A 111,573-nucleotide genomic window follows, 5' to 3' on the forward strand; every position below is an offset into this window, starting at 1 on the left:
CCACCGGGGAGGTGGGGGCGGGTGAGAGGCGGACGGCGGTCAGACGCAGGCACTGTCCGTCGGTGTTCTTGGCGCACACCTCGACGTCGGCCTGGGGATGGTCCGGGGAGGGGCGTACCGGGCTCAGCGGGTCTCGACCACGTGCCGCGGGCCCGGGTCGAGCACAGATACAGCCGCCGCATTGACGAGCCCGGACTCATGGCGTCAGCTCGCCGCACGTGTGCGCGGACCTGCCAGAAGCTCGGCCGGTCAAGGCCTGCTGGCGACGATATTCCTCCTCGTCGATCTCATCGCGGATGAGCAGGACGAGCAGCTGCCGCTCCTGCGGCGAGCAGGCCTGCCATGGGGCCGGTGTCCGCCGGTACAGGAACACCGCGGCCAACGCCGCGGCGATGGCCGCGCAGAAAAGGATCTCGCTGACGATCAAGGACACGGTTCTCCTCCCGCCGGTGATGGGTATGCCGGCTGGGTGGTGGTGCGAATCTCAGTGCTGGAGGGGGTTCGGCTGATGAGGTCGGCCCCGTGCTGGAGCCGACACCGGCCGTCGGCCTGGTGGCCGGCTCGCCGCCGTTGGCCACCGACGGGATGACCACGGCCGTCGCCGGCCACAGCCTGCGCGTGCTCGGCAGCGCCGGTTCCGGCGCGATGGCAAGAGGATGCACGTGGGCCGGCCCGATCAGCGCTGGTGAAGGCTCACTTTCGGGGTGATCTACAGATCCGGGATGTCGTGGTGGTGGCGGCGGGATGCGCGCCGTGAAGGCCCGCAGGTAGCCGGTCAGGAATTCGGCGGTGGACGGCGCCTGGATGTCGCCGTTGTCGTCGATCAGTCTCTTGGTGAACTGGATGTAGGCCTCGGGCTGGCCCATCACCGGGGTGTTGGTGAAGGACAGGATGGTCTTGAGGTGCTGCATGCTGAGGTCGAGGTCGTGCGGGAGGTCCGCAGGCGGACCGGTGACCTGACCTGACGTCGTAGCGCGGGGGAAGCGAGACGTTTCCGTAACGCTACAGCATCATACAACTACTCTCTGTAAAGATTCAACTGCATTGAGCGAGAGGAAGGGTGGGAGCGGTGAGCGGAGCGAGATCCATCACGGACAAGGGCGGCATCAAGATCATGCCGGAGGATCGGCGGTTCGCTTCTCTGAGCAGGGGGTTCAATCCACGATGGACCTCCCATCCCCAATACGTCCGCCTGGTGCGCACGAGTGAGGAGGTCGTGCACGCGCTCCAACAGGCAGTCGACGAGCCCAGCCCTGCCGACCTGCGTACGCGCATCACCGTGCGCTCCGGCGGCCACTGCTACGAAGACTTCGTCTGCGCGGAGGACGTGCGGGTGATCATTGACGTGTCGCTCATGAACAACATCTACGAGGACCGCGGCATGATCTGTGTCGAGGCCGGTGCCACGAACGGTGATCTGCGCAAGCGGCTGTTCCTGCTGACTGGCAAGGCGTTGCCGGGCGGCTCCTGCCCGTCGGTAGGGATCGGCGGGCACGTCCCGGCCGGAGGGTTCGGGCTGCTGTCGCGGCAGTTCGGGCTCACGGTCGATTACCTGCACGCGGTCGAGATCGCCGTCGTGGACAAGGACGGCAAGGTCAGCCTGGAGACCGTCAGTAGAGATCAGAAGAACAGCGACCCCGACCGGTACGGCCTGTGGTGGGCCAACACCGGCGGAGGAGGCGGGAACTTCGGGATCGTGACGAAGTTCTGGTTCAAGGGCCTGCCTGACGCGCCTGAGCGGGTGCTGTTCGTCGCGAGCGGCTGGGAATGGGCCGACATGAGGCAGGAGCACTTCACGCAGATCATCGAGAATTTCGGAGAGTTCTTCGCCTCGGGGGCCGCGGCCGACCCTGAGCAGTACGGGCCGCTGTTCGGCATCCTGCTGCTCACCCACAGGAGCAAGAAGAAGGTCGGCCTCATCGCCCAGATCGACGCGGGCCTGCCGAACGCCGGGCAGCGCATGGACGCTTTCCGCCGGGCGATGCGCGGCGACGTACCCATCGGGTTGGCCGACCTCGACGAGGCGTATGGCGAGTACGCCGCCCTGTCCGGCCTGGCCGAGCCCAAGCCACTGCCCTGGGACTCGGCCGAGAAGCTGCTCGGGCCCGTCGACAATCTGCGCTGCGGCAAGCACAAGTCTGCGTACATGCTCGACCGCATGCCCGGCGAGCAGATCGAGGCGTTGTGGCGGGCCCTGGCACTGGAGAAGGACGGCATAGAGCGCGACGCCGTCGTCCAGATCGACTCCTATGGCGCCGCCATCAACACCGTCCCCGTCGAGGACACCGCGGTCGCGCAGCGCAGCTCGATCCTGAAGCTGCAGCACCAGATCTACTGGCCCGTGGACAAAGACGGCACAGACCACCTGCGCTGGATTCGCAAGCTCTACCAGGACATGTACGCCGCCACCGGCGGAGTGCCCGCTTCCCCTGCTCCGGCGCGCCCCTCGGTCACCGACGGCTGCTACATCGGCTATCCCGACGTCGACCTGAACGATCGCCCAGGGGAGGAGATCGACCGTTGGTCCACGCTGTACTACGGATCGCACTACGAAGCGTTGCAGCGGGTCAAGGACCGCTGGGACCCGCGTGACATCTTCCGTCACCAGCAGTCCATCGAGCTGCCGCCCCAGCGACTGGCAAGGTAAGCGGTCTGCGAGATGGATATCGGTTCCCCATCAGATGTAGCAGGCCTGTTGGCGGATCCCGTAGTAGCAGGTCAGCGCAACATTGCCAGTGACCTCCTCGACGCGGCGGATGCGGGCCAGGCGCCGCCTGGCCTCACGATCGAGCAGGGGACCTCGCTGGCCCTGGCGGCGCGCTACGCCCGGCGAGGAGGCCGGTCAACACCTCCGATTGACGGTGCTCCTGCGCTCGACGATGCATTGGAAACTGTTGGCGAAGTTCGAGCCGCTGTGGACGTTGTTACTGTTCGGGGAGCCCTTCGCGAAGGAGAAGTTGCCGCTGTTCACCTGGTGGCCCTTACTCCAGTAGTTGCCGCTGTTCCAGGAGTCGCCCCTGCCCCTGTGATTTCTGTTCGGCATCGACATCGCGGTCGTCGACAACATCAGCCCGAGACACGCCACGACCGCTCCTATCCTGCGCATACTCATCGTTGGTCTCCGAGCCACTGGGAACTGTTGATGGTGTTGCCGCCGTCGACGATGTTGCCGCAGCTGGTGGAGCTTCCGCAGTTCTCCGCGCGCGGTTGAGGCACTTCATCGGAGAACGGAGGGCCGGCGAGTTGCGGGCGATCAGGCGAGTGCCGCAGAGAACGCGGCGGGCCCGGTCGGCAACGCGCCGCATCCCATTTCGGCGATCCAGACGAATGGCCCCAACGTTCTCCCGCCATCATCACGACATGCCCGCTCGACAAACACTAAGCAATCATTGACGACATACAGCCATCGTGCCATGTGAGGGCCTATATGCCGGCCACAGGCAGGGTGAGGAGAGGCCGCGTGTCGGAGCGGTCGGAGTTGGGGTCCGGGAGCGGGTGCGGCTGATAGGCCCCTGACGTCGCACAGGGCCTGTGACGGCTGGCCAAGTCCATTGGATTGGACAATGGAAGCATTCGGAATGGTGGCGGCTTCCGGGACTGAGGCCGTTAGTGAACAGCGGAAACTCCGTCCATGCAGACGGCTCCGGGCCCAGCGGCAACACCTTCGGCGGCGGTAATTCACCAACGGCCTCAGCGGATCGTCGAAGGATAGGAGCATCAGGGAGGTCTACGTGTCGCTGTTCGACGCCGAGGTCGTCGACGTCGCCCGTTACGGCCCCGCCGCCCTTGGGAGGAGGGCAAGATCGAGTATGTGACGTTCGTCCTGGCCGGCCAGGAGGACATGTGAACGACAGCGCCGTCCCGCACCACTCCACCGTTCACGCCGTCGATGTCGCGTATGCCGGGTGCGACACCGAGGAGGACATCGACCGCCTGTGCGCGGCGCTCTCCGAGGGCGGACAGCTGATGCCGCTGAGCTCCTACGGCTCCAGCGGGAGTTCGGCTGGGTCAACGATCGGTTCGGCGCCTCCTTGCAGCTCAACCACCCCTGACGTCCGCGAGGACAGTGGCGATGATCGAGAGTTCGCGGCAGCCTGAAAGCATCGCAGTCCTTCGGGAGCGCGTTCGGCCAGCACGCGCAACCGGGCCTCGGTCCTGGAAGAATGCGGCCGAAAGCAACGATGGGTACTGGCGATGTCACCCAATGGATGATGAAGGGCAGGCACAATTCCTGACCCTGCGCGGCGACCGGCAGCGGCTTCGGTTCGGCCCTTTCCGGTTCTCATGGAGGAGATCCTCGCCGAAGTCGGTTTCCATACGGTGCTCACCCGCGTCCGGATGCTGCGGATGAACGCGGTCATGGAGCGGTGGGTGCAGTTGTGCCGCCGTGAGTCGCCGGACCGTGGTTTGCTCTGGAACGCAGTGCTACCTAGGCATACATGAGGAGTTCTATAACGGGCGCTGATCGACAATCTGCTGGACTACCGATCCCCGCCGCGCCGGCGTGCCAAGCAGGCCGCCTGATCCTCGCTGGTGGCGTGATGGCCGGCGACAGTCCGCCTCGTTCTCCTAGAACACGAAACCTGGCCACCACCTCAGGCGGCCAGGTCCATTTGCCAGGGGGCAGCAGGAGTGAAACCCCTGCCGATCTGCCCCTCGCTCAACGGCGACGGCGGCTGGAACGGTCACTGAAGATCCCCTTTTCCGGCCTCAGCCGCCGCCTCGGCCCAGGAGGCTCAACGACCATGGGCAAGATCCTCACAGCGGACATGTAACGCGGGAAGATCATGGTTTCGCTCCTTTCGGAAATCGGCGGAGCGGTTGAGGGGCTGACGTATACATCCCCAACCAACTAGACATACCCCTCATGCAGCTACTTTACCCCTCATGCTCTGACTCCCGCGCCCGACGCGCGGGTCTGAGGCTCGGGACAGGCCGCGACCGTCATCGTTACCCCGCGAGATCTTGTGCCGGCTGCGGCTCCTCGTTCGCCCGGACACCGTCCTGCGCCGGCGCCGCGATCTGCTCAACCAGCACCGCGCCCACCAAGCCCTTGATCAAGCGGCCCCGCTACGCGTCGTCCCGGATCCGATCAAAGATCCAGGGCGAATCGCCGCTTTGGACATACGCCGAAGAGGTCGGCTTGGCGGCGTTCTCCACGAGTACTCACATGCAGCTTGAGCTGCATTTTTCGGCAGGCCCGTGCCAGCCGGTGAGGAAGGGCGTTGTCACGCGAGAATGTCCTTACCAGGGTTTCTAGGCGATGCGGGCGAGGTCGCGCATATGGATCGGGTACGCCGGAGGCAGCCCCTTGGCGTACCGCTCGAGTTCGTCGAGGGCAGCCTCGGCGAGGCGATGGACCTCCGTGCCCATGGCGCCGGCGATGTGCGGCGTGAGCTGCACGTTGGGCAGCCCGAACAGCGGTGAGTCGACCGGCAGCGGTTCGGGGTCGGTGACGTCGAGGATCGCGCTGAGCCGCCCGCTCACGCATTCGGCGGTGAGCGCGTCGGTGTCGATCAGGCTGCCCCGGGCGGTGTTGATGACCGTGGCGTGGTCGGGCAGCAGCGCGAGGCGGTCGGCGTTCAGCAGGTTCCGGGTCTCGGGCAGCGACGGCGCGTGCAGGGTCACGATGTCGCTGCGGCGCAGCAGGTCGGGCAGCGGAACGAGGGTCGTGCCGAGGGCCTGGGCGTCCGCCTCGGTGGCGTAGGGGTCGCTCGCGAGCACGGTGAGGTCGAAGGAGCGCAGCAGGTGTGCCACCCGCCGGCCGGTGTGCGACAGGCCGACGATGCCGACGACGCGACCGTAGTTGGACCCGGCGGTCACCCGTTCGCGCCACGCGGAGTCGGCGCCCTGCCGCCGGTACGCCTCGGCGAAGGCGCTCACGCGTTTGCCGCTGTGCAGGATCGCGGCGAGGGTGTACTCCGCGACCGGCATCGCGTTGGCGCTGGCCGCGGAGGTGACGAGGATTCCGCGTTCCCAGCAGGAGGCGTCGGTCAGATGCGTCTTGACGGTGCCGGCCGCGTGCAGCACGGCGCGCAGCCGGGGAGCGGCATCGAGGACCTCGCCGGTCAGGGGCGGACACCCCCAACCTGTGATCATGACTTCGAGCTCGCGGAGCCGGGCGCGGCTTGCCGGCGAGCCGAGCTCGGTCAGCGGTTCGGGGCGGTCGAGCTGGGCGAGGGCGTGTAGTCGCTCGAATCGCGCGGCGTCGAAAAGCTGGCGGATGGTCGGTTCGGACATGACCAGTGCGGTCACGGGCCGGCGGGTCATCGTGCTCCTATTCGGTGGTGGCTGCGATCGCGACGCTGTCCCGCACGACGACGTGAGTGCCGAGCACGACCCGCTGGTCGACGGTGTCCGGCGTCATCGCCATCGTGGCGGCGAGCCGGCCCAGCTCCCGGGCGGGAATGTGCACGGTGGTCAGCCCGAGGTCGGCGGCGAAGGCGGCGTCGTCGTACCCCACGACCGAGATGTCCTCGGGCGTGCGCAGCCCGGCCTCTCGCAGGGCTTGCAGGACGCCGCTCGCGACGTGGTCGGTGTGGGCGAACACGGCGGTGAAGTCCGGCGGCCCGGCCCGCAGAATGTCGCGCATGCGGGCGTAGCCGGTCTCGCGGCTCCACGCGGGGCCCGCCTCCAGCCGGGGGTCGAGGTCGCCGCCGAGGTCGGCCAGGGCACGGCGGTATCCGTCCCGCCGCCGCAGACTGGTGCTGTGGTCCTGCTGGCCGCTCAGGAGCAGGATGCGGCGGTGGCCGCGCGACAGCAGATGACTGGTCGCGGCGTACGCACCGCCCTCGTTGTCGTACTCGACCACGCCGGCGGGCACGTCCGGGCCAAGTGAGGGGCGGGCGCACAGCACCAGACGTGAGCCGGTCTGCGCGAGCGAGCCGGCGAAGGCGCTGGTCTGGCGCACGTATTCCGGGGTTTCCGTGACGGCGCCGATGAGGACGATGGCCGGCGAGTGCTGGGCGCTCATCTGCCGCAGCACCTGCAGCTCGCGATCGGGGTCGCCGCCGGTGGTGCCGATCAGGCAGAACCGGCCGGCGTCGGCGAGGGTGCTGGCGATGCTCTGAACCAGGCTCATGAGGAAGCCGTCGTCGAGCATCCGGACCACGATCGCGATCGTGCCGGTGTCCTGGCGGATCAGCGCGCGGGCGTGCGGATTGGCGACGTAGTCGAGGTCGCGGACCGCGCGCATGACCTTGTCGCGGGTTTCCGGCGCCGGTGGATAACTGCCGTTGAGGATGCGTGACACGGTGGACACCGAGACGCCCGCTCGGGCCGCCACGTCGCGGATGCTCGCCCGCCCGTTCTCCATGCCGTTGTCTACCTCCGTGCCGCGGTGTTAAAAGGCTTTAACGATGAGCCTAGCGCGCGCCCTCGCCGTTGGTCCAGAGGAGCGGTTCTATCGGCCTGATTGCGAAGCTTGGGTATTGACGTGACAGTGAAACCCTTTTAACGTGCCGAGAACCAAGCGACATTGCGTAGCTGTTTCCAGGAGGCAACGTGGCCGTCACCCTCGCTGACCGGCGGACGGACGATCCGCCCACCAGCGCGGCCGGGTCCGCGCGCCGGCGCGGCGGCCGGTGGCAGCGGCTGCGCCGCAGCCGCCTGTTGCTGCTCATGATGGCACCGGGAGTGCTGTACTTCCTGGTGTTCCACTACGTCGCTCTGCTGGGCAACGTCATCGTCTTCCAGGACTACCAGCCGTTCGCGGGCATCGCGAACAGCCCCTGGGTCGGCCTGGAGAACTTCCGGGAGCTGTTCGCCGACCCCGACTTCTGGCAGGCGGCGCTCAACACGATCAGCCTCGCCACGCTGCAGCTGATCTTCTATTTCCCGGTGTCGGTGGCCCTGGCGCTGCTGCTGCACAGCCTGACCCGAGGGTGGGTGCGCAAGGCGGTCCAGAGCATCGTCTACCTACCTCATTTCATCTCCTGGGTGATCGTCGTCGCGCTGTTCCAGCAACTGCTCGGTGCGGCGGGCGTCCTCAACGGGCTGTTCGCCGACAACGGCTACCACCTGGTCAACGTCTTCAGCGAGCCGTCGTTGTTCAAGCCGCTGATGATCGCCGAGCTGATCTGGAAGGACTGCGGCTGGGGCACGATCATCGTGCTGGCCGCCCTGCACAACGTGGACGATCAGCTCTACGAGGCCTCCGCGATCGACGGCGCGGGGTGGGGCCGGCGGCTGTGGCACGTGACCCTGCCGTCCCTGCGACCCGTCCTCGTCCTGCTGCTGATCCTGCGGTTGGGCGACATCCTGAGCGTCGGCTTCGACCAGGTCCTGCTGCAGCGCGACGGGTTCTCGCCCGGGGTCGCGGAGGTCCTGGACACCTACACCTACTACCACGGGGTGGTCAACGGCAGTTGGGGACCAGCCGCCCTGGCCGGCATCTTCAAGGGCCTCGTCGGCCTGGTCCTGATCGTCGTGGCCAACAAGGTCGCCCACCGGCTTGGCGAGGAAGGAGTCTACCGATGACACGTCCGGTCTGGATGGAGCCGCCCCGGCTGAGCACCAAGGCGGCGAAGGCCGTCGCGGTGACGATCACGCTGGCGCTGGTGATCATACCGTTCTGGGTGGTCGTCGCCACCAGCCTGTCGCCCGACACGCAGGTGATCCGTAACGGCGGCTGGTCGATCTGGCCCGAGCAGGTGACGCTGGACGCGTACCGGCGGCTGTTCGGCTCCGGGGTGATCTCGCACGCGGTGCTCGTCTCCAGCCTGGTCACGCTCGTGGGCACCGCGGTGAGCCTCACCGCCACCGTGCTGATGGCGTACGCGCTGGCCCGGCCGAACGTCTTCGGCGGTAAGCCGATCATGCTGGGCGTCCTGCTCACCTTCCTGTTCCCGCCGGCGATCATCCCCAGCTTCCTGGTCGTCAGCAACCTGGACCTGCGCAACCACTACGCGGCGCTGATCGCCCCGGTGCTGATCAGCTCCTTCAACCTGGTCATCATGCGGGGCTACTTCCAGGGCCTGCCGGCCCAGCTGTCGGAGAGCGCCCGCATCGACGGCGCCGGCGACGGCCGCGTGCTGTGGCACGTCGTACTTCCGCTGTCCAAGGCGATCATCGCGGTGGTCGGCTTCTACTACGCGGTCGGCTACTGGAACAGCTTCTTCAACGCCATGCTCTACCTCGACGACCAGTCCACCTGGCCGCTGCAGCCGATGCTGCGACAGATCGTCATGCTCGGGGCAAACCCCGACACGTCGATCGCGGCCGGAGCCGGGGCCACCCTCGCCCCGCAGACCACGACCATGGCCACCGTCGTGGTCGCGGTGCTGCCGATTCTCGCGGTCTATCCGCTCGTGCAGCGCTTCTTCGCCAAAGGCGTGCTCACCGGCGCGATCAAGGGCTGACCTGGCCGGACGGCCCACCCCACGCACACCTTCCGCGCCCGGCGCGGACCGCACAACCCCCCGGAAGGGAAAGCGCTTGCCATGGACATCTCCCGGAGATCGCTGCTCAGACTGACCGGCGGCGCCGCGCTCGCCTCCGCCGTACCCGGCCTCGCCGCCTGCGGCGACGGCGCGGGCACGTCGGTGGGCAACGCGGGCAAGAGTCTCGCCCCGCTTCCCGCCCACATCCCGATCAACCTGGTGAAGCCAGACCTGCCCGGCACCGCCCAAGGCGTCCAGGACGCCTTCCTGACCTATCCGCAGAAGCCGGCCCAGACCGTCGACGGCAAGCCGGGCGACGGCTCGGTCGTCACCTGCATGGTCATCACCTACGGCACGGCGCCGTCCCCGGCCGCGAGCAACAAGCTGTGGACCGCGATCAACGAGGCACTCGGGGTGGACCTGCGCCTCACCCTCGTCCCGGCGGCCGATCTCAACGCCAAGTACGCCACCATGATGGCCGGCGGCGACCTGCCCGACATCATCGCCACGATCGACGTGGCGATGTCCAACGCACTGCAGTTCACCCAGGCCAAGTGTGCCGATCTGACCGAGTACATCTCCGGTGACGCGATCAAGGACTACCCGAACCTGGCCAACCTGCCGACGATCTCATGGCAGAACGTCGGTCGAATCGGCGGCCGCCTCTATGGCATCCCGGTGCCCCGTCCCCAGCTCGCCGGCGTGATGTTCGGCAACAGGGAGAAGTTCGAGGCGGCCGGCATCAGGATGGGGCTCGGCGTGTCCACGGCCCAGTTCACCGAGGGCCTGGCCAAGCTCGCCACCGGCAAGCAGTTCCCGTTGGGCGGCAACAACTTCAGCGAGAACATCCACCTCGGCGCGGCCGGCGTCCCCAGCAACTGGGTGCGCGCCGACGGCGGCGCGTTCACCAGCCGCTACGAGAACCCGGTCTACCCGGAGGTGCTGCAGCGGCTGCGCGACTGGTACGAAAAGGGGTACTTCTATCCGGACCTGCTGAGCACCCAGGCGACCCAGGCGAACACGTTCTTCATGAACGGCACGACGCTGACCCTGGGCGGCGGCATCGGCGGCTACCCGGGAATGGTCTCCGGGGTCGGCGACGCCTTCACGGTCGACTTCGTCCGCCCGTACGGCGACAACCCGACTCCGTGGCTGGGCAACGGGGTGTTCTCCAACAGCGGCCGCGGCGGCTTCACCGCACTGAAGAAGGCGTCGCCGGAGCGCGTCAAGATGCTGCTGCGAGTGCTGAACTTCCTGGCCGCGCCGTTCGGCAGCAAGGAGTACGAGCTGATCAACTACGGTGTCGCCGGGGTGCACTTCACGACCGGTGCCGATGGCGACCCGTTGCCCACCGCGCTGGCCACCACCGGCGGCGAGAACAAGACGAACCTGCCCCTGCAGTACATCGCGGCCGCTCCGTACGTGCTCTACCTGCCTGGCAACCCCGACGCCACCCGCCGCAGCCACCAGGCCCAGCAGGAGATCGTCCCCATCGGCGTCGGCGACCCGTCCTACGGCCTGGTCTCGCCGACCCAGGCCGCGAAGGGCACGAAGCTCAACCAGCAGATCATCGACGTGACCAACGCGATCATCGCGGGCAAGCGCCCGGTGTCGGACTGGCGCGGGGCCGTCTCGCAGTGGAAGTCCCAGGGTGGCGACGCGATCGCCAAGGAGCTCGCCGAGCAGTACGCGGCCAATCACTGACCCACCGCCTCGCCGGCCACCCGGGTGGCCGGCGCGCCCCGGCAGACGCATGGGGGCAACTCCATCGAAGAGAAAAGGCTGTGCCATGCCGTCCTTGAGCACAACCGCCGCCCGGCTCCGCGCGGGCGCCGCCGCCCTCGTCCTGACCCTCGCCACGTTGACGACCCTGGCTGCGGTGGACACGCCCGCGCACGCCGATCCCGTCCAGCCTCCGGCCGGCGTCGTCGCGCTGCTGACACCGCAGCACCCGCGACTCCTGGCGACCGCGGAGACGTTCTCCGCCGCCGCCCGGCGCATCGGCACCGACACCCGGCTCAAGGCCTGGTATGACCAGGTCAAGGCCGGCGCCGACGGCATCCTCGGCACCTCGCCGCCGGCCGCCCTGTCGACCTCCGTCATCGACGAGGCGAAACGCCGCGTCTACGCCCTCGCCCTCGTCTACCGGATCACCGGCGAGACCCGGTACGCCGAACGCGCGGCGCGCGAACTCGTCGCCCTCTCCTCCGCCCCGGCCTGGGACAAGGAACAGTTCCTGGAGGTCGGAGAGCTGTCCAACAGCGTCGCGATCGGCTACGACTGGCTCTACGACTATCTGTCGGCGAGCGACAAGGCCACGATCCGCTCCGCCATCGTCACCAAGGCCCTGCGGCCGGCCCTCGTCCGCTACGGGTACGCCACTAGCTTCTACACCCAGAACCACAACTGGAACCTCGTCTGCAACGCGGTCGCGCTCGGGGCGCTGGCCATCGGCGACGACCCGGCCCTGACCGCCGACGAGCGCGACGTCGTCGACCAGGTGCTCAAGGCAAGCATCACGTCGATCCAGAACGGGATCAGCGGCTACAGCCCGGACGGCGCCAGCGGCGAGAGCCCGCAGTACTGGCAGTACGCCACCGAGTACCTCGTCCTCTACCTCGCCGCCATGAAGACCGCGACCGGCACCGACTTCGGCCTGTCCGACCTGCCCGGCCTCGCCGGCACCGGCGACTACGGCATCCACGTGACCGGCGCGACCGGCCTGACCTTCAACTACGGCGACGGCGGGACCGACCTGCTCGGCGCGGTCACCCCGACCTGGCAGGCGCCGTTCATGATGTGGCTCGCCACCCGCTACGGAAAGCCGCACTACATGGCCTGGCAGGCGCGGCTCGCCGACCGCTCGGCCAGCCCGATGGACATCCTCTGGTACGACCCGGCCGCCGCCGGCGGGGCCGGCCATCCGGCGGCGACCGACGCCTTCTTCGACGGCGTCGAACTCGCCACCGCCCGCAGCGCCTGGGACGACCCCTACGCGGTCTCCGTCGCCACCAAGGGCATGCGCGCCGGGTACGACCAGATCGCCGCCCACGAGAACCTCGACGCCGGAGACTTCGTCCTCGACGCCGCGGGCGTGCGCTGGTTCGACGACCTCGGCCTCGACAGCTACAGCCTCCCGGGATACTTCGACTGGACCAAGGACACCGGCGGCCGATGGGACTACTACGTGACCCGTCCCGAGGGCCAGAACACGATGCGGCTCGGCACCGGGCCCACCCCCTCCACCGCGCTGACCGCCGGCGCTCCGATCACCACCGTCAGCTCGACGCCCCAGAAATGGTACGAGATCACCGACCTCACCGGCCTCTACGGCGGCCGGGTGCAACGCGCCCAGCGCGGCCTGCAGCTGTTCGACGACCGGCGGCAGGTGCTGCTCCAGGACGAGGTGAAGACGAGCCAACCGATCGGCTACTGGTCGTTCCTGCACACCCGCGCCGACGTCGTGGTGGCCGCCGACGGACGGTCGGCCACCCTCTACCGCGGCGGACAGCGGCTCTGGGTCCAACTGCTCACCACCGATGGGCGGCTGCTCGTCGGGGACTCCCGGCCTCTGCCGGACAGCCCCGACCCCACCGGCCAGAGCCGCCAGCCCGGCTCGCGAACCCTCGCGATCCAGCTGACCGCGGCCGGGACCACCACGGTGGCGATGCGGATGGTTCCCCTCGCCGCGGGGCAGCAGCCGCCCGCCGACACCCCGGCGGTGACCCCGCTGGCCTCCTGGACGCCGGGCGCGACCGGCCCGGCGGCCCTGACCGGCATCATGATCGGCGCCGACCGCCTGGCCGGGTTCGATCCGCGGCGCTACCGCTACGACCTCACCCTGCCCACGAACACCGCCACCGCGCCCAAGGTCGTCCCCGTGACGCCGAGCGGCACCTACGCGACCGTCACCCGGGCGACCGCGATCCCGGGCACGGCCACCGTGACGACCTTCCGGCTCGACGCCGACCGCCAGAAGGTCTACGGCCCCACCTACCAGGTGCACTTCCGGCAGGCGGGAAAGACCGCCACCGCACTGCCCGTCGCGTCGGTCACCGCCAGTGCGAACGAGGGCGGCCCCGCGGCCGACGCCGTCGACGGCAACATGGGCAGCCGCTGGGCCGCGGCGGGCGACGGGCAGACTCTCACTCTCGACCTCGGCGCCAAGCGCACCGTCGGCGCCGTCGCCGTCGCATTCTTCAACGGGCACGCGCGAACGTCCACCTTCGACGTCCTCACCTCCGCCAACGGCACCACCTGGAACGCGGCGCTCACGGGAGCCGTCTCCGCCGGCACGTCCGACGACGCCGAAGTCTTCTCCTTCGCGGCGCGGCCGGCCCGCCACGTCCGGCTGGTCGGCCACGGGAACTCCGTCAGCAGCTACAACAGCGTCACCGAGATCCGGATCTACGCCAGGGGGTCCGACGCCCAGGCGGACGCGGCACCCCGGCCGGTCGTTCTCGGCACCGTGACCGCATCCCCGGCCGCCCCGCCGCCCCTGTCGGTCGGCGACACCCTGCGGCTGAGCCTGACCGGCAAGCAGACCGACGGCCGCCCGGCCGAGCTGTCCACGGCGACCATCACCTGGACCAGCAGCCATCCGGCCGTGGCCACGGTGGACGGCTCCGGCCTGGTCACCGCCGCCGGCGGTGGCAGCGCGAAAGCCGGCGCGCTGGTCATTCTCGCACCCGTCATGAAGGTCGTCCGGGTGCCGGTGTCGGTGGTCGACCCGTCCCACCTCGAACCCGTGGCCGACGGGTTCGTCCGCGACGGCGCCTACACCGCCACCGCCTTCGGTACGAGCTCCGTCCTCGAAGTACGCAACAATCCCAGCCTCGGCAGCGGGTTCGACCGGGTCGCGTACCTGACCTTCCCGCTGACCGCGGTGCACGGAACGGTCGGCTCGGCCGTCCTGCACGTCTACGGCTCGACCAGCGACAGCGCGGGCGCGACCGACGCCGTCCACGCGGTCACCGACGCGACCTGGAGCGAAGCCACGCTGACCTGGAACACCCGGCCACCGCTGGGCGCCGGTCTCGGCACGTTCACGCTCGGCACCACGACGTCCTGGCACACCGTCGACGTGACCGCGTTCGTCCAGGCCCAGCTCGCCGCCGGGCAGGACGCCGGCTTCGCGATCACGTCCACCGCCACGGCGTACGGGCCGTTCACCTCCTTCTCCAGCAAGGAAGCGATCGACAACCGCCCCTACCTGGAGCTGACGCTGTCCTGACCGGCGCGACGGCGCCGGTCAGCCGACCGGCGCCGACGGCAGCGTACGCGACCAGGACCGCCTGCCTGGAAGTGATCCGCCGCGAGCGACCGCGACATCGCCTAGTTGCGGTAGCGGTAGAGGATCCGGCCGCGGGTCAGGTCGTACGGGCTGAGCTCCACCAGCACCCGGTCGAAGGGGAGGATCTTGATGTAGTTCTTGCGGATCTTCCCGCTGATGTGGGCCAGCACCTTGTGCCCGTTCTCCAACTCCACCCTGAAGGTGGCGTTGCGCAGGCACTCGGTGACGGTGCCTTCCATTTCTATGCCGCCTGCTGCCCTAGCCATGTCGTTCACTTCCTTCCAACACCAGTTCCAGATTGCTGCCCGTACGGCGGGCGCCTATGGCCTCGAACAGTGCCATGGCCGCCGTGTTGGACTCGTTCACCTCGGCCGACGCCGCCTCGATCCCGCGGCGGTGCAGGTCATCCAGTACGCGGGCGAGCAGCGCCCGCCCGATCCCGCGGCGCCGGCAGTCGGATCGTACGGCGACCAGCCCGATGCGCGGCTGCCTGGTGACCGCCGCCAGCCGGACGAACCCCACGTATTCGCCGGCCTCCGCCGCCACCGTGTACCTCGACAGGTCCGGCGCGGCCGGGCGGGGCAGCACCTCGGCCGGCATTTCCCGCCAGCCGACGGCGGCCTCGACCTCGTCGCGGATCACGCGGTCCAGCGCCCGCAGCGGGCGCTCCTCCGCCGGCCCGATCGTCACTCCCGGCGGCGGGAGCGCCGGGCCGAGCCCAGTGAGACCCGGGTTGGTCGGCACGAGGCACTCCCACTCGCGCCGCCGCGTCGTGAACCCGGCCCGTTCCCAATGCGAGGTCAGGTCGAGGTCGTCCTCGCCGACCAGTGTGTACAGCGGCCTCGGCAGCTCCGCCAGCATGGCGCCGGCGAGCCGGTCGAAGACGGCGCAGTGCCAGGCGTCGATGCTGACGAACATCCGCCCGTCGGGCCTGCCTGAGATGTCGCCGTGGCCGACCACCTGGTCGTCCTCCACGGCGTGCCAGGAGCCGTCGGCGACGCGTTCGATCGTCACGGCTTGCCCGTCGGTACGGGCGGTGAGATGCATAGATTCCATAAGATGTTGCCTTCCGGGATTGCCCTTTTGCGGCGCTCCCAGGCGACACCTATGTCAATCGCCTGACCGTGACGACGGGGGGAGCACCCACATCGATCCAGCGTTCATGGGTCTCACCTCCTGGCGTGCTTGTCACGGTCCGAGGAACCTATCAGCGGTACGCGGTCACGTCCAACTGTTTTTCCAGCACGGTGCCGGGCTGATGGATGTCAGCCCGGCACCGTCCGGGTTGCTGGGTGTCAGCCCGGCACCGTCCGGTTTCAGCCCTGCGGCTCCTCCGCCGGGCAGCGGGCGCTCCGCGCGGGCACGGTCAGCGAGATCAGGTAGTCGTCCATCGCTTCCGTGGTGCACTCGGTCATGCCGTAGACGCCGTGGCCCCAGCCCTCGTACGTGAGCAGCGTGGCCTTGGCGCCGAGCTGGCGGGCCACGTTGGCCGACCACTCGTACGGCGTGTCCGGGTCGTGCATGGAAGTGCCCACCAGCAGCGGCGTGCTCCCGGTGTACCGCAGCCGATGCTGCGGGTTGTTGACCGGGACCTGGCGGCCCTGGCAGAGCGGCATGTCGCCCATCGGCATCGGGTTGTAGCGCAGGTCGGGCGCCACCGCGTTGGAGACGCGCATCACGTCGGCGTACTCGTCGTAGCCGCGCAGCGACAGGTTCCAGTCCTGGCAGAGGATCGCGGTCGGCAGTTCGGCGAACTCACCGTCCACGGGCCCGTTGCCGGGCGGGTTGCCCATGTCGTCCGGTACCGGCCCGCCGCCCAGGGCGAGCAGCACCTTGGCCTCCTGCCGCCAGGCCGGCGCCTCGTTGAGCACCACGCCCAGCCACAGCAGGTTGTGCGCACTCACCGGGCGGTCGGTGAAGCCCGGCCAGTACAGCTCGCCGCGGTCCGCCTTCTCCAGCAGCCCCTTCCACAGCGCCTTGATGTCGCGGCCGTGCAGGACGCAGTCGGTGTCCCGCTCGCACCAGGCGACGAATTCGTCGAAGCTGTCCTGGACGGTGGCCGCCTCGGTCACCTGGAAGTCCCTGACGTTCAGGCTGTGGTCCATGTTGCTGTCCAGCACCATGGCCCGGATCCGGTTCGGGTACATCTCGGCGTACATCTGCTGGGCCAGCGTGCCGTACGACACGCCGTAGGAGGTCAGCTTGTCCTCGCCCAGCGCGGCCCGGATGGCGTCCATGTCGCGCGCCACGTTGGCCGAGTCGAGGTGGTCGTACAGCGGGCCGGTCCGCTTACGGCAGTCGGCGTGCAGCTTCGCGTTGAAGGCCACCCACTTGTCGTAGTCGGCCTGGCTGGTCATCACCGGGTACGGCATCTCGTTGTACACCGACGCCGCACAGGTCGTCGAGCCGCTGCGAGCCACGCCCCGGGGGTCGTAGCCGACGATGTCGAACCGCCGCTGAACGTCCTCGCTGAACCCGGACGGCCGCAGGATGTCATTCACCCCGGAGTTGCCGGGCCCACCCGGGTTGGTCAGCAAGGAGCCGATCCGTGCGGACGGATCGGTGGCTTTACGCCGCGCCAGCGCCAGTTTCACGGTGGCCTCGTACGGCTTGGACCAGTCGATCGGCACGGTCAGCGTGCCGCACTCGACGGTGGGCTCCTCCTCACACGGTCCCCAGGCGATGCCACGCTTCCCTTCGTCGTCCGCGGCGCCGGCCACCTGGGTCGCCGATAACGGTAAGACCGTCGCCAACATCATGAAGGCGGTGGCGAGGATGGGTATTCTTCGTCGCATAATGCTCCAAATCGTAGATCGGCTGGCCAGGCCGCGGGGGCGAGTGAGCATAGGACGACCCTTTTCCGGTCCACTTCCGCCGGCCTTCCCACACCGGCCACGGACCCTGCCGCCACCCGGCCGGCAGCACTTGACCAGCCACTTCCGCCCCTGACAGGTCAGAAAGAGCCCCCGGCTACAACCACCCCGGGAACGGGACGACGCAGGCGCTGCGTGGCGATCACGCCTCCGGCGATCCTTCTCGCGACCGCCAGGGCCACCGCGACGGGGTGATCGACGTGGTCGTCGTCGGCGGCCGGATCGAGGCCCAGCTCGCGAAGGCATCGGCTGAGCCCGTCGGGATCCGCACCATGCCTCAGGAGACGGAGCTCCCCGGCACGCGAACCCCGCCGGCCGCGGTCCTCGACCGCGGACGAAGACGATCGTGCAGGTCTCGCCGGGCCCGCTCCTCTTCCTAGTCCTCCTCCTGGGTGTGCAGCCCCAGACCACCAGGAGAGGGGAACGCGTGCGGCCGCCTGACCTACCTGACCGTCACGAACCGTGCGCTCCATTCGCGTGCTCATCCTGCGCCTGGTTCGCGAGAACCTGGCATGGGGATATCGGCGGGTCCACATGGGCCCGACTTCGTGCGCTCACCAGCTGAGGCGCTGCCGGCCTGCGATTCCGTCGACACCGTCACCTTGGACGGGCGGCGACAGTACATCCTGTCCGTCATCGCGCACGCCGACAGCCGCATTCGCGTGCCGGGCGCTACCGCTCACCCCAACGCCGCCTGGGGCGGCAACGACGGCTCCCACCGACAGGGCGGCCATGAGCGCATTGCGTAAGGTCATCGTGAGCCTCTCGGGCGCGGGAAGATCGTCTGGCCCGCTGTTGCCCGCAGGCCCCGGACGGGTTCACGCACCGGGCTCACGGCCGTCGAGAACTCGATCCGGCCCATCGGGAAACAGCAGGCATGACACGAACCCCACCGGAGGAGCTGGTCGAGGCGGACGACGCCGAGCTCATCCGCCGGTCAATCGACGACCCGGAGCAGTTCGCCGGCGTGTTCGACCGCTATGTCGAGCAGATCCACCGCTATGTCGCGCGGAGGCTGGGCGTGCAGGCCGCCGACGACATCGCGGCGGAGACGTTCCTGACCGCCTTCCGCTGCCGCGCCTCCTACGATCACGCGCAGTCGCTGGCCAGGCCGTGGCTGTACGGCATCGCGACCAACCTCATCGCCAGGCAGCGGCGCGATGAGGAGCGGTTCCTGCGGGCGCTGGCGCGTACCGGTGCGGAGCCGCCGCCTGAGTCGATGGCCGACGCGGTGATCGGGCGCGTGGCCGCGCAGGCCGAGGACCGTCGGCTGGCAGGGGCGCTGACGGGCCTGGCCAGCGGTGATCGCGACGTGCTGCTGCTGGTGGCGTTGGCAGAACTGGCCTACGACGAGGTGGCGCAGGCGCTCGAAATCCCGATCGGGACCGTGCGCTCGCGCCTGCACCGGGCCCGCAAACAGGCGCGGGCCGCCCTCGGCACCGGCTATCACACGAGAGAGGACGCATGATGGACGAGTTCGGACGGTTCCTCGAGGCCACCCCGGCGATCACCGGCGAGGCGAAGGCGGCGGCGCGCACCCGGTTGCTGCAGGCCACCCGTGAGCCGGCCCCCATGTCGCCGATGCCCCCGCCGAGGCGGCGCGGGCCGCGCCTGGCCTGGCGTCTGGCGCTGGCCGCGTCGCTCGCGCTGGCCGTCGGGGCGGGCGTCCTCGCGGTACGCGGCGATGAACAACCTGCCACCACCCCGGTCGCCGGCGTTCAGGAGCTCGGCAACAAGGCGGCCAGGAGCGCCGAGACCGACCCGTACGAGATCACGCCGTCGCCGGGCCGCTGGCTGTACGTGAAGCAGACGATCGCCCCGCTCCGCAAGGAGCCGGAGCCCGAGGTGGATCGCGGCAAGCGCATGACCCTTGAGACGTGGCACAGCTTGGACGGCAAGCAACTGGCGTTGGACGACGGACGGGGCAAGCTCGTCACGGAGGAGTACGGCCCCGGCGTCACGGGCGCGGACCTGGCCAGGGCGCCGGTCACCCCCGAGGAAATGATCGCCAGGATCGGGGCGAGCGTCGATGCGACTCCCGTGACGGAGTTCGACGACGCCGACGCGACCAGACAGGAGCGGATCTTCCGGACGATCTCCCAGTTGCTGGGCGAGCAGCCGTTGGTCGCCGACGTGCGGGCCGCGTTGTTCCGGGCGCTGCCCATGATCCAGGGGGTTTCGGTCAAGCAGGACGCGATCGACGCGGCAGGCCGCCATGGGGTCGCGTTCGACTACACGGGAGCCTGGGAGCGCTTCGAGATCATTGTGAGCGCGCAGGACTACCGGTTCTTGGGGACGTATGGCGAGACCGTCGCCGATCGCACGTTCCCAATCAGCAAGATGACGGTCAGAGCAGGCACGCCGACGGTGTGGACCGCGAACATGGAGAGCCAGGTTGTCGATCGGCCGGGGGACCGGCCGTAGCGCGTGTTCGGCCACGCCTGTGAGGACACGGAGAACGCCGCTTCGCCGTCTGATCGCACAACCTCGCAGAGTCGGGAAGCGATCTTTCCACTTCCTCATTAGCCCCAGCTCAAGTGCACTCGTGAACGCCCCCTCATGCGAAGCCATCGGCTGGAGCGACGACAAGCCCGCGCCACGGGAATGAGGTACGCGGTGGCCCCATCCGAAGTGGGCCAAGCCGACCAATCCTCGCGTACCCACATTCCTGTCGGCGCGTTACCTGCTGTAGTTCTTCCCGGGGACTTACCGCTTGACCTGCAACTCAGTGCTGGCATCCAGTTTCACCGGCGCCCTATCCGGGTCGGCGTGCTCCCTGTCTGCTACAGCAGTCGTTCGCTTCGAGCGGCTGCTTCTTCTCGGGTCGCGGCGAGGAATGCTTGGCGGAGTTGTTGTTGCCGTGCATTGTCGATGCTTGCGGGGGTGGGGCGTTGGGGGTCGGCGTGGTGCAGGTAGAGCTGCCAGCAGGTGTGGATGCCGTGGAGCAGGTTGTCGAGGAGGTCGGGAGCGGGCCGGGCGGGGTCGAGGGAGGTGAGGGGCAGGTAGAGGGTGTCGGGGCTGAGATCGAGTCCGGGGTGGTCGGTGTGCGCCTTGCTGATGAGTTCGTGGGCGGCGGTGATGCGGTGTTGGACTTCGAGGATGCCGCGCAGGTGGCCGTCGGCGATGTGGAGGGCGTTGCGGATGAGGGGCATGACCACGTGCCGGGTTCGGGCGCCGGCGTTCATGGCTTGGGTGATGTCGGTGAGGCTTTCGATGGCGAGAGGTTTGTCGTATTGCTCGGCGCTGGCGACCACCTGGATCGGGTGCATGCCGGTGTGCTGGGCGGTGATGGTGAGGGCGGCGTAGAACCAGTGGGCGGCGGCGATGGCGGCTGCGGTGGGGTCGACCTGCGTGAACAGGTCCTGGCTGCCGAAGCAGTTGTCGCGCAGCAGGCGGTCGGCTTGGGAGATCTGCAGGGGTGAGGCGTCTTCGCGGCTGAGGGCGACGGCTTGCTGGGCGCGGTTGGACAGGTCGCCGCGTTCGGCCTGTTCGATGGCGGCCAGTTCGGCGGCGACATCGGTGCTGACGTGCGTGGTGAGCTGGGAGGCGCCGAGTGCGCGCAGGGTGCGGGCGAGGGCGTGTGCGGCTTGCTCGACCTTGGTGGCGATCGGCTGGTCGATGGGCCGGGTGGTGGCGCTCAGGGTGGGGAGGATGGTGGTGAAGGCGTCGCGTTCCTGTTGCCGTTGCCAGCCGAGGCTATGGGGGCTGTGCCGGTCGGCGGCGGTGGCGGGGTGGGTGTAGGAGCGCCAGCAGAGGTGGGACAGGCGGGTCAGCTCCGCGGCGAGCCGGCGGGTGTTGTGGTGGAGCTGGTCGTGGGTCAGCCGGGCCACGACGGTGGCGGTGTCGCCGATGCCGGTGCTCCACTGCGCGAGAAGCGTGTTGTGGGCACGGTCGATGGCATACCGAGTCACGAGACCTCTTCAAAGGAAAGCGGGGGGACCAGGGAGTGAGGGCTCTGCTCAGGGCAGTTTCTGGTCATGCCCAGGATGCTGGATCGGTCGCGCGCGTGAAGCCTTTTTGACGTTGTTGCGCGTGCCTGATCAGCGCTTTTGCTCGCAGACGCGGCATAATTCCTTCTCCTGTGCCGGTTGTGACACGGCGTGGCACGGCACCGTCGGTTCCTGGGCGGGGTGATGGCATGCCGCTGCGCGAGGACGCGTGCACCCCCGCTTCAGATGCCGTCGCGGGGCGCTGGACCGGCAGGGCGACCTGATACGGCGGACGGCTCCGTGGCATGGGTCGTGCCGTCGGATCGTCGGCACGTCACGAAAGTGTTGGCGTCGCGTACCGAGCTCAAGGTGGTGCAGCGCACGCTGAGGCATGCCGGCATCGTGCTGACCGCCGACACCTACGTGTCGGTGCTGCCGCACCTGTATCACGACAGTGCCCGGATGCCCGCGCGGCTGGTGCTGAAGGCGGTGCGGGCGACCTCCCGGAAGGTCGGCAAGATACGGGCGGGGCGTCACTCACCTATGGCTCACCGTGACTCACGATCAGATGACGCGACTACGGATCCGCGTGAAGCCGCAGGTCGGCGTGGTAGGGCGGGTGGGACTTGAACCCACGACCCACGGATTATGAGAATCCTCGGTTGATGTCGCTCAGTGTCACGGAGTGCTGTTTTGTATTGCCGTGGCTGGGATTATCCCCGTCGTAGTGTCGGTCTGTGTTGACGCGTGCCGTGCTGTATCGCGTACACGCGAGCAACCACCGAGCAACCATGCGTTCTTGACCATCGGCACTACCAGCCATTTGTTCCCCCTCTCGGCGCGGCTGTCTGGGGCCGGGCTTGCGTGGTGAGCTCGAATTTCACGGCGGATCGAACGTGCGCGAGCAACCACCGAGCAGCCATCGCCTGGTCATTTGCGTCCGCAGGCAGGATGGCTCGCAGCAGCCCTCGGACGCGATGCATGGTCTGCTTGGCGTGCATGGACGTGATTTTCGGCAGGCGCAGTGCCGGGGCCGCGCTGGCCGTTCATCGCCGCGGCGAACAGCTCTGTCTCGCCGCTGGTTCATCACCTTGACACAGGGGTGAACGCGCCGGTGACCACACGCAAGGTAACTCTATGTTCGGTTTTGAAGACGTTTCCGGTCCTGGCCGATATGGTGGCGCGTTGACGATCGGCCAAGTCCGTAAGCCTTCCGGAGCTTCTACATGCGTACCGCAGCGGCAATTCTGTCCTTCATACTCGCCATCACCATCCTGCCCGCACAACCCGCCACGGCCGCGGTTTCCGCCGCGTCGTTGCCGGGCGGCAAGACCACCTTCGTCATCTCACAGGGGCACCTGAAGGCCGCCTCCCAGCAGAACTGGCTACGCCTGGGCAACTACCGCTTCGCCGCGAACGGCACGGTGAGCGCCTCCATGTACCTGTGGTGGCAGCGTCATCCCCAGGCAAGGCAGCGCACCGGCACCGTCCCCGACTCGAGCTGCAGCACCAAGGCGGGTGGCAAGCAGTCGCGGCCTCGCACCTGCGAGGTGCTGACCGCCGGGGGCTTCACCGGGGCCCCCGACGAGAGCCGCACCGGGACGTACACCATGTCAGGGGACGTGCTCACCATCCGGTGGAAGATCGCCCAGACGTGGACGGAGCAGTGGTACGTGCGGACCTCGCCTGACGGCAAGCTGGCCCGCCTGGACCTCAAGCAGAGCACCTTGGCCACGAACGGGTACGGCTACGGCAGCAACGCCGCGATCAGCACGCGCCGCGCGATGAGCTCGGTGAAGGCGTTCCCCGGCTCGCTCAGGCAGGACCTGAGGAGCTGGGCGAGCGGTAAGCTCGTCACCTCCGACAACCAGCCGTTCGGCCTGTCCTCCTTCCGCGCCTGCTCCGCCACCACCTCGTGCCTGACCTACCTGCAGCCCTCCTCGAACAGCGCCTGCAAGAAGGAGGGCGGCTGCCCCAAGTACGGTGGCGGAACGAGCGCCAACATCACCTCCATCCAGTACTACCTGACGATGATCTCCAAGTCCGACCGCCGCGACACGCTGTGGCACTGGTGCACCTGCCTGGCGATGGAGCGGGACGAGTTCTGCTACACCGGCAACTCCCATGTCAAACCGCTCATGCAGATCATCGACGACACCGGAGCCTTCCGCGGCTGGGTCGGTGCTGAGGCATCCTTCTCGACCGGCTCCCGAGCGACGGACATGCTGGCGGTCCTGCGCATCTCCGACTTCCGCTGACCGGCCTTGTCCCCGGGTACCAGGGCGATGCCACGTGAAGCGTCCTGGTACACCTTGTAAGTGCAGTTGGGGATGATCTCGGAGGACCTTGTCGCCGGCAGCGCCGCGGTGTTCGTCAGCCGAGGATCACGATTGGCCCTCCGTGTGTTCGAGTTGAGTGCAATGGGCACGGTGCGCACAGTTGCCGCAGCGTCTCGCGGTCCTCAGTAGAAACACGGCGGTCGCCCGGCGACGCACACGCCAGACATCGGCTACGAAACCCCGTCCTCAAGCGGACATGGCCACACGTGCAGGCTCTCCCGAGCCTGCACGTGTGATGCATTGCGTGGTTTACAAGCGGTGCGGGTGCAGCGACGAGGTCAGCGGCAGGCGGTTAGGTGGTCGCTGTGGCCGTTTGGCCGAGGTGGGGCATGGGAGCTGGTATTTCGCGGTCCAGGTTTTGGGGGCGTCGGGTCGGCGGGAGCGGGTTCGGCGCGGTGGCTTCGCAAGCGCGGAGGCGGCGCGGTGTGCGGGCGGTGAACTGCTGCTGGCGGAGAAAGAGGGGCCGCTCTCTGCTGGGTGCACGGTGGGGCAGTGGTTGCGGTACTGGTTGTCGGTGGTGGAGTCGCGGTTGCGGCCGACCACGCACCGGGCCTATCGGGATCACGTACGGTTGCATCTGATCCCGTACCTGGGCCGGGTCAAGCTGGCGGAGTTGTCGCGGCGGGACGTGACGCGGATGTTCGTGGCCCTGGGACGGCGGCGGAATCGGTACGGCCAGCCGATCAGCGCATCCACCTTGGAGCGGATCCGGGCGACGCTGCGGGCGGCGCTGAACCACGCGGTGCGTGAGGACCTGATCGCCGTCAATCCGGCGCAGGGCGTTCGGTTGCCGTCGCCGGTGCGCGGGCATCCCGTGGTGTGGACGGCTCGTCGGGAGGCGGCCTGGCGGCGCGGGGGAGAGCGTCCGCCGGTGGTGGTGTGGACGGTCGAGCAGTTGGCTGCCTTTCTGCGCTTCGCGCGGGAGGACTCGCTGTTCGTGCTGTGGTGGCTGGTGGCCTTGCGTGGGTTGCGACGCGGGGAGGTGGCCGGGCTGCGCTGGGTGGATGTCGATCTGGAGCAGCGCGAGCTCACCATCGGCCATCAGATGGTGCAGACCGACGACGGGCTGGTCTTGTGCGAGCCGAAGAGCGCGGCCAGCCGGCGAACGTTGGCACTCGATCCGGAGACCGTGCGGCTCCTGCGCCGGCACGAGCGTGCGCAGCGCCGGCTGCCGGGGGAGCGGTGGTCACCGACCAGCCCGATCTTTACCCTGGGGAGCGGAGCGCCGGTGCAGCCGAGCTATCTCACGCACCGCTTCCACAAGCTGGTGACCGCGAGCGGGCTGCCGCCGGTGCGGCTACACGATCTGCGGCACGGAGCTGCGACGTTGGCGCTGGCGTCGGGCACGGAGTTGAAGGTGGTGCAGGGCACGCTGGGGCATGCGCGCATCGTGCTGACCGCCGGCACCTACATCTCGGTGTTGCCGCAGCTGTATCACGACAGTGCCCGCGCGACCGCGCGGTTGGTGCTGAGGGCGGTCCGGGCGACCAACCGGGAGATCGGCAAGGCCCGGGAGGCGACGTGCCTCACATGTGGCTCACCGTGACTCACGATCAGATGACGCGACTACAGGCTCGTGTAAAGCCGCAGGTCGGCGTGGTAGGGAGGGTGGGACTTGAACCCACGACCCACGGATTATGAGCGCGAGCAACCACCGAGCAACCACGCGTTCTTGACCACCGGCACTATGTGCCATTTGTTTCCCATCGCGGCGCGGCGGTGTGGGGCCAGACTTGCGTGGCGAGCTCGAACTTTACGGCGGATCGAACGCGTACGAGCAACCACCGAGCAGCCATCGCTTCGTCATTTGTGTCCACAGGCAGGATGGCTCACAGCAAATGTCGGATGCGATGCATAGCCTGCTTGAGGTGCATGGATGTGATTTTCGGCAGGCGCAGTCCTCCACGCCGAGCGGGTTCGGGCCCAGTCGCAGGTAGCGGGCGTTCAGATCGGCGGGCAGGCGTCCGGTCACGGGCAGGTCGTAGGCGGTGATCTCCTCCTTCACGGGGGCGAAGGGTCCGTGCAGGTAAGGCGGCTGTGATCGACAGCGCAAACGGTGCAATTCGCTCTCGCTATCGGCCCGCCGATGTGCCGGACGCGTGCCGAAGAGCATGTGACGAGCATGAACGCGGCCATCTTCGCTTCGCGGGGAGACGGCCGAGAACCGAGAAATCGGAAGGGGTGTGGAGTGGTAGGGTGCCCGGGGCTCGAACCCGGAACCCACGGATTAAAAGCGAGCGGGTCCGGGCCGCCAGCCCAGCGGCGCCAACCCCACGAGGTTGAGCACCGCGCTGAGGAGCAGCAGGTCCCGGTTGACGGCCACGACGGCGACGCCGACCACGACCAGCGCCGGGCTCCACCAGCCGACCCGTCCGGCGGCGGCCTGCATGGTGACGAGCACGGCGAGGCCGATGTAGAAGAACGTGGGCACGACGGTGTAGATCACGGGCTCCACGCCCGGGACGGCCTGGATCCGGTCGAACAGCACGCCCATCCCGGCGCGGTCGGCCGCGGCGAACCCGACGACGACGTCGATGACGAACTGGGCGGCGCCGGCGGCCACGCCCACCAGCGCGAACGCGGCGATCGCGCCCCCGGCCCGCCGGTTCGGCGCCCGGCGGGCGAGCTCGAGGACGAGCGGCACGAACAGCGCGAGGGCGGCGAGGAAGGCGAGATGGCCCGCCGTCCACGCCAGGCCCGGTCCGTGTGTGCCGTCCAGCCGATCGAGCAGGCTGATGACGGCGTAGACCAGGACGAGAGCAGGAGCCAGGGCGAAGGATTTGGCAGTGAGGTTCATACCCACCACCGTCGGGCTTCGGCCCCGTGTTGTGATCACCGTGCGCGGGGATTCATCGCCTCGCCCCCGCGGACTAGAGCGGCGCCGGCAACTCCCCCGCGCCGGTGATGTGCTCCGGCGCCCGCTGTGGTTACGTGTCCTTATGGCGCTCCTGGACAGACTCCGTGCGCTGCCGCCTCCCCTGGTCGATCTCGGCTTGACCGTCGCCGTGCTCGCCGCGCAGCTCGCGCCGTTCACATCCGCCGACCGTGCGTGGCCGGCCGCGCTCCTGCTGCCCGTGCTGGCGGCCTCGCTGCCCATCCTCCTGAGGTGCCGATTCCCCGTGACGGTGATGCTGGCCATCCTGGTCGCGATCCCGTTCTACGACATCATCGGGGACGGCCCCAACCAGCCGATCTGGTACGGCTGGATGGTCGCGGTCTACACGGTCGCCTACCGGTCCCCGGCCCTTCTGCGGCTGGCCACGGTCGCGGTCACGGCGGTGGGGATGCTGCTCGCCGCCGGTTCGGTGGACACCTACGTGCGCGGGATGGCGACGTGGGTGGCTGCCTACGCCCTGGGCCGGGTGGCCGTTCTGACCAGGCAGCAGTCGCTGGCGCTGCAGGAGCGGGCGATGCGGCTGGAACGGGAGCGGGAGCTGGCCGCCGAGCGGGCGGCCCAGCACGAGCGCGCGCGGATCGCCAGAGACATGCACGACATCCTCGCCCACGCGGTCAGCCTGATGGTGGTGCAGGCGGAGTCGGGGCCGCTAGCCGTCCGTACCCGGCCAGAGCGCGCGGAGGCGGCGTTCGACGCGATCGCCGCCAGCGGCCGGGACGCGATGGGGCAGCTGCGCCGGATGCTCGGGCTGCTCAAGGGCACGGAGGGCGAGCTCCGGCCGCAGCCCACGCTGGACCGCATCCCCGAGCTGGTCGACCGGGTCTCCCAGGCGACGCTCGTCGAAACGGGGACGCGGCTGGAGCTGTCGCACGACGTGGAGGTCGCCGCCTACCGCATCGTCCAGGAGTCGCTCACCAACGTCGTCAAGCACTCCGGAGCCCGCTCGGCCGAGGTCCATCTGGCGTGGGAGGGGGACGCGCTGCGGGTCACCGTGACGGACGACGGCTGCGGCCCGCTCGTCGGCGACGGCGGCCAGGGCCTCATCGGCATCAGGGAACGGGCCGCGGCGTGCGGCGGCCACGCCTATTTCGGCCCCGCCCCCTCGGGCCGGGGCTTCCAGGTCACGGTACGGCTCCCGCGAGGGCTCGCGGAGGTGTCCGGATGACGATCAGCGTGGTGGTGGCCGACGACCAGGAGCTCGTGCGCAGCGGGTTCGCGCTGATCCTTGACACGCAGGCCGACATCACCGTGGTGGCCGAGGCGGGTGACGGCTTCGCGGCGATCAAGGCCGTGCGCGCGCACCGGCCCCAGGTACTCCTCCTCGACATCCGGATGCCGGGGATGGACGGGATCGAGGCGGCGCGGGTGGTGTGCGGCCAGACCGACACGCGCGTCCTCATGCTGACCACGTTCGACCAGGACGACTACGTCTATGACGCCCTCTGCGCCGGAGCGAGCGGCTTCCTGCTCAAGGACGTGCGGAGGGACGACCTGGTGCGGGCCGTTCAGGTGGTGGCGGCCGGGGACTCGCTGCTCGCGCCGTCCGTGACCCGCCGGCTGATCGACGACATGGTGTCCCGGCGGCCCCGGCAGGCGCCCGCCGGGCTCGATCTCCTCACCGGCCGCGAGCGCGAGACGCTCACGCTGCTCGGGCGCGGCCTGTCGAACGCGGAGATCGCCGCGGCGTTCGTCGTCAGCGAGCACACGGTGAAGACACACGTCAGCAACCTGTTCGCCAAACTGGGGCTCAGGGACCGGGTGCAGGCCGTCATCGCGGCCTACGAGTCGGGCCTGATCCGGCCGGGCGGCCGACCGGCCCGTCGCCCGTTGAAGACGAACTGTGGAGGAAGCGCCTCGTGCACGGGATGAACATCCAGGTCATCACCACACCGGACGGGACGATCCTCTGGACCTCCGAAGTGCTGCCGGGCAAGCCACATGCCTTGAGTGCGAAGAGACCTCCGCCCGCATCACCGCCGAAGCCGGTGAGAGACCTGCACCGCTGGGCCGTCGCAGCGGCCTGGTAGAAGCTGGGGGCGGTCTGAACCGGGGGACGCCGGCCCGTACACCTTCGTGCGACTGGACGCGCTGACGCAGAAGGCGTGATCGTAGAGGGTCGGTCAGGTCCCGCGGGGCGACAATCCGGCCGCGCGGTAGATGGCGTCGATGACCGACATGTTCGCGACGGAGTCGGCGGGCGGGGTGAGGTTGCCCATACCGGTGCGCACGGCCGACTCGAAGACACGCAACTGGCAAGTGTAGGTGGTCTCGCCGGGGACCTTCTCGCGCCGGCTCACGCCGTCCACCGTGTACGCCAGCCGGTGGAAGAACTGCGGGGCGACGAAGTTGTTCACCCGCATCTCGCCGCGCGTGCCGCGCACCCTTACGCCGATCTTGAGCAGCATCCCCGACCACATCGACGAGTGCACCCGCCCGGAGGCCCCCGAGGGGAAGCGCAGGGCGGCGCTCATGGCGCGGTCGACGCCCGGCGAGCGCTCCAGCGTCCGCGCCTCGACGACCGCCGGCTCGCCACCGCCCAGCAGCCTGGCCACATGCACGGCGTACGACCCGGCGTCCATCATCGACCCGCCCGCCAGCTCCAGCGAGTAGCGGATGTCGGAGAAGCGCGGCAGCGGGAAGCACATCCACGCCTCGACCAGGCGCAGCTCGCCCAGCTCCGCCACGATCTCCCGCATGCGCTCGGCCAGCGGATGGTAGCGGTAGTGGAACGCCTCCATCACTACCGTGCCGCTCTTCTCCGCGGCCTCGGCCACTTCGCGCGCCTCGGCCTCGTTCGAGGTGAACGGCTTCTCGCACAGCACGTGCTTGCCCGCCTCCAGCGCCCGGATCGTCCAGGAGGCGTGCAGGGCGTTGGGCAGCGGGTTGTAGATCGCGTCGAGCGCCGGATCGGCGATCAGTTCGTCGTACGAGGCGTGGATCCTGGGGATGCCGTGCTTGGCGGCGAACGCCTCGGCCCTCGACCGGTCACGGGCGGCAACGGCGGCGACCTCGACCCCCGGCACGAGGCGGCCGGGATTGACCAGGGCGGCTGGCGCGATCCGCGCGGCCCCCAGAACTCCGATGCGCAGCATAGGCCGATCGTAAGTCCTCATCCACGATCGTGATCGTGCTGCCGGAAGCCGCGCAAACGTCGGACGTGTCTGCTTGGACCGGCCGTGTCATGCTGAAGGTCGCATCGCAGCATGCCTGAGACCGCCCGCCTGGCCGGGCAAGAAACGAGATCAGCAGTGAAATCATGGATTCCCCTCGTCACCGGCGTCCTCCTGGCCGCGGTCGGCATTCTGTGGACGCTTCAAGGGCTGGGCGTCGTCGGCGGCAGCGTGATGAGCGGCAATACCACCTGGGCCATCATCGGCCCCATCGTCCTCGTCGTCGGGCTGGTCCTCGCGGTGATCGGACTACGCCGGCTACGAGCCCGGCCCTAGACAGACGGGGGAGGCCGATCCCTCGCCTTCGATCTTGTCGATGGCGTTCCTGGCTCGGCGATGGCCGCCACCTTCTTCGAACAGCGGCGCCGCCGCAGCAGCAGCTCGCGGTCGCCCGGCAGTTCCGTGGGGGAAGCGGAGCAGGACCTCACCGAGTCGGCGGCGGCGTGCTTGGCGATGTCCTCCGCGGCTGCGACCATCGCGGGGTGTTGTTGTCGCTGGTCTACCGGTTGGTTCGGTGCTTGTTCAGCGTCGTGGCGGTGCTGGCCCGCTCCGATCTGTCCAATGAAGCTGGGCTGCTGGTGCTGCGTCACGAGAACCAGGTGCTCCGCCGTCAGCTCGGTGGCCGACCGCGGTGAGGTCACGCCGACCGGCTCTGGCTTGCGGCATTGTCGCGGCTGATCCACCGCCGCCGCTGGGTGGAAGTGCTCCCGGTCACCCCGGCGACGATCCTTCGTCGGCATCGTATCCTCGTGGCGCGTAAGTGGACCGTCACAGACAGACGGCGCCCAGGACGTCCCCGCACCCGCCGGCCGGTCAGGGCACTGATCGTGCGGATGGCGCGGGAGAACCCGATCTGGGGGCACCGGAGAATCCACGGCGAGTCGGCCCGCCTGGGTTACCCGATCGTGGCCTCCACGGTGTGGGAAATCCTGCACGCGGCCGGTATCGCTCTGGCGCCCCGCCGGGCTGGACCGACCTGGCGGCAGTTCCTGGCCGCTCAAGCCCACGCGATCATCGCGTGTGACTTCCTGGTGGTCGAGACGGTGTTGCTCAAACAGCTGTATGTGCTGGTCTTCATCGCGCATGGCACCCGGCGACTGCACCTGGCCGGAGTGACCGCGCACCCGACCGGCCCGTGGACGGTGCAGCCGGCTCGCAACCTGGCGATGGACCTGGGTGACCGTATCGCCCGGCTGCGGTTCGTGCCCGCGATGAAGATCTCCCGCCGAGCCCCTCTGGCCGAGGACGAGCGCCTGGCCGCTCTCCGGTTTCTGCTGCTCGATACCGACGTTCCCATGCTTCTGCGGCTCGCCGGCATCATCGTGCTCTTCTACGCACAACCCCTCGCCCGGGTTGTCCAGCTCACCGTCGATGATCTGCTCCGCCGTCACGGGCCAGCAGGGCGAGCCGCATAGCTTTGACCGCTCCGCTCTGAAAGCCCTGACGCCGCTCGACCAGCACCACGGGAATCGATGAGGAGGCGGCGGCGACGTCCAGGGCGCGTAGCCGGCCCGCGTTCAGTTCCCGCTCGACGGCGCTGCGCGGCACCATGGCTAGCCCGAACCCCGCTTCCACCAGGCTGATCTGAGCGGTCAGGCTGTCGATCGGCACGATCTCGGTCGTGTCGGCCGCTTCCTGTCCCAGCAGTGCGCGAAGGGCGTTGGCATAGGGTTCGCGCGTCTCACCGGTGCGTGGCGGAAAGGTGATCCAGGGATGTGCCGCCAGTTCGCCGCGGGTCAGGTGCCGTGAGGCGGCCAGTGGGTGCTCGGGTGCGGCGATGGGCACCAATTCCTCGTCGTAGGTCCGCGTGGAGAGTAGGTCGGGATGGCTGTCGTCGTCGTACCGCAGCCCCAGTGCGACCTCGCCGCGGCGGACCAGGTCGCTGACGCCGTCGCTGGTCGCTGTGCGGATCCGTAGCCGCACGCCCGGATGTGCGCGCCGGTAATCGCGCAGGCGTCCGGTCAGGCCCGTTCCGGCTAGCGTGCCGACGAAGGCGAGCGCCAGCTCTCCGGTGTGTCCGTGGTGCAGATCGCGGACCGCGTCGAGGCTGTCGCGCATCACGGTGACGAGCATCTCGGCGTACGGCAGGAACGCCCGTCCGCCTTCGCTGAGCATCACGCCCCGGCCGACCCGCTCGAAGAGCGGGGCGCCCAGCTCCTGTTCGAGCAGGCGGATCCGGCGGCTGATCGCGGGCTGAGAGATGTGCAGCGCCTCGGAGGCCCGGGTGAATCCGCCCTGCCGGGCGATGGCCAGGAAGGCCGCGATCTGATCCACTTCCATACACATCAATTTAGCTGATGATATGCCTTAAATAGATGCATTAGACACATGTTGCCTGCTCTTCCTATGTTGACCGTGTGCCGGAGACATTCAGCATCCGCGATCTGTTCCTCCTGGATCCCGCGATCACCCATCTGAACCACGGAGCCTTCGGCGCCTGCCCTCGGCCGGTTTTCGAGGTCTATCAGGCTTGGCAACGCGAACTCGAACGCTCGCCCAGCGCGATGTTCGACACACGGCTGGCCGACAACCTCGCCCACGTCCGTACCCTGCTCGGCGCCTACCTCGTTGCCCAGGCCGACGATCTCGCCCTGGTGCTCAACGCCACCGTGGCGATGAGCACGGTGCTGAGATCCCTGCGCCTGTCACCCGGCGACGACATCCTCACGACCGAACACGAGTACGGAGCCGTAGACAAGGCCCTGGACTTCATCGCCGCACGAACTGGCGCGCGGATCGTGCGGGCCCCGGGCACCTGCGCGTCCGAGATCTGGTCTCACGCCTCCGAACGCACCAAGGCCCTCGTCGTGAGTCACATCAGCTCGCCTACGGCGCTGCTGATGCCGGTCGAGGAGCTGTGCCGTCTGGCCCGCCAGGCCGGCGTCCTGTCCGTCGTCGACGGCGCCCACGCGCCCGGCCATCTCGCTCTCGACCTGGACGCTGTCGGCGCCGACGTCTACATCGGCAACTGCCACAAGTGGCTGTGCGCCCCCAAGGCCGCGGCCTTTATGCAGGTGCGTCGCGAGATCCAGCCCGCCCTGGAGCCGCTCGCCCCGGGCTGGGGGACCGGCGAGGGCGATCCGCCCTACGAGCCGAGCCAGGACTGGCGCAGCGCCCGCGACCCGTCCGCGTACCTCTCCATCCCCGCCGCCATCTCGTTCGTAAGCGTCCACGCCCGCAACCCCGAATGCCGGGACCTGCTGCTCACCGCCCGCGGCCTCATGGCCGAGGCCGGGTTCGAGCCGTTCGCCGAGCCGCAACCCCTCCAGATGGCGTATTTCCGCGTGCCCGCATGCGACGCGGCGGCCACCACGGCCCGGTTGCGCGCCGAATTCGCCATCGACGCACCTGTCCGCATGTGGAAGAAGCAGCCGTTGATCCGGGTGTCAGTCGCGCCCTACAACGACCTGCACGACATCGAGCGCCTTGTCCGAGCCCTGACCACGATCTTCGCACCCCCCGGGAAAGCACGATGAAACTACGCCGCGACGTCCGGCTCGTCGGACTCCTGTTCACCTCAGTCGGTGCCATCATTGGCTCAGGATGGCTCTTCGGCGCCCAGAGCGCCGCCAACACCGCCGGTCCCGCCTCCATCCTGTCCTGGATCATCGGCGGTTTCATGATCATGACCATCGCGCTGGTCTACGCGGAACTGGGCACCATGTTGCCCCTTTCCGGAGGAGTGACCCGCTTCCCGCACTACGCGTTCGGATCCTTCGCCAGCTACGGCTTCGGCTGGATTCTCTGGATCACGTGTGGATCGGCGGCCGCCATTGAAGTTGAAGCGGCCATTCAGTACAGCTCCGTGCACTTCACCTTCCTCATGCACGAGGTGGACGGTGTGGCGGTCCTCACCTTCCCCACCGGGTTCGCGGTCGCCGTCGTGCTCATGGCCCTGCTCACCGTCGTCAACCTCTACGGCGTCAAATGGTTCGCCCGCGCCAACAACCTGCTCGTCTGGTGGAAGATCGCCGTCATCGTCGCCGTTATCGTGGCGTTCGCCTTCACCGCCTTCCACAGCGCCAACTTCACCCTGCCGGCGGCCGGGGGCTTCGCGCCTTTCGGGATCGAGGGCATTCTGTCCGCCATCGCCACCTCGGGCGTCGTCTTCTCCTATCTCGGCTTCAGGCAGGGCATCGAACTCGCCGGGGAGACCGACAACCCCCGCCGCAACGTCCCCATCGCCGTCATCGGATCGGTGCTCCTGACCGGAGCCCTGTACATCCTGCTGCAGATCGTCTTCATCGGCGCTCTGTCACCGGATTCCCTCGCAGGCGGCTGGGGAGACATCGCGCTCGCCTCCGGCTCCGCCACCGGCATCTTCGGCCCGCTGGCCGCCCTGGCCACCATCCTCGGGCTCAACTGGCTCGCCGTGGTCCTCTACGTAGACGCCGTCGTCTCACCCGCCGACAGCGGCCTGATCTACACGGTCAGCACGTCTCGCGTCATGTACGCAATGGGGCGCAACAAGAACGCGCCTTCCGGGCTTGCCCGTCTCGACAAGCGCGGCACCCCATACATCAGCCTCATCCTGACCTTCCTCGTCGGCGTCGTCTTCTTCCTGCCGTTTCCCGGCTGGCAGTCGCTCGTCGGGTTCGTCACAGCCGCGACGGTCCTGTCGCTGGGCTCCGGCGCACTGGCCCTGGCCGCCCTGCGGCGCTCCCTGCCCGAGCACCCCCGGCCTTTCAAGCTCCCGGGCATGGACGTCATCCCCTTCCTCGCCTTCTTCTCCTCGAACCTGATCATTTTCTGGACTGGCTGGGAGACGTACTGGAAGCTCTGCGTCGCGGTCCTCCTCGGCTATGTCGTCTTCTTCGCCACCCAGCCCTTCATCAAGGATGGTCCCGCCATGGAACTGCGCGCGTCGTCGTGGTTCCTCCCCTGGCTCGGCGGCCTGGCCCTGATCAGCTTCATGGAAGAGAGCCTCGGCTTCGCGTGGGGATCCGTGGCCATCGGGGTCTGGAGTCTGGTCATCTACGGATGGGCCGTCCGGACCAGACTCTCCGACGTCAAGGTGTCCGAACTGCTCGACTCAGGATTCGTCGGAGAGGAGGAGACCATGCAGCCCGTGCCCGCCGCGACCACCCAGCACTGACACACCGCCTCCAAAGGGAGATCATCGACATGAATCTGTTCGACCGCATCGAACAGTACGCCACCGAGCAGGTCGTCATCGGCGCCGACCCCGCCAGCGGGCTCCGCTCGATCATCGTCATCGACGACTCCACCCTCGGCCCCGCCCTGGGCGGAGTACGTATGTGGCCGTATGCCGACGAAGATCAGGCCGTCGCCGACGGCCTGCGCCTGGCGCAGGCCATGACGCTCAAGGCCGCGGCCGCCGGGCTCAACCTCGGCGGCGGCGCAAGCCTCATCATCGCGGACCCCGCGCACGACAAGAGCGAGGCCCTGCTGCGCGCCCATGGCCGGTACATCGCCACGCTCGGCGGACGGTTCATCCCGGTCAACGACGTAGGCACCACCCAGGCCGATATCGAGGTCATCGGCTGTGAGACCGCTCCCGTCTGCGACAGGGGCGACCCGTCCCCATACACCGCGCTGGGGGTGCTCGAATCCATCCGCGCCGGGCTGCGGGCCACGCATGGCTCCGGCGACCTGGCCGGCGTGAAGGTCGCGATCCAGGGGACGGGAAACGTCGGCTCCCACCTGGTCCGCCTGCTGCGCGCCGAGTCGGCCGAGACGATCGTCGCGGACCTGGTCGCCGAGCGGGCGCACGAGGTCGCCGACCGGTACGGCGCGAAGGTGGTGCCCGCGGGAGAGATCCTCTCCTCCGACTGCGACGTGCTGGCGCCGTGCGCGCTGGGAGAGGTGGTGACGGAAAAGATGCTCCCGCGGCTGCGGTGCCGAGTTATCGCCGGGGGCGCCAACAACGTCCTCGCCGCTCCCGCCCTGGCCGGCGCCCTGGCCCGTGACGGCATCCGGTACGTCCCGGACTTCCTCGCCAGCGCCGGTGGGCTGATCTACCTGGAGGAACAGCTCCTCGGTCACGATGACCAGCGGGCGATGGCCAGGGTCCGGCGCGTGGGGAACACTGTCGCGGAGGTCTTCGAACGGGCCGGGCGCGAGGAGATCACAACGGTCGAGGCGGCCATGGCCCTGGCACTGGCCCGGCTCGCGGCCCGCCGCAGCCACCCGCCCTACCTCGGCTGCGGCCTACGCGGAATGGGTAGAAGTCTGAAGGAAAGCATCCGCATGTGAGCGCTGGTGTGGAGCCTCGTTCGACTGATTGCCGCCGCTGGCCTGGCCACGAATGACCCCTATGAGGGGAGCGGACCACCCGCAGGTCGTGGGCGTGCGCCGGTTGCAACACATGAATGGGAGCCGTTGTCGGGCTTTCAACCTTGGGACCGTGGCTGATGTGTCGCCGCCTGTCGGGGACGGGCAGCCGGAGGGATCTGGCTCTGACTGATCGAAGGAGGCGTTGATGGACGAGCCGAACGAGGCCGGACCGATGGTCCGGCGGCTGGTGGGCATCGATCTGGGCATCGCATCAGAGCACACCGTGCGGATCTTGGACGGGTCCGGGCGGCAGGTGACCGCGGCGCGATGCGTGCCCACCAGGGGCTCGGCAGCGCCACCGAAGCCGAAGACGTGGTGCAGGACGCGTGGTTGCGCTGGCACGCCGATCTGATACGGCGGCGCTGGACCTTCAAGCGCCGCAGCCAGGGGCGACCTCCCACCCGCGCCTCCATCCGGGCCTTGATACTTCGTCTGGCCCGGGAGAATCCGCTGTGGGGTTACCGGCGGATCGCTGGGGAACTCGCCGCTCTGGGCTACCGGGTCGGGGCCTCCACCGTGTGGCTCATCCTGAAGAAGGCTGGCATCAACCCCGCGCCACGACGCGCGGGACCAACCTGGAGTGAGTTCCTGCGTGCTCAAGCTGAGGGGATCTTGGCATGCGACTACTTCCACTGCGACACCGTGCTGTTCAAACGCCTGTATTGCCTGGTCGTCATGGCGATCAGCACTCGCCGGGTGCATGTGCTCGGCGTCACCGAGCATCCGACCGGGCCGTGGGTTGCGCAGCAGGCCAGGAACCTGATGATCGAGTTGGGGGACAGAGCGGAGGGGTTCAGATTCCTCATCCGCGATCGAGATACGAAGTTCTCCACGGCGTTCGACGACGTCTTCACGGCCGCAGGCATCCGCATCCTCAAGACGCCACCTCGCGCTCCGCGAGCCAACGCGCTTGCCGAACGCTGGATCGGCGGCCTGCGCCGAGAACTCCTCGATCGAATTCTCATTGTCAACGCCCGCCACCTACGACGCGTGCTGGCCGCCTACGAGACCCACTTCCGCGATACACGGTCCGTACACAAGAGCAACCACCGAGCAACCAACCATGATCAACAACGAGCTTAGAGGTCGACGGGAACCGAGAAACCCCAGGTCGGACGCGATGTTGGAGAGTAGGGCGGGTGGGACTTGAACCCACGACCCACGGATTATGAGTCCGATGCTCTGACCGGCTGAGCTACCGCCCCTGGATGAAGTTGTGTGGCGTGCGGCAGGACGTCGGGAGACCATGCTGAGCCCCTGCGCATGCTAAGGCTAGAGCATCGGCTCCGGTCGTGGTGTCCGGCCGAACGGGAGACGGGTCTCCGCGGATATCATTCCATGCCCGGCAGTGTTGTTGGAGCCTGACTCGATCATATTCGGGGTCTTCGCTCCAAGCTGAGTCTCGCCGAGTCTCGGGGGGTGCCTGGGGCGGTAGCGTCTGGGCGTGGCCGTGAAGCTGGTTTACGAGACTCACTCCATCACCGTCGACAACGAGACGGGCATCGCCACCGGGTGGTTGCCTGGTGAGTTGTCTGAGCGTGGGCGGGTTCTGGCGGCGGAGCTGGGGGTGCGGCGGGAGGCGGTGGATGTCGTTTACGCCTCCGATCTGCGGCGGGCCGTGCAGACGGCGGAGATCGCCTTTGCGGGGGACGGCAAGGAGATCAGGCTCGATCGCCGGCTCAGGGAGTGTGACTACGGGATCTACAACGGGCGGCCGGTCAGTGAGGTGGCGGCGCTGCGGAGCAGGTACATCGACACGCCGTGGCCGGGTGGGCAGAGCTATCGGCAGGTGGTGGCGGAGATGGCGGGGTTCCTGCGGGACGTGATGAAGGAGTGGCAGGGGCGGGTGGTGCTCCTGGTGTCGCACTCCGCCAATCGGTGGGCGCTGCAGAATCTGCTGTACGGGACCCCGCTGGAGGAGTTGGTCGACGCGCCGTTCGAGTGGCGGCCCGGGTGGGAGTACAGCCTGGCGTGACACGTGACGGCGAACCGGGCGAGGTGTCCAGGCGGCTCATGGGGCGGTGCCGTAGCCGGGGTTCCGTACCAGCCAGTCGTGGTAGACGGGGCTGCGGCGGACCGCGTCCGTGTGGGCCTGCTTGGCCTGTGACACCACCCAGTCGGCCTCGGACGCGGTGGGGTGGTGGCCGAGAAGTTGGCGCCATCGCAGCGGGGCGCCGGCCAGCGGCACCATGGACAGGCCCTGGGCGGGCTGGTGGGTGGCCTGGCAGAGCACGACCGCGCGGCCGACCTGGGCGAGATGGGCGCAGGTCGACACGTCGGTCTCGTAGATCGTGCCCGGCGTGAACCCGGCCCGTGCGCACGCCGTGGCGAAGCAGTCGGCGAAGCAGCCGTCGCCGGGGGTCACCGCCCACTGTTCGCCGGCGAGGTCGGCGAGCTCCACCTCCTTCTCCTTGGCGGCCGGGTGGTCCTCGCCGACCAGGCAGAACACGGGGTCGAGGCTGATCGTCTCCCAGACGAGCGCGCCGGTGGGGGTGCCGGAGTCGCCGCAGGCGCCGGTCAGCACGTAGTCGAGGCGGCCGAGCTCGACCATGCTGGTCAGCTCGTGGGCCGACCAGGAGGTGTACGTGCTGACCGCGCGTTCCGCGGCGAGCCGGTGGACCAGGCCACCCAGTACGGGGCCGTTGGTGGCGCCGATGCGGAATCCGGGGGAGGGGGCGGCGGCGAACCGTACGGCTTCCTCCTGCAGTTCCTGTGCCGCAGGAAGCAGCACCCGTGCCCTGGAGAGCACGAGCTCGCCCAGCCTGGTGGGTCTCGCGCCATGCCGGTCGCGCTCGAACAGCGTGCCGCCGAGCACCCGCTCGATGCGCTTGAGCTGGGCGGTCAGGGCCGGCTGCGCCAGCCCGAGCTGGGATGCGGCCTTGCTCACACTTCCCGCGTCCGCGACCGCACGGACGATCCTGAGGTGCCTGAGCTCGAGGTCCATAAGGGGACCGTAAGGCGACGATCTCTTACAAACAATGCCCATATGTCAGGAAATGTGACAGATATTGTCGGAGGACTCTGGGGTAGGGGGAGTCCATGACGACGATGGGAATAGATCCGGTGCAGCTCAGCGACGAGGATCTGCTCCGCGAGCTGCGGCAACTGCACACCACCCGGAGCGACACCTTCTTCCACGGGTCGGATGACGCCCTGGCGGTGCACACGTCCCGCATGAACGAACTGGAGAGTGAATACCTCCGCCGCTACCCGGACCGCGAGGTCGACCCGAACCGGCTGAGGGAGGGGGCGAGACAGCGATCATGATCGAGGTCCACGATGTTCAGGCTCTGTCGGACGTCGACGTCTACGTCTACGAGGCGGTGGCGTCCCTGGCGGTGGAGCACGGCCTGGCGGAGCCGGCCGCGGTGGTCCGGACGTCCGGGCTCACCGAGGAGCAGGCGCGGGCGTGCCTCGCGCACCTGATCGAGCACGGGTATGTGGTGCCCAGGCAGGGTGGGTACGTGCTCGGGCCCCACACGTTCGAGGTCGAGTACTGAGTGAGCAAGTGCTGAGGGTGGCGTCGGTCAGAGGCGTCTGACCTGGGCCCTCGCCACGAACCCGCCGCTACCGAGATGGGCGCCGGTCAGAGGCGTCTGACTTGGGCCCATGCCACGAACGCGCCGCCGAAGACGGCCATGGTCGGGCCGGTCCACAGGTTGACCGCGCTCTCGAGCGCCCCGGCGACGACGAGGATCACGCCGTACACCAGGGACAAATGAGGGCGCCCGTGCCGAGCAGCATCGGCGAGCGGTACCAGCGCGCGTCGTCCGCCAGGTCGGCGCCGCCGAGACCGGCAGCGGCCGGCCCAGCAGCGCCCCCATGACCTGGGCCGGCGCGTAGAGGTTCACGCCCGCGATGAGGATCTGCGCGACCGTGAGCGTGGTCGCGTTCAGCAGCTGCGTGGCGCCGTACCGCACGCCGTTGGCCGCCATGCCGAAGGTCTCGAGCGCGCCCAGGTTGGCCGAGACGGACGCGAGCCCGGTGATCCACGCGGGCAGGCCGCGCCCGGCCAGGAAGAAGGCGAGATCCGATGGCGAGCACGGTGACGAAGTAGATGGCGATGAGGACGTAGTCGAGGAGGTTCACGTCGAGACGCCCCGCGAACGCCCGACGCCGCGCGGCGTACTGTCGGGGTGTGGACGTCGCCGACCTCAGCCCGGCGCAGGCGCGGGAGCGTTTCCGCGCGGGTGAGCGCGTGCCCACGGCGGGGTGGTGCCGGGGGTGGACGCAGGCCAACCTGATCGCCGTGCCGCGGCGGCTGCGGTACGAGCTGCTGCTGTTCGCCCACCTGAACCCGCAGGCGTGCCCCGTGCTGGACGTGGGGGAGCCGGGCGACTGGTCCACGCCGCTGTTCCCCGGCGACCTGCGTACCGACCTGCCCGGATACCGGCTCTACCGCGACGGCGAGCCGGTCGCGGACCTCGGTGACGTGGTGGAGCGCTGGCGGGACGATCTGGTGCCGTTCCTCATCGGGTGCAGCTTCACCTTCGAGCGCGCGCTGCTGGCGGCCGGGGTGCCGGTGCGGCACCTGGAGCTGGGGACGAACGTGCCGATGTACGTCACGGACGTCGCCTGCGCGGCCGCCGGGAGCCTGTCGGGGCCGCTGGTGGTCTCGATGCGGCCGGTGCCGGACGGGCTGGTGAAGACCGCGGTGGCGGTGAGCGGGCAGTATCCGCTGGTGCACGGGGCCCCGGTGCACGTCGGCGACCCCGCGGCGATCGGGATCCGCGACCTGGGCCGGCCGGACTTCGGCGATCCGGTCGAGGTGCGGGAGGGGGAGGTGCCGCTGTTCTGGGCGTGCGGGGTGACGCCGCAGGCGGCGGTCATGGCCAGCGGCGTCGAGTACGCGATCGGCCACCTGCCGGGGCACATGGCGATCCTCGACGCCCGCGACGACGACTACCACGTAGCTTCCTGACGGCGGCGTACGCGGATCTGCGTACGCGGGTGCCTCGTCTCGGCGGACGACCACGGGCGCCGCCCAGGTCAGACTCCTTGACCATGCTGACCGTCTTGACCAGGGCGTTCCGGGTGCCGGAGCTGCGAAAGAAACTGCTGTTCACGCTGGGACTGATCGCGCTGTTCCGCCTCGGGCAACTCCTGCCCTCCCCGGGGGTGGACGTGGTGGCCGTGCGGGAGTGCGTGGGGTCGGCCAGGGGCGGCATGTTCGACATGCTGCAGATGCTCAGCGGGGGCGCGATGCTGCAGCTGTCGGTGTTCGCGCTGGGCGTCATGCCGTACATCACGGCCAGCATCATCATGCAGCTCTTCGCCGTGCTGGTGCCCCGGCTGGAGGCCCTGCGGAAGGAGGGACAGCGGGGCCAGGCGAAGATCACCCAGTACACGCGCTACCTGACCGTCGGGCTCGCCGTGCTGAACGCCGGCACGATCGTCGCGCTCGCCCGCTCCCGTCAACTGCTGCCTGGGTGTGCGAAGCCGCTGCTGCGCGACGAGGGGCTGCTGCCCGTGGTCGTGATCGTGCTGACCATGGTGGCCGGGGCCTGCGTGGTCATGTGGCTCGGCGAGCTGATCACGGACCGGGGCATCGGGAACGGCATGTCCATCCTGATGTTCACGCAGGTCGTGGCCGTTTTCCCGGGGTACATGGCGAAGATCTTCGTGCTGAGCCCGGTGAGCTTCGTGGTGATGACGGCGGCCGGGTTGTGCCTGGTGGCGGCCGTGGTGTTCGTGGAGCAGGCGCAGCGGCGGATCCCGGTGCAGTACGCGAAGCGGATGGTGGGGCGGCGCATGTACGGGGGCGGCAACTCGTACATCCCGCTGAAGGTGAACCAGGCGGGGATCGTGCCGGTGATCTTCACCTCCTCGCTGCTGTACGTGCCGACGCTGGCGGCGCCGCTGCTGGGGGACTCGGCGCGGACGTGGGTGGAGCTCAACCTGACCTCGGGGACGCATCCCCTCTACATGAGCGTGTACGTGCTGCTCATCGTCGCCTTCGCGTACTTCTACGTCTCGATCACCTTCAACCCCGTGGAAGTGGCGGACAACATGCGACGCTACGGGGGATTCGTTCCCGGGATCCGGCCGGGCGGGCCCACGGCGCGCTATCTGGCGTACGTGCTCTCCCGGCTGACCGCGCCCGGGGCGCTCTACCTGGGGGTGCTGGCGCTGCTGCCGCTGGTGGCGTTCGCGATCCTCCGGGATCCGGGCACGCAGCAGAACTTCCCGTTCGGGGGGACGAGCGTGCTGATCATGGTCGGCGTCGGGCTGGACACGGTGAAGCAGATCGAGTCCCAGCTCCAGCAGCGCAACTACGAGGGCTTCCTGCGGCGGTGAGTCACACGCCGAGCCCGGCTCGCATGGCGAAGACCACGAGCTGGGCCCGGTCCCTGGCGCGCAGCTTGACCATGGCGCGGCTGACGTGGGTGCGGACGGTGTCGGGGCTGATCACCAGCTCCTTGGCGATCTCCTCGTTGGACCTGCCGGTGGCCACCCACGCCACCAGCTCCCGTTCCCGGGGCGTGAGCGTCTCCAGCCCTTCGACCGGCTCGGTGCCGTGCCGCCCGAACCGCCCGATGACCTTCTTGGTGATCGCCGGCGACAGCAGCGCCTCCCCGGCGGCCACCACGCGCACGGCGTTGACCAGCTCCTCTGGGGCGCTGTCCTTGAGCAGGAAGCCGCTGGCCCCGGCCTGGAGGGCGGCGAAGACGTACTCGTCGACGGCGAAGGTCGTCACCACGACGATCCTGGTGGCGCGCAGCCCGGGGTCGTCGGCGATGGCCCGCAGCACGGCCAGCCCGTCCATGCCGGGCATGCGGATGTCGAGCAGCAGGACGTCGGGGCGGGCGCGGCGGATCAGCGCCAGCGCGGCGGCCCCGTCGGCGGCCTCGCCCACGCACTCCATGCCGGGCGCGCGCTCCAGCAGGGCCCGCAGCCCCATCCGCACCACCGCCTGATCGTCGGCGACGGCCACCCTGATCACGCCGTCCGGCGAGGCCACGTCGTGCGGCGAGGTTGCGCCGTCCGGAGAGAGCGCGTTGCCCGGGGCGGTCGTGCCGTCCGGGGTGGTCACGCCGAGGCCCGGGGGAACCGGGCGATCACCTGGAAGCCGCCGCCCTCGCGCGGCCCGGCGGCGAAGTGGCCGCCCGCCTCGGTGACCCTGGCGCGCATCCCGGCCAGCCCGCGGCCCTCGCCCGCGCTCGTACGGCCCGTGCCCCGGTCGGCCACCTCCAGCACGAACTCGCCCGGACCCCCGCCCACCCGCACGAGCGCCCTGGTGGGCCCCGCGTGCCGCAGGACGTTGGTCAGCGACTCGCGCACCACCCCGTAGACCGCGGCCCGGAGCCGGCTGGGCACGGCGAAGTCCGCCGGCTCGACATCCACCGGCACGCCCGCCGCCCGGACGCCGTCGATGAGCCCGGCGAGCCCGGCGGGGTCCGCGCCCGGCGGGTCGATGCCGTCGAGCGCCGCCCGCAGCTGCGCGAGCGCCGTCGCGCTGGTCTCCCTGATGGCTCGCAGCGAGGCGCGCGCCTGCTCGGGGTCGTCGTCGAGGGTGACGAGCGCGATCCCGGCCTGCATGGCGATGGCGGCCAGCCCGTGCCCGGCCGCGTCGTGCACCGCTCCGGCGATCCTGGCCCGCTCCGCCGCCACCAGGTCCGCCGCCATCAGGCCCGATACCAGGGAGTCCGGCGTCACCAGGCCCGGCGCGGCGTCCGTGGTGGAACGCACCGTCGTGAGCCGGTGGGGCTGGGCCGCCGGGATGCCCCACGCGGCCTGCGGCGCCGGCTCGGCGCGTACGGACTCGGCGGCGAACGGCGGCGGCTCGGCCTCCGCGGCGGCGGCAGCGGCCGCGGCGCGGGCCTGGGCCAGGCCGCTGAACGACCACGGGACGGCCAGCCAGCCCGCCCACGCCAGCATGACGACGACGGGGATGTCGCCGAGCCGGACCAGGCGTGACAGGGCGGCGAGCGACCGGCGCCGGCGGCTGGCCCTGTGCTTCTGCTCCGTCACCATCCCCACCCGGCCAAGGCTCGTGTTGCCCCGATCCTAGCGAGCTTTCACAGGTTCCGGGTCTGGCGCGGGCCGTCCAGCCCCCACGAGGTGATCTTCTTCGGGGTGATCCTGATGATCTCTCGCGAGAAGAACGGCACGGGCGGGTCGACGTCGCTCAGCGCCACCGCCGTGCCCCTGATCTCGACGCCGCGCACCACCCACGGATCGACCGAGGCCAGGTCGTCCACGACGAGCGCGACGGTGCTGCCCTTCTCGACGTTCCTGAACTTCTTGGACGCGCCTATGGCGTGCCCGCCGATGGTGATCGTGCCGGTTTCGGCGTCGACGAAGAAGCCGACCGGGTTGTTCTGCACCTGCCCGCCGGGCGACACCGAGGCCAGCCGGCCGAGGTGCTGCGAGGACAGGTAGTCAAGCTCCGCTGGTGTGAAGGTCATGCAGGCGAGTCTGCAACCTTGACATTGGTTGAGGTCAAGCCAGTCCGGCTGTGAGCCAGCGCACAGGGTTCGCGCTGGTGATGAGTCCGATCGTGTCCTCGCCGACGCCGGCTTCGCGCAGGCGCGGCAGCAGGACGCGGAGGAGGTGCGCGTAGCCCGGCCCGTCGTACTTGCGCAGCTGCGCCACCCGGCTCAGCCCCGTGCTGATGAGCAGGCGTTCGGCGTGGCCGTCCTCGATGAGGCCGAGCGCGATCCTGGCCGCCTGGTCGGGGCCCAGGCCGAGCACGCCCAGGCTCACGTACGCGCCGGCCTCGGCGATCTTCCTGGCCGCGCCCAGGTCGGTGCCCGCGTAGCCGACGGCCACCCGGGAGCCCGGCAGGCCCTGGCCGAGCAGGATCTCCAGGATTGCGGGGGCGTTCGCGCCGTGCGTGGCGACGGGCAGGCGCGACTTCAGGGAGGCGCGGGCGGCGGCGACCAGGCAGCGCTCCTCGCGCGGCGTCGGCTCGGCGCCCCAGGTGCCGACCTCGCCGATCACGCCGGGGAAGACGCCCATGTCGTCCACGCCGCTGAGGATCTCGTCCATGAGCCGGGCGGTGAGCGTGTCCACGTCCGCGTCGCCGACGTTCGTGAACGGCTCGGCGAACAGGCCGGTCGAGGCGATCACCGGCACCCGGCTGCCGGCCGCCATGCGGGCCAGGGCGGCGGCGTCGCGGCCCATCCCCATGCAGGTCAGGTCGACCACGAGGCCGAGGCCGTCGGCCTGGCGCAGCTCGCGGAGCTCGGCGGTGACGGCCTGCTCCTCGTCGAGCCACCGGTGCGGGTCCGAGTCGATGCCGACGGCCCAGCGCATGTCGGTGCGCAGGTGCTCGTGCGGGAGTACGGGGCCGGTGATGGCCGCCGCGCGTACGGGGCCGGTGACGGTACGAAGCAAGACCTCGGGCATAGGTGACATTAACCGATGTTTGCCGGAAGAAGCCTCTTCTGGCGGGAAATTTTACCGTGTGCGGGGTTCCGCGTTCTGCTAGCGGCCTGCAAGTCGGCACCTAGTGAGGGCCCGTATCCTGGATGGCACACCGATTGCCGGGGGGGAATTGTGCAGGTTCAGAACTCCGACACCGGCGACGCCGACGTGATCAAGGGCGAGGCTGCCGGTCATTCCAGCATGCCCGAGCGCCGTACCGGCCTCCATGGGTGGCTGGACGGGATCAGGTCCACGCGCACGGGCGCGCTCACGCTGAAGATCGTGTTCGGCGTGGTCGGGACCGTCATGGTGGTGGCCGGGCTGATCATGGTGCCGTTCCCCGGGCCGGGGTGGGCGGTCGTGTTCGCGGGGCTGGCGGTGCTGGCCGTGGAGTTCCACTGGGCCCGCCGCGTGCTGGAGTTCGGCAAGCGCACGCTGCACGCCTGGATGGAGTGGTACAAGCGGCAGGGCTGGCTGGTGCGCATCGTCGTGCTCGTCGTGACCGTGGCCGCCGCCGGGGTGATCATCTACTGCGGCCTGCTCGCGCTCGGCTTCGACGCGATCGAGTTCGTCCGGGGTTACATATAGATCGGTCCGGCATATCGGACCGAAATTTCGCGCTTTCCTGCCTATTCTGCGGGCGTGCTCGCCAATATCGCCATCGCGCTGTCCTTAACGCTTTCCGGCCACGCGTCCGCGGAGTTCACGGGTCCCGCGGCGCTCGCGGACCTCGCGCTTCCCGGGACCGGGGGCGTGAAATATCGCGAACAAACAGGTGATCCGGTACGCCTGAGCGCCTACGGCCTCGGCACCAAGCGCACCTATCTCAGGTCTGCGACCGGCGGCAGGTTCACCTGGGAGCAGGCGCTGTCCGAAGTGTCCGTCGCCCCCGGCGGGCGGCTGACGGCGGGCGTGCCCAAGGCGTACCGGTCGGGCTACGACTCCCTGATCGTCACCGACCGCACCACGGGCGCGGCCGGCCGGATCCGCACGGCCAAGAAGCCGCTGACCGCCTCCTACGCGTCCTGGTCCCGCGACGGGAAACAGGTCGCGCTCACGGTCGAGCAGAAGACCGGCGGGAAATGGCGCGTGATCGGCTTCACCGTCGTGGACGTGGCCGCCAAGACCGCGCGCACGGTCAGGGTGACCGGTCTGCCCGCGAAGGCGGGCTTCTGGTGGAGCCCCGACGGCAACCTCGTCTCCATGTACGGGACCGGCCTGCGCGTCTACCGGGCCTTGGACGGCGCGGTCCTGCGCACCTTCGCCGGGGTCGGCCTGCCGACCGGCCCCGAGGACTCGTTCTCGCCGACGGGCACCCGGCTGACGACCTGGTGCCCGGCACGCTTCAAGGAGCAGCTCTGCCTGGTGGACCCGGCCAAGGGCAAGATCGTCCAGCGCGTGAACGCCCGGCCGGAGGCGCTGTTCGGCTGGTGGGACGACAGCCACGTCATCGCCGTCGTGGCGCGCGGCACGGCCTACCGGCTGGTGGTGCTCGACCTGACCGGCAGGACGACGCGCGTGCTCGCGGACCTGCCGCATACGACGTGGGCCGCCGACCTCTGGCTCTCCTTCACCCGCGGGTCATAGGTAGAGGCCGGTGCCGTGGTCGGTCTCCGTGGTGGCCACCGCGTGCAGGTCGCGCTCGCGCATCACCAGATAGGTCCGCGCGTGCACCTCGACCTCGAACTGGTCTTCCGGGTTGAAGAGCACCTTGTCGCCCACCTTGACCGAGCGCACGTTCGTACCGACGCCGCACACCTCGCCCCAGGCCAGCCGGTTGGCCATCTTGACCGTCGCGGGGATGACGATCCCGGAGCCGCTGCGCCGCTCCTCGGCCTCCGGCTCCAGCCTGATCATGACCCGGTCGTGCAGCATCTGAATTTCGAACTTGGGCTCTACCACGGCCCCAAGTTTACGAGTCACGACACCCGCGAGACTCCGGAAGTCGCGATCAAGGCAGTCTGAGCTCCGCGAACACCGGCCGATGGTCGGTGCCCTCCAGCGACAGCACCTCGAACTCCCGCACCGCCATCCGCGAGTCCGCCAGCACGTGGTCGATCGCCACGCCGGGCAGGTCCACGTCCGAACCCTCCTGCGGCCAGGTCGCCACGAACCCCCGTCCCATGACGTCGGCCGCGTCCCGGTAACCGCTCGCCAGCAGGTGGCGTAGCGGGAGATGGTCGAGAGTGGCGTTGAAGTCGCCCGCCAGCACCCGCGGCTCCTTGCCCGCGGGCGGCAGGGCCGCCAGACCTGACTCCCAGCACGGCTGCCGCCCGATCCGCTTGGGGGCGCACGGGTGCACCGACACGATCTCCACGCGGGCCCCGCCGGGATGCGCGAGCCAGGCCCTGGCCTGCCCGAACCCGCCGTGACTGATGGTCCGGCCGGCCGTGAGCGGGTGCCGCGCGTACACGGCCGACCCGCCGACGCCCTCCCGCGGCCGGGTGACGGCGTACGGCAACCTCGCGCGCACCCCCGCCCGGTCCAGCCGCCGCATGGCGTCCGGCGTGAACTCCTGCAACGTCAGCACGTCCGGCCTCAACCTGGTGATCAGCGCCATCAGCCCCGCCGTGTCGGCCCGCCCCACCAGCAGGTTCGCCGCGAGCACCCGCAGCACCGGCCCGTCGGCGTCGGGGTTGCCGTCGGCCAGGGCCCGGGGGAGCACGGCCGGCGTCAACGCCAGCACCGTGACGAGCGCGACCGTGCCCGCCGCCCACCGCCTCAGCAGGCAGACCAGCGCCAGGCCCGCCACCGCCGCGCACACCGCGTACGGCGTGTACGCCACCACCGGCACCCACGGCCAGTCCGGCTCGAACCCGCTCAACCGCACGACCGCCCACCCCGCGAACGGCACCACCACGATCCAACTCACCCATGTCCGCACGCCCTGTATTGCCGTGAAACGCGGTCGGGGTTCATGAGTAGGGTGTGCACCATGCGCGACGTGGAGGCCGGCGTCCTGAACGCCATCGACGAGGCCGAGACCGTGAGCCTGCTGGCCGAGACCGTCGGCGTCCCCAGCGTCACGGGCACCGACGCCGAGTCGGAGCTGCAGCACCGGTTCGCCCGCCTGCTCACCGAGGCCGGCATGGACGTCGACGTCTGGAAACTCGACCTCCCCGGGCTGACCGCCCGCCCCGGCTTCCCCGGCACCGAGGCGCCCAGGAACGAGGGGTACGGCGTGGTGGCCGTGACCGGCGGTGCGGGCACGCCCGCGCTGGCGCTCCAGGGTCACGTGGACGTCGTGCCCACCGGCGACCTGGCCAAGTGGGAGGGGCACGACCCGTTCGCCGCCCGGATCACCGGCGACGTGCTGCACGGCAGGGGCGCCTGCGACATGAAGGCGGGCCTCGTCGCGAACCTGGCCGTGGCGCGGGCGATCAAGAAGGCCGGGGTCAGGCTGGCCCGGCCGCTGGCGGTGCACTGCGTGATCAGCGAGGAAGATGGCGGGCTCGGCGCGTTCGCCACGCTGGCCAGGGGCCACACGGCGGAGGCCGCGGTCATCACCGAGCCCACCAGCGGCGCGGTCATCACGGCCAACGCGGGCGCGCTGACGTTCCGGCTGGAGATCGCCGGGCGGGCCGCGCACGGGGCCACGCGGCACGAGGGGGTCAGCGCGGTCGAGGCGTTCTGGCCGGTGTTCGAGGCGATCAGGCGGCTGGAGGCCGAGCGCAACCGGGACGTTCCCGGCCTCTTCCGGGGTGACGGGGCGCCGTACCCGATCGAGGTCGGCACCGTGCGCGCGGGCGACTGGGCCAGCACCGTGCCCGACCTGCTGGTCGCCGAGGGGCGGCTCGGGGTGCGGCTGGACGAGGACCCGACGGCGGCGCGGGCCGCGTTCGAGGAGGCGGTCGCGGAGGTCGCCCATCCCTGGCTGCGCGAGAACCCGCCGGTGGTGACGTGGCCCGGCGGCCAGTTCGCCAGCGGCCGGCTGCCCGCGGGGCACGCGCTGCTGGACGAGGTCGGCCGCGCGGTCGCCGACGTCACGGGCGCGCGGCCCGCCGAGGCGGCGGCGCCGTACGGGAGCGACCTGCGGCTGTACGCGGCCGGCGGGATCCCGACGTTGCACTACGGCCCCGGGGACGTGCGGTACGCGCACGCGCCCAGGGAGCAGGTCGAGCTGAGGGAGCTGCGCGAGGTCACGCGAGCCCTGGCGCTGCTGGTCGTACGCCGCTGCGGAGTCCTCTGAGGGACGCCCCGGGCGGCACTGAAATGGACTAGAGTCCGAATCATGTCGGAGTCCCTGGAGCTTCTGGTCGGCCGCCCGGTGAAGGAGCGGGCGGACGCGGCGCGCAACCGGGAGAAGGTGCTGGCCGCGGCCGCCCGGCTGTTCGCGGAGAAGGGCGTGGAGGCGGTCTCGATGGACGCCGTCGCGGCGGAGGCCGGGGTGGGCAAGGGCACGCTCTTCCGGCGGTTCGGCGACAAGTCCGGGCTCGCCGTGGCGCTGCTGGACTCGCGCGAGCGCGACCTGCAGCAACGTATCCTGTCCGGCCCGCCGCCCCTCGGGCCCGGCGCCCCCGCGCCCGAGCGCCTCACCGCCTTCGTGGCCGCCTACCTGGACTACCTCTTCGCCCACCTGGACCTGGTCCGCATGTCGGAGACCGCCAGCCCGGGGGCCCGCTACCGGATCGGGGCCTACCGCTTCTGGCACCGGCACGTCGCGATCCTCCTGGCCGAGTCCCGCCCGAGGTGCGACGCCGACGCTCTGTCCCACGCGCTGCTGGCCGCGATGGGCGCGGAGGCGGCGGCGGTCCTGAAGGACGCCTACGGCCCGGCCCGCGCCGCCGCTGCCATCACCACCCTCGCCACCGCCCTCACCACCTGACCACACCTGCCGAACAACCCGCCGCCGCGTCCGGCGGCTCCGGCGCGGGGCCGGAGGCGGGGGTGAGGGGGCCGGTCAGGCGGTGGTGGAGATGCGGCGGCGGGATTCGGGGACGATGAGCGGGGTGCCGGACTGCGGGTCGGGGATGATCTCGCAGCGCAGGTCGAACACCCGATGCACCAGCTCAGGCGTGACGATCTCCGTCGGATCCCCCTCCGCCACGACCTCGCCGCCCCGCATCACGATCAGGTGGGTCGCGTACCGGCACGCCTGGTTGAGGTCGTGCAGGACGGCCACCATGGTGCGCCCGGCCTCGTGCAGGTCGGCGCAGAGGTCCAGCACCTCGATCTGGTGGGAGATGTCCAGGAACGTGGTCGGCTCGTCCAGCAGCAGGATCGGCGTCTCCTGGGCCAGCGCCATGGCCAGCCACACCCGCTGCCGCTGCCCGCCCGACAGCTCGTCCACGATCCGGTCGGCCAGCTCCGCCACGTCGGTGGCGCGCATGGCCTCGGACACCGCCGCCTCGTCGGCGCGCGACCACTGCCGCATGAGCCGCTGGTGCGGGTAGCGGCCGCGGGCCACCAGGTCGGCCACGGTGATCCCGTCGGGCACGATCGAGCTCTGCGGGAGCAGGCCCAGCCGCCGCGCCACCTCCTTCGACGGCAGCGACGTGATCAGGCTCCCGTCCAGGTGGACGGCACCGGACCTGGGCTTGAGCATCCGGGCCAGGGCCCGCAGCAGGGTGGACTTGCCGCAGGCGTTCGGGCCGATGATCACCGTGAAGGACTCGTCGGGGATCGCCACGCTCAGGTCGGCCGCCACGACGCGCTGGTCGTAGGCGAGCGTGAGATCGGTGCCTGACAAACGAGCCATCAGTGGCGGTCCTTTCGCAGGAGCAGGGCGAGGTACGTGCCGCCGATGGCGGCGGTCAGCACCCCGACGGGCAGCTGGGTGGGGGCGAGCACGCGCTGGGCGGCCAGGTCGGCGCCGGTCAGCAGGACGGCGCCCATGAGCGCCGAGGCCCCCATCGTCACCCCGGCCGAACGCGTGAGCCGCCGGGCGAGCTGCGGCGCGGCGAGCGCGACGAAGATGACAGGCCCCGCGGCGGCCGTGGCCACGCCGGACAGGAGCACGCCGGCCGTGATCGCCACCGCGCGCACGGCCTCCACCCGGATCCCCATGGCCTTGGCCGCGTCGTCGCCCATCTCGATCATCCGCATCGGGCGCGCGACGAACGCGCACACCGGCAGCAGCACGACCAGCGCCAGCGCCACGGGAATCGCGTGGTCCCAGCCGCGCCCGCTCAGGCTGCCGGTGAGCCAGGCGCCCGCGGTGGCCGCGTCGTTGATGTTCGCCCTGGTCAGCAGGTACGAGTTGACCGCCAGCAGCAGCGCGTTCGCCCCGATGCCGACCAGGACCAGCCGGTAGCCCTGCACGCCGCCGCGGAACGCCAGCGCGTACACGAGCACGGCCGTGACCACGCACCCGGCCAGCGCGCCACCGGAGATCGCCATCGCGGAGCCGCCCGCCACGACGGCGATGATGCCGCCCGTCGAGGCGCCTGCGGTGAAGCCGATGAAGTCGGGGCTGCCCAGGGGGTTCCTGGTGAGGCTCTGGAAGATCGCGCCGCTCAGCCCGAACGCCGCGCCGACCAGCAGCCCGGTCACCACGCGAGGGGCGCGGAGCTTGTTGACGATCAGCTCGGCGACCGGCGTGCCCTGGCCGAAGAGCGCGGAGACGATGTCGGGCACGGGCACCGTGAACTCGCCCGTCGAGATGGCCGCCACGGTCACCGCGCAGGCGACCACGACGAGGGCCGCGCCGACGAGCAGGGCGCGGGGCGCGAGTCGTACGGACCAGGGGCCGACGCGGACGGTCACAGCGCCGCCACCCGCCTCCGCCTGGCCAGCATGATGAAGATCGGCGCGCCGATCACCGCCCACACGATCCCCACCTGCACCTCTCCCGGCCGGGCGATGACCCGGCCCACCACGTCGGCGGCCAGCAGCAGCACCGGCGCGGCCAGCGCCGAGTAGGGGAGCACCCACCGCTGGTCGGGCCCCACCACCGCGCGCACGGCGTGCGGCACGATGAGCCCCACGAACCACAGCGGCCCCGCGGCGGCGGTGGCCGCGCCGCACAGCAGCGTGACGGCCACCCCGGTGAGGACCCTGGTACGGTTCACGGCCACGCCGAGCGCCCGGCCCGCGTCGTCGCCGAGGGCGAGCATGTTGAGCGGCCTGGCCAGCAGCAGCCCGAGCACCAGCCCCACCACCATGAACGGCGCCAGCCGCACCAGCGTGTCGGCCGTCTGCCCGGCCAGCGACCCCGTCAGCCAGAACCGCATCCGGTCGAACGTCTGCGCGTCCATGCGCAGGATGGCCGAGGCCACCGCCGTGCACACCATGCCGAAGGCGACGCCGGCCAGCGTGAGGCGTACCGGGCTGGAGCCCGAGCGGCCCGCCGAGGCCAGGGCGTAGACGACCACGGAGGCCAGCGCGGCGCCGCCGAACGCGAACCAGACGTATACCGCCGGATCGGACAGCCCGAACAGGCCGAGCGCCAGCGTCACGCCCAGGGCGGCCCCTTCGTTGATGCCCAGCAGGCCGGGGTCGGCCAGCGGGTTGCGGGTCAGGCTCTGCATGAGCGCCCCCGCCAGGCCGAGCGTCGCGCCGACGCCGAGGCCCAGCAGCGTGCGCGGGACGCGCAGTTCGCGGATGACCGTGTGGTCGTTGGAGCCGTTCGGGGCGAGGAAGGCGTCGATCACCGTCGAGAACGACACGGACCGCGCCCCCAGCGCCACGCTCGCCATCGCCACCAGCGCCAGCACGGCCACCGTGACGACGAGCCCGGCGCTCAGCGCGAAGGCCCGCCCCTTCGAACCCGCCGCGGGAGCGGGGCGGCCGATGTCGGGTGGATCGCCCACCGCGGCCCCCCAATGCGGCGGGGTCGTGTCTTCAGCCGGGCGCACCCGACCCCCTCTCCTAGCAGTCAAACTTAGGTAAGGCTAATCTAATCGCCTGGTAATCAGGCAAGCCTAACCTTAGGAGATGTGCATGTCAGGACCGGTTCTGCCTCGCAGGGGCTTTCTGGCGTCCGCCGCAGGCCTCGCGGCAGCCCTGACACTGGCGGCGTGCGGCGGCGAGACGGCGGCCACCGGCGCGTCCGCCGCCCCCGCCGGTTCGGCCGCCGCCACCTCGGGCGCCGCACAGAGCTGGACGTTCACCGACGACCGCGGCAAGAAGATCGAGCAGCCCAAGACCCCGTCCAGGATCGTCGCCCAGGTCGGCGCCGCCGCCGCGCTGTGGGACTTCGGCGTGCGCCCCGTCGCCGTCTTCGGCCCGCACAAGCTCAAGGACGGCGCCAAGGACCCGCAGGTCGGCAACGTCGACATCACCAAGGTCCAGGGCCTCGGCAACGTGTGGGACGAGTTCAACGTCGAGCAGTACATCGCGCTGCAGCCCGACCTCCTGGTCAGCAGCATGTACATCAAGGGCACCCTCTGGTACGTGCCCGAGAAGTCCAAGGACACCATCGAGCAGGTCGCCCCGACCGCGGGCGTCATGCTCACCGGCCGCAGCGCCTCCCAGGTGATCGGCAAGTACGAGGAACTCGCCAAGTCCCTCGGGGCCGACATGCAGGGCGTGCCCGAGGCCAAGGCCCGCATGGAGGCCGCCACCAAGGAGCTCGCCCAGTTCAAGAATCTCAAGATCCTCATGATGTCCGGCGGCCCCGACGCGATGTGGGTGGTCAACCCGCCGGAGTACCCGGACATCGTGCACCTGATGGACGCGGGCCTGGACGTCGTCAAGCCCGCGAAGGTGGACGAGGGCGGCTTCTTCCAGACGCTGAGCTGGGAGAACGCCGACGAGTACGACGCCGACGTGATCCTCTACGACACCCGCACCCAGTCGCTCAAGCCCGAGGAGATGCTGAAGAAGCCCACCTTCGCCAAGCTCCCCGCGGTCAAGGCCGGCCAGCTCTACCCGTGGAACGCCGAGGCGCCCTACAGCTACCAGGGCTACGCGGCCTTCCTCGAAGGGCTGGTGGCCAACCTGAAGAAGGCTAAAGAGCTCCCCTGACCTCGACGATCTCGGCGAGGGGGAACTCGAGGTAGTCGCCCGCCTCCTCGCACCACGCGTCCAGCGCGGCGCCCTTGAGCTCGCCGTGGCTGATCGTCGCGGTCAGCCCGTCGGTGAGCGTGATGCCGGCGCGTACGCCCCGGTCGACCACGAACCCGAGCAGCGACTGCTGGGCCGTCGGCAGCCTGGTCGCCATCCTGCCGATGATCGCCCACGTGCGGCCGTTCCTGTCGGCGTCGGTCCGGTCGGCGGTGACCAGGCGGCGGGCGTGCTCGTACGGGTCGGGCGTCGGCTCGGCGAGCATGTAGGGCACCTCGAGCTCCGCGAGCCCGGGGAACTCCGACAGCTCGGCCACCTGCCCGCCGGGCAGCAGGATCAGCTTGCCGCTCGGCGGCTGCTCGGGCCTGGCCCGGTGGATGGTGATCTGGCCGGTGTCGGCGACGGGCACGGGGGAGTAGCCGACCTCGCGCAGCGCGGCGAGCGTGCGGTCTGCCGGCGCGGAGCTCACCAGCACCGTGGGCGCGAGCAGCCGCAGGCCGAGCCGGCCCAGCCGCCGGTGCGCGGCGATCTCGGCCAGGAGCGTGGGGTCGCCGGCCTGCACGACGCATCCGACGGTGCTCACGGTGACCTCGCCGTGCCTGCGGCCGGTGTCGCGTACCAGGTATTCGAGCGGCTGTGGGATCGTGCCGACCCCGGCCAGGTCGTCGAGCAGCGCATCGGCGTCGTAGCCGTGGTCGAGCGCGCGGCGCACGCTCTCGGTCGTGAACCGCCACACCGAGGCCGCGCCCCGCGACTCGCGGTCGGCGGCCCGGTCGAGCAGCGCCGCCAGCTCCGCCGACGGCGGGCCGGTGACGACCGCGGTCAGGTCGGGGCCGAACAGCGCGCTCCTGCGCACGCTCGCCAGCGCCCTGATGGCCGCCTCGGCCAGCACGGGGTCGTGCTCGACCATGGGCACGGCGTCGTCGTTCTCGTCGCCCGGCCCGGCGGTGAGCCCGGCCAGCGCCCGGCCGAGGTCGGTGACGGCGTTGTTGGCCAGCAGGCCCAGCAGCGTGGCCTCGGCGAGCACGGCGGGCGCGCAGGCCAGCAGCAGCTCCAGGTCGAGCAGCGGCGCCTGCCAGTGGACGTTGGCCACGAGGCTGTCGCGGTCGGCGAAGGCGGTGCCCGCGGGCAGGCCGGTCAGGACCGACAGCACGGCCCGGCGGATCCTGGCGACCGCGCTGCCCGACGGGTCGTCGCCGAGCACGGTGCCGTATTTGCCGTCGACCTTGCGCAGCGAGGAGCGCTCCATGCGCCACCAGGCCGCCAGCAGCACCCGCAGCCGCGCCGAGCCCTCGTCGAGCCGCCAGCGGTCGAAGCGCTCGGTGGGGATCATGCCGCCCGACTGCTCGTCCCAGGACAGCAGCCTGGCCACCGCGCAGACCTCCAGGAGCAGCCGCGTCTCGTCCTCGTCGCAGCCGGTCTCCTTGGCCACCCTGCGGACTTCGCGCACGCCCACGCCGCCGGTCTTGAGCAGGGGCAGCGGCGTCTTGGCGGTGTTGTCGAGCAGGGCCGCGCAGCGCTCGACCACGTGCGGCGCGGCCAGCGTCATCAGGTGGTCGACCTCCTCGGGGTCGACCGGGATCGTGGCCACCTCGGGCGCCTCGGGGCGGTAGGCCGGGTGGTAGCCGGGGCCGCGCAGGCAGATCGCCACCTCGCGGGGGATCTCCGCGACGTGCCAGCTCGGGCGGAAGAGCAGGCCGTGGTCGGCGCACCACTTCTCCGGCGTGCCGGGGGTGACGAACCGGCCGCCGTCGACGTTGAGCGCCGGGCCCTGCCAGGCGAACCGGTCGAGCAGCGGGACCGTGCCGTCGGGGGCGCCGCGCAGCAGCGCGCCGACGCGCTCGCGATCGGTGAGCGCCTCGGCGACGCGGGTGATGACGCGGCGCTTGTTGCCGTGGGAGGACAGGCCGAGGTTGCGGGTCAGCGCGTGCAGCGCGTCGTTGCCGATCGACCAGGAGTTGAGGTAGTGGTCGAGCGGCTCGCCCAGGCTGAGCGGGGCCGACCACCAGCGGGCGACGCCCTCCGCGAGGTGGATCAAGCCGTCGTCGCCCGGCCAGGCCAGCGCGTGGTCGTAGAGGTGCTCCAGCCAGGGGGTCACCTCTCCGGCCGGCGCGTCGACGAACTCGGCCAGCGTCTCGGCCGTGGGGCGGGTCATGGCCAGGGCGGCCTCGGCGAGCTGCAGGCAGGGCAGCGGCAGGGCCCGCAGGGTCTCCATCACGGCGAAGCCGTTGCTCAGCCGCTGGCCCAGGGTGTCAAGCCGGCGCGGCCAGGGAGCGGCGATGGCGTCGGGCCGGTTGGCCAGGATGCGCCCCAGCCTGTCTTCGTTCAGTTTTCGCAGCCAGCCGAGCAGGTGATCTTCCATCTGTCAGCAACTCTCATGGGGTCGCACGCGGGACTCACCGTGAGCCATGAGCATCCACGGTAATGCAGATCACCCCCGGTCAGGAGAGGACTGCCCAGACGATCTTTCCGTGAGGTGCAAGTGCGGACCAGCCCCAGCGGAGGCTGAGTGATTCGACGATGTGGAGTCCGAGGCCGCCGGTGTCAAGGGGGCCAGGGTATCGCAGCACCGGCACCGATGAGCCGGGATCGGTGAAAGCACTGGTCACGAGGGGGCCCCGGCGGACGAGGGACATGTGGACGGGGCGCCGGCAGTGGGGCTCGTCCAGGTGCAGGCCGTGGCGTAACGCGTTGGTGGCGAGCTCGGAGACCACCAGCTCCATGTTCTCGATCAGCTCGGCCAGCCCCCAGCCCGACAGCGTGCCGGCGGTGAAGCTGCGGGCGGAGTGGACCGAGGCGGGGCTGGGCGGGAGCACGAACGTGGCGCTCGCGGACGGGCCGGGGACCAGCAGATCGCGGGCCGCCTCCGGCCACCAGCCGACCGGAGGCCACCAATCGAACGTGGTCCACTGGCCGTGCGCCGTGGTGGATTGCACGTTGATCATTCTGCGACAAATCCTCGTGCAGGTGCAAGAGCGAATGCACGTGCAGACAACCCGTGCACACGCTACGGTTGCCCTCAACTGGTCAATATGGGGGAAAGGGGATCTTGTCCGCGGCCCATGATCTTTCGGCCGTGAAGTGACAGACTGTATGTGCATACCCCGCTACATGCGGTGGGTCGCCGAACGCGACTCACCGTAAGTGCATACTCCGCTACTTAACGCAGCTATCGCGTCGCAAGGAAACGAAACAAGGAGCAGCACGTGTCCATTGATCCGCCTGGTTCAGGCTCGACCGTACGGCGCATCATGCTGGGGGCGAGCCTCAGGCGCCTGCGTGAGGCCAGTGGGCTCGACCGTGGACAGGCCGGATTCCACATCCGGGCGTCCGAGTCCAAGATCAGCCGGATGGAGCTCGGCCGGGTCGGCTTCAAGACACGTGACGTGGAAGACCTGCTCACCCTGTACGGCGTCGTCGACGATGCCGAGCGCCGTGCCCTGCTGGAGATGGTTCGCGAGGCCAACACCCCCGGGTGGTGGCACAAGTACTCGGCCGAGTTGCCTTCGTGGTTCACGACCTACGTGGGCCTGGAGGAGGCCGCCGAGCTGATCCGCACCTATGAGGTGCAGTTCGTGCCGGGCCTGTTGCAGACGGCCTCGTATGCGCGATCGGTATTCCAGCTTGGCAACCCCGGTCTGAGTCCGGACAAAATCGAACGTCGTGTGCATATGCGCATGCAGCGCCAGGAGCGCTTCACCCAGAAGGACGGACCCCGTCTGTGGGCCGTCATCGACGAGGCGGCGCTCAAGCGGACCATCGGCGGGCGGGAGGTCATGTCGGAGCAGCTCCAGCATCTGCTGGAAGTGGCTGCCCTTCCCAACATCACTATTCAGGTGATGCCCTTCAGGTTCGGCAAGCACGCCGCTGAAGGGGGCGCGTTCAGCATCTTGCGGTTTCCCGAGTCCGACTTGTCGGACGTTGTCTACGTCGAACAGCTATGGGGTGCCCTGTACCTGGACAAACGCGAGGACATCGACCCGTACCTCACGGCCATGGAGCAGTTGTGCGTGGAGAGCACCACGCCAGGGGGCACCGTCGAGCTCATCGGCGGTCTTCTCAGAAAGATGTAGATGAACCAGACCTACAACGGCATGCCGGCGGCGAACCTGACGCAGGTCGCCTGGCGCAAGAGCCGCTACAGCAACTCGCAGGGCAACTGCGTGGAGCTCGCAGAGCTTCCTGACGGGGGGATCGCGGTCCGCAACTCGCGCTTCCCTGACGGCCCCGCCCTCATCTATACCCGCGACGAGATCCGGGCCCTGGTGCTCGGGGTGAAGGACGGAGAGTTCGACGGCCTGCTCGTTTAACGGCTTTGTAACCTCCGGCGTGCTTGCTTAACGGGGGCGCGCCGGAGGCTTAACAGCCCGGCCTTCTGCGGCCGGGAGGATCAGGGGCATGCTCGATCAGATGACCCTGTATCCGATCGCCGACGACGTGCTGCTCGCGCCGGGCGGCAAGGTCGTGATCCGCACGTACGGAGTGGCGCCCGCCGCCGGGGGCGCCTCCGTCTCCTACCGGACCTGGGTGACCGGTATCCGCGACCAGCCGCGGTACTGGCACTGGGGTCACTTCGAGGACGCCACCTCCGGGCACCGCAGGGTCCTGGAGTGGCTCACGGGGCGGGGGCCGCAACCTTCCCAAGCGCTGACCTGATCGCTATCCTCATGCCAAGCAACCGCTTGGTAGAGGAGGCGTGGTGCGGCGCGCGATCCACCTGATCGAGGAGGTCGACTTCCGGCCGATGAACTCCAGGCGGCCCCTGGAGTACCTCACCTGGCTGACCCGCTACAAGCGCGAGGACGAGAGCCGCGGCGCGCCCTCGCTCACCTCCGGCATGTCCATCAGGTCCCGCGAGATCGACCTCGTGGGCGCCTTCTACGCCGTCGGCATCACCGGCCATCCGCAGTTCAAGGCCGTCACGCTGTGGGACTGCCACGGCGGATGGGACGGCGGCTGGCGGCAGATGATGGAGATCTACCAGGGCGTCGACGAGCGGCTCTTCCTGTCCGACATCGACGACCTGCGCTTCTCCGCGTTCTCCCGGCCCCTCGGCGCCGCGCCCGGCTGCCCGCCGCTGTCCGAGGCGCCCGCCGCCGAGCTCTTCCTCTTCGAGAGCGCCCGGGTGCGCCCCGGGGCCGCGCTCGACTACCTGCACGCGGTGCGCACCGAGCGGGCGCCGCTGCTCGCCGAGCACGGCCACACCCTGGTCGGGCTGTACGAGGTGCTGTTCTGCGACACCGAGGCCGTCACCGTCTGGGCCGTCTCCCTCGACGACCACCTGGCCACCCAGCGCGCCCGCGACGCCGCCCTGGGCCTCGACGACGAGGTCCCGCCCGATTCCCGGCTTCTGGACTGGGGCAAAAGGGCTCGCGACTACCTGGAAGGCCCGTGGCGTGAGACGCTGCTGGCACCGTTCCCCGGATGCCGCCTGGCGCCGGAGGTCCAGCCGGGTTAGCGTCGGCTGCGGAGGTGGCCATGACGGACTCGTACCTCTCCAACGGGCAGAGCCCCGACGACCACGTCGCCGCGTGCCCCGACTGCCGCGCCGCCATCGCGCTGCTCGACCATCCCGACCCGGCCGCCGAGCCGCCGCCGGCCCTGCGCGAGGCGGTGCTGTCCAAGGCGCGCCGCCGCCGCAGCCCGGCCGTGCTGGGCGTGTCGTCCGTGGTGGTCCCGTACGCCGAGCAGGTGGCGCTCATGGACGACCTGCTCGCCGAGCTGAGCACGCCGCAGTGGGACGCGCCGATCGCCAAGCACGGCACGGTCAGGGGGCTGATGGCGCACCTGGCGGACAACGACGCGACCGTGGCCGGATTCATGGGGGTGCGCGGCATGACCGGCCTGCCCGTGCACCGGCGCTGGCGCGAGCAGGCCGGCAACCTCCTCGAACGGGTCTCCGCCGGCAGCGAGGTGCTGCTCGGCGTCGAGGTCGCGCTGGCGGGGGCGCGGCCGGCCCGCGCGCCGCTGCGCCAGGCGCTGATCCAGCGCACGTTCGAGACGTGGACGCACGCCGACGACATCAGGGCCGCCGTCGACCGCTCCCAGGCGCCGCCGCGTCCCGAGCACGTGCACATGATCGCCGAGTTCGGGCTGGCGCTGCTGCCGCGGGCGATGCGGGAGCCGCGCCGCGACGTCTCGGCCACCGTCGTGCTGACCGGGCCGGGCGGCGGCACCTGGACGATCCCGCTGTCGCCCACCTCCGACCACGTCGCCGTGCTGCTGTCGGCTGGCGCGGTGGACTTCTGCCGGCTGCTGGCCAGCCGATGGCCGCCCGACTCCTTCCCGTACGCCGCCGAGGGCGACCCCGCCCTCGCCCGCGACCTGATCGCCGCCGCCGCGACGCTGGGGTGCGATTGATGAGCGACATGGAGCTTTGCGCACGGTTGACGGCCGGTGACCTCGACGCGCTCGCCGACGCGTACGACCAGCACGGATCGTACGTGTACGGGGTCGCGGTCAAGGTCACCGGGAGCCAGGCGCACGCCGAGGAGATCACCCAGAACGTGTTCACGGCCCTGTGGGAGCAGCCGCTCTCCTACGACCCCGCTCTGGGGTCGCTGCGCGGCTGGCTGGTCAGCCGGGCCATGCACGAGTCGGCCGTGCGCTCGAAGGTCGGCTGACCGCTCAGCTCAGCGGGGCGTTCCAGGTCACGAGCACGGGTTCGGCGTGCTCGTAGCCGAGCCGCGAGTACGTGCCCGTGTCCAGCTTCAGCAGCCTGCCCTCCGCGGGCCCGAGGCCCAGCCAGCGGGCGGCCAGCACGCGGAGGAAGTGTCCGTGCGCCACCAGGACCACCCGCCCCCCGGCCTTCCTGGCCCGCTCGATCGCCCGGTCGGCGCGGGCGGCCACCTGCTCCGCGCTCTCGCCGGGGTGCTCGGTGTCGCCGGGGATCACGCCGTCCCGCCACAGGTACCAGCCGGGGTGGCTCTCGCGGATCACGGGAGTGGTGATCCCCTCGTAGCCGCCGTAGTCCCACTCCCACAGGTCGGGGTCCACCTCGTAGTCGGTCAGGCCGGCCAGCTCCGCCGTACGCCGTGCGCGCTGGGCGGGGGAGACCAGCGCCAGGTCGAACGACTGCGCCTTGACCAGCGGCGCCAGCGCCCTGGCCTGGTCCTCGCCGTGCTCCGTCAAAGGCAGGTCCGTACGTCCGGTGTGCCGGCCCGCCTTGCTCCACTCGGTCTCACCGTGCCGGAGCAGCAGCATCTCATCCATGGTGTCCATCATCCGGTATGCCCGATTCCGGCCCGGCGTCAGGTGGCGAGCTCCTCGACGACGGGGGCGAAGGCGTCCAGGTCACGCTCGTGATGCACCACGAAGTACGAAATATCGTGCTCATCCCGCCAATAGCGGAGCTTGTCGATTATGTCGGCGCGGGTCCCGAGCAGGACCTGCGGCGTCTCGTCGAGCGACGAGCTGTCGGCCGCGCTCCACACCTCCTCCGACTTCCGCTCGCCCACCTGCACCACGCTCGTCCCCAGCTCCAGCGCCTCGTACCGCTCGCCCGCGGCCTCGCGCACGATCGCGAGCTTGCGGAGGAACGCCGCCGTCCCGCCGTCCTTCTCGTCGGGCCCGCTCCCGTCCGGCCGGACCCGCATCCCGAGGTTCACGACGTCCGCCTCCTCGGCCGCCAGCCGCAACATCCGCGGCCCGCCCCCGCCGAGCACGATCGGCGGACGCGGCCTCCGTACGGGCTTGGGCCGCTGGTCGAGCCCGTCGATGCGGTAGTGCTTGCCCTGGAAGCTGAACGGTCCGTCCCCCCAGAGCCCTTTGAGCACGGCCACGGCCTCGCGCAGCCGCTCCACCCGCACCCCCGGCGGCTCCAGAGTCAGCCCGGCCCCCTCGTAGTCGCGCGCCATCCACCCGGTCCCGATCCCGACCTCCAGCCGCCCGCCGGACAGCAGGTCGAGCGTGGCCGTCTCCTTGGCCAGCACGGCCGGATGCCGGAAGTCGTTGGCGAACACCAGCGTGCCGACCTGCAGCCTGGTGGTGGCGCAGGCGGCCGCCGTCAACGCGGCGACGGGCGCGAACCTGGGGCCGACGAGATGGTCGGGGACGAGGAGCACGTCGTACCCCTGCCCTTCTAGCCGCCGCGCCTTCTCCGCCCACGCCTCGCCCGACTCGGCCTCCCGCACCACCGCCCCGAACCTGAACCGCCGCACGATGCCTCCCATCACCTTGAGCAAGCGCTTGGGTGACACTGTACGCGCGAAACGTCTGCGCGCGGAGGAGTCGATTGACTACAGTCGGTGCTCGCTCGACATTGCTAGCAGCGGCTAGCATCAGGAAGGTGAAGCAGTTGAATATCCGAGTGCCCGATCAAATGCTGGAGCAGATCAAGGCCCGGGCGGCTGAGCGCAGCCTGACGGTCCAGGACTACGTCACCTCTCTCATCACCAGAGACATCGACGCCGAACGCGCTGCCGTCGCGAGGTTCATCGACGAGGTGCTCGAGAGGGATGGCGAGTGGCTCGAACGGCTGGAGAGCCTGTGATCGGCATGGATGTGCAGGCCATGCTCGTCGTGGCCGAGAAAATGCCGGGCGACCCGCACGTCCGTGACTATGGTGCGCTCGTGGCGGCACAGGCCAGGCATGCCGCCACGGTCATCGGTGACGATGTCTACCCATCGATCACGGCCAAGGCGGCCGCGCTTTTGCACACTCTCCTCCGGGTGGACGCGCTTCATGAGCGAAATCGGGTATTCGCCTGGATGGTCGCACTCCGCTTTCTCCAGACCAACGGTGTCGCCCTTCCCAAGGTTGATCCCGTCTCCGCGTTCGAGATGCTAGAGGGGGTTATTCGAGGGAGGACCGGCGTCGAAAGCCTGGCGGCCTGGCTGGCCGAGCAGGTGCGCTGAGCCGCCTTCATCGGGAGGGCAGGGCGAGGGCGATGCCGGTGGTGGCGGCGGTGAAGACGAGCCAGGCGATGCCGCCCGCCGTGTCCGGGAGCCCGGCGAACCAGGGGATCGGGATGAGGAGCGGCGCCACGATCATGGCGATGGCCGCCCACTTCGGCGCGGCGCTGCGCAGGGCGGCGACCCCCAGCAGGACGAACCCGAGCAGGCTCAGGAAGAACGTGAACCCGAGGACCGAGGTCGGCGTTCCCTCGCTCAGCTGGGTGACGAGCCGGTTCGTGGTGGGCACGTCGAGTCCGGCCTTGGCGGCCGCGTAGATGGTGTCGTCGGAGGTCAGGCCGAAGGGCAGGGCCATGGCGAAGGCCAGGATCATGCCCACGAGGCCCAGTGTGGGCCGCCCCGAGCGTGCCACCTTGCTCACTGCGAAGATCGCGGGGATGAGGGTGACGGTGCCGAGGGCGCCGACCCAGCTCCAGAGTGCGTAGGCGCCGAGGTCGGCGACGAGGGCGCGGATGTACGCCTCGCCCTCGGCCGTGGCGTCGAACGGGGCGAGCAGGAGCGTCAGGGCGACGGTGAGCGGCGAGATCACGGCGCAGGCGATCATCGCGTTGCGGGTGAAGCCGGTGGTGGAGGGGGTTGTCTCAACTGCGGTCATGCTCCGAGGGTGGCCTCGCGGGGCGGGGCGCGCATGAGTAAGGGCTACTCAAATGGCGGGTTTACCAAGCGCTTGCTCTGGTGCCAGACTGGGGGGCATGGAGATCCCGGTGCGCCAGGTGACGGAAGACGAGGCGGCGTTCTTCGGCGAGCACGGCTGGGTGCGGCTCGGCCGGCTGGTCGATCCGGGCACCGCCGCGGCTCTGCGCGAGCGCGCCATCGGCTTTCTGAACGGCCGGTCCAGGAGCCACGAGACGCTGGTCGACGAGGCGTTCGGGCAGTCGAGGGACATCGCGGCGAGCGACGGGCTGTTCGGCGCGCTGACGTCGAGCCCCGAGATGGGGCGCAACGCCGTACGGCTGCTGCGCGGCGTCCGGGCCGTGCGCGTGCAGGTCACCAACCTCCTGGTCAAGGAGGCGGGGGAGCACGGCGCGACCGAGTTCCACCAGGACTTCCCCTGGATGCCGATGGACCGCTCGGCCATGCTGACCGTCTGGCTGGCCCTCGCCGACGTGCCCGCCGACATGGGGTCGCTGCGCTTCTACGACCGCTCGCACCGGTACGGGCTGCTCGGCCGCAGCTTCACCCGGCCGGGGGACGACCAGCTCACCCAGCACCCGTGGCTCAAGGAGCTGGAGCTGTCGCCGCCGCTCGACCTGAAGGCGGGGGACGCCACCGTGCACCACGCCCTGACCGTGCACGGCGCGCCCGCCAACCGCCGCGACAGCCCGCGCCTGTCGTTCACCGTCACGTACTTCGACGCCGACGCCCTCTACACCGGCCTGCCCTACCGGCAGACCGACGGGCTCGGGCTGACGGTCAACCGGCCGTTCGAGCACGAGAGCTTCCCGTGCGTGAGCCTGGAGGGCCAGGATGCCTGAGACCGTGCGGGGGCCGGTGGCGGAGCTGGGGGCGACGCTCATGCACGAGCACGTCTTCGGCCTGAGCCCCGAGATCCTGTGGAGCTGGCCGGACATCCCCGAGGGATGGGACCTCGAGACGCGGGCGCGCGAGGCGGCGGGCAAGCTCGACGCGCTCAAGGCCGAGGGCATCGACACGATCGTGGACCTGACCGTGGTGGGCCTCGGCAGGTACGTCCCCGCCGTCCAGCGGGTGGCCGAGCTGACCGCCGTGAACATCGTGGCCGCCACCGGCCTCTACACCTACGACGCGCTGCCGCCGTACTTTGCCAACCGGGGCCCGGGATCGTTGTTCGGGGGGCCGGACCGGCTGGCCGAGTTCTTCGTACGGGACATCGTCGAGGGGATCGGCCGGACCGGCGTCAAGGCGGCCATGCTCAAGTGCGCCTCCGACCACCTGGGGATGACCAAGGGCTGCGAGCGGGTGTTCCGGGCGGTCGCGCAGGCGCACCTGGAGACCGGCACGCCGATCACCACGCACTCCCACAGCGCCTCCGGGGGCGGCCTGGAACAGCAGCGCCTCCTCGGCGACCTGGGCGTGGATCTGGGCAAGGTGGTCATCGGGCACGCCGGGGACTCCACCGACGTCGCCTACCTGGAAGAGCTCGTCGCGAACGGCTCCTACCTCGGCATGGACCGCTTCGGCATCGAGACGATCAGCCCGTTCGAGGACCGCGTGGAGATAGTGGCGAAAATGTGCGAGCGCGGACACGCAGGAAAAATGGTCTTAAGTCACGACTCGTACTGCTTCAACGACCGCTTCGACGCCGACGTCGTTCGGCGGCGCCACCCCAACTACCACCTCCTCCACGTTCCCCGCGACGTCGTGCCCGAGCTCCGCAAGAGGGGCGTCACGGACGACCAGGTCCATCAGCTGCTCGTCGACAACCCGCGGAGGATCTTCGCATGATCGAGGACTTCGACGTCAGCGCCGACTGGCACGTCGCCGCCCCGTACGACTTCCTGCGGCGGCTGCGCGCGGAGCGGCCGGTCTTCCGCAGCGAGCACCTCGGCGCGTACGTCCTGACCCGCTACCCCGACGTGCGCGCGGCCTACGGCGACCCGCGGCGCTTCTCCTCCAAGGGCTCGCTCACGATCTCCCGCAGCCTGACCGGCGAGACCAGGGAGAAGCTGGGCGAGCACGGCTCGTTCCTGTCCAGCTTCGTGGCGAACGTCGACCCGCCCGACCACACCCGCCTGCGCCGGTCGGTGTCGAAGGCGTTCACGCCGCGCGCCGTGGCTGCCATGGAGCAGGAGTTCAGGCGGCTCAACGAGGACCTGCTCGACCGCCTGGAGCCGCGCGGGAGCGCCGACTTCGTCGGCGAGATCGGCCACGAGCCGTCGATCAAGCTGACCGCCCGCTTCATCGGCGTGCCCGAGTCCGACGAGGCGTTCGTGCAGACGCACGTCAAGGACTGGTTCCAGCTCTTCCTGTCGCCGCAGCCGCCGCAGCGCCAGCTCGAACTCGCCGACAGCTTCCTGACCTACCTCGACTACGTGGACCGCCTGGTCGCCTCCCGGGCCAAGGACCCGCGGGACGACTTCACCTCCCTGATGACCTCCCTGATCGGCGAGGAGCTGACCCATCGCGAGGTCGTCGAGCTGATCTCCACGATCCTGCTCGGCGGCAACGACACCGTCCCCAACCAGCTCGGCAACACCGTCCTGCGCCTGCTCAGGGAGGGTGCCTGGCCGGTGCCGCCCGAGCTGGTCGCGAACGCCGCCGAGGAGTGCATGCGCATCGACGGCGCGTCGCTGGGCTCGTTCCGCTATGCCGTGACCGACCTCTCCCTGCACGGCGTGACGATCCCGGCGGGAGCCCTCGTCCTGCTCTCCACCGACTCCGCCGCCCACGACGAGAGCGTCTTCCCGGAGCCGGAGCGCTTCCTGATCGACCGGCCGAACGCCGCCGAGCACATGGTCTTCGGCTACGGCATCCACTTCTGCGTCGGCGCCGCGCTCGGCCGCCTGCAGCTGCGCACCGCGCTCGACGTGCTCGGCCGCCGCCTGCCCGGCCTGCGGCTCGTGCCCGGCGCGCCGATCGCCCACCGCAAGTCGATCGTGGGCCGCGGCCTGCCGTCCCTGGCGGTGGAGTGGTGAGCGGCAGCCCCGAGGAACGCCCCACCGGACGGTTCGACGGGCGGGTCGCGATGGTGACGGGCGCGGGCTCGGGCATCGGCGCGGCCTGCGCGGCGCGGCTGGCCGCCGAGGGCGCCTGCGTCGGCGTCCTGGACCTCCGCGCGGCCGGGGCGAAGGCCACCGCCGCCGCCATCCGCGGCCACGGCGGCACGGCCATGGCTCTGACCTGCGACGTCTCCGACGAGAAGCAGGTGGAGGAGGCGGTCGCGGCTCTGGTGGCGTCGTTCGGCCGCGTGGACGTCCTGCACTCCAACGCCGCCGTGTTCGACGCCGACGTCTACGGCCGCGACCGGGACCTGGACTCGCTCGACGTCGGCGTCTGGGACCGCACGATGGAGGTCAACCTGCGCGGCGCCATGCTCATGGTCAAGCACACCGTGCCCGCCATGCCGGACGGCGGCGCCATCGTCCTGATGTCGTCGGTGTCCGCCCTGGTCGGGGACGAGGTCCACGCCGCGTACGGGGCCTCCAAGGCGGCCCTGATCGGCTTCACGCGGTACGTCGCGACGATGTACGGCTCGCGCGGCGTCCGCTGCAACGCCGTCGCCCCCGCCCTCGTCCTCACCCAGCTCGCTCAGCGGGCTCTGAGCCGGGCCCAGCTCGCCGACAAGGCCGCAGAACGGCTCCTCCCGTGGCCGTGCACCCCGGACGACGTCGCCAACCTGGTGTGTTTCCTCGCCTCCGACGAGGCCCGCTGCATCACCGGCCAGACCTTGACCATCGACTCCGGCACCCTGGCCCACCGCCCGCAGCACGCCGTACAGCGCTGGCGCGACCTGGACGACGGGGCTCATTGACGCCGATGGGCGGGCGCCGCGCGGGGCACCCGCCCATCGAGCCAACCGGCCTGCATGTCGGGATATGGGAAGATCCTTCCCTAAGTGCGGTGAACAGGGGAGGTTTCATGGAGCCGGTGGCGGTTGGGCTGGTCGGAGCGGGACCGTGGGCGGAGAGGGCGCACGCGCCGATGCTGTCCAGGGGGCCGCACACGCGGCTGGCCGGGGTGTGGGCCCGCCGTCCCGAGTCCGCCGCCCGGCTGGGGGCGCCGGTGTTCGAGCGCGTCGAGGAGCTGTTCGACGCCTGCGAGGCCGTGGCGTTCTGCGTGCCGCCCGCCGTACAGGCCGAGATCGCCGTCCGCGCCGCCCGCGCGGGCAAGGCGCTGCTGCTGGAGAAGCCGCTCGCGGACACGCTGGACGGCGCGCGCCGCCTGGCCGAGGCCATCGCGAAGGCGGGCGTCGCCTCCCAGATGGTGCTCTCCCTGCGCTACGCCGCCGGGACCCGCGCCTTCCTGGCCCGCTGCCGCGAGATCGAGCCGTTCGGCGGCCACGCCGCGAACATCTCCAACATCCTCCTCGGCGACCACCCCTTCGCCACGCCGTGGCGGCTGGAGAAGGGCGCCCTGCTCGACGTCGGGCCGCACGTGATCGACCTGCTCGACGCCGCCCTCGGCCCGGTGACCGGCGTGCGCGCGCACGGCGACCCGCTCGGCTGGACCGGGCTGCTGCTGGAGCACGAGGGCGGCGCGGTCAGCGAGGCGTCCCTGTGCATGGCCGCCGTCGGAGACCCGCCCCCGGCCATGTTCGCCGTGTACGGCCGCGCGGGCAGCGCCGTGCTGACGCGGGGCGACGACGACCCCAAGGTCACGCTCGTGGCGGAGTTCGCCGAGACCGTGCGGAACGGCGGCGGTCACCCCCTCGACGCCGCCCACGGGCTCAGGCTCCAGGAGATCATCGCCGAGGCGGAGTCTCAACTGGCCCCTTGACGGCGCGGGCATCCGGAGGATTGATAGCGTTTGTCCGATGCGCAGGGCGCAGCGAAGTCCGGTGTGAGTCCGGCGCTGTCCCGCAACTGTCATAGCCAGGTCGCCTGCCTCTGCGCTGACGTCATCAACCCTCGTGGAAAAGGGTGATCCGTCGCTCAACGCGGGTCTCTCGGTTCCGACAGTGAAAGGACTACTCGTGAGGCCCCGACGTACGGCCCTCGCGGGCGCGCTGCTGGGAACGCTGATCCTGGCCGGGTGCGGCCAGACCGGCACCACAGCCACCCCCTCCGCAGCCCCCAGCGATTCCTCCGCCTCCGCGCCCGCCTCCGAGGCGGCGGGCTTCCCCGTCACCGTCGAGGCGGGCAACGGCAAGGTCACCCTCGCCAAGAAGCCCGAGCGGATCGTCTCCCTTTCAGCCACCCACACCGAGACGCTCTTCGCCATCGGCGCGGGCGCCCAGGTCGTCGCCGTGGACGACCAGTCGAACTTCCCGCCGGAGGCCCCCAAGACCGACCTGTCCGGGTTCAAGCCGAACGTCGAGGCCATCGTCGCCCAGAAGCCCGACCTGGTCATCGTCTCCAACGACATCGACAAGATCGTCGCCGAGCTGGGCAAGGTGAACGTGCCCGTCCTGCTCGAACCCGCCGCCACCAAGCTCGACGAGGCGTACGAGGAGATCGCCGAGATCGGCGCCGCCACCGGCAACAAGGCCAAGGCCGACGAGGTCGTCTCCGGCATGAAGACGGCCATGGACAAGCTGGCCGCCGAGGCGCCCAAGGACAAGAAGCTCACGTACTACCACGAGCTCGACCAGACGCCGTACGCGGCGACGTCCCAGACGTTCATCGGCCAGGTCTACGGCCTGTTCGGCCTCACCAACATCGCCGACAAGGCCCCCGACCAGGCGGGCGGCTATCCCAAGCTGTCGGCCGAGTTCGTGGCCCAGGCCGACCCCGACATGATCTTCCTCGGCGACGTCAAGTGCTGCGGGCAGAGCAAGGACACCCTGGCCAAGCGGCCGGGCTGGAAGGGCCTCTCGGCCATCAAGAACGACCAGGTGATCCAGCTCGACGACGACCTCGCCTCCCGCTGGGGGCCGCGCGTCGTCCAGCTCGCCGAGTCCATCGGCACCGCGGTCGCCAAGGCCGAGGCCAAGGGCTGACCATGGCGGCGCAGGCCGGTCCGTCCAGGGCCAGACCACTCTGGATCGTGTGCGCCCTGGGCGTGCTGGCGGTCTCCATGATCGCCGGGCTGCTGGACGGAGCGGCCGACATCTCGCCCTGGCGGGTGGTGCTCCAGGCCGTGGACTGGCTGCCGTTCGTGCACGTGGACTCCGGGCTCGCGCCGGTCGAGCAGGGGCTGCTGTTCGAGCTGCGGCTGCCCAGGGTGCTGGTGGCCGCGGTGGTCGGGGGGCTGCTGGCCATGGCGGGGGCGGGGTACCAGGGCGTGTTCCGCAACCCGCTCGCCGACCCGTACCTGCTGGGCGCCGCGGCCGGGGCCGGCCTGGCGACGACCGTGGCCATCGTGCTGCTGCCGGCGTCGGGCGCGAGCATCCCCGTCGCGGCCTTCGTCGGGGCCGTGGGCGGGGTGTTCCTCGCGTACACGCTCGGCAACACCGCCGGGCGCTCCGGCGGCACCGCGACGCTGGTGCTGGCCGGGGTCGCGGTCACCTCGTTCCTGACCGCGATCCAGACGTTCCTCCAGCAGTTCAAGGTCGAGGAGCTGCAGCGCATCTACTCGTGGATCCTCGGCGACGTCGGCGGCGGATGGGACCAGTTCTGGCTGGTGCTGCCGTACGCGGCCGTCTCGGCCGTGCTGCTCCTGCTGCACGGGCGCATGCTCGACGTGCTGTCCGTGGGCGACGAGGAGGCCACCAGCCTGGGCGTGCGGGCGGCCAGGGTGCGCCTCGCCGTGCTGCTGGCCGCCTCCCTGGCCACCGCGGCGGCCGTGGCGGTGAGCGGGCTGATCGGGTTCGTCGGCATCGTCATCCCGCACGTGGTGCGGCGGCTGGCGGGCGGCTCGTACCGGATCGTGCTGCCGCTGTCGCTGATCGGCGGCGGGGCGTTCCTGGTGCTGGCCGACCTCATCGCCCGCACGGTGATCGCGCCCGCCGAGCTGCCGATCGGGGTGGTGACCATGTTCGTGGGGGCGCCGTTCTTCGTCGGGATCCTGCGCATGACCAGGCGGACGGCCACGTGATCAGCACTCAGGCCCTGTCGGTACGGCTCGGCGACCGCGAGGTCGTGTCCGACGTCACCCTCCAGGTGCGCGGCGGCGAGTGGCTGGCGATCATCGGGCCCAACGGGGCGGGGAAGTCGACCCTGCTCAAGGCCGTCATGGGCCTGGTCGCGCACCGGGGCGAGGTCACGCTGGACTCCCGCCCGGCGGCCCGGCTCAAGCCCCGCGAACGGGCCCGCCTGCTGGCCTACGCCCCCCAGGCCCCCGCCCTGCCGCCCGACATGACGGTCTTCGACTACGCGTTGCTCGGGCGCACGCCGTACATCCCCTATCTGGGCAGGGAGAGCGCGCACGACAGGGAGGTCGCCGCCGGCGTGCTCGAACGGCTCGACCTGACCGCGCTGGCCAGGCGGCGCGTGGGGGAGCTGTCCGGCGGGGAGCGCCAGCGGGTGGTGCTGGCCAGGGCGCTGGCCCAGGAGGCGCCCGTGCTGCTGCTGGACGAGCCCACGACCGCGCTGGACCTCGGGCACCAGCAGCAGGTGCTGGAGCTGGTGGACCGGCTGCGGCGGGCGGACGGCCTGACCGTCGTCACCACCCTGCACGACCTGACCGTCGCCGGCCTCTACGCCGACTCCCTGCTCCTGCTGGCCGGCGGCCGCGCGGTGGCCGCCGGCAGGCCCGCCCAGGTGCTCACCGAGTCATTGGTGGGACGCCACTTCGACGCCCATGTCAAGATCGAGCCGGGGCCGGACGGCCGGCCCGTCGTGCACCTGGTCAGGGGAGGGCCGTGAAGCTCACATATCGGGTGGAGGACGGGGCGCGGCTGGGCGCGCTGCTGTGGGAGTTCGGGCCGGGGTGGCGGATGATCTCCTCCGCGCTGCTCGGCGGCGGGATCGGCGCCCGCGAGTGGGTGCTGAACGCGCAGGTGGTGGCCGGATACTCGCGGATGGACCCGGTCGATCACCTGCTGTCCTTAGGCCCGGAGGGGGACGGCGTCGGCATGCTGACCGCCGCCTCCGTCGACCGCTGCGTCCGGGCCTCGGACGGGGGCGTGGAGGCGTACGCGACCGTCGGGCTCCGCGTCCCGACCTGGGCCGCCGCCCCGGAAGGGGCCGCGGACCCGGAGCTCGCGCCGATGCGGGTGGGGACCATCAACATCGTGACCGTGCTGCCGGTCGCCATGACGGACGCGGCCCTGGTCAACGCGGTGATGACGGTCACGGAGGCGAAGTCCCAGGCCCTGATCGAGGCGGGCTTCCCCTGCACGGGGACGGCGTCGGACGCGGTCTGCGTGGCCGCGCCGGCGGACGGGCCCGCCGAGCTGTTCGGCGGGCCGCGCTCGGAGTGGGGCGCCCGGGCGGCCCGCGCGGTCCACGCGGCCGTCCGCCAGGGCGCCGAAGCGTGGCGGCCTCATGACTTCAAGTGACGGAATTCGGGCAAGTAGCATGTGGGCGAGGGCGAGATTCCCGATACTGGGTGGGTGACCGCAATGGCGACGATCGAACCGACCGCGAGGCGCAAGATTGTCCTTCCTGCGCCGCCATACACAGTCGACGACCTGCTCAAACTCCCGGACGACGGGAATCGTTACGAGCTCTTCAACGGGAGCCTAGTAGTGAGCCCTGCCCCCACCCCCCTGCACCAGCGTGCCATCAGCCGGCTGGCGCGTATCCTCGACGATGCGGCGCCGCCTGGACTGGAGGCCTTGCCAACCGTCAACGTCTGCCCAGGCGACAAGGATTTCTACATCCCCGACCTCGTCGTGGTGCCCGAGGCGGCGTCTGAGTCGGTAGGGCTCATGTTCGCGCCCAGCGATCTGCTGCTGGCTGTGGAGGTGGTCAGCCCGAGCACCAAGATGCATGACAGAGGGGCCAAAGCGGTGGCATATGCGGCAGCGGGCATTCCCCTCTACTGGCGCGTCGAACCCGAACCGGGACCGGCACTCTACGTTTACGAACTCGAGGGTGACTCCTACCGGGACCCCAGCGTCTACAAGGCGGGGACCACGATCACACTGGCGACGCCTTACCGTGTCAGCTTCGATCCCGCTGACTTGCTCGGCCGCCGGATATCGAATCCGTAATCCGCGGCCGCCCCGCGGGGCGTGACGTGGCCCGCTTCGAGGTCGGCCAGGATCGCGGTGCGGTCGCGTTCGGACGGTGGGCCGAGGCCGGCGCCGCCCGTCGTCTCCACGACGAACGCCTCTCCGGCCGCGAACCGCACGTTGTTGACCTTGGACGCCAGCCGTTCCACCGTCCCGTCCAGGTGGCGCTTGAAGAAGCCGCCGAGCCGCCCCGGCAGCCCGCCGTCACGGCCCGGGGGCGGGAGGCGGAGGCGGTCGCCGCGGGTCGTGACGTGGCAGTCGGCGAGGAAGCGGTAGACCGTGCGCGAGCCCAGCCCGCCGCGGAACCGGCCGGGGCCGCCGGAGTCCGGGATGGTCTCGACGGACTCGACGATCAGCGGGCAGCGGCTCTCCACCGGCTCCGCCTGCGGCACCGAGTTGCGGCCGATGCCGAAGTGCACGCCCGTGGCGTCCGGGCCGTCCAGGCCCCGGCGGGCGCCCACGCCGCCGAAGTCGTAGGAAAGGTGGATCCAGTACGGCGCCCCGACGGCGGCGATCGAGAACGGCTGCAGGATCCCGCTGGGAGCGATGGCGCGCTCGGGGACGGCGTCGGACATGGCCTGGAAGACGGCCTCCATGGCGGCGTAGATCGGGACGTACCGGCCGCCGCACGGGTAGGGGGAGCGGGCGTTGAGCAGGGAGCCCTCGGGGAGGCGTACGTCGATGGCCCGCAGGCAGCCGTCGTTCATGGGGATCGTGGGGTCCAGGAAGCAGCGGACGGCGAAGACGGCGGCGGCGAGTGACTGCGAGGCCGAGGCGTTGATCGCGGCCGGGACCTGGGGGCCGGTGCCCGCGAAGTCGAGCACGACCCGTTCGTCGCCGAGGGTGACGGCGACCCGGATTTCGTGCGATTTTTCTGGATTTATGCCGTCATCGTCGATCGGGTACGCCGCCTCGAACCTGCCCGACGGCAGCTCGGCCAGCGCCGCGCGGGTCCTGGCCTCGGTGTAGTCGAGATAGTCGTCGACGCCCGCGCCCAGGCCCTCCGCGCCGTACTCGCCGACCAGGCTCTCCAGGCGGGCGGCGGCCACCGCCGTCCCGGCCACCAGCGCCCGCACGTCGCCCATGACCTTGTCGGGGGTACGGCTGTTGGCCCGGAGGATGGCCTCCACGGTCGGATCCAGGCCCTCCTCGGTGGCCAGGCGCACCGGGGGGAGCTGGAGGCCCTCGAGGAAGATGTCCGTGGCCAGCGGGGCCATGCCGCCCGCCGACAGGCCGCCCAGGTCGGAGACATGGATCATGGTGGCGGTGAAGTACGCCGGGGTCCCGCCGACGAAGACCGGGCGGTAGACGAGCAGGTCGTTGGTGTGCACGCCGCCCCGGTAGGCGTCGTTGAGCACGTACACGTCGCCCGGGCTCATCCGGTCGGCGGGGAGGTCCTTGAGGAGCTCGGGCAGCGCGACCTTGAGCGCCATGCTGTTCATGAGCGTGGTGGCCATGGACTGGGCGATCAGGCGGCCCCGGGCGTCGAGGACGGCGGCCGAGGCGTCGGAGCCCTCCACGATGAACGTCGAGTACGCGGAGCGGACCACCACGATGCTGGCCTCCTCCGCGGCGACGACCAGCGCGTTCCTGAGCACCTCGGCGGTCAGGGGGTCCGGCATGCGGTGCTCCTGGTGAGGTGGACGGCGCGGGTCCCGGCGAGCGCGGCGGTCCAGCCGGGCGGGGCGACGATCGTGGACTCGGCGTCCTCGATGATCGCGGGGCCGGGGAGCGGGGCGCCGGGCATGGTGTCCCTGGTGTGGACGGGGACGTCGGCGTACCCGCCCGTCTCGGGGAAGTACGCCCGCCTGGCCGCACCGGCGCCGGGAGCGGGCGGGCTGGGTGGAAGGGCGGAGGGGGAGCGCGGGGGCGGGGGCGAGGCGGGGGCGGTGAGGCGGATGCGGTAGCTGACCAGTTCGATCTCGCCGCGTTGCGCGATCCCGTACACCTCCTCGTACCGCGCGAAGAACCGGGACGCCAGCACCTCGCGCGAAGGCGTCCACTCCACGGTCAGATCGTGCGACTGGCCCTTGAAGCGGACGTCCACCGACCGCGACACCTGCACCCCGGGGGCCGAAGGCGAGACGCCCAGGTCGGCGGCGGCCTCTTCGGCCAGGGAGGTGAAGACGGCGGAGGGGTCGGGGGCGTCCAGGCGGGACAGGACGCGGTCCGTGGAGAGGGCGCCGGCGAGGAGGCCGGCGGCCGAGGCGACGCCGCAGTGCGCGGGCACGACCACCGTGCCGATTCCGAAGCGCTCCGCCACCCGGGCCGCGTGCATGGGCCCGGCGCCGCCGAAGGCGACCAGGACGAAGCCGCGCGGGTCGATGCCGCGCTGCACGGTCACCACGTGGACGGCCGAGGCCATGGAGGCGCTGACGATCTCGTGCACGGCGTACGCGGCCTCCTCCCGGGAGACCCCGAGCGGCGAGGCCAGCCGGTCGAGGGCCTTGGCGGCCAGATCCGGCGTCAGGGGGAGCGAGGCCGAGGAGAGGTAGCCGAGCACCAGATTCGCGTCGGTGACGGTGGGCTCGGAGCCGCCCAGGCCGTAACAGGCGGGCCCGGGGGAGGAGCCCGCGGAGTGGGGGCCGACGTGGAGCGCGCCCACCGCGTCGAGCCAGGCGACGCTGCCCCCGCCCGCTCCCACCTCCGCCAGGTCGATGGCCGGGGTCTTGATGGGCACGCCGGTGCCCGCCCGCCGCCCGCCGAAGCTGCCCTTGCCGCCGACGTGGAACTCGTGCGTGATCTCGGGCGCCCCGCCGCGCACGACGCACGCCTTGGCGGTGGTCCCGCCCATGTCGAACGAGATCACGTTCGGGAACCCGGTCCCCGCCGCCGCCAGCACCCCCGCCGCCGGGCCCGACTCGATCGTGGCCACGGCGCGCCGGGCGGCCAGCTCGGCGGAGATCACGCCGCCGCCGGACTCCATGACGTGGACGGGCGCGCGGATCCCGATCTCGGCCAGCCGCTCGCGAAGCTGCGAAAGGTACGAAGCCATCAATGGACCGATATATGCGGACATGATGGTGGTGGTGGCGCGCTCGTACTCGCGGATCTCCGGCCAGATCTCCGACGACGCCACCACGTCCGGCACCGACTCGCGCAGGATCTCGGCGACCTGCCGCTCATGGACCGGGTTGGCGTACGAGTGCAGCAGGCAGACCGCCGCCGACGTGATCCCGCGGGCGGCGATCGCCGCGGCGGCCCGGCGTACGGAATCGAGGTCGAGCGGCGTCAGCACGTCGCCGCGCGCCGAGACGCGTTCCACCACCTCGAAGCAGTCGCCCGCGGCCACCGGCGGAGGCGGCGGCGAGAAGCGCAGGTCGTAGCGGTCCTCCTCGACCCGCGCGTAGCGGCCGAGCGGGACGGAGGCGCGAAAGCCCTGAGTCGTGACAAAAGCGACCCGGACCCCCTTGCGTTCGAGCACCGCGTTGGTGGCCAGCGTCGTCGCGTGGACCACCCGCGTGACCTGCGCAGGGTCGCGGTCGCCGAGCGCGCGCGTAACGCCGGCCACGATGCCCGCGATGGGGTCGTAGTGGGTGCTCAAACATTTGGCCACGGCAATCGCGCCGGACGTGCCTCCAAGGACCACATCGGTGAAGGTGCCACCGACATCTACGCCGATCGTGTAGCCCACCCAGGTACGTTATGCCCCCTAGCAAGCGCTTGTCTACGTGGCGGTCTATTGACTTACAGCATGTGATTGGGACCCTGGTTTTAGACCTGCGTTTGGAGCGGAGATGGCACGCTTCACAGCTTTTGCCGGTGGCATCGTGGCAGCCCTGGCGCTGATCGCGATGCCGGTCGCGGCCCACGAACACCCGAGCGGCATCACCGACCTGGTGACGCCCGCCGTGGTGCGGGTGGAAGCCGTGTCCCACGTGGAGATCACCCTGCTCGACCACATCGGCGAGCTCAAACATGTGGAGCGGTCCTACGACATCCCGTTCGCCACGGGCACGGGGACCGTCGTCAACCCCGACGGCACGATCGTCGCGCTCAGACGCCTGGCGGTGAACCCGAACGACGTCGCGATCTACGCGGCGAACAAGGTCTTCGCCGAGCACCACAAGGTGAAGATCCCCCTCGACTACAAGAAGCACAAGCTCAAGGACGATCTGCTCAACCACCACCTGCAGGAGTGCTACCCGCCGAAGACGGACACGGCCACCTGCATCATCAACGTGACCACCGAGATCACGGCCTTCCCCAACGTGTCGCCGCCGAGCCCCGACGGCATCAAGGTCAAGTGCATCAAGGCCGGCCCGACGCCCGACAGCCCCGCCGTGCTGGTGCCGGTGACCCCCACGGCCGGAGGCGTCGGCATGCCCACCGCGCCGCTCGCCGACAAGGTGCCCGACCAGGAGGGCGCGCCCACCAACGTGGCCGGCTTCCTCGGCCGGCCGGGCCCGAACGTCCTGGAGACCGTCGAGATCGCCCACCTGGGCAAGGGCGGCGCGGGCGGAGACACCGGCAGGCCGTTCGCCGACCCGGAGAAGAAGGTGGACGAGCCGGTCAAGCTGGGCGGGCTCGCGGACAAGGGGCTCATCGGCGCCCCCGTGATCGGCGACAAGAACGGTCACGTCATCGGCCTGCTGGTGGGCGGCGGCAACGAGGGCAAGATGATCGGCGTCAGGGAGATCACCGCCATCCTGGCCGCCGCCAAGGTGGCGCCGCGCAGAGGCGCGATCGACACGGCGTTCGAGGCGGCGCTGACCCGCTATCACACCAAGTACTACACGGAGGCCGCGCCCGGCTTCCAGCGCGTGCTGGAGCTCTATCCCGGCAACGTGGTGGCCGCCAAGCTGCTGAAGACCTCGCTGGAGAAACGGGGCGGGCCGGAGGACCAGGGCACGAAACAGCTGGCCACCACGACCACCCGGTCGACACCGCTGTGGCCGTTCATCGTGGCCGCCGGAATCCTTTTCATAGCGGCCGGGGGCGGAGCGTATCTGCTCTGGCGCCGCCGCGCTCCTGAGAGGGTGACAGAGCTGCCAGAGCCGCTGGCGGCGGCCGCGCCACCGCTCGACGACGGTGCCAGCCAGACCGTGGTCGTACGGCGGTCGCAGTCGTTCCCCGTGGTCCCGCAGCAACAGCAGCAGGTGATGACCGCGCCGAACCCGGGGGTCAAGTACTGCACCTCGTGCGGCATGCGACTCGGGCCCGCCCATCGCTTCTGCGGCTACTGCGGCCACCCCATCGAGACGTGATGCCATTGAACGAAAGATCGCTCATCGGCCAGGAGGTGGCCGGGTACTACATCGAGGACATCGTCGGCAAGGGCGGCATGGCCGTCGTCTACCTTGCGCTCGACCCCAGGTTGAGCCGCCGGGTGGCGCTGAAGATCCTCAACCCGGTGCTCAGCGTCGACGACCGGTTCAGGCAACGGTTCATCCTGGAGTCCAGAACGGTCGCCAGCATCGAGCACCCCAACATCATCCCGATCTACGAGGCCAACGCCGACGCCGACGGCGTCCTCTACATCGCCATGCGCTATGTCGACGGGCTCGACCTGCGCCGTCTCATCTACGACCGCGGACCGCTGCCGATCGGCCAGGCGAACCAGATCTTCGCCCAGGTCGCCGCCGCCCTCGACGCCGCGCACGCGCACGACCTGATCCACCGCGACGTCAAACCGGCCAACATCCTGCTGGCCGGCGACCACGTCTACCTCACCGACTTCGGCATCACCAAGCACCGCTCGTCGATCTCGGGGCTGACCCAGACCGACCAGTTCATCGGCACGCCCCGCTACATGGCGCCCGAGCAGATCAACAAGGAGCACATCGACGGCCGCTGCGACCAGTACGCGCTGGCCTGCGTGGTCTACGAGGGGCTGTCGGCGCGGCTGCCGTTCCAGCGCGAGAACGACATCGCGCTGCTCTGGGCCCACCTGGCCGAGCAGCCGACGCCGCTGTCGCAGCTGCGGCCCGAGCTGTCCCCGCAGGTCGACGCCGTGATGATGCGGGCGCTGGCCAAGACGCCCGAGCAGCGCTACGCCACCTGCACGGAGTTCGTGACCGCGCTGCGTGACGCGATCAGCGGGTATCAGCCCGATCCCGTCAGCGGCCCCCACCTGGTGCCCCGCCAGGGCCCCCATTCCGGGCCGCACCCCGCGCCCTACCCGTCGCCCTACCCGGCGCCCACGACGGGGCCAACGACAGGCCCCACGACAGGTCCCACGACAGGTCCCACGACGGGCCCGGGTCCCATGACGGGCCCCACGTCCGGGCCTCATCCGGCACCCGTCTTCGCGCAGACCGGGTCGGACCGGGCGCCCGCGCCCCCCACGCAACCGTCCGTCCTGAAGAAGCGCCCCGGACGCGTCCCGATCGTGGCCGCCACGCTGGTCGCCGCCGTCGCGGCACTCGCGCTCGTCGCCATGATCATCATGAACCACCGCGGCGACACCTGGGCCCGCTACAAGACCAGCGCCGCCGCGCCGCTCACGTTCGAGTATCCGGGTGACTGGATCGTACGCACCCACCAGGACCTGTTCGCGGTGGCCTCGCCGCACGCCCAGGAGTTCGAGTCGCTGTTCGTGGCCGGTCCCGGCGCGGACTGGACGGCGATCTCCCAGGTCGTGGAGGACGACCCCGACGCGGCCTCGGGCGTCTACGTCCAGGTCTCCGACACCCTCGACGCCGGCGGCAACTCCGAGCAGATGAAGGCCAAGATGGAGGCCCTGCTGCCCGGCCAGGTCGACGTCGGCAAACCCGTGCAGGACCAGGCGGGCAGCAGCCCCGCCACCCGCTTCGACGGCTCCCTGCACGACCCCGCGACCGGCACCAGGCTGGGCTTCGTCAGCTACGTGATCGACCGCCAGCCCAAGACCATGCTCGTGATGTACTTCTGCGCCAAGACCACCTGCGACGACGCCACCCAGACCCGCATCCGGCAGAGCGTCCGCGTGTCGTGACTTGTGACTCACTTGCGTGCGGCTTGGCCTGGGTGTTCGAGCGGTGTTCAAGGAGGGGGCCCGGCGTCTACCCTCCGGCTTGTGAGCATTCGCATAGTCATCGCCGACGACCAGGCGATGGTCAGGGCCGGGCTGCGCATGGTCGTCGACAGCGACCCCGGCATGGAGGTGGTCGGCGAGGCGTCCGACGGGCGCGAGGCCGTCGCCGTGGCCAGGCGTACTCGGCCGGACATCGTGCTCATGGACATCTCGATGCCCCGGCTCGACGGGCTGGCCGCGGCCGAGGAGCTGCTCGGCGACCCGTCGCCGCCCAAGGTCATCACGCTGACCACGTTCGACACCGACGAGAACCTCTACGCCGCCCTGCGCGCCGGGACCAGCGGGTTCCTGCTGAAGGTGTCGCCGCCGGAGCAGCTCCTGGAGGCGATCAAGGTGGTGCACTCCGGTGACGCGCTGCTCGACCCGGCCGTGACGCGCCGGGTGATCGCCACGTTCGCGGGCCGGGCCGAGCCGACGCCCTCGCCCCGGCTGGCCGACCTGACGCCGCGCGAGCTGGAGGTGCTGCGGCTGCTGGCGCGCGGCCTCACCAACGCGGAGATCGCCGGGGAGCTGTACGTGGGGGAGGCCACGGTCAAGACCCACGTGGCGCGGGTGCTGATGAAGCTGGGCTTGCGCGATCGGGCGCAGGCCGTGGTGTTCGCGTACGAGACCGGAGTGGTCCGGCCGGGCTCCGCCTGAGGGTTTGGTGGGGCACACCATGTCTTGTGTATATTTTTCGTCAGAAGGCGGTAGAAACAGGAGATATTTCATGCAAGCGTTCCCTCGGGTGCTGTTCGACGAGGCTCACAGCGAGTCATGGACCGTCCGGCGCGAGGTGGCCGAGGCCATCAATCCAGCCCATCCCGACGACAACAGCTACGCCCGCGCGGCCGGGCTGCTGCGGCACCTGGGTCACACGGTCGGCGTCCACACGTCCGGCGCGCTCACGCCCGAGGCGCTGGCCGAGCAGGACGTCCTGGTGATCGCGCACCCGTCGGGGGAGCGGTGGGAACGTACCATCGGGCAGGGCAGCCCCCTCTTCGCCGCGGCCGAGCTGGACGCGATCGAGTCCTTCGTCGCCGCCGGCGGCGGGCTGGTGGTGCTGGCCGAGGAGGAGCAGGACAAGTACGGCAACAACCTGCGTGAGCTGCTCGGGCGGTTCGGGGTGGGCGTGACGCACGCCACCGTGCGCGACCCGAGGCACGCCCACCGGGACGTGGCCACCTGGGTGCTCGCCGAGCCCGCCACCGCCTCCGGCCTGGTCGCCGGGGTCCGCGCGGCCTGCTTCTACCGCACCGGCGTCCTCACCGTCGAGGGCGAGGGCGAGGTGCTGTTCGCGACCTCGCCGACCGCCGACCCGGCGGGCGCGCCGCTGGCCGCCGCCGTCCGGTACGGCAAGGGGCGCGTGATCGCGTTCGCCGACTCCGACCTCTTCGGCGACGACTCCATCGAGGACTACGACCACCGCCGCCTCTGGGGGAACGTGATCACCTGGGCCGCCCGCGTCCCCGACGCCGACGGCGCCGCCGGGGCGCGCGACGAGGCCAAGGCGGCCCTGTTCGCCCGGCTCAAGGCGGCCGTCGAGGAGCTGCGGCCGCTCCAGGTCAAGGACGGCTCGGTGCCGGAGGATAAAGAGCGGGCGAAGGCGCTGGTGGCCGAGATCGGGGCGCGTCTGGGCGAAATATCGCCATATTTCCTGCATGACGCCGCGTACCTCCAGGCAGTCCGGGACGACCTGGCGAAGTGGGCCTACCAGGACCTCGGCGTCCCCGACTTCCTCGACTCGCTCGACCTCTTCCACCCCGACACCCAGCGCGAGGACGGGCTGGAGCACGTCGTGGTGTTCCCCATGTACACCCAGAACGGCAACCCCGGCCGCAACCTGGAGGCCGTCTGGATCCGGACGATCTGGCCGGACTGGCTGGCCGCGCTGGAGGCGGGCGGCTACGACAACCCGATGTTCGTGCCGATCGCGTTCGAGGACTTCACCTCCGGCTACGACACCCACTCCGCCGTGCTGTTCCCCGAGACGGTGGCGGTGCGTCAGACCCCGGCGCGCTTCACCTGGGGCGGGATCTTCGCCGACCGCGAGGCCGCCAGGTTCAGGCGGGTGTCGCGGGCCGCCGCCGAGACGCTCAAGCTCGACCTGCCGCCGGACGCGGCCAGGCTGCTGGCCTCGCAGCGGCTCGCGCAGGACACGTTCGTGCTCTGGGACCTGGTCCACGACCGCACCCACAGCCACGGCGACCTGCCGTTCGACCCGTTCATGATCAAGCAGCGGATGCCGTACTGGCTGTACTCGCTGGAGGAGCTGCGCTGCGACCTGACCGCGTTCGGCGAGGCCGTCAAGCTGGAGGCCCAGGGGGTGCCGCACGCGCGGTACGTGCAGGTGGCGATCCTGTTCGACCGGCTGTTCAGGTTCCCGATCACCGGGGAGCGGGTGCGGAACTACGACGGGCTCGGCGGGCAGCTGCTCTTCGCGTACCTGCACCGCAACGACATCGTGCGCTGGACGGACAACCGGCTCACGATCGACTGGGATCGGGTCGCCGACGGGGTCGCCGATCTGCGGGGCGAGGTCGAGAAGCTGTATCGCGACAGCATCGACCGGTCCAAGCTGGCGCACTGGCTGGCGGCGTACGAGTTGGTGGGCGCGTACGTGGCGCCGCATCCCGGCTCCGTCTGGGCCAAGGGCGTCCAGGCGCTGCCGGAGGAGCAGAAGGCCAAGGTGGACGCGGTGCTGGCGGACGAGTTCCCGCTGAGCATGTTCTACGAGGCACTGCGCCGTAAGCTGACCGAAGTGGTCGAATCGACTAAGGGACTGCGCGCATGATCATTCTGGTTACGGGTGCCGGGGGGCCGACGGGTGAGGCCGTGTCCGGATATTTCCGGGAAAATGGTCACACGGTGATCGGGGTCGACAAGGAGCACGTCGACCTGCTCGACCGCGTCGCCGTACAGGGCCTGGCGGACCGGATCGAGCGCGAGCACGGCCGCGTGGACGGGGTGGTGCACCTGGTCGGTGGCTGGCGCGGCTCCGGCTCCTTCGCCGAGACCAGCCTCGACGACTGGGACCTCCTGCACGACCTGCTGATCCGCACGCTCCAGCACGTGTCGCTGGCCTTCGAGCCGCTGCTGCGGCACAGCGACAACGGCCGGTTCGTGATCGTCTCGGCCAAGGCGGCCGAGCGGCCCTCCGCCGGAGGCGCCGCCTACGCGGCGGCCAAGGCGGCGGCGGAGGCGTGGACGCTCTCCCTCGCCGACGCCTTCTCCGGCACCGGCAACGCCGCCACCATCCTGGTGGTCAAGGCACTGGTGAACGACGCCATGCGGGCCGAGAAGCCCGACGCGAAGTTCTCCGGCTTCACCGACGTACACGATCTCGCGAAGGCGATCGGCGGCCTCTACGACCGCCCCGCCGCCGAGATCAACGGCACCCGATTGGACCTTACTGCGTGACTTCCCGGCACGACCCCCGGCTCAAGGCGTTCGCCAGCGACAACTACGCCGGGGTGCACCCCGAGATCCTCCAGGCCATCGCCGACGCCAACGGCGGCCACCAGATCGCCTACGGCGAAGACGTCTACACCGAGGCCATTGGAGAGGTCTTCAAGCGGCACTTCGGCGACCAGGCGCAGGTCTGGCCGGTCTTCAACGGCACGGCCGCGAACGTCGTCTCCCTCCGTTCGATGACCGCCCACTGGGAGGCGGTCATCTGCGCGGAAAGCGCCCACATCAACACCGACGAGGGCGGCGCGCCCGAGGTGGCGGGCGGCATCAAGCTGCTCACCGTGCCCACGCCCGACGGCAAGCTCACGCCGGAGCTGATCGACCGGCAGGCGTGGGGGTTCGGCGACGTGCACCGGGCGCAGCCGCGCGTGGTGTCCATCTCCAACACCACCGAGCTGGGCACCCTCTACACCGTCGAGGAGATCGCGGCGATCTGCTCGCACGCCCATGACCTGGGGCTGCTCGTCCACCTCGACGGCTCCCGCCTCACCAACGCCGCCGCCGCCCTCGACGTCCCGCTGCGCGCCCTCACGACGGACGCGGGGGTGGACGTGCTCTCCTTCGGCGGCACCAAGATCGGGCTGCTGTACGGGGAGGCGATCGTCGTCCTCAACCCCGCCGCCGCCAGCGGGATCGACTACATCCGCAAGACGTTCATGCAGTTGTCGTCCAAGATGCGCTTCGTGTCGGCGCAGTTCGAGGCGCTGCTGTCAGGGGACCTGTGGCTGCGCAACGCCCGCCAGGCCAACGCCATGGGCCGGCGCCTGGCCGAGGCGGTCGGCGGCATCCCCGGGGTGCGGCTGTCGCGCCCGGTGGAGGCGAACGCCGTCTTCGCGATCCTGCCCCGGGACGTGACGGAGCGGCTGGCGAAGCGGTTCCGGTTCTACACGTGGAACGAGGCGACGGGGGAGGTGCGGTGGATGTGCGCCTTCGACACGACGGAGGCCGACGTGGACGCCTTCGCCGCCGCGCTGTCCGAGGAAATCCACACCACCCACCCCTGACACCACCGCCCGCCCGGCCCCCGGTCGGGGGTTGGTTGGGCGTCGTCGCGCGTGTGGCGACCCTGCGGCGCTTTCCGGAGTGGCGCTTTCCACCGCGAGCGCTGCCGCCGCACGGCGCGTCCGCTCTTGAGCGCCGGTGCGGCGGGGTGTGGTGCGGGCGTGTTCGGCGCAATGTGTACGGTGCCCAGCCCGTCGCGCACCGCCCCGTTGCCAAGCCCAGTCGCTCGTCAGGGCTTGTCGGGGTCGAGCTTCAGGGCCAGGCGGGCCGCTTGCCAGCCGCCCATCCCGTGGACCGACGGGCCCGGTGGGGTGGAGGCGGAGCACAGGAAGACACCCGGCAACGGGGTGCGCCACGGCGCAGGGGACCAGACGGGGCGGCGGAGGAACTGGACGAGGCTGGTGACGCCGCCGGTGACATCGCCTCCCACCAGGTTCGGGTTGGCGGCCTCCAGGGCGGCGGGGCCCATGACGTGGCGGGCCAGGACGCGGTCGCGGAAGCCGGGCGCGTACCGCTCGATCTGGGTCTCGATGGCGTCCGTCATGTCCACGGTCGAACCGCTGGGCACATGGCAGTACGCCCAGAACGTGTGCCCGCCCCTCGTCGGGTCCGCCGCGTACGGCTGGACCGCCAGCACGTACGGCCGGGGCGAGTGCCGGCCGGCGGTCGTCTCCGCCTCGCTCAGCGTGATCTCCTCCAGCGTCCCGCCCAGATGCACGGTGCCCGCGTCCGCCACCGCCGGGTCCCGCCACGGCACCGGCCCGTCGAGGGCCCAGTCCATCTTGAAGACGCCGGGGCCGTACCGGAAGCGGGCGAGCCGCCGCCGGTAGCCCGCCGGGAGGTCCGCCATCGTGAGGAACTGCCGGGGCGACACGTCCAGCACCACCGTCGGCGCGGACAGCTCGGACAGCCGGCGCACGCGGTGGCCGGTGACCGCCTCCCCGCCCAGCGACCTGAGCTCGGCCACCAGGGCGTCGGCCAGCACCTGTGACCCGCCCCGCACCAGCGGCCAGCCCACCAGGTGGGCCAGGGAGGCCAGCATCAGCCCGTATCCGGCGGTGATCGGCGCGCGCAGGTCCCGTACGGAGTGCGCGGCCATGCCCGCGATGAGCGCCCGGCTCTCCACGGTCCTGAACGCCCGCCGGGCGAACGTCGTCGCGGGCAGAGCCGCGGCCATCCCGAACCCGGCCGCCGCGATCCCGAGCCCGGCCGCCTGCGCCAACGCGCGCGGCGCCGCCCCCGGCCAACCCGGCCCTGCCCCATGCGGGCCGAACTCTTTCCCGTCCGAGTGAGCCCCCGCCGCCGTGGCCCGCCACGGGCCGAGGGGCTTGAGGAGCAGGTCCACCAGCGGGAACCCGGCGCGGGCCGCCGCCCCCACGGTCGCCAGCCACGCGCCCGCGTCGCGTCCCAGGCCCTGGGCGGTGCGGTGGGCGTCGCGATGCACGAGTACGGCGGGACGGTCGTCGAGCGGATGGGCCACGGGCACCGGGGCATGGACGAACTCCACGCCCGGCAGCTCCAGCGCCCGGAACGCGGGAGACGCCACGGCCATCGCCATCACCGTCGCGCACAGGTCGTGCACCCGCCCCGGCAGCGTCAGCTCCCCGGAACGCAGCCCGCCGCCGAACCGGTCGGCGGCCTCCAGCAGCAGCACCCTGCGCCCGGCGCGGGCCAGCGTGACGGCGGCGACGAGCCCGTTGGGCCCGGAGCCGACCACGATCGCGTCGGCGTCCACGGCCTTACTGGGGCTTGAGGATCGACGGGAGGGGCTGCGCGCTCCGCTGCTGGAGCAGCTCCGTCATGAGCTTGATCTCCCCGCTCTGCCCCTGGACGATCTTCTGCGCCATGCTGACGACCTCGGCCCGCGTGGACAGCTTCAGCAGCCCCTCGGACATCTGCACGCCGCCCTCGTGGTGACGGATCATCAGCTGCAGGAACAGCACCTCGGCCTGCGTGCCCTGCGCCTGCTTGAGCTGGGTCAGCTCCTGCGGCGTGGCCATGCCGGGCATGGTGCCGGGCGTCGCCGTGGCGGCGCCGGAGTGGCCGTGGCCGCTCATCCAGGCCATCGGCCGCTGGTCGGTCGCCTGGTCGAGACCCCACTGCTGCAGCCAGCCCAGGAACATGCCGCGCTGGTTGGCCTGGGTGTTGATGATGTCGAAGGCCAGGTTTCTGATCTCCTTGGCCGGGCCCTTGTCCCGGATGATGAACGCCATGTCCACGGCCTGGGCGTGGTGCGCGGCCATGTCACGGGCGAATCCGGCCTCGGGCGAGGTGTCGCCGGGCGTGCCGTCGCGGCCGAACAGGAAGAATGCGGCCAGGGCGAGCACGAGCACGCCGCAGACGATCAGGATGGGTTTCCTCACGGGTTTTTCCATGGCGCGTCCAGCGTACCCACCCAAGGCGTCGTGATCGGACGCTTATGAGCGCCTTATTCTCCGCATACCCCGGGAGGCAATAGGGTGACCGGAGTTGGCACGCCGATGGAGGAACGATGACGAAGGAGAAGGCGCAGGCGAGGCGCGAGCATCTTGCGAAGATGCGGGCCGAGCAGCAGCGCAAACAACGCCGCGCCGCGCTGCTCATGTGGGGATCGGGCGGCCTGATCATCGTGGTGCTCGTCGGTGTGGTCGGCTTCTACCTGGTCAAGCAGGCCCAGGAGACCTCGCTGGACGCTGTGTCCAATTACAAGTACGAGGCCGGGCAGCACGTGTGGAACGCGGTCACGTACAAGGAGAACCCGCCGGTCGGCGGTCAGCACAACAACTACTGGCAGGCGTGCTCGATCTACGACAAGCCCATCCACAACGAGCACGCCGTGCACTCCCTGGAGCACGGGGCCGCCTGGATCACCTACCGGCCCGACCTGCCCAAGGCGCAGATCGACAAGCTGAAGGAAGTGGCGACGTCCACGGGGCAGCAGGACTACATGCTGGTCAGCCCGTACCCCAACCTGCCCGCGCCGGTGGTCGTGTCGTCGTGGGGGCACCAGCTCAAGCTGAACGACGCGGCCGACCCGAAGCTGGCGGCGTTCATCAAGAAGTTCCAGAACGGTAAGGACACGCCGGAGCCCGGTGCGACGTGCGGCGGCCAGGACGCCATCACGACGACGGCCGACCAGGCGCCGCTGCCGCCGGAGCCGAAGGGCAACGAGCAGCAGCCGCCGATGGAGACCATCTCCCCGGCGCCCACCCAGTCGCAGAAGTAGCCGGACGCGAGAAGCGGCGGTACGCCGGAGGGGCGGGCATATGGCCCCTTCGGCGGCCCGCAGCCCGCTCTCCGGCCGGGGGCGTCAGACCCCGTCGATGAGCAGGCCCTGGCGGGCGCGGGCGTACTCCTCGAACGAGATACGGCCGTCGCCGTCGGCGTCCACGCGGGAGAAGGCCGCGGCGAGGTCGGTGTCCGCGCGGTTCCAGACGGTGCGGAAATCCTCCATGGTGATCCACCCGTCCTTGTCGCGGTCGGCGACGGCGAAGGTGGCCCGGGTGATCGGCGCGAGCACCGCTTCGAGCGCGCCCGTGCGTACCAGCGACTCGAAGGACTTGACGTACTCCTCCTTGCTGATCCGCCCGTCGCGGTCGGTGTCGAGGGCCCGGGCGTGGGTGTCCCAGGCGTTCAGGAACGCGTTGACGACGGCCTCGGCCTCGGGCGAGTCGGCGCGCACGCCGGTCAGCTCCAGGCGCCGCTGGGCCAGCGCCAGGTAGTCGTATCTGGTCAGGAAGCCGTCGCCGTCGGCGTCCAGGTCCTGGAAGTTGCGCTCCGCGCTCTCGCGGAAGCTGCTCAGCTTCGCCATCATGACTCCGATTGATTACGCTAAGTAGTCTATTGCTACTTAGCGTAACTCGCGTCGGATGTGATGGACAGAAGGCTCACGAAAGGACGTGTTCGAGGGCCGTCCACTCCAGGCCGTGCGCCTCGGCCACCGGGCGGCTGGTCAGGTGGCCGTCGTGGGTGCTCAGGCCCAGCGCGAGCGCCGGGTCCTCGCGCATCGCCCGCTTCCAGCCCAGGCCGGCGATGGCCAGCGCGTACGGGAGCGTCACGTTCGTCAGCGCGAACGTCGAGGTGTGCGGCACCGCGCCCGGCATGTTGGCCACGCAGTAGAAGATCGAGTCGTGCACCCGGTACGTGGGCCGCTCGTGCGTGGTCGGCCGGGAGTCCTCGAAGCAGCCGCCCTGGTCGATCGCGATGTCCACCAGCACCGAGCCCGGCTTCATGCGGCTCACCTGGGCGTTGCTCACCAGCGTCGGCGCCTTGGCGCCGGGCACCAGCACCGCGCCGATGACCAGGTCGGCCTCCGTCACCGCCTGCTCGATCTCCAGCATGTTGGAGGCGACGGTCTGGCAGTGGCCCTGGTAGATCAGGTCGGCCTGGCGCAGCTTGTCGATGTTGTTGTCCAGCAGCAGCACCTCGGCCTGCATCCCGAGGGCGATGGCGGCGGCGTTCATGCCGGACACGCCGGCCCCGATGACCACGACCTGCGCCGCGCGCACGCCGGAGACGCCGCCCATCAGCACGCCCCTGCCGCCTCCCGAGCGCATCAGGTGGTACGCGCCCACCTGTGGCGCCAGCCGGCCCGCCACCTCGGACATGGGCGCGAGCAGGGGCAGCGCCCCGTTCGCGGTCTGGACGGTCTCGTAGGCGACGGCGGTGCAGCCCGAGTCGAGCAGGGCCTGTGTGCAGGACCTGGAGGCGGCCAGATGCAGGTACGTGAACAGCACCTGCCCCTTGCGCAGCCGGTGGTACTCCTCCGGCACCGGCTCCTTCACCTTCATGATCATGTCGGCGGCCGCCCAGACCTCGTCGGCGTCCGGGACCATGACGGCCCCGGCCGCGGCGAAGTCGTCGTCGGGGATCGAGGAGCCGACGCCCGCCCCCTCTTCCACGAAGACCCGATGGCCGTGACGCGCGAACTCGTGCACTCCGGCCGGGGTAAGGGCCACCCGATATTCGCTGTTCTTGAGCTCTTTCGGAACACCGACTTTCATGGGCGAACTCTTCTCGCTCTGGTGCGCTTAGACCTCCATTCCTCCTCTCTCCCCCGAATAGGCGACGAATATCGGGCTGATTACCCGGGTGCCGCGGTACCTCGGTAGGCTCACCGGCAGTCCGAACGTCAGGATGGGATCGCCATAGAGATGGACAAGCCGGAAGAGCCGCCACCCGCGGACCCGGGGGAGCCGAGGGCCAGCAAGGCCACCACCATCTTGCTGATCGTCTCGCTCGTGCTCGTGGTGCTGGTCGCGGGCGTGGTCGGCTCGATCGCCGTCCTGATGACCAAGAACCCCGACACGCCGCTGTTAGGCGCCGCGCCGATGCAGCAGCTGGCCGTGCCCGTCCACTTCGCCCCCGTCCGGGAGACCAAGGCGGCGCCGTGCCCCGGCGCGGAGGCCGTGCTCGACGCGGAGCAGAAGAACTGCTATCTCCTGGAGGACGGCGTCACCGTCGACTCCGTGCAGCGGATCGAGCCGGTGCGCGAGAAGGACGGCCAATACTCCGTGCGCATCGCGATCGCCCCGCGCTTCAAGGAGCGCCTCGTGCAGCTCATCGACGAGCTGGTGCCCGAGCAGCGGCAGTTGGCCATCGTGCTGGCGCCCGCGCAGCCCGACGCGCCCAAGGTCGTGGTGGCCGCGCCCATCGTCACCCAGTACATGGACGGCGACAGCATGAGCATCGCGGGCTTCGAGAAGGAGGAGGCCGACGCGCTGGTGACCCGCCTGCTGGGCGCCACGCCGGGCGCGTCCACGCAGCCCACGGGCCCGGCCACGCAGCCGCAGCAGCCCGGCGGCACCCCGCCGCAGACCCCTCCGGCCCAGCAGAACCCCAACCCCGGCACCACGCCCGACCCGGGCGCCACGAACCCCGGCAGCGGCAACCCCGGCACCACGAACCCCGGCACCACCAACCCGGCCGGCACGAGCCCCGCCTCGGGCCCCCGCCGCACCCCCGACAAGCGCTACGCCAGCTGCAAGGAGGCCGTCGCCGCCGGCGACGGCCCCTACTTCAAGGGCACCCACGAGGAATACTCCTGGTACGTGGACACCGACGGCAACGGCGTGGCCTGCAACAGCGGCGACATCCGCTAACCGAACAGCTCCTCCAGCCAGTCGATCGCGAAGAAGGCCAGGAAGATCAGCGAGACGATCCAGAGCAGCCACGGGATCTCGGAGAAGCGCCCCCTGGCGGCCTTGACGAGGGTGTAGGCGATCACGCCGGCGCCCACCCCGTTCGTGATCGAGTACGTGAACGGCATGAACGCGATCGTCAGGAACGCCGGCACGGCCACGTCCAGGTCCTCCCAGGGCACGTTCCTGCTCTGCGTCATCATCAGCGCCCCGACCAGCACCAGCGCGGGCGCGGCGGCCGCGGCGGGCACCACCGTGGCCAGCGGCGTGAACAGCAGCGTCAGCCCCAGCAGCGCCCCCGTCACCACGCTGGCCAGGCCGGTCCGCGCGCCCTCGCCGACGCCGGCGGCGGACTCGACGAAGACGGTGTTCGCCGAGGCGCTCATCGAGCCGCCCACCATGCCCGCCACGCCGTCCACGGTCAGGACCCGGCCCAGCCGGGGCACCTGGCCCCGCTCGTCCACCAGCCCGGCCTCGTCGCTCACGCCGATGATCGTGCCCATCGCGTCGAAGAACCCCGACAGCACCAGCGTGAACAGCACCACCGCCGCCGTCAGCGCCCCCGCCCTGGCGAACCCGCCGAACAGGTCGAACGCGCCCACCAGCCCGAAGTCCGGCGCCGCGATCAGGCGCTCGGGCACGCGCGGCGTCACCACGCCCCACGACCCGGGCGGGACCCTGGCGACCGAGTTGACCAGGACCGCCAGGGCCGCCGTCACGATGATGCTGATCAGGATCGCGGCCGGGGTCCTGCGGACGAACAGGGCGATCATCAGGAGCAGGCCGAAGCAGAACACCACGACCGGCCAGCCCGTGAGGTGCCCCGTGGTGCCGAGCTGCACGGGCGTGCCGGTGCCCCGCGTCACGAACCCGGCGTCCACCAGGCCGATCAGGGCGATGAACAGCCCGATGCCCACGCTGATGGCATGTTTGAGCGGGAGCGGGATGGCGTTCATGATCAGCGCGCGCAGGCCCGTCACGGCCAGCACGATGATGACGAAGCCCTCCAGCACCACCAGGCCCATGGCCTGGGCCCACGTCATGTGCGGGGCGGCCTGGTAGGCCACCACCGCGTTGAGGCCGAGCCCGGCGGCCAGGCCGAAGGGGGCGTTGCCGATGAAGGCCATCAGCAGCGTGGAGACGGCCGCCGCCAGCGCGGTGGAGGTGGTCAGCTGGGCGATGGAGAGCCGGGCGCCCGTGACGTCCTCGGCGCCGGCCAGGATGATCGGGTTGAGCAGGATGATGTAGGCCATGGCCACGAAAGTGGTGATCCCGCCACGCACCTCGCGGCCGACGGTCGTGCCTCGCCCGGTGAGCTCGAAGAATCGGCCGAGCACCCGCCATCCCCCTTCGAATGATCAAGGGGGATGGCGCATTGCTACCCGGCAGGTGACGAGATCACGCCTTCTCGTGGCGCCCGTGACCCACGAGTCCCATGAACTCCTCGAGCCCGATCGTCCCGTCGCCGTCGTCGTCGGCCGACGTGATGAACGCCTCGATCTCGCTCTCGGACGCGCCCTGCCCGCCCAGCGCCTCGTTGGCCCGGCGGATCTCGTCGGCGGTCAGCAGGCCGTCGCCGTCGGTGTCGAAGCGCCTGAACTCCGCCTCGGCCGCTTCACGAGCGCTTGCCATCGGTTACCCCCATAGTCGATCCGCTATCAAACAACGCGATATCTTCCGGCCTGATCGGAACCCGAGTCAACCGCAGCCCGGTCGCCGCGCGCACCGCGGCGGCGACGGCGGGGGTGGAGGACAGCGTCGGAGGCTCGCCGGCGCCGCGCAGCCCGTACGGCGCCGCTGGATCCGGATTTTCCAGGATCTTCATTTGCATCGGCGGCATGTCGAGGATGGTAGGGATGAGGTAGTCCGTGAACGACGGGTTCAGCACCCGGCCGTCGCGGATCTGGATCTCCTCCATGAGCGCCAGCCCGAGCCCCTGCGCGGACCCGCCCTGGATCTGGCCTTCGAGCGCCTGGGGGTTCAGGACACGGCCGACGTCCTGGACGGCCGCCAGCTCGACCACCTTGACCAGGCCCAGCTCCACGTCCACGTCCACGACGGCCCGGTGCACGCACAGGGCGAGCTGGGTGTGGGAGTCGCCCTGCCCGGTGATCGGGTCCATCGGGTACGTGGGGCGGTGCCGGTACTCGCGCGTCTCCTCGATCGGCCCGAACTTCTCCAGGGCCTCCTCCGGCGGCAGCCCGCCGAACCGCTCGCGCACCGCCTCGCAGGCGGCCCGCACCGCCCCGCCGGTCACGTACGACTGGCGCGAGGCCGACGACGAGCCGGCCGAGCCGACGGAGGTGTCGGCGGTGGCCACGGTCACGTTCGCGATGCCCAGCTCGGTGCGGGCGATCTGGGCCTGGAGCGTCACCAGGCCCTGGCCGACCTCGGCGGCGGCCGTGTGCACGGTGACGTGCGGCTCGCCGCCCAACAGCTCGGCGCGCACCCTGGCCGTGGAGAAGTCGTCGAAGCCCTCGGAGAAGCAGATGTTCTTGATGCCGACGCCGTAGCCGACGCCGCGGCGCACGGACTCGCCGTGCGTGGTCTGCGAGACGCCGCCGGGCATCGACCGCAGGTCCTCGGGCGCCGCGGGGGGCAGCGGCATCGCCTCCAGGTCGCGCAGCATCTCCGCGAGCGGGGCCGGGGAGTCGATCACCTGGCCGGTGATGAGATGGGAGCCCTGGGAGACGGCGTTGCGCACGCGGATCTCCACGGGCGACAGGCCGCACGCCTCGGCCAGCCGGTCCATCTGTGACTCGTACGCGTAGCACGCCTGGACCGCGCCGAAGCCGCGCATCGCGCCGCAGGGCGGGTTGTTGGTGTAGACGCCGGTGGCGTCGACCTGGACGTTCTCCACCTCGTACGGGCCCACGCCGAGCGAGGCGGCGTTGCCGACCACGGCGGGGGAGGAGGAGCAGTACGCGCCGCCGTCCAGCAGGATGTCGGCCTTGACGTAGACCAGCTTGCCGTCGCGCGTCGCGCCGTGCTCGTAGCGCATCCGGGCCGGATGGCGGTGCACGTGGCCGAAGAACGACTCCTCCCGGCCGTACACGATCTTCACGGGCCGGTTCAGCCGCAGCGCCAGCATGCAGGCGTGCACCTGCATCGACAGGTCCTCGCGGGCGCCGAACGCGCCGCCGACGCCCGACAGCGTCAGGCGCACCTTGTCCGGGGGCAGGCCGAGGCAGGGGGCGAGCTGGTCGCGGTCCACGTGCAGCCACTGGGTGGCGATGTAGAGGTCGACGCCGCCGTCCTCGGCGGGGACCGCCAGGCCGGACTCGGGGCCGAGGAAGGCCTGGTCCTGCATGCCGACCTCGTACTCCCCGGTGACCACGACCTCGGCCTCGAACGTGTCGCCCCGCCGTACCGGCTGGTGCCGCACGAAACGCCGGGCCGCGCGGGGGTCGGTCACGGCCTCGCGGACCTCGTACTCGACCACGATGGCCGCGGCCGCCCTGCGCGCGGTCTCGGGGTGGTCGGCGGCCACCACCGCCACCGGCTCGCCCTGGTAGCGGACCTGGTCGATGGCCAGCACCGGCTGGTCCTTGTGGTCGAGGCCGTAGAACTTCTCGCCCGGCACGTCCTCGTGCGTCAGCACGGTCAGCACGCCCGGGATCTTCAGCGCGGGCCCCACGTCGATCGAGCGGATCCAGGCCGACGGGTGCGGGCTGCGCAGCGTCGCGCCCCACACCATGCCGTCCAGCCACAGGTCGGAGGCATAGGCGAACTCGCCGGTCACCTTCAGCGTCGCATCGGGCCGCCGCGCGCTCTGGCCGACTCCCTCTCTGGCCCCCTCCCGGGTGCCGGGAACGGTGGTCGGGTACGCGGTCTCCGTCATCTTCCGAGTAGAGCACCGCCGCCGGGCCGCATAATATGCGCGTCGCGTGAAATCCCGGTCAGCGGTTGGCCTCAAAGCCTTGTATATTCCTCCAAGTGCGCATCTCTGACCTGCTGGCCATCGAGGAACTGCGCCTGACCCTGCTCGCCGGCGACCCCTCCCGCGAGTTCCACGCCGTGCACATCACCGACCTGCCCGAGCCGGGGCGCTACCTGGGCGGCGGCGAGCTGGTGCTGTCGGGGCTGATGTGGTGGCACGAGCCGGGCGATTCGGCCGAGTTCGTGGCGGCGCTGGTGGAGGCCGGGGTCGCCGCGCTGGGCGCGGGGCAGGCGTGGCTGGGGCACGTCCCCGACGACCTGGTGGCCGCGTGCGAGGCCGCCGGCCTGCCGCTGGTCGACGTGCCGACGGAGGTGTCGTTCCGGACGCTGGCTGAGCTGGTCGTGCCGCGGCTGGCGGGCGACGTGCGCGACGCGCTCGGCCGCCACCGCAGGCTGGTCGCGGCCATCGCCGAGGGCGTGGACCTGCGCGAGCTGTTCGAGCTGACCGCCGCCGAGCTGGGCGTCACCGGCGCCGTGCTGTCCGCGTCGGGCGAGGTGATCGTGGGCGCGGCCGCGGATCCCGTACGGCTGGCGAAGGCGTATCTGACCGCGCCGCGGCTGCCCGCGCGCGTCGGCGACCACACGATCTTCGCGGTCGGGCGTGGCCACCGGGCCGCAGGCTGGGCGCTGGCCTGCGACGGCGACCTGATGGGACGCGCCGACCTGGGCTACGAGCTGGCGTCCTGCGTCGGCCTCGAACGCAGCCGCGTGGAGGAGGGCCGCCGGGTCGAGCGCCGCCTGACCGAGCAGCTTCTCGTGGCCGCGCTGGCCGAGTCCGACGCGGCCGAGCTCAACGCCAGGCTGCGGACCTGCGGGATCGACGCGGCGGAGCCGTACGCCGTCGTGAACGCCACCGCGCCCAGGCCGGGCGCCACCCGCGGCCCCGACCCCGCCGCGCTCGGCGGCCAGGTCGTGGAGGAACTGCTCGGCCGCGAGGTCGTCGCGGCGGCGGGGGCGGACGGCGCGGTCGCCGTGGTGCCGCTGCGCGAGCGCACCACCGCAGAGCTGGCCGACCGGCTGCGCGCCGGGGCCGAGGTGCTGGCCGCCCTGCCCGACACCCGCCTGTGCGTCGGCGTGAGCGGCGCGCTGACCGGGGCCGCCGCCGTCAAGGGAGGCGTGGAGGAGGCCGGGCACGCCAGGCGCCTGGCCGAGGCCCGCGCCGGGGGCGTGGTGACCAGCGACGAGATCTACACGCACGCGCTGCTGCTGGCCACGGTGCCGGGGGACGTGCGCCGCTCGTTCACGGCCCGGCTGCTGTCGCCGCTGCTCGACTACGACCGGCGTCACCAGTCCGAGCTGGTGCGCACGCTCGGGATCTTCCTCGACTGCTCCGGCTCGTGGAACGCCTGCGCGGAGCGGCTCCACGTGCACGTGAACACGGTCCGCTACCGGATCCGCAGGATCGAGGAGCTGACCGGCAGGAACCTGTCGACGATGGCCGACCGCGTGGACTTCTTCCTGGCCCTCAGGGACACGGGCCCGCCTCGATAGCCGCGCGCGCCTCGGCCACGGCCGCCCGCTCCTCCCTCAGCCGCCGCTCCCAGCGGGCGTGGCCGAGCCCGCCACCGCCGGCCACGGCATCGTCGACGTAGGAAAGGGCCCGGCCGGGATCCTTGAGCATCCGGTACGCCCGCGACAGCCCGATCAGGCAACGCACCCTCCCGATTCGGTAACCACTCGCCGAGATCAGCTCAAGAGCGCGGAGAAGGTGCGGCAGAGCCTGCTCCGGGTCCTCCAGGTCGAGGTGGGCCTCGCCGAGCGTGAGCCGGATCTGCCCCTCGAAGCTGGAGTCCCCTGCCTCCTCGGCGTCGGCCAGCGCCTCATACAGCGCCTCGCGCGCCTTCTCCGGACGTCCCGCCCCCACGTGGGAGTCCCCAATCATCATCAGCGCGTACCTGACCCCCACGCTCGCGTCGATGCTCCTGGCCCGTGCGAGCTGGAGCTCCGCCCACGACAGTGCCTCCTCGTAACGTTCCCCCGAGTTGTAGTTGTTGGCCAGGTTGCCCAGCGTACGCATCTCGGTGAAGGCGTCGCCGAGCCGCCGGGCGAGCTCCAGCTGGGACCGTAGGTGCACGAAGGCCTCATCCGTGTATCCCGTCATTTGCAGGGCGAGGGCGATGTGGCCGTGTGCGAGCAGGGCGCCGGCCGCGTCCCCGAGGCGCTCGCTCACCCGCAACGCCAGCGTGTTCAGCTCCTTCATCTCCGCCATGTGGTAGGCGCGACTCTGGTGCCAGAGGAGGCCGAACGCGAGGTTGACACCCAGCCGGGCGATCGTGCCGTCAGGGGAGTTCAGCGCCTGCACGGCCGCGGCCGACAGGATGGGCTCCTCCTCGCGCAGCCATGCCCGCGCCTCCTCCGCAGTGTTGATCTCGTGCGGGAGCGCGTCGACCGGGGCCGCCAGCTGCGTGCGGTGCGGGTCGCTGACGTGGCTGGCCAGACGGGTGGAGGCGGCGTAGTACGACAGCGCGCGGATCAGCGCCTCGCGTGAGTCGCCGGGACGCAGTTCGCCGGCGAAGAGGCGGACGAGATCGTGCAACTGGTAGCGGCCGGGGCCGGCGCGATCGAGCAGGTGGGCGTCCACCAGCCGCTCCAGGGCCGACTCCGCCTGGCCGGAGGCGGTGCCGGCCAGCGCGCCCGCGGCCTCCGCGGTCACCTCGGGCACGTGCAGGAGCCCCAGCAGCGCCAGCGTGCGCGCGGCCAGCCGGTCCACGGGGCGCGAGCCGCGTTCGAGCGCGGTGTGGCTCCCGGCCAGGCTGGAGCGGACCGCCAGGTCGCCGGCCGCCAGCTCGTGCAGCCGGGTTCGCTCGTCGCTCAGGCGGGCGGCCAGCGTGGACACGCTCCAGTCAGGACGGTCGGCCAGGCGCGCTCCCGCGATGCGCAACGCCAGCGGGAGACCGTCACACAGCCGGACGAGCCTGGCCGTCTCGCCCGCGTCGGCCGAGATCCGGCTCGCGCCGGCCAGGTTGGCCAGCACCGTGGCCGACTCCGCCTGCGACATCCTGGCGAGCTCCAGCTGAACGGCGTCCTCGCCCCAGCTCATGGTCTCTCGGCTGGTCACGAGCAGCGTGTTGCCGAGCGAGGCCGACATCAGCGACCGGATCTGCGCGAGGTCGGCGGCGTCGTCCAGCAGGACCAGCACCCGCCGGTCGTGCAGGCGGCTGCGCCACGCGGCCGCCGCCTCGTCCAGGTCGGCGGGCACGGCGTTGGGCGGCACGCCGAGCGCCCGCAGGAACCGGCCGAGCACGTCGAGCGGGGTGAGCGCGGGCAGTTCGGGCGTGGCACCCCGGCAGTTGACGTAGAGCTGTCCGTCGGGGAAGCGGTCCTTGGCCAGGTGGGCGACGTGGGCGGCGAGCGCCGACTTGCCGACGCCCGGCGGCCCGGTGATGATCACCAATGGGCTTGGCGAGTTCTCAGCCCGCGGCGCGAGCCGCTCCGCCAGCCACCCGGCCGCCGCGGACCTGCCCACGAACTCCGCCAGCGGGCGGGGCAACTGGTGCGGTGTCTCATGGGGCGCCGGCGTGCTCGGGGCGGGCGCCGCGTCGGCGCGCAGCACCATCTCATAGCACCGGCGTAAGCCCTCACCCGGTGACAGCCCGAGCTCCTCGGCGAGCAGGACCCTGCCCTCCTCGTAGACCTTCAGCGCCTCGGCCGGGTTGCCCGAGCGGAACAGGGCCGTCATGAGCAGCTCGCGGGCCCGCTCGCGCAGCGGGTTCCGGCGGGTGAGGTCCCCCAGCTCTTCGACGATGTCCCGGTGGCGGCCCAGGCGCAGCAGACTGTCCGCGCGCAGCTCCAGGGCGGCGAGCCGGAGCTGCTCCAGGCGATCGCGCTCCGCCTCCGCGAACGGGCCGGACAGCCCGCTCAGCGCGGTGCCGCGCCACATCCCCAGGGCTTCGTCGAGGCGGCGCACGGCCTGGGGGTCGTCTCCCGCGCGCTGGACCCGCCTGGCCTCCTCGATCCCCTCGGCGAACAGCAGCGCGTCCACCTGGGCGGGCTCCACGTGCAGGACGTAGCCGGCCGGCGTTCCCGCCAGCACCCGCGACGGCTCGCGCCGCCCGCGATCGGGCTCGAAGGCGCGGCGCAGGCCGGCGACGTAGGTGTAGACGCTCTGCTCGGCGTTGCGCGGGGCGTTCTCCCCCCAGACGCCGGCGACCAACTGATCCATGGGGACGGGGCGCGGGGCCACCGCGGCCAGGATCGACAGGGCGGTCCGCTGCCTGGCAGGTCCGAGGTCGATGGGCTCTTCGGCGCCCTGACGGCGGAACTCGGCGGTCACCTCGCCGAGAAGGCGGATGAAGATTCCTTCGCTCAAGCCGCCTCCTCGATGGCCCGGATTCCCGCGGAGAAGGCAGCATAGTAAAGATCGCGTGGCGGATGAGAGATGAAATGTAGACGGCGCCGCTACAGTCCAGATCGACGAATTGTGCGACTGTTGGTCACCCCGTCAGGCGGTGTGCGCCGCTCGTTCGCGAGCCGGCTGCCGTCGCCGTCGATCGACTGCGAGCGCAGGCACCAGCCGGAGCTGGTGCGCACGCTCGGCCGCGGCTTCCTCGACTGTGTCGGCACGTGGAATGCTTGCGCGAGGCGGGTGCACGTGCACGTGAACACGGTCCGTTACCGAATCCGCTGGATCGAGGAGCTGGCCGGCAGGAATGGCGGACCGCGTCGGCTTGTCCTTGCGCTCAGGCTATGGGGCCACCCAGACGAGTGGATCGTGTATTCGGGCCGCTCAGCAGCAGGTGATCACGTCGGACATTACCCGTACAGGCCGAGACGGATCGGCCCATGCCGCCGTAGCATTGCTTCCGGAGGCCGCTAGGGCCACAATCACGGCAGCAAGTACGGACAGTGCAGTACGTGTGCGCATCGGGGTATCTCCCTCGCCTATTCGTGTTGCTCGGACGCAATAATCTCAGGGAGCGGTAGCAGTGACCACATCTGACATGGTCGGACTCCGAATCAAGACAGTCAGGCGTCAGCGTGGCCTCTCTCAGGCGCAGCTCGCGCACCCGGAGTTGTCGGACAGCTACGTCTCCCTCATCGAGAGCGGCAAGCGCACGCCGACACCCGCTGTGCTGGAGCTGCTGGCTCAGAAGCTCGACTGTTCCCTCTCCTATCTGGTCAACGGGGTTACGGCCGAGCAGATGGAGGACATCGAGCTGGCGCTGGGCTACGCGCGGCTCGCCCTGGAGAACGGCGAGGTCTCCGAGGCCAGAACCCGCTTCGCTGAGCTATTGACGGACAACAACCTGACAGGTCTCACCAAGCTTCGTCAAGATACGGAATTCGGCCTGGCCCTGGCGACGGAAGCGGGCGGCGACCTGCGCGAGGCGAGCGCCATTCTCACCCGGCTGCGCAGCGAGGAGACCACGCCGGAGCGTGCGGTCGAGCTCGCAATCGCCCTCTGCCGCGTCTACCGCGACAGCGAAAGGCTCACGGAGGCGGTGGAGGTGGGAGAGCAGATCCTGCGCAGCCACGCCCGCCCCACCTGGACGGACCACCTCGTCGAGCTGGGCGCCACGCTTCTGTCCGCCTATCTCTTCCGCGGCGACATGCTCAGGGCGAAGCAGTTCGCCGCCGAACTGCTCAACGCCGCCGACACACTCGGCACCCCCCGGTCGATCGTCGCCGCCAATTGGAACGCGTCAGTGGTGGCGGAGAGCATCGGACACGGTGAGGAGGCGCTCGCCTTCGCGGAGCGGGCCCTCGCGGTGCAGTCCGAGAACGGCGCACCACGCAACCTCGCGCGTATGCGCGGTGCTTACGGCCAGCTCCTCCTGCGGGTGCGTCCTGGTCAGGCGGCGGCTGCCCGGGACGTCCTGACGCGAGCCACGGAAGAACTGACCCAGAGCTCGGCAAGCACGATCGATGTGGCCCGGTGCCGGCTCGAGCTGGCCAGGGCCGAGATCGTCCTGGGCTCGCCCGCCGAGGCGATGGTCCACATCCGGGCCGCGGACCAGCTTGTGCCGGACAACGTGGTCGCGCTCGGCACGGAGGGCGATCTGCTGGTCAGCCGCGTCCAAGGGGCTCTGGGGAACTTCGCGGAGGCCGAGATCAGCGCGCGTGCCGTGCAGGAGCGGCTCTCCCGCCTGCCCCACTCGCGGCGCGCGGCCGGCACCTGGTACGCCGCCGCCGAGACGATGGAGATGCTGGGCGACGCGGACGGGGCCGTCGAGGCGTACCAGCGGGCGATGGCCTGCGCGGGGCTGTAGCGGAGTCCCGACCGGGCGGTGGCGTCGGTAGCCTTGGGGGTGCCATGAAGAGATCCCCGCTCGCGGCGCTCGCCGCGACTGCCGCCGCCCTACTCGTGTTCGTGCTGGGCAGTGCCGCGCCGGCGCTGGCGCACGACGCGCTCAAGAGCAGCTCCCCGGCCGAGGGCGCCGAGATCAAGGCCCTCGACGAGGTGCGGCTCGAGTTCACCGCGGGCGTACGCCTGCCGTTCGTCATCGTGCGCGGCCCCGGCGGCGCCGAGCTGCAGAGCGGCAAGCCGCAGGCGGACGGCAAGGTGGTGACCCAGGCGGTCAAGGAGCCCGTGCCCGACGGGAAGTACACGATCGCCTACCGGGTCGTCTCGTCCGACGGGCATCCGATCGAGGGCGAGATCCCGTTCCGGGTGAAGGGGGCCGAGACGCCGTCCCCCAGCCCGACCTCCAGTGCCTCCGAGAGCGCGGCGCCGGCCGCATCGGCGCCGGCCACCTCGGCGCCGGCCACGCAGCCCGCCCAGAGCTCGCCCGCCACCGACCCCGCCACCGATCGGGCTTCGGCCGCGCAGCCGGTGACGTTCCCCGTCTGGTTGATCATCGTGATCGGCGCGCTCGTCGGCATCGGCATCGGTTTCCTGCTCAGCGCGCGGAAGAAGAAGCCATGAGCAAAGCGGCGCGGCTCGCGCTCGCCGGGGCGGCCGCCGCGGTCGTCGCCCTGGTCATCGGCATGATCGCCGGCGGCAGGGCGTTCCCCAGGATCATCCCCGGCCTGCCCGACTCCGGCGCGGTCGTCCGCTGGGGCCTGCCACTGTCCAAGCTGCTCATGGACATGGCGGGCGTGGCCACCGTCGGCCTGCTGCTCATGGCCGCCGCGCTGCTGCCCAACGACAAGGGCGTGCTCGGCAGGACCGCCACCCAGTACGTCAAGGCCGCCTCGTGGGCTGCCCTCGCCTGGGCCGGCTCGGCCTTCGTCGCCATCGTGTTCAGCACCGCGGAGTCCATCGGCAGGACCGTTCCCCAGATCCTCGACCGCACCTTCCTCACCAGCTACGCCACCCAGACCACGCAGGGCGTGGCGCTCACGCTCGTGGTGCTGTTCGGGGTGGCGATCGCGCTGTTCTCCCGCGGCGCGATCACCGCGGGGGCCGCGGCGGGTCTGCTGGTCTTCGCGCTGGTGACGCTGCTGCCCGCGCCGCTCACCGGCCACACCTCCTCCTCGCCCAACCACGACCTCGCCACATCGGCGGTCTCGCTCCACCTGCTCGCCCTCGCCCTGTGGGTGGGCGGGCTCGCCGTGCTGGCCCTCCACGCGGTCCGCAAGCAGCCGCAGCTCGAGGTGGCCGCGCGCCGGTTCTCCGACATGGCCGTGTGGTGCTACGCCGGGGTGGGGCTGTCCGGGGTGTTCAGCCTGGTCGCGCGGCTGGGCGCGGTGTCCGACCTGTGGACCACCCAGTACGGCCTGCTCGCCGTGGTCAAGATCGTGGCGTTCGTGCTGCTCGGCTACGTCGGCTACTGGCACCGGCAGCGCACGCTGGCCGACCTCGACAAGGGCAGGCCGCGCGCGTTCACCCGGCTGGCCGGCGGCGAGATGGTGCTCATGCTGGCCACCGTCGGAGTGGCCGTGGCGCTGTCGCGCACGCCGCCGCCCGAGTTCAGCGTGCCCGCCGACCGGGCCTTCGAGCTGCTCGGCTTCGCCCTACCCGCCGAGATCACGCTCGGCAACGTGTTCACCCTGTGGTGGTTCGACCTGTTCTTCGCCACGGTCGCCGCCGTGCTGGCCGGGCTCTACGCGCTCGGCGTGCGCCGGTTGCTCAAGCGCGGCGACAAGTGGTCGTGGGGGCGCACGGCCTCCTGGTACGTCGGGATCGCGCTGCTGGTGTTCGCCACGCAGAGCGGGCTGGCCCGCTACGCCAAGGTCCTGTTCGACATCCACATGATCGAGCACATGACGCTCTCCATGGTCGTGCCGATCTTCCTCGTCCTCGGCGGGCCCGTCACGCTGGCCCTGCGCGCCCTCAAGCCCGCCACCCGGCGGGGCGACCGGGGCCCGCGGGAGTGGATCACGACGATCCTGCACAGCCGGTTCACCAAGGTCGTCACGCATCCCGCCGTCGCCACGGCCATCTTCATCGCCTCGACGTACGCGCTGTACTTCACGCCGCTCTTCGAGTCGGCCATGGAGGAGCATCTCGGGCACATCTGGATGACCCTCCACTTCCTGCTCAGCGGGTGCCTGTTCTTCTGGGTGATCATCGGGGTCGACCCCGCGCCCAACCGGCTCCCGTACGTCGGGCGGCTGCTCATGCTCTTCGTCACCATGCCGTTCCACGCGTTCTTCGGGGTGGCGCTGATGATGATGGGCACGGTGATCGCCTCCGGCTGGTACGAGCAGCTGGGCCGCGCCTGGGGCCCCTCGCTGCTGCAGACGCAGCAGGACGGCGGGGCCATCGCCTGGGGCTTCGGCGAGATCCCGACGCTGATCGTGCTGCTGGCCATCGCCGTGCAGTGGTATCAGGACGACGAGCGGCAGGCGCGGCGCACCGACCGCAAGGCCGACCGCTCCGCCACCGACTCCGAACTCGACTCCTACAACGCCTACCTCGCCCGTCTCAACCGCTCGGACAAAGGTGAGCGGCAGGTTTCCGGCGAGTAGCCGTTCGGCCATGGCCTTCTATCTTCCCACTACAAGTCTCTGTACCGCCAGGTAGCCTGTCTCGCAGGGGAGACGGGCATAACCCCATGACCAGCGTGCGTAGGCCTTGAGGGGGGACGCGCACCGCCAGGTGGGAGCGCCGGAGTGGGGACCGGCGCAGGCCCGGCGTGCCTAGGAAGGCGAGACCATTGTCGGAAGAGACACGGATGCGCGGGGGGCAGAGCCTGGCCGAGGCTCTAGAGAGCTATCTGGCCGAATGGTCCGAGCGCACGGGGATCGCCGTCGAGACCTGGGCGTTGCCGGCCGCCGACGTGCCGTCCCAGGTCACCCGGGCCGTCATGGCGACGATGGACGAGGCGCTGTCCAACGTCGAGCTGCACAGCCGGGCGCGGACCGTGTCCATCGCCGTGACGGTCTCCAAGAGCGGGCTCCGGATGACGGTCAGCGACAACGGCCATGGCTTTTCCGCCGCGGGGGCGGGAAGCGGGATCGCCAGGATGCGGGCCTCGTTCGCGGAGCTCGGCGGGAGCCTGTCGGTCAACAGCGTGCTCGGCGAGGGCACGACGGTGACCGGGGTGGTGCCCAAACGCGGCTGACGGGGTCAGGGGAGAGTGAGGATCTCGCTGCCCGTCTCGGTGACCACGATCGTGTGCTCGAACTGGGCCGTGCGCTTGCGGTCCTTGGTCACCGCCGTCCACTTGTCCGGCCAGATGTCGTACTCGATGGTGCCCAGCGTCAGCATCGGCTCGATCGTGAACGTCATCCCCGGCACCAGCTCCACCCGCAGCGACGGGTCGTCGTAGTGGGGCACCATGAGCCCGGAGTGGAAGGTCGTGCCGATCCCGTGGCCGGTGAAGTCGCGGACGACGCCGTAGCCGAAGCGCTTGGCGTACGCCTCGATGACCCGGCCCACCACGTTGAGCTGCCGCCCGGGCGCGACCGCCTTGATGGCCCGCATGGTCGCCTCGCGGGTGCGCTCCACCAGCAGCCGCGACTCCTCGTCGACCTCGCCCACCAGGTAGGTGGCGTCGGTGTCGCCGTGCACGCCGCCGATGTAGGCGGTGATGTCGACGTTGACGATGTCGCCGTCCTGGAGCACGGTGTCGTCGGGGATGCCGTGGCAGATGACCTCGTTGATCGACGTGCACAGCGACTTGGGGTAGCCCTTGTAACCGAGCGTGCTCGGGTAGGCGCCGTTGTCGATCAGGAACTCGTGGCCGACCCTGTCGAGCTCGTCGGTCGTGACGCCCGGCCGGATGTGCTTGGCGACCTCGTCGAGCGCCTGGGCGGCGAGCCGGCCGGCCACCCGCATGCGCTCGATGATCTCGGGGCTCTTCACGTCGGACTCGCCGGTCTTGGGGCGCTTCTTGCCGACATACTCCGGCCGCACGATGTGGGCGGGGACCTTTCGCATGGGCGAAACTCGGCCGGGCTGGAGCAGTGTCGTCATGAAACATGAGTCTACGGGGCAGAATTGACCCCGTGAGCGATGGCCAGTGGTGGTTCTGTCTCAAGCACATGCGGGTCGAGCCCGAGCAGGGCTGCCCCAACAAGGACCGGATGGGTCCCTACGCCTCCGAGCAAGAGGCGGCCGGGGCGCTGCAACGCGCCGCCGACCGCAACAAGGCGTGGGACGAAGCCGATAACGACGACGATTAGGGCACGACCGCGTAGGCCCTGACGGGGAAGGTTCCCATGCCCGCGACCATCGGGGGCGCGGCGTGGAAGCGGAAGCCCTCCGGGGGCAGCGCCGCCAGGCCCGTCAGGTGCTCCACCAGCGGGATGCCCGCCCGCAGCAGGATCGTGTGGGCGGGCCGCTCGCCGTGCGGCGGGGTGTCGTCGATGTTCAGCGAGTCGATGCCGACCAGCGCCGCCCCCTGGTCGGCCAGCCACTGCGCCGACTCGGGCGCCAGGTAGGGGTGGCCGTGGAGGTAGGCGTCGGTGCCGAAGCGGCGATCCCAGCCGGTGTGGATCAGCACGGCTCGTCCCCGTACGTCGAGGCCCTTGTCGATCGCCACCTCGCGGCCCGCGCCGCCCCGTACGACGAGGCCGGGCAGGTCGGCCAGCCTGCTCACCGGCACCTGCGACAGGTCGGGCCCGTCCGGATAGCGGTGGTGCGGGGTGTCGAGGTAGGTGCCGGTGTTGGCGGCGAGCGTGATCACGCCGATGTGGAACTCCGTGCCGGGCGCGTAGACCTCGCGCGAGTCCTCCCGGCTCAGGTGCACCCCCAGTTTCGGGCTGGGAATGCCGGGATAGGTGACCATCCCGTCCACGATGCGGTGGCTGAGTTCGACGATCATGCGGACGCTCCTACGCGTACGAGTTTGACCAGGGCGATGACGCCGATGCCGGCCCAGATCAGGTTGAGGCCGGCCGACGGCCAGGCGGCGCTGTAGGCGCTGTTGGCCATGAGCCCGAGCGAGCCGGCGAGGTTCATGAGCTGGTACGCCGCGCCGTCGCCGGGCAACCGGGACTGCGTGACCAGAACGTACCCGACCAGCAGCAGGGCGGCGCCGATCCAGCCGACGGCGGCGAAGAGGAGGTCCATGGCCGTCATTGTCGGGACAGACGGCCCTAAAGCACAAATAAAGAATGCTAAAGGTGCGCGTAAGCTGACCTGCATGGACATTGATCCACGGCGGCTGCGGATCCTGCACGAGGTCGCCCGCCGCGGCGGCGTGATGCGGGCCGCCGAAGCGCTCTATCTGACCCCCTCCGCCGTCTCCCAGCAGCTCGCCCAGCTCGAACGCGAGGTCGGGCTGGCCCTCATCGACCGCTCCCAGCGCAGCGTCTCCCTCACCCCGGCCGGGCGCGTGCTCGCCGGTTACGCCGAGCGCGTGGAGGAGGAGCTGCTGGAGGCCAGGCGCGAGCTCACCCGGTTCACCGAGCGTCTGGCCGGGCCGGTGCGCATCGCGGCCTTCCCCACGGTCATCAGGCACATGCTGGTGCCCGCCATGCGCGACCTGGCCGTGCGCCATCCCAAGATCACCCCGGTCATCCACGAGATCTACGGCCAGCCCGCGCTGCAGGAGATGCGGATGGGCGCGGTGGACGTGCTCATCACCGAGCAGGACATGGGCGTGCCCGGCCTGTCGCAGCCGTCGCTGAGCACGCGGCTGCTCTATGTGGACGAATACCGCGTCGTGCTGCCGCCCGACTGGCCGGACCCGGACTCGGTCGCCGAGCTGCTGGGGCTGCCGTGGGTGGCCAGCGAGCCGAACCAGGCGTGCGGGCAGGCGCTGGAGCGGCTGGCGGGGCTGCACGGGATCGAGCCGCGCAAGGCACACGTCATCACGGAGTTCGGGCCCACGCTCTCGCTGGTGGCCGCCGGGCACGGGGTGGCGATCGTGCCCGCGCTGGCCCTGCTGGACGTGCCGGAGGGCGAGGTGCGGGTGAGCGAGGTGCGTGAGGTGGGCTCGCGCAGGCTGGACGCCGTCACGCGGGTGAGCCGTACCAGGTCGGGGGAGCCCGACCCCGTGCAGGCCGTGGTGATAGGCGCGATCGAGGAGGCCACGGCGGCGCTGGAGGCGTCGCTGAGCGGGCGCCTGCACAGCCCCGCCAGTGCCGCCGAACATGCCGCCGAACCGGGGCGGTCGCGTCCCTAGCCGGCCGTCGGGGGCCGCCGGCCTTGTCGGGGAGGCGTCCCTAGTCGGTCAGCTGGGGGCCGCTGACCTTGTCGAGCAGGCGGGCCAGGCGCTCGCGCAGGCCGGGGCGGCGTTCGGGCTCTCCGGCCGCCGTGCTCACCAGGTGCTGAGCTCCGTCGAAGGTCACCAGCCCGTCGCGCGGCACCTCGATCGAGTCGTGCGCCAGCCCGGTCAGCTCCCGGTCGCCGCCCCCGATGGCCAGGATGGTCGCGCCCGTGCGCCGGGCGTCGTCGACGCGTTCGAGCAGCGGCACCGGCGCCTCCCGCTCGGCCAGCACGAACAGCGTCTCGCCCCGGGCCGCCCGCTCCAGCCGCTCGATGCCGACGCGCAGGTGGGCGGGCGCGTCGGCGGGCGGCGCCCAGCGCACCAGCGTGGGCGTGAGCTGCGTCAGCCCGGAGAACCTGGCCTCGTCGGCGAGGTGCGCGGTCAGGTGCCAGGGCTCGTCGTCGGGGGTGCCCACCAGCAGCAGGCCGCCGGGCGAGCGGGTGGCACGCAGGGCGACGCCCAGCTCGCGGGCGCGTTCGAGCCAGCCGGTCTCGGCCAGGAGCTCACGCAGCAGTGCCACCGATCCTGAGTCCATGTCCCCATGGTGCCTGACGCGCACCCGCGGGGTGGCTGATTCGGGAGTGATGTGTTGACACCAGCCGAGTTTCCCCGTCATTTCGGGCCTTGACAGGAGGTTACTCCCGGGTAACGATCGGCTCGCGGCGCCGCCGTCCCAAGTATGTGGTCCTCACGGAGAGGGGCGGCACATGTCCTTACGTGTCCGCGTCAGCATGTCCCTGGTCCTGTTACTGATCATGTCCCTCATCACGACCCCGGCCCGCGCGGCGGCTCCGGGAGACGTGGTCTCCGCCCAGCCCACCACCGTCTACCTCCTGCCGGGCAAGCTCCTGGAGGTCCCGGTCAACGCCTGGCACCTCCTCTACAACTCCACGTCCGCCACCGGCGCGATCAACACCGTGTCGGGAACGCTGCTCGTGCCCAAGAGCGGCTACCCGCTCGGCGCGCGCCCCATCGTCGGGTACGCCGTCGGCACCCACGGGCTCGGCGACCAGTGCGCCCCCTCGGCCGGCATGAGCCAGGGCAAGGAGGCCGAGCTCGCGCTGGTGAGCCTGTTCCTGCTCAAGGGGTACGCGGTGGCCATCACCGACTACGAGGGGCTCGGCACGCCCGGGCAGCACACGTACATGGTCGGGATCTCGCAGGGGCACGCCGTGCTCGACTCGATCAGGGCCGCCACCCGCGTGTCCGGGTCGGGGCTGTCGAGCCGGGCGCCCGTCGCCGTCATGGGCTACTCCCAGGGCGGTGCGTCGGCGGGGTGGGCGGCCCAGTTGCAGCCCTCGTACGCACCCGAGCTGCGGCTCAAGGGCGTCGCGGCCGGAGGCGTGCCCGCTGACCTGCACGCGGTCGCGGACCACCTGGACGGCGGGGCCGACTTCGGGCTGGCGGCGGCGGCCGGGGTCGGGCTGGACGCGGCCTACCCCGAGCTGAACCTGCAGGCCGACCTCAACGATCGGGGCCGCGCCCTGCTCGCCGACGCGGCCGACGACTGCGTGGGCGACCTCGGCAAGCTCGCCGGGCTGAGCTTCTCCGACCTGAGCCCGATCGACCTGCTCGACCAGCCGAAGTGGCTGGCCCGGCTCGGGGAGAACCGTCTGGGCGCCGTGGCCCCGCGGGTGCCCATGTTCCTGTACCACGCGCGCGGGGACCAGACCATCCCGCTCTCCGTGGGCTCGACGCTGCGGTCCGAGTACTGCCGGGCCGGGGTGAACGTCCGGTGGACCGCGCTGCCCGCGCCGGACCACGTCACGGGGGCCATCGAGGGAGGGCCCCTGGCCATCGAGTGGCTGGCCCTGCGGATCCTCGGACTGCCCGCCATCGGCAACTGCTAGCTCGTGGGGCGGCCGGGCCCGCGCGACAGGGCCCGGCCACCCCCCTGGCGGTCACGCCGCGGCCGAGCTGGCATGATCGGGCTTATGACAGACGTGAGCGGGCTTTCCATCGGCATCCTCGGCGGCACCGGTGACCAGGGGAAGGGGCTGGCGCGGCGGTTCGCGCTGGCGGGGCACCGGGTGCTGATCGGGTCGCGCAGCGAGCAGCGCGCCCAGGACGCGGCCGGTGACATCGGGTCGGGCGCGACCGGGGGCGCGAACGCCGCCGTCGCCGCCGAGGCCGACATCGTGATCGTGGCGGTGCCGTACGAGGGGCACAAGGCGCTGCTGGAGTCCCTGCGGGCCGAGCTGGCCGGGAAGATCGTGGTCGACTGCGTGAACCCGCTCGGGTTCGACAAGCAGGGCGCCTACGCGCTGCCGGTGGAGGAGGGCAGCGCGGCGCAGCAGGCGGCGGCGGTGCTGCCCGAGAGCCGGGTGGTGGCCGCGTTCCACCACGTGTCGGCGGTCCTGCTGATGGACCCGGCCGTGGAGAAGGTGGACCTCGACGTGCTGGTGCTCGGCGACGACCGCGAGGCCACCGACACGGTGCAGGCGCTGGCCGAGGTCATCCCGGGCGTGCGCGGGGTGTACGGGGGGCGGCTGCGCAACTCGCACCAGATCGAGGCGCTCACGGCGAACATCATCTCCGTGAACCGCCGCTACAAGGCCCACGCCGGGCTCCGCATCACCGACATCTGACCTGGGGCCGGTCGCACTTCGGCTAGGTCCCTTTGGGAACCCCTCGGGTTGGCCGCCGCGCGGCGTGCAGCCGTTGGCCCGCTGGACTCGCCGTAGACCTGCATGGGGGAAACGCCGTGAAGTACGGTGGAGGTATCGAATGGTTTCGGAGCCAACTTCATGGGGACCCCTCCAGGTTGCAAAAGGGGACGCCGTCAGGACGTTTCGTCGTCGGTGGTGGGCCCACTGCGGCTGGTCTCCAGCCGGTGCAGGATCTCGGAGTTGAGGGACCTGCGAGCAGCCTTGGCCTGCGAAATCAGCCACGCATGCAGGTCGGCCGGGAGCCTGAGGGTGATGCGCACTTCGTGATCCATGTCACCGAGTGTAGTGGTAGAATGGTGTCATGGTGACACTAGAGGAGGGTGGGGAGGGGGCCGGGAGCGTCAGGTACACCTACCGGCTTCGCGTGTCGTCCACCGCCCGAATGGCGCTGCTGGCCGAGTGGGACCGCTGCCGGTGGATCTGGAACGAGTGCGTCGCCAAATCCCAGCAGACCTACCTGCACAACCAGGCCAACCCCGGCGACAAGCGGACCTGCGGCCCGGCCCAGCTCGACAAGATGCTGACCGAGGCCCGCCGGATCACGCCGTGGCTGCGCGCGGGCTCCTGCGTCCCGCAGCAGCAGATCATCCGGGACTTCGGCAAGTCCCGGGCCAAGGCGTTGAAAGACATCGCCGAGCGCCAGCCGGTGCGGCAGCGGGCCGGGATGCCGCGATTCAAGAAGAAGGACCTGGCCGGCCCGACCCTCAACTACACCAAGCGCGGTTTCCGCCTCAAGGATGGCCGCCTGCACCTGGCCGGCGGCATCGTGGCGACCGTGGTGTGGTCGCGGGATCTGCCCGCCGAGCCGTCGTCGGTGCGCGTGTACTGCGACAGTCTCGGCCATTGGTACGTATCCTTCGTCGTCCCCGCTGAGGCCGCGCCCTTGCTCGAAACGGGCCGGGTGATCGGTATCGACTGGGGTGTGAAGGAGACCGCGACCACCACCAGCAGGGCACACGACCTCCCCCATGCCGAGCATGGCAGGAAGGCCGCCGCGAAGCTGGCCCGCTACCAGCGGATGATGGCCCGCCGAAAGCTCCAGCGCGGCCAGGCCGCCTCCAACGGCTACCGCGAAGCGAAGCAGCAGGCTGCGAAGCTGCACAAGAAAGTGGCCCGGCAGCGTCAGGACACCGGCCGCAAGTGGGCCAAAGCCGTAGTCCGCGACCACGACGTGCTCGCGGTGGAGGACTTCAAGCCGAAGTTCCTGGCCAAGTCCACCATGGCCCGCAAGGCCGCCGACGCCGCCATCGGCGCCACCAAGAAGGCCTTGATCGAGATGGGCCGCAAGCATGGGCGGGACGTCCGCCTGGTACACCCCGCGCACACCACGATGGACTGCGCGCAGTGCGGAGCGAGAGCCAAGCATGCACTGCCGCTGGGTGAGCGCACCTACACCTGCACCGCGTGCGGAGCCGAATCCCCCAGGGACAAGAACTCCGCCCGCGTGATGCTCGTCCGGGCTGGTCTGGCCCCGGCTGGTGCTGATCGCGTAAGACCCGACTGTCTGCCGGACAGCCAGGCGGCGTGAGCCAGGAATCCCCGCCTTCATGCGGGGAGCAGTCAAGACTTGCGCGAGAGCTTGAGCAGCGCGTCCGTGACCCCCTCGGGGTCGATGAGCTGGTGCAGGTGCAGGCCGGGCAGGCGGGTCACGGGCCAGCCCCGCCGCGCCGCCTCCTCGGCGACCTGCTCGTACGGCGACCCGAACCACAGGCACGAGCACCTGACGTCGTCCCAC

At 70.6% G+C, this 111,573-nt stretch carries 110 protein-coding genes, 1 tRNA gene and 1 pseudogene (1 of these 112 only partly in view); 69 read left to right on the forward strand and 43 right to left on the reverse strand.

All coding sequences use genetic code 11. The features are described from left to right. Positions 1-196 precede the first annotated feature (196 nt). The gene (locus tag ABZS69_RS44010; protein WP_355383415.1) at positions 197-427 is read right to left on the reverse strand and encodes a hypothetical protein; all 231 of its coding nucleotides are present in this window, start codon (positions 425-427) and stop codon (positions 197-199) included. 95 nt (positions 428-522) lie between these two features. Here ABZS69_RS44010 and ABZS69_RS44015 point away from each other — a divergent pair, with 95 nt between their 5' ends. From ABZS69_RS44015 to ABZS69_RS44030, 4 genes are all read left to right on the forward strand, one after another. Next, the gene (locus tag ABZS69_RS44015) at positions 523-708 is read left to right on the forward strand and encodes a hypothetical protein (protein WP_355383418.1); all 186 of its coding nucleotides are present in this window, start codon (positions 523-525) and stop codon (positions 706-708) included. Continuing rightward, positions 705-965 (forward strand): hypothetical protein, encoded by a 261-nt coding sequence (locus ABZS69_RS44020; protein ID WP_355383421.1) that lies wholly within the window; start codon positions 705-707, stop codon positions 963-965. Before ABZS69_RS44015 ends, ABZS69_RS44020 begins: the two co-directional genes overlap by 4 nt. A gap of 104 nt (positions 966-1,069) precedes the next feature. Continuing rightward, positions 1,070-2,647 carry an FAD-binding oxidoreductase gene (locus ABZS69_RS44025; RefSeq protein ID WP_355383424.1) on the forward strand — a complete coding sequence of 526 codons (1,578 nt, stop codon included), beginning with the start codon at positions 1,070-1,072 and terminating at the stop codon, positions 2,645-2,647. 1,196 nt (positions 2,648-3,843) lie between these two features. Next, entirely contained in the window at positions 3,844-4,098 is a 255-nt protein-coding gene (locus tag ABZS69_RS44030; RefSeq protein WP_355383426.1) for a hypothetical protein, read from the forward strand. Positions 4,099-5,256: 1,158 nt separating this feature from the next. Here the strand turns inward: ABZS69_RS44030 and ABZS69_RS44035 are convergent. Both ABZS69_RS44035 and ABZS69_RS44040 read right to left on the reverse strand, forming a co-directional pair. Then, the gene (locus ABZS69_RS44035) at positions 5,257-6,270 is read right to left on the reverse strand and encodes a hydroxyacid dehydrogenase (RefSeq protein ID WP_355383429.1); all 1,014 of its coding nucleotides are present in this window, start codon (positions 6,268-6,270) and stop codon (positions 5,257-5,259) included. Positions 6,271-6,277: 7 nt separating this feature from the next. Beyond that, the gene (locus tag ABZS69_RS44040) at positions 6,278-7,315 is read right to left on the reverse strand and encodes a LacI family DNA-binding transcriptional regulator (RefSeq protein ID WP_355383431.1); all 1,038 of its coding nucleotides are present in this window, start codon (positions 7,313-7,315) and stop codon (positions 6,278-6,280) included. Between the two features lie 188 nt (positions 7,316-7,503). On the opposite strand from ABZS69_RS44040, the gene ABZS69_RS44045 reads away from it, so the two are divergent. The 4 genes from ABZS69_RS44045 (at position 7,504) to ABZS69_RS44060 (ending at position 14,613) form a co-directional block, all read left to right on the forward strand. After that, entirely contained in the window at positions 7,504-8,478 is a 975-nt protein-coding gene (locus ABZS69_RS44045) for an ABC transporter permease subunit (protein WP_355383434.1), read from the forward strand. Continuing rightward, positions 8,475-9,359, forward strand: coding sequence for a carbohydrate ABC transporter permease (locus tag ABZS69_RS44050; RefSeq protein WP_355383437.1), 885 nt, complete (start codon positions 8,475-8,477; stop codon positions 9,357-9,359). The genes ABZS69_RS44045 and ABZS69_RS44050 overlap by 4 nt, the downstream gene beginning before the upstream one ends. 81 nt (positions 9,360-9,440) lie before the next feature. After that, the gene (locus ABZS69_RS44055; protein ID WP_355383440.1) at positions 9,441-11,084 is read left to right on the forward strand and encodes an extracellular solute-binding protein; all 1,644 of its coding nucleotides are present in this window, start codon (positions 9,441-9,443) and stop codon (positions 11,082-11,084) included. Positions 11,085-11,178: 94 nt separating this feature from the next. Beyond that, the gene (locus ABZS69_RS44060) at positions 11,179-14,613 is read left to right on the forward strand and encodes a DNRLRE domain-containing protein (RefSeq protein ID WP_355383443.1); all 3,435 of its coding nucleotides are present in this window, start codon (positions 11,179-11,181) and stop codon (positions 14,611-14,613) included. Positions 14,614-14,714: 101 nt separating this feature from the next. Here the strand turns inward: ABZS69_RS44060 and infA are convergent, their stop codons facing one another. From infA to ABZS69_RS44075, 3 genes are all read right to left on the reverse strand, one after another. Further along, positions 14,715-14,939, reverse strand: a complete 225-nt coding sequence (gene infA / locus ABZS69_RS44065) for a translation initiation factor IF-1 (RefSeq protein WP_355383447.1) — start codon at positions 14,937-14,939, stop codon at positions 14,715-14,717. Continuing rightward, a complete protein-coding gene (locus ABZS69_RS44070) occupies positions 14,932-15,720 on the reverse strand; it encodes a GNAT family N-acetyltransferase (protein WP_355383450.1) in 789 nt (262 codons plus the stop codon). Before ABZS69_RS44070 ends, infA begins: the two co-directional genes overlap by 8 nt. A gap of 269 nt (positions 15,721-15,989) precedes the next feature. Continuing rightward, entirely contained in the window at positions 15,990-17,468 is a 1,479-nt protein-coding gene (locus ABZS69_RS44075) for an alpha/beta fold hydrolase (RefSeq protein ID WP_355383453.1), read from the reverse strand. Positions 17,469-18,423: 955 nt separating this feature from the next. Between ABZS69_RS44075 and ABZS69_RS44080 the strand changes: the two genes are divergently transcribed. Both ABZS69_RS44080 and ABZS69_RS44085 read left to right on the forward strand, forming a co-directional pair. Further along, the gene (locus ABZS69_RS44080; RefSeq protein ID WP_355383456.1) at positions 18,424-19,014 is read left to right on the forward strand and encodes an RNA polymerase sigma factor; all 591 of its coding nucleotides are present in this window, start codon (positions 18,424-18,426) and stop codon (positions 19,012-19,014) included. Continuing rightward, the gene (locus ABZS69_RS44085) at positions 19,011-19,970 is read left to right on the forward strand and encodes a CU044_5270 family protein (protein WP_355383459.1); all 960 of its coding nucleotides are present in this window, start codon (positions 19,011-19,013) and stop codon (positions 19,968-19,970) included. The genes ABZS69_RS44080 and ABZS69_RS44085 overlap by 4 nt, the downstream gene beginning before the upstream one ends. A 359-nt stretch (positions 19,971-20,329) precedes the next feature. Here the strand turns inward: ABZS69_RS44085 and ABZS69_RS44090 are convergent, their stop codons facing one another. Then, positions 20,330-21,457, reverse strand: a complete 1,128-nt coding sequence (locus ABZS69_RS44090) for a hypothetical protein (RefSeq protein ID WP_355383461.1) — start codon at positions 21,455-21,457, stop codon at positions 20,330-20,332. Positions 21,458-22,701: 1,244 nt separating this feature from the next. Between ABZS69_RS44090 and ABZS69_RS44095 the strand changes: the two genes are divergently transcribed. Both ABZS69_RS44095 and ABZS69_RS44100 read left to right on the forward strand, forming a co-directional pair. Next, a complete protein-coding gene (locus ABZS69_RS44095) occupies positions 22,702-23,733 on the forward strand; it encodes a hypothetical protein (RefSeq protein ID WP_329581256.1) in 1,032 nt (343 codons plus the stop codon). Between the two features lie 403 nt (positions 23,734-24,136). Continuing rightward, positions 24,137-25,360, forward strand: a complete 1,224-nt coding sequence (locus ABZS69_RS44100; RefSeq protein WP_355383843.1) for a site-specific integrase — start codon at positions 24,137-24,139, stop codon at positions 25,358-25,360. 207 nt (positions 25,361-25,567) lie between these two features. Here the strand turns inward: ABZS69_RS44100 and ABZS69_RS44105 are convergent, their stop codons facing one another. Next, complete coding sequence (locus tag ABZS69_RS44105) at positions 25,568-25,819, reverse strand: hypothetical protein (protein ID WP_355383465.1); 252 nt, start codon at positions 25,817-25,819, stop codon at positions 25,568-25,570. Positions 25,820-26,041: 222 nt separating this feature from the next. Further along, a complete protein-coding gene (locus ABZS69_RS44110) occupies positions 26,042-26,611 on the reverse strand; it encodes a hypothetical protein (protein WP_355383467.1) in 570 nt (189 codons plus the stop codon). Between the two features lie 142 nt (positions 26,612-26,753). On the opposite strand from ABZS69_RS44110, the gene ABZS69_RS44115 reads away from it, so the two are divergent. From ABZS69_RS44115 to ABZS69_RS44125, 3 genes and pseudogenes are all read left to right on the forward strand, one after another. After that, on the forward strand, positions 26,754-27,875 hold the full coding sequence (locus tag ABZS69_RS44115) for a histidine kinase (protein ID WP_355383470.1): 1,122 nt from the start codon (positions 26,754-26,756) through the stop codon (positions 27,873-27,875). Continuing rightward, positions 27,872-28,579, forward strand: coding sequence for a response regulator transcription factor (locus tag ABZS69_RS44120; protein WP_355383473.1), 708 nt, complete (start codon positions 27,872-27,874; stop codon positions 28,577-28,579). The genes ABZS69_RS44115 and ABZS69_RS44120 overlap by 4 nt, the downstream gene beginning before the upstream one ends. Next, positions 28,570-28,662 (forward strand): annotated as a pseudogene (locus ABZS69_RS44125) (IS5/IS1182 family transposase); the annotation flags it as partial. The gene ABZS69_RS44120 and the pseudogene ABZS69_RS44125, both read left to right, overlap by 10 nt. 168 nt (positions 28,663-28,830) lie before the next feature. Here ABZS69_RS44125 and ABZS69_RS44130 read toward each other — a convergent pair. After that, positions 28,831-29,802 carry a Gfo/Idh/MocA family oxidoreductase gene (locus ABZS69_RS44130; protein ID WP_355383476.1) on the reverse strand — a complete coding sequence of 324 codons (972 nt, stop codon included), beginning with the start codon at positions 29,800-29,802 and terminating at the stop codon, positions 28,831-28,833. A gap of 111 nt (positions 29,803-29,913) precedes the next feature. On the opposite strand from ABZS69_RS44130, the gene ABZS69_RS44135 reads away from it, so the two are divergent. The 3 genes from ABZS69_RS44135 to ABZS69_RS44145 all read left to right on the forward strand — a co-directional run bounded on the left by ABZS69_RS44135 (position 29,914) and on the right by ABZS69_RS44145 (position 31,295). After that, positions 29,914-30,156: a hypothetical protein gene (locus ABZS69_RS44135; RefSeq protein ID WP_355383479.1), complete on the forward strand. Its 243-nt coding sequence runs from the start codon at positions 29,914-29,916 to the stop codon at positions 30,154-30,156. Between the two features lie 206 nt (positions 30,157-30,362). Then, entirely contained in the window at positions 30,363-30,515 is a 153-nt protein-coding gene (locus ABZS69_RS44140; RefSeq protein ID WP_355383482.1) for a hypothetical protein, read from the forward strand. Between the two features lie 198 nt (positions 30,516-30,713). Beyond that, on the forward strand, positions 30,714-31,295 hold the full coding sequence (locus tag ABZS69_RS44145) for a hypothetical protein (protein ID WP_355383485.1): 582 nt from the start codon (positions 30,714-30,716) through the stop codon (positions 31,293-31,295). Here the strand turns inward: ABZS69_RS44145 and ABZS69_RS44150 are convergent. Beyond that, complete coding sequence (locus ABZS69_RS44150) at positions 31,243-32,160, reverse strand: LysR family transcriptional regulator (protein WP_355383488.1); 918 nt, start codon at positions 32,158-32,160, stop codon at positions 31,243-31,245. The two genes, ABZS69_RS44145 and ABZS69_RS44150, sit on opposite strands and share 53 nt — an antisense overlap. 77 nt (positions 32,161-32,237) lie before the next feature. On the opposite strand from ABZS69_RS44150, the gene ABZS69_RS44155 reads away from it, so the two are divergent. The 4 genes from ABZS69_RS44155 (at position 32,238) to ABZS69_RS44170 (ending at position 37,260) form a co-directional block, all read left to right on the forward strand. Beyond that, a complete protein-coding gene (locus ABZS69_RS44155; protein ID WP_355383491.1) occupies positions 32,238-33,356 on the forward strand; it encodes an aminotransferase class V-fold PLP-dependent enzyme in 1,119 nt (372 codons plus the stop codon). Next, positions 33,353-34,975 carry an APC family permease gene (locus tag ABZS69_RS44160; RefSeq protein ID WP_355383494.1) on the forward strand — a complete coding sequence of 541 codons (1,623 nt, stop codon included), beginning with the start codon at positions 33,353-33,355 and terminating at the stop codon, positions 34,973-34,975. Before ABZS69_RS44155 ends, ABZS69_RS44160 begins: the two co-directional genes overlap by 4 nt. Before the next feature lie 29 nt (positions 34,976-35,004). Continuing rightward, on the forward strand, positions 35,005-36,096 hold the full coding sequence (locus tag ABZS69_RS44165) for a Glu/Leu/Phe/Val dehydrogenase dimerization domain-containing protein (protein ID WP_355383497.1): 1,092 nt from the start codon (positions 35,005-35,007) through the stop codon (positions 36,094-36,096). 348 nt (positions 36,097-36,444) lie between these two features. Further along, the gene (locus ABZS69_RS44170) at positions 36,445-37,260 is read left to right on the forward strand and encodes an IS3 family transposase (protein ID WP_355383500.1); all 816 of its coding nucleotides are present in this window, start codon (positions 36,445-36,447) and stop codon (positions 37,258-37,260) included. Between the two features lie 48 nt (positions 37,261-37,308). On the opposite strand, the gene ABZS69_RS44175 is transcribed toward ABZS69_RS44170, so the two are convergent. Next, positions 37,309-37,382: transfer RNA gene (locus ABZS69_RS44175), tRNA-Ile, on the reverse strand. Positions 37,383-37,621: 239 nt separating this feature from the next. On the opposite strand from ABZS69_RS44175, the gene ABZS69_RS44180 reads away from it, so the two are divergent. Further along, positions 37,622-38,152: a histidine phosphatase family protein gene (locus ABZS69_RS44180; protein ID WP_355383503.1), complete on the forward strand. Its 531-nt coding sequence runs from the start codon at positions 37,622-37,624 to the stop codon at positions 38,150-38,152. A gap of 36 nt (positions 38,153-38,188) precedes the next feature. On the opposite strand, the gene ABZS69_RS44185 is transcribed toward ABZS69_RS44180, so the two are convergent. Continuing rightward, entirely contained in the window at positions 38,189-39,121 is a 933-nt protein-coding gene (locus tag ABZS69_RS44185; protein ID WP_355383506.1) for a LysR family transcriptional regulator, read from the reverse strand. 95 nt (positions 39,122-39,216) lie between these two features. Here ABZS69_RS44185 and ABZS69_RS44190 point away from each other — a divergent pair, with 95 nt between their 5' ends. From ABZS69_RS44190 to secY, 4 genes are all read left to right on the forward strand, one after another. Then, the gene (locus ABZS69_RS44190) at positions 39,217-39,444 is read left to right on the forward strand and encodes a DUF6158 family protein (protein WP_355383509.1); all 228 of its coding nucleotides are present in this window, start codon (positions 39,217-39,219) and stop codon (positions 39,442-39,444) included. Continuing rightward, positions 39,441-39,677 (forward strand): hypothetical protein, encoded by a 237-nt coding sequence (locus ABZS69_RS44195; RefSeq protein WP_355383512.1) that lies wholly within the window; start codon positions 39,441-39,443, stop codon positions 39,675-39,677. The genes ABZS69_RS44190 and ABZS69_RS44195 overlap by 4 nt, the downstream gene beginning before the upstream one ends. 638 nt (positions 39,678-40,315) lie before the next feature. Continuing rightward, entirely contained in the window at positions 40,316-41,098 is a 783-nt protein-coding gene (locus tag ABZS69_RS44200; RefSeq protein ID WP_355383515.1) for a putative hydro-lyase, read from the forward strand. A gap of 83 nt (positions 41,099-41,181) precedes the next feature. Further along, on the forward strand, positions 41,182-42,474 hold the full coding sequence (gene secY / locus ABZS69_RS44205) for a preprotein translocase subunit SecY (protein ID WP_355383518.1): 1,293 nt from the start codon (positions 41,182-41,184) through the stop codon (positions 42,472-42,474). A 1-nt stretch (position 42,475) separates the two neighbouring features. Here the strand turns inward: secY and ABZS69_RS44210 are convergent, their stop codons facing one another. The 4 genes from ABZS69_RS44210 to ABZS69_RS44225 all read right to left on the reverse strand — a co-directional run bounded on the left by ABZS69_RS44210 (position 42,476) and on the right by ABZS69_RS44225 (position 45,528). Continuing rightward, on the reverse strand, positions 42,476-43,120 hold the full coding sequence (locus ABZS69_RS44210) for a response regulator transcription factor (protein WP_355383846.1): 645 nt from the start codon (positions 43,118-43,120) through the stop codon (positions 42,476-42,478). A gap of 86 nt (positions 43,121-43,206) precedes the next feature. Next, a complete protein-coding gene (locus tag ABZS69_RS44215) occupies positions 43,207-44,151 on the reverse strand; it encodes a histidine kinase (protein ID WP_355383849.1) in 945 nt (314 codons plus the stop codon). Positions 44,152-44,195: 44 nt separating this feature from the next. Then, on the reverse strand, positions 44,196-44,585 hold the full coding sequence (locus ABZS69_RS44220; protein WP_355383521.1) for a PPOX class F420-dependent oxidoreductase: 390 nt from the start codon (positions 44,583-44,585) through the stop codon (positions 44,196-44,198). 34 nt (positions 44,586-44,619) lie between these two features. After that, positions 44,620-45,528, reverse strand: a complete 909-nt coding sequence (locus tag ABZS69_RS44225) for an aryldialkylphosphatase (protein WP_355383524.1) — start codon at positions 45,526-45,528, stop codon at positions 44,620-44,622. A gap of 150 nt (positions 45,529-45,678) precedes the next feature. Here ABZS69_RS44225 and ABZS69_RS44230 point away from each other — a divergent pair, with 150 nt between their 5' ends. Both ABZS69_RS44230 and ABZS69_RS44235 read left to right on the forward strand, forming a co-directional pair. Beyond that, positions 45,679-46,134, forward strand: coding sequence for a TIGR02611 family protein (locus ABZS69_RS44230; protein ID WP_355383527.1), 456 nt, complete (start codon positions 45,679-45,681; stop codon positions 46,132-46,134). A 54-nt stretch (positions 46,135-46,188) separates the two neighbouring features. Further along, entirely contained in the window at positions 46,189-47,133 is a 945-nt protein-coding gene (locus tag ABZS69_RS44235; RefSeq protein WP_355383530.1) for a hypothetical protein, read from the forward strand. Here the strand turns inward: ABZS69_RS44235 and ABZS69_RS44240 are convergent. Both ABZS69_RS44240 and ABZS69_RS44245 read right to left on the reverse strand, forming a co-directional pair. Next, positions 47,128-47,448: a co-chaperone GroES gene (locus ABZS69_RS44240; RefSeq protein ID WP_355383532.1), complete on the reverse strand. Its 321-nt coding sequence runs from the start codon at positions 47,446-47,448 to the stop codon at positions 47,128-47,130. The genes ABZS69_RS44235 and ABZS69_RS44240 overlap by 6 nt on opposite strands. 49 nt (positions 47,449-47,497) lie before the next feature. Continuing rightward, positions 47,498-48,430: an endonuclease/exonuclease/phosphatase family protein gene (locus ABZS69_RS44245; RefSeq protein ID WP_355383535.1), complete on the reverse strand. Its 933-nt coding sequence runs from the start codon at positions 48,428-48,430 to the stop codon at positions 47,498-47,500. Between the two features lie 51 nt (positions 48,431-48,481). Between ABZS69_RS44245 and ABZS69_RS44250 the strand changes: the two genes are divergently transcribed. Both ABZS69_RS44250 and ABZS69_RS44255 read left to right on the forward strand, forming a co-directional pair. Next, positions 48,482-49,735, forward strand: coding sequence for an ArgE/DapE family deacylase (locus ABZS69_RS44250; RefSeq protein ID WP_355383538.1), 1,254 nt, complete (start codon positions 48,482-48,484; stop codon positions 49,733-49,735). A gap of 42 nt (positions 49,736-49,777) precedes the next feature. Then, positions 49,778-50,371 (forward strand): helix-turn-helix domain-containing protein, encoded by a 594-nt coding sequence (locus ABZS69_RS44255; RefSeq protein ID WP_355383541.1) that lies wholly within the window; start codon positions 49,778-49,780, stop codon positions 50,369-50,371. A 75-nt stretch (positions 50,372-50,446) separates the two neighbouring features. On the opposite strand, the gene ABZS69_RS44260 is transcribed toward ABZS69_RS44255, so the two are convergent. Genes ABZS69_RS44260 through ABZS69_RS44270 form a run of 3 tightly spaced genes read right to left on the reverse strand, consistent with a single transcriptional unit; the run spans position 50,447 to position 53,297 of the window. Then, positions 50,447-51,244 (reverse strand): ABC transporter ATP-binding protein, encoded by a 798-nt coding sequence (locus ABZS69_RS44260; RefSeq protein ID WP_355383544.1) that lies wholly within the window; start codon positions 51,242-51,244, stop codon positions 50,447-50,449. Continuing rightward, positions 51,244-52,251 (reverse strand): iron chelate uptake ABC transporter family permease subunit, encoded by a 1,008-nt coding sequence (locus tag ABZS69_RS44265; protein WP_355383547.1) that lies wholly within the window; start codon positions 52,249-52,251, stop codon positions 51,244-51,246. The genes ABZS69_RS44260 and ABZS69_RS44265 overlap by 1 nt, the downstream gene beginning before the upstream one ends. Further along, positions 52,248-53,297: an iron chelate uptake ABC transporter family permease subunit gene (locus tag ABZS69_RS44270; RefSeq protein ID WP_355383550.1), complete on the reverse strand. Its 1,050-nt coding sequence runs from the start codon at positions 53,295-53,297 to the stop codon at positions 52,248-52,250. The genes ABZS69_RS44265 and ABZS69_RS44270 overlap by 4 nt, the downstream gene beginning before the upstream one ends. Before the next feature lie 130 nt (positions 53,298-53,427). Here ABZS69_RS44270 and ABZS69_RS44275 point away from each other — a divergent pair, with 130 nt between their 5' ends. After that, positions 53,428-54,453: an ABC transporter substrate-binding protein gene (locus ABZS69_RS44275; RefSeq protein WP_355383553.1), complete on the forward strand. Its 1,026-nt coding sequence runs from the start codon at positions 53,428-53,430 to the stop codon at positions 54,451-54,453. Here the strand turns inward: ABZS69_RS44275 and ABZS69_RS44280 are convergent. Next, entirely contained in the window at positions 54,437-56,854 is a 2,418-nt protein-coding gene (locus tag ABZS69_RS44280) for a helicase-associated domain-containing protein (protein ID WP_355383556.1), read from the reverse strand. The genes ABZS69_RS44275 and ABZS69_RS44280 overlap by 17 nt on opposite strands. 79 nt (positions 56,855-56,933) lie before the next feature. Beyond that, positions 56,934-57,437: an ATP-binding protein gene (locus tag ABZS69_RS44285; RefSeq protein WP_355383559.1), complete on the reverse strand. Its 504-nt coding sequence runs from the start codon at positions 57,435-57,437 to the stop codon at positions 56,934-56,936. 306 nt (positions 57,438-57,743) lie between these two features. Here ABZS69_RS44285 and ABZS69_RS44290 point away from each other — a divergent pair, with 306 nt between their 5' ends. The 6 genes from ABZS69_RS44290 to ABZS69_RS44315 all read left to right on the forward strand — a co-directional run bounded on the left by ABZS69_RS44290 (position 57,744) and on the right by ABZS69_RS44315 (position 61,115). Continuing rightward, complete coding sequence (locus ABZS69_RS44290; protein WP_355383852.1) at positions 57,744-58,565, forward strand: helix-turn-helix transcriptional regulator; 822 nt, start codon at positions 57,744-57,746, stop codon at positions 58,563-58,565. After that, complete coding sequence (locus ABZS69_RS44295) at positions 58,566-58,802, forward strand: DUF397 domain-containing protein (RefSeq protein WP_185072716.1); 237 nt, start codon at positions 58,566-58,568, stop codon at positions 58,800-58,802. It abuts the gene before it with no gap. 88 nt (positions 58,803-58,890) lie between these two features. Beyond that, positions 58,891-59,148, forward strand: a complete 258-nt coding sequence (locus ABZS69_RS44300; RefSeq protein ID WP_355383563.1) for a hypothetical protein — start codon at positions 58,891-58,893, stop codon at positions 59,146-59,148. A gap of 43 nt (positions 59,149-59,191) precedes the next feature. Next, positions 59,192-59,950, forward strand: a complete 759-nt coding sequence (locus ABZS69_RS44305; protein WP_355383566.1) for a hypothetical protein — start codon at positions 59,192-59,194, stop codon at positions 59,948-59,950. Between the two features lie 20 nt (positions 59,951-59,970). Further along, complete coding sequence (locus tag ABZS69_RS44310; protein ID WP_355383569.1) at positions 59,971-60,852, forward strand: maleylpyruvate isomerase family mycothiol-dependent enzyme; 882 nt, start codon at positions 59,971-59,973, stop codon at positions 60,850-60,852. Beyond that, positions 60,852-61,115 (forward strand): sigma factor, encoded by a 264-nt coding sequence (locus tag ABZS69_RS44315; protein ID WP_355383572.1) that lies wholly within the window; start codon positions 60,852-60,854, stop codon positions 61,113-61,115. The genes ABZS69_RS44310 and ABZS69_RS44315 overlap by 1 nt, the downstream gene beginning before the upstream one ends. Before the next feature lie 4 nt (positions 61,116-61,119). Here the strand turns inward: ABZS69_RS44315 and ABZS69_RS44320 are convergent, their stop codons facing one another. Continuing rightward, entirely contained in the window at positions 61,120-61,704 is a 585-nt protein-coding gene (locus ABZS69_RS44320; protein WP_355383576.1) for a histidine phosphatase family protein, read from the reverse strand. Positions 61,705-61,742: 38 nt separating this feature from the next. Next, positions 61,743-62,651: a TIGR03621 family F420-dependent LLM class oxidoreductase gene (locus ABZS69_RS44325; RefSeq protein ID WP_355383579.1), complete on the reverse strand. Its 909-nt coding sequence runs from the start codon at positions 62,649-62,651 to the stop codon at positions 61,743-61,745. Between the two features lie 128 nt (positions 62,652-62,779). On the opposite strand from ABZS69_RS44325, the gene ABZS69_RS44330 reads away from it, so the two are divergent. Together ABZS69_RS44330 and ABZS69_RS44335 are read left to right on the forward strand one after the other, a co-directional pair. Then, positions 62,780-62,983, forward strand: a complete 204-nt coding sequence (locus ABZS69_RS44330; protein WP_355383582.1) for a hypothetical protein — start codon at positions 62,780-62,782, stop codon at positions 62,981-62,983. Further along, entirely contained in the window at positions 62,980-63,348 is a 369-nt protein-coding gene (locus ABZS69_RS44335) for a hypothetical protein (RefSeq protein ID WP_355383585.1), read from the forward strand. The genes ABZS69_RS44330 and ABZS69_RS44335 overlap by 4 nt, the downstream gene beginning before the upstream one ends. A gap of 7 nt (positions 63,349-63,355) precedes the next feature. Here the strand turns inward: ABZS69_RS44335 and ABZS69_RS44340 are convergent, their stop codons facing one another. Continuing rightward, a complete protein-coding gene (locus ABZS69_RS44340) occupies positions 63,356-64,000 on the reverse strand; it encodes a hypothetical protein (RefSeq protein ID WP_355383588.1) in 645 nt (214 codons plus the stop codon). Positions 64,001-64,097: 97 nt separating this feature from the next. Here ABZS69_RS44340 and ABZS69_RS44345 point away from each other — a divergent pair, with 97 nt between their 5' ends. From ABZS69_RS44345 to ABZS69_RS44390, 10 genes are all read left to right on the forward strand, one after another. Beyond that, a complete protein-coding gene (locus tag ABZS69_RS44345) occupies positions 64,098-64,880 on the forward strand; it encodes a phytanoyl-CoA dioxygenase family protein (RefSeq protein ID WP_355383591.1) in 783 nt (260 codons plus the stop codon). Next, positions 64,873-65,829 carry a phosphotriesterase-related protein gene (locus ABZS69_RS44350; protein ID WP_355383593.1) on the forward strand — a complete coding sequence of 319 codons (957 nt, stop codon included), beginning with the start codon at positions 64,873-64,875 and terminating at the stop codon, positions 65,827-65,829. The genes ABZS69_RS44345 and ABZS69_RS44350 overlap by 8 nt, the downstream gene beginning before the upstream one ends. Then, positions 65,826-67,019, forward strand: a complete 1,194-nt coding sequence (locus ABZS69_RS44355) for a cytochrome P450 (RefSeq protein ID WP_355383596.1) — start codon at positions 65,826-65,828, stop codon at positions 67,017-67,019. Before ABZS69_RS44350 ends, ABZS69_RS44355 begins: the two co-directional genes overlap by 4 nt. Further along, on the forward strand, positions 67,016-67,855 hold the full coding sequence (locus ABZS69_RS44360) for an SDR family oxidoreductase (RefSeq protein WP_355383599.1): 840 nt from the start codon (positions 67,016-67,018) through the stop codon (positions 67,853-67,855). Before ABZS69_RS44355 ends, ABZS69_RS44360 begins: the two co-directional genes overlap by 4 nt. An 89-nt stretch (positions 67,856-67,944) precedes the next feature. Then, complete coding sequence (locus ABZS69_RS44365; protein WP_355383602.1) at positions 67,945-68,820, forward strand: Gfo/Idh/MocA family oxidoreductase; 876 nt, start codon at positions 67,945-67,947, stop codon at positions 68,818-68,820. Positions 68,821-69,016: 196 nt separating this feature from the next. Continuing rightward, the gene (locus tag ABZS69_RS44370; RefSeq protein ID WP_355383605.1) at positions 69,017-69,982 is read left to right on the forward strand and encodes an ABC transporter substrate-binding protein; all 966 of its coding nucleotides are present in this window, start codon (positions 69,017-69,019) and stop codon (positions 69,980-69,982) included. 2 nt (positions 69,983-69,984) lie between these two features. Then, complete coding sequence (locus ABZS69_RS44375) at positions 69,985-71,019, forward strand: iron ABC transporter permease (RefSeq protein WP_355383608.1); 1,035 nt, start codon at positions 69,985-69,987, stop codon at positions 71,017-71,019. Then, positions 71,016-71,789: an ABC transporter ATP-binding protein gene (locus ABZS69_RS44380; protein WP_355383612.1), complete on the forward strand. Its 774-nt coding sequence runs from the start codon at positions 71,016-71,018 to the stop codon at positions 71,787-71,789. The genes ABZS69_RS44375 and ABZS69_RS44380 overlap by 4 nt, the downstream gene beginning before the upstream one ends. Further along, the gene (locus ABZS69_RS44385) at positions 71,786-72,424 is read left to right on the forward strand and encodes an adenosylcobinamide amidohydrolase (RefSeq protein WP_355383615.1); all 639 of its coding nucleotides are present in this window, start codon (positions 71,786-71,788) and stop codon (positions 72,422-72,424) included. Before ABZS69_RS44380 ends, ABZS69_RS44385 begins: the two co-directional genes overlap by 4 nt. A gap of 63 nt (positions 72,425-72,487) precedes the next feature. After that, positions 72,488-73,081: a Uma2 family endonuclease gene (locus ABZS69_RS44390; RefSeq protein WP_355383618.1), complete on the forward strand. Its 594-nt coding sequence runs from the start codon at positions 72,488-72,490 to the stop codon at positions 73,079-73,081. Here ABZS69_RS44390 and ABZS69_RS44395 read toward each other — a convergent pair. Together ABZS69_RS44395 and ABZS69_RS44400 are read right to left on the reverse strand one after the other, a co-directional pair. Next, positions 73,024-74,724 (reverse strand): hydantoinase B/oxoprolinase family protein, encoded by a 1,701-nt coding sequence (locus tag ABZS69_RS44395; protein WP_355383621.1) that lies wholly within the window; start codon positions 74,722-74,724, stop codon positions 73,024-73,026. The two genes, ABZS69_RS44390 and ABZS69_RS44395, sit on opposite strands and share 58 nt — an antisense overlap. After that, on the reverse strand, positions 74,709-76,736 hold the full coding sequence (locus tag ABZS69_RS44400; RefSeq protein ID WP_355383624.1) for a hydantoinase/oxoprolinase family protein: 2,028 nt from the start codon (positions 76,734-76,736) through the stop codon (positions 74,709-74,711). Before ABZS69_RS44400 ends, ABZS69_RS44395 begins: the two co-directional genes overlap by 16 nt. A 103-nt stretch (positions 76,737-76,839) precedes the next feature. On the opposite strand from ABZS69_RS44400, the gene ABZS69_RS44405 reads away from it, so the two are divergent. From ABZS69_RS44405 to ABZS69_RS44430, 6 genes are all read left to right on the forward strand, one after another. Then, positions 76,840-78,309: a zinc ribbon domain-containing protein gene (locus ABZS69_RS44405; protein ID WP_355383627.1), complete on the forward strand. Its 1,470-nt coding sequence runs from the start codon at positions 76,840-76,842 to the stop codon at positions 78,307-78,309. Continuing rightward, positions 78,309-80,018 carry a serine/threonine-protein kinase gene (locus tag ABZS69_RS44410; protein ID WP_355383630.1) on the forward strand — a complete coding sequence of 570 codons (1,710 nt, stop codon included), beginning with the start codon at positions 78,309-78,311 and terminating at the stop codon, positions 80,016-80,018. Before ABZS69_RS44405 ends, ABZS69_RS44410 begins: the two co-directional genes overlap by 1 nt. Before the next feature lie 81 nt (positions 80,019-80,099). After that, positions 80,100-80,756, forward strand: a complete 657-nt coding sequence (locus ABZS69_RS44415) for a response regulator transcription factor (protein ID WP_355383632.1) — start codon at positions 80,100-80,102, stop codon at positions 80,754-80,756. Between the two features lie 70 nt (positions 80,757-80,826). Further along, the gene (locus ABZS69_RS44420) at positions 80,827-82,890 is read left to right on the forward strand and encodes a DUF6421 family protein (protein WP_355383635.1); all 2,064 of its coding nucleotides are present in this window, start codon (positions 80,827-80,829) and stop codon (positions 82,888-82,890) included. Further along, positions 82,887-83,516, forward strand: a complete 630-nt coding sequence (locus ABZS69_RS44425) for an SDR family NAD(P)-dependent oxidoreductase (RefSeq protein ID WP_355383638.1) — start codon at positions 82,887-82,889, stop codon at positions 83,514-83,516. The genes ABZS69_RS44420 and ABZS69_RS44425 overlap by 4 nt, the downstream gene beginning before the upstream one ends. Beyond that, the gene (locus tag ABZS69_RS44430) at positions 83,513-84,571 is read left to right on the forward strand and encodes a low specificity L-threonine aldolase (RefSeq protein WP_355383641.1); all 1,059 of its coding nucleotides are present in this window, start codon (positions 83,513-83,515) and stop codon (positions 84,569-84,571) included. Before ABZS69_RS44425 ends, ABZS69_RS44430 begins: the two co-directional genes overlap by 4 nt. A 227-nt stretch (positions 84,572-84,798) precedes the next feature. On the opposite strand, the gene ABZS69_RS44435 is transcribed toward ABZS69_RS44430, so the two are convergent. Both ABZS69_RS44435 and ABZS69_RS44440 read right to left on the reverse strand, forming a co-directional pair. Next, positions 84,799-86,304, reverse strand: a complete 1,506-nt coding sequence (locus ABZS69_RS44435) for an NAD(P)/FAD-dependent oxidoreductase (RefSeq protein WP_355383644.1) — start codon at positions 86,302-86,304, stop codon at positions 84,799-84,801. 4 nt (positions 86,305-86,308) lie between these two features. After that, positions 86,309-86,932 carry a DUF305 domain-containing protein gene (locus tag ABZS69_RS44440; protein ID WP_355383647.1) on the reverse strand — a complete coding sequence of 208 codons (624 nt, stop codon included), beginning with the start codon at positions 86,930-86,932 and terminating at the stop codon, positions 86,309-86,311. A 128-nt stretch (positions 86,933-87,060) separates the two neighbouring features. Between ABZS69_RS44440 and ABZS69_RS44445 the strand changes: the two genes are divergently transcribed. Then, the gene (locus tag ABZS69_RS44445) at positions 87,061-87,774 is read left to right on the forward strand and encodes a DUF3105 domain-containing protein (RefSeq protein WP_355383650.1); all 714 of its coding nucleotides are present in this window, start codon (positions 87,061-87,063) and stop codon (positions 87,772-87,774) included. Positions 87,775-87,858: 84 nt separating this feature from the next. Here ABZS69_RS44445 and ABZS69_RS44450 read toward each other — a convergent pair whose 3' ends face one another. Together ABZS69_RS44450 and ald are read right to left on the reverse strand one after the other, a co-directional pair. Continuing rightward, positions 87,859-88,362, reverse strand: coding sequence for an EF-hand domain-containing protein (locus ABZS69_RS44450; protein WP_355383653.1), 504 nt, complete (start codon positions 88,360-88,362; stop codon positions 87,859-87,861). Positions 88,363-88,435: 73 nt separating this feature from the next. Beyond that, positions 88,436-89,551: an alanine dehydrogenase gene (gene ald, locus ABZS69_RS44455; RefSeq protein WP_355383656.1), complete on the reverse strand. Its 1,116-nt coding sequence runs from the start codon at positions 89,549-89,551 to the stop codon at positions 88,436-88,438. Positions 89,552-89,701: 150 nt separating this feature from the next. Between ald and ABZS69_RS44460 the strand changes: the two genes are divergently transcribed. Continuing rightward, positions 89,702-90,649: an excalibur calcium-binding domain-containing protein gene (locus tag ABZS69_RS44460; RefSeq protein WP_355383659.1), complete on the forward strand. Its 948-nt coding sequence runs from the start codon at positions 89,702-89,704 to the stop codon at positions 90,647-90,649. On the opposite strand, the gene ABZS69_RS44465 is transcribed toward ABZS69_RS44460, so the two are convergent. The 3 genes from ABZS69_RS44465 to ABZS69_RS44475 all read right to left on the reverse strand — a co-directional run bounded on the left by ABZS69_RS44465 (position 90,646) and on the right by ABZS69_RS44475 (position 94,529). Then, positions 90,646-92,025, reverse strand: a complete 1,380-nt coding sequence (locus tag ABZS69_RS44465; protein WP_355383662.1) for an NCS2 family permease — start codon at positions 92,023-92,025, stop codon at positions 90,646-90,648. The genes ABZS69_RS44460 and ABZS69_RS44465 overlap by 4 nt on opposite strands. Positions 92,026-92,086: 61 nt before the next feature. Continuing rightward, positions 92,087-92,320 carry an EF-hand domain-containing protein gene (locus tag ABZS69_RS44470; protein ID WP_355383665.1) on the reverse strand — a complete coding sequence of 78 codons (234 nt, stop codon included), beginning with the start codon at positions 92,318-92,320 and terminating at the stop codon, positions 92,087-92,089. Continuing rightward, positions 92,304-94,529 carry a molybdopterin cofactor-binding domain-containing protein gene (locus ABZS69_RS44475; protein ID WP_355383668.1) on the reverse strand — a complete coding sequence of 742 codons (2,226 nt, stop codon included), beginning with the start codon at positions 94,527-94,529 and terminating at the stop codon, positions 92,304-92,306. Before ABZS69_RS44475 ends, ABZS69_RS44470 begins: the two co-directional genes overlap by 17 nt. A 95-nt stretch (positions 94,530-94,624) precedes the next feature. On the opposite strand from ABZS69_RS44475, the gene ABZS69_RS44480 reads away from it, so the two are divergent. Further along, positions 94,625-96,118 carry a helix-turn-helix domain-containing protein gene (locus tag ABZS69_RS44480; RefSeq protein ID WP_355383671.1) on the forward strand — a complete coding sequence of 498 codons (1,494 nt, stop codon included), beginning with the start codon at positions 94,625-94,627 and terminating at the stop codon, positions 96,116-96,118. On the opposite strand, the gene ABZS69_RS44485 is transcribed toward ABZS69_RS44480, so the two are convergent. Then, entirely contained in the window at positions 96,093-98,936 is a 2,844-nt protein-coding gene (locus tag ABZS69_RS44485; RefSeq protein ID WP_355383674.1) for a BTAD domain-containing putative transcriptional regulator, read from the reverse strand. The genes ABZS69_RS44480 and ABZS69_RS44485 overlap by 26 nt on opposite strands. 69 nt (positions 98,937-99,005) lie before the next feature. Here ABZS69_RS44485 and ABZS69_RS44490 point away from each other — a divergent pair, with 69 nt between their 5' ends. The 5 genes from ABZS69_RS44490 (at position 99,006) to ABZS69_RS44510 (ending at position 104,076) form a co-directional block, all read left to right on the forward strand. Next, positions 99,006-99,443, forward strand: a complete 438-nt coding sequence (locus ABZS69_RS44490) for a helix-turn-helix domain-containing protein (protein ID WP_355383677.1) — start codon at positions 99,006-99,008, stop codon at positions 99,441-99,443. A gap of 109 nt (positions 99,444-99,552) precedes the next feature. Then, positions 99,553-100,836 (forward strand): helix-turn-helix transcriptional regulator, encoded by a 1,284-nt coding sequence (locus ABZS69_RS44495; protein ID WP_355383680.1) that lies wholly within the window; start codon positions 99,553-99,555, stop codon positions 100,834-100,836. 44 nt (positions 100,837-100,880) lie between these two features. After that, positions 100,881-101,492, forward strand: a complete 612-nt coding sequence (locus ABZS69_RS44500; RefSeq protein ID WP_355383683.1) for a copper resistance CopC family protein — start codon at positions 100,881-100,883, stop codon at positions 101,490-101,492. Continuing rightward, on the forward strand, positions 101,489-103,480 hold the full coding sequence (locus ABZS69_RS44505; RefSeq protein WP_355383686.1) for a cytochrome c oxidase assembly protein: 1,992 nt from the start codon (positions 101,489-101,491) through the stop codon (positions 103,478-103,480). The genes ABZS69_RS44500 and ABZS69_RS44505 overlap by 4 nt, the downstream gene beginning before the upstream one ends. Before the next feature lie 206 nt (positions 103,481-103,686). Continuing rightward, positions 103,687-104,076 carry an ATP-binding protein gene (locus ABZS69_RS44510; protein ID WP_355383689.1) on the forward strand — a complete coding sequence of 130 codons (390 nt, stop codon included), beginning with the start codon at positions 103,687-103,689 and terminating at the stop codon, positions 104,074-104,076. A 5-nt stretch (positions 104,077-104,081) separates the two neighbouring features. Here ABZS69_RS44510 and map read toward each other — a convergent pair whose 3' ends face one another. After that, positions 104,082-104,930 carry a type I methionyl aminopeptidase gene (gene map / locus ABZS69_RS44515; RefSeq protein WP_355383692.1) on the reverse strand — a complete coding sequence of 283 codons (849 nt, stop codon included), beginning with the start codon at positions 104,928-104,930 and terminating at the stop codon, positions 104,082-104,084. Positions 104,931-104,962: 32 nt separating this feature from the next. Here map and ABZS69_RS44520 point away from each other — a divergent pair, with 32 nt between their 5' ends. After that, positions 104,963-105,139 (forward strand): hypothetical protein, encoded by a 177-nt coding sequence (locus ABZS69_RS44520; RefSeq protein WP_355383694.1) that lies wholly within the window; start codon positions 104,963-104,965, stop codon positions 105,137-105,139. On the opposite strand, the gene ABZS69_RS44525 is transcribed toward ABZS69_RS44520, so the two are convergent. Both ABZS69_RS44525 and ABZS69_RS44530 read right to left on the reverse strand, forming a co-directional pair. Beyond that, positions 105,136-105,780: a cyclase family protein gene (locus tag ABZS69_RS44525; RefSeq protein WP_355383697.1), complete on the reverse strand. Its 645-nt coding sequence runs from the start codon at positions 105,778-105,780 to the stop codon at positions 105,136-105,138. The two genes, ABZS69_RS44520 and ABZS69_RS44525, sit on opposite strands and share 4 nt — an antisense overlap. Beyond that, entirely contained in the window at positions 105,777-106,028 is a 252-nt protein-coding gene (locus tag ABZS69_RS44530) for a hypothetical protein (RefSeq protein WP_355383700.1), read from the reverse strand. Before ABZS69_RS44530 ends, ABZS69_RS44525 begins: the two co-directional genes overlap by 4 nt. Positions 106,029-106,101: 73 nt before the next feature. Here ABZS69_RS44530 and ABZS69_RS44535 point away from each other — a divergent pair, with 73 nt between their 5' ends. Further along, positions 106,102-107,085, forward strand: a complete 984-nt coding sequence (locus tag ABZS69_RS44535; RefSeq protein WP_355383703.1) for a LysR family transcriptional regulator — start codon at positions 106,102-106,104, stop codon at positions 107,083-107,085. A gap of 40 nt (positions 107,086-107,125) precedes the next feature. Here the strand turns inward: ABZS69_RS44535 and ABZS69_RS44540 are convergent, their stop codons facing one another. Continuing rightward, positions 107,126-107,704: a hypothetical protein gene (locus ABZS69_RS44540; RefSeq protein ID WP_355383706.1), complete on the reverse strand. Its 579-nt coding sequence runs from the start codon at positions 107,702-107,704 to the stop codon at positions 107,126-107,128. Positions 107,705-107,876: 172 nt separating this feature from the next. Here ABZS69_RS44540 and ABZS69_RS44545 point away from each other — a divergent pair, with 172 nt between their 5' ends. Continuing rightward, entirely contained in the window at positions 107,877-109,019 is a 1,143-nt protein-coding gene (locus ABZS69_RS44545; protein ID WP_355383709.1) for a lipase family protein, read from the forward strand. Positions 109,020-109,103: 84 nt separating this feature from the next. Then, positions 109,104-109,757 (forward strand): NADPH-dependent F420 reductase, encoded by a 654-nt coding sequence (gene npdG / locus ABZS69_RS44550; RefSeq protein ID WP_355383711.1) that lies wholly within the window; start codon positions 109,104-109,106, stop codon positions 109,755-109,757. 194 nt (positions 109,758-109,951) lie between these two features. Here the strand turns inward: npdG and ABZS69_RS44555 are convergent, their stop codons facing one another. Further along, complete coding sequence (locus tag ABZS69_RS44555; protein ID WP_355383714.1) at positions 109,952-110,110, reverse strand: Arc family DNA-binding protein; 159 nt, start codon at positions 110,108-110,110, stop codon at positions 109,952-109,954. 29 nt (positions 110,111-110,139) lie between these two features. Here ABZS69_RS44555 and ABZS69_RS44560 point away from each other — a divergent pair, with 29 nt between their 5' ends. After that, complete coding sequence (locus ABZS69_RS44560) at positions 110,140-111,366, forward strand: transposase (protein WP_355383717.1); 1,227 nt, start codon at positions 110,140-110,142, stop codon at positions 111,364-111,366. Positions 111,367-111,398: 32 nt separating this feature from the next. Here ABZS69_RS44560 and ABZS69_RS44565 read toward each other — a convergent pair whose 3' ends face one another. Further along, positions 111,399-111,573: the 3' end of an alpha/beta hydrolase gene (locus ABZS69_RS44565; RefSeq protein WP_355383720.1), read on the reverse strand. The gene runs 512 nt beyond the window's last position; 175 of the gene's 687 nt are visible here — the last part of the coding sequence; its start codon lies off the right edge, out of view — the gene reads right to left on this strand; the stop codon is at positions 111,399-111,401.

It is taken from the genome of Nonomuraea sp. NPDC005650 (assembly GCF_040605375.1).
Classification (GTDB): Bacteria; Actinomycetota; Actinomycetes; order Streptosporangiales; family Streptosporangiaceae; genus Nonomuraea.

Coding starts and splice junctions, on each gene's coding strand:
- ABZS69_RS44050 (WP_355383437.1), top strand. CDS start 8,475: ATGACACGTCCGGTCTGGATGGAGCCGCCCCGGCTGAGCACCAAGGCG.
- ald (WP_355383656.1), bottom strand. CDS start 89,551: ATGAAAGTCGGTGTTCCGAAAGAGCTCAAGAACAGCGAATATCGGGTG.
- ABZS69_RS44115 (WP_355383470.1), top strand. CDS start 26,754: ATGGCGCTCCTGGACAGACTCCGTGCGCTGCCGCCTCCCCTGGTCGAT.
- ABZS69_RS44475 (WP_355383668.1), bottom strand. CDS start 94,529: ATGACGGAGACCGCGTACCCGACCACCGTTCCCGGCACCCGGGAGGGG.
- ABZS69_RS44130 (WP_355383476.1), bottom strand. CDS start 29,802: ATGCTGCGCATCGGAGTTCTGGGGGCCGCGCGGATCGCGCCAGCCGCC.
- ABZS69_RS44055 (WP_355383440.1), top strand. CDS start 9,441: ATGGACATCTCCCGGAGATCGCTGCTCAGACTGACCGGCGGCGCCGCG.
- map (WP_355383692.1), bottom strand. CDS start 104,930: ATGACGACACTGCTCCAGCCCGGCCGAGTTTCGCCCATGCGAAAGGTC.
- ABZS69_RS44300 (WP_355383563.1), top strand. CDS start 58,891: ATGCTCGATCAGATGACCCTGTATCCGATCGCCGACGACGTGCTGCTC.
- ABZS69_RS44350 (WP_355383593.1), top strand. CDS start 64,873: ATGCCTGAGACCGTGCGGGGGCCGGTGGCGGAGCTGGGGGCGACGCTC.
- ABZS69_RS44250 (WP_355383538.1), top strand. CDS start 48,482: ATGCGCGACGTGGAGGCCGGCGTCCTGAACGCCATCGACGAGGCCGAG.
- ABZS69_RS44540 (WP_355383706.1), bottom strand. CDS start 107,704: ATGGACTCAGGATCGGTGGCACTGCTGCGTGAGCTCCTGGCCGAGACC.
- ABZS69_RS44220 (WP_355383521.1), bottom strand. CDS start 44,585: ATGACCTTCACACCAGCGGAGCTTGACTACCTGTCCTCGCAGCACCTC.
- ABZS69_RS44195 (WP_355383512.1), top strand. CDS start 39,441: ATGATCGAGGTCCACGATGTTCAGGCTCTGTCGGACGTCGACGTCTAC.
- ABZS69_RS44405 (WP_355383627.1), top strand. CDS start 76,840: ATGGCACGCTTCACAGCTTTTGCCGGTGGCATCGTGGCAGCCCTGGCG.
- ABZS69_RS44135 (WP_355383479.1), top strand. CDS start 29,914: ATGCCTGAGACCGCCCGCCTGGCCGGGCAAGAAACGAGATCAGCAGTG.
- ABZS69_RS44295 (WP_185072716.1), top strand. CDS start 58,566: ATGAACCAGACCTACAACGGCATGCCGGCGGCGAACCTGACGCAGGTC.
- ABZS69_RS44545 (WP_355383709.1), top strand. CDS start 107,877: ATGTCCTTACGTGTCCGCGTCAGCATGTCCCTGGTCCTGTTACTGATC.
- ABZS69_RS44490 (WP_355383677.1), top strand. CDS start 99,006: ATGAAATGTAGACGGCGCCGCTACAGTCCAGATCGACGAATTGTGCGA.
- ABZS69_RS44185 (WP_355383506.1), bottom strand. CDS start 39,121: ATGGACCTCGAGCTCAGGCACCTCAGGATCGTCCGTGCGGTCGCGGAC.
- ABZS69_RS44390 (WP_355383618.1), top strand. CDS start 72,488: ATGGCGACGATCGAACCGACCGCGAGGCGCAAGATTGTCCTTCCTGCG.
- ABZS69_RS44275 (WP_355383553.1), top strand. CDS start 53,428: ATGTCAGGACCGGTTCTGCCTCGCAGGGGCTTTCTGGCGTCCGCCGCA.
- ABZS69_RS44505 (WP_355383686.1), top strand. CDS start 101,489: ATGAGCAAAGCGGCGCGGCTCGCGCTCGCCGGGGCGGCCGCCGCGGTC.
- ABZS69_RS44340 (WP_355383588.1), bottom strand. CDS start 64,000: ATGACCGCAGTTGAGACAACCCCCTCCACCACCGGCTTCACCCGCAAC.
- ABZS69_RS44080 (WP_355383456.1), top strand. CDS start 18,424: ATGACACGAACCCCACCGGAGGAGCTGGTCGAGGCGGACGACGCCGAG.
- ABZS69_RS44375 (WP_355383608.1), top strand. CDS start 69,985: ATGGCGGCGCAGGCCGGTCCGTCCAGGGCCAGACCACTCTGGATCGTG.
- ABZS69_RS44095 (WP_329581256.1), top strand. CDS start 22,702: ATGCGTACCGCAGCGGCAATTCTGTCCTTCATACTCGCCATCACCATC.
- ABZS69_RS44160 (WP_355383494.1), top strand. CDS start 33,353: ATGAAACTACGCCGCGACGTCCGGCTCGTCGGACTCCTGTTCACCTCA.
- infA (WP_355383447.1), bottom strand. CDS start 14,939: ATGGCTAGGGCAGCAGGCGGCATAGAAATGGAAGGCACCGTCACCGAG.
- ABZS69_RS44040 (WP_355383431.1), bottom strand. CDS start 7,315: ATGGAGAACGGGCGGGCGAGCATCCGCGACGTGGCGGCCCGAGCGGGC.
- ABZS69_RS44280 (WP_355383556.1), bottom strand. CDS start 56,854: ATGGAAGATCACCTGCTCGGCTGGCTGCGAAAACTGAACGAAGACAGG.
- ABZS69_RS44555 (WP_355383714.1), bottom strand. CDS start 110,110: ATGGATCACGAAGTGCGCATCACCCTCAGGCTCCCGGCCGACCTGCAT.
- ABZS69_RS44285 (WP_355383559.1), bottom strand. CDS start 57,437: ATGATCAACGTGCAATCCACCACGGCGCACGGCCAGTGGACCACGTTC.
- ABZS69_RS44120 (WP_355383473.1), top strand. CDS start 27,872: ATGACGATCAGCGTGGTGGTGGCCGACGACCAGGAGCTCGTGCGCAGC.
- ABZS69_RS44450 (WP_355383653.1), bottom strand. CDS start 88,362: ATGATGGCGAAGCTGAGCAGCTTCCGCGAGAGCGCGGAGCGCAACTTC.
- ABZS69_RS44410 (WP_355383630.1), top strand. CDS start 78,309: ATGCCATTGAACGAAAGATCGCTCATCGGCCAGGAGGTGGCCGGGTAC.
- ABZS69_RS44525 (WP_355383697.1), bottom strand. CDS start 105,780: ATGATCGTCGAACTCAGCCACCGCATCGTGGACGGGATGGTCACCTAT.
- ABZS69_RS44500 (WP_355383683.1), top strand. CDS start 100,881: ATGAAGAGATCCCCGCTCGCGGCGCTCGCCGCGACTGCCGCCGCCCTA.
- secY (WP_355383518.1), top strand. CDS start 41,182: ATGCTGACCGTCTTGACCAGGGCGTTCCGGGTGCCGGAGCTGCGAAAG.
- ABZS69_RS44190 (WP_355383509.1), top strand. CDS start 39,217: ATGACGACGATGGGAATAGATCCGGTGCAGCTCAGCGACGAGGATCTG.
- ABZS69_RS44320 (WP_355383576.1), bottom strand. CDS start 61,704: ATGGATGAGATGCTGCTGCTCCGGCACGGTGAGACCGAGTGGAGCAAG.
- ABZS69_RS44085 (WP_355383459.1), top strand. CDS start 19,011: ATGATGGACGAGTTCGGACGGTTCCTCGAGGCCACCCCGGCGATCACC.
- ABZS69_RS44535 (WP_355383703.1), top strand. CDS start 106,102: ATGGACATTGATCCACGGCGGCTGCGGATCCTGCACGAGGTCGCCCGC.
- ABZS69_RS44470 (WP_355383665.1), bottom strand. CDS start 92,320: ATGGCAAGCGCTCGTGAAGCGGCCGAGGCGGAGTTCAGGCGCTTCGAC.
- ABZS69_RS44395 (WP_355383621.1), bottom strand. CDS start 74,724: ATGCCGGACCCCCTGACCGCCGAGGTGCTCAGGAACGCGCTGGTCGTC.
- ABZS69_RS44110 (WP_355383467.1), bottom strand. CDS start 26,611: ATGAACCTCACTGCCAAATCCTTCGCCCTGGCTCCTGCTCTCGTCCTG.
- ABZS69_RS44510 (WP_355383689.1), top strand. CDS start 103,687: ATGCGCGGGGGGCAGAGCCTGGCCGAGGCTCTAGAGAGCTATCTGGCC.
- npdG (WP_355383711.1), top strand. CDS start 109,104: ATGACAGACGTGAGCGGGCTTTCCATCGGCATCCTCGGCGGCACCGGT.
- ABZS69_RS44225 (WP_355383524.1), bottom strand. CDS start 45,528: ATGCCCGAGGTCTTGCTTCGTACCGTCACCGGCCCCGTACGCGCGGCG.
- ABZS69_RS44315 (WP_355383572.1), top strand. CDS start 60,852: ATGAGCGACATGGAGCTTTGCGCACGGTTGACGGCCGGTGACCTCGAC.
- ABZS69_RS44425 (WP_355383638.1), top strand. CDS start 82,887: ATGATCATTCTGGTTACGGGTGCCGGGGGGCCGACGGGTGAGGCCGTG.
- ABZS69_RS44035 (WP_355383429.1), bottom strand. CDS start 6,270: ATGACCCGCCGGCCCGTGACCGCACTGGTCATGTCCGAACCGACCATC.
- ABZS69_RS44345 (WP_355383591.1), top strand. CDS start 64,098: ATGGAGATCCCGGTGCGCCAGGTGACGGAAGACGAGGCGGCGTTCTTC.
- ABZS69_RS44420 (WP_355383635.1), top strand. CDS start 80,827: ATGCAAGCGTTCCCTCGGGTGCTGTTCGACGAGGCTCACAGCGAGTCA.
- ABZS69_RS44170 (WP_355383500.1), top strand. CDS start 36,445: ATGCGTGCCCACCAGGGGCTCGGCAGCGCCACCGAAGCCGAAGACGTG.
- ABZS69_RS44075 (WP_355383453.1), bottom strand. CDS start 17,468: ATGCGACGAAGAATACCCATCCTCGCCACCGCCTTCATGATGTTGGCG.
- ABZS69_RS44355 (WP_355383596.1), top strand. CDS start 65,826: ATGATCGAGGACTTCGACGTCAGCGCCGACTGGCACGTCGCCGCCCCG.
- ABZS69_RS44255 (WP_355383541.1), top strand. CDS start 49,778: ATGTCGGAGTCCCTGGAGCTTCTGGTCGGCCGCCCGGTGAAGGAGCGG.
- ABZS69_RS44150 (WP_355383488.1), bottom strand. CDS start 32,160: ATGGAAGTGGATCAGATCGCGGCCTTCCTGGCCATCGCCCGGCAGGGC.
- ABZS69_RS44145 (WP_355383485.1), top strand. CDS start 30,714: ATGGCGCGGGAGAACCCGATCTGGGGGCACCGGAGAATCCACGGCGAG.
- ABZS69_RS44460 (WP_355383659.1), top strand. CDS start 89,702: ATGGACAAGCCGGAAGAGCCGCCACCCGCGGACCCGGGGGAGCCGAGG.
- ABZS69_RS44530 (WP_355383700.1), bottom strand. CDS start 106,028: ATGGACCTCCTCTTCGCCGCCGTCGGCTGGATCGGCGCCGCCCTGCTG.
- ABZS69_RS44215 (WP_355383849.1), bottom strand. CDS start 44,151: ATGGTGACGGAGCAGAAGCACAGGGCCAGCCGCCGGCGCCGGTCGCTC.
- ABZS69_RS44310 (WP_355383569.1), top strand. CDS start 59,971: ATGACGGACTCGTACCTCTCCAACGGGCAGAGCCCCGACGACCACGTC.
- ABZS69_RS44165 (WP_355383497.1), top strand. CDS start 35,005: ATGAATCTGTTCGACCGCATCGAACAGTACGCCACCGAGCAGGTCGTC.
- ABZS69_RS44260 (WP_355383544.1), bottom strand. CDS start 51,244: ATGGCTCGTTTGTCAGGCACCGATCTCACGCTCGCCTACGACCAGCGC.
- ABZS69_RS44070 (WP_355383450.1), bottom strand. CDS start 15,720: ATGCATCTCACCGCCCGTACCGACGGGCAAGCCGTGACGATCGAACGC.
- ABZS69_RS44445 (WP_355383650.1), top strand. CDS start 87,061: ATGACGAAGGAGAAGGCGCAGGCGAGGCGCGAGCATCTTGCGAAGATG.
- ABZS69_RS44290 (WP_355383852.1), top strand. CDS start 57,744: ATGCTGGGGGCGAGCCTCAGGCGCCTGCGTGAGGCCAGTGGGCTCGAC.
- ABZS69_RS44560 (WP_355383717.1), top strand. CDS start 110,140: ATGGTGACACTAGAGGAGGGTGGGGAGGGGGCCGGGAGCGTCAGGTAC.